The organism is Brevundimonas sp. LM2 (assembly GCF_002002865.1).
GTDB lineage: Bacteria > Pseudomonadota > Alphaproteobacteria > Caulobacterales > Caulobacteraceae > Brevundimonas.
Genome location: NZ_CP019508.1, coordinates 384,023 through 497,067, shown reverse-complemented (window position 1 = coordinate 497,067; position 113,045 = coordinate 384,023). Strand labels below are relative to the sequence as shown.

General features: G+C 67.0%; 106 protein-coding genes, 2 pseudogenes and 1 riboswitch (2 of these 109 running past the window's edge). Of the genes and pseudogenes, 47 read left to right on the top strand and 61 right to left on the bottom strand.

What is annotated here, in order from left to right; translation table 11 throughout:
- The 5 genes from BZG35_RS02510 to BZG35_RS02490 form a co-directional block, all read right to left on the bottom strand.
- Positions 1 to 245, bottom strand: partial view of a response regulator gene (locus tag BZG35_RS02510; RefSeq protein WP_077354206.1) — the start only. Its footprint begins 1,309 nt before the window's first position; only the first 245 of its 1,554 coding nucleotides appear in the window; the start codon lies at positions 243 to 245; its stop codon lies off the left edge, out of view.
- A 57-nt stretch (positions 246 to 302) separates the two neighbouring features.
- A complete protein-coding gene (locus BZG35_RS02505) occupies positions 303 to 1,895 on the bottom strand; it encodes a YifB family Mg chelatase-like AAA ATPase (RefSeq protein WP_077354205.1) in 1,593 nt (530 codons plus the stop codon).
- Positions 1,896 to 2,092: 197 nt separating this feature from the next.
- A complete protein-coding gene (gene gshB / locus BZG35_RS02500; RefSeq protein ID WP_077354204.1) occupies positions 2,093 to 3,037 on the bottom strand; it encodes a glutathione synthase in 945 nt (314 codons plus the stop codon).
- 65 nt (positions 3,038 to 3,102) lie between these two features.
- Positions 3,103 to 3,957 (bottom strand): HAD family hydrolase, encoded by an 855-nt coding sequence (locus BZG35_RS02495; RefSeq protein ID WP_077354203.1) that lies wholly within the window; start codon positions 3,955 to 3,957, stop codon positions 3,103 to 3,105.
- A 107-nt stretch (positions 3,958 to 4,064) separates the two neighbouring features.
- Positions 4,065 to 6,401, bottom strand: a complete 2,337-nt coding sequence (locus BZG35_RS02490) for a PAS domain-containing sensor histidine kinase (protein WP_077354202.1) — start codon at positions 6,399 to 6,401, stop codon at positions 4,065 to 4,067.
- An 84-nt stretch (positions 6,402 to 6,485) separates the two neighbouring features.
- On the opposite strand from BZG35_RS02490, the gene BZG35_RS02485 reads away from it, so the two are divergent.
- On the top strand, positions 6,486 to 6,908 hold the full coding sequence (locus tag BZG35_RS02485; RefSeq protein WP_077354201.1) for a metallopeptidase family protein: 423 nt from the start codon (positions 6,486 to 6,488) through the stop codon (positions 6,906 to 6,908).
- Here BZG35_RS02485 and BZG35_RS02480 read toward each other — a convergent pair.
- Positions 6,905 to 7,132 (bottom strand): DUF3072 domain-containing protein, encoded by a 228-nt coding sequence (locus BZG35_RS02480; RefSeq protein WP_077354200.1) that lies wholly within the window; start codon positions 7,130 to 7,132, stop codon positions 6,905 to 6,907. The genes BZG35_RS02485 and BZG35_RS02480 overlap by 4 nt on opposite strands.
- Positions 7,133 to 7,216: 84 nt before the next feature.
- Complete coding sequence (locus tag BZG35_RS02475) at positions 7,217 to 10,057, bottom strand: pitrilysin family protein (RefSeq protein WP_077354199.1); 2,841 nt, start codon at positions 10,055 to 10,057, stop codon at positions 7,217 to 7,219.
- A 175-nt stretch (positions 10,058 to 10,232) separates the two neighbouring features.
- On the opposite strand from BZG35_RS02475, the gene ligD reads away from it, so the two are divergent.
- A complete protein-coding gene (gene ligD, locus BZG35_RS02470; protein ID WP_077354198.1) occupies positions 10,233 to 12,827 on the top strand; it encodes a DNA ligase D in 2,595 nt (864 codons plus the stop codon).
- Between the two features lie 182 nt (positions 12,828 to 13,009).
- Here ligD and BZG35_RS02465 read toward each other — a convergent pair whose 3' ends face one another.
- Positions 13,010 to 15,172, bottom strand: coding sequence for a primosomal protein N' (locus BZG35_RS02465; RefSeq protein ID WP_077354197.1), 2,163 nt, complete (start codon positions 15,170 to 15,172; stop codon positions 13,010 to 13,012).
- A 30-nt stretch (positions 15,173 to 15,202) separates the two neighbouring features.
- Here BZG35_RS02465 and fsa point away from each other — a divergent pair, with 30 nt between their 5' ends.
- From fsa to BZG35_RS02450, 3 genes are read left to right on the top strand one after another with little or no spacing between them, the layout of a single operon-like run.
- Positions 15,203 to 15,856, top strand: a complete 654-nt coding sequence (gene fsa / locus BZG35_RS02460) for a fructose-6-phosphate aldolase (RefSeq protein WP_077354196.1) — start codon at positions 15,203 to 15,205, stop codon at positions 15,854 to 15,856.
- A gap of 30 nt (positions 15,857 to 15,886) precedes the next feature.
- Positions 15,887 to 16,606: a DUF484 family protein gene (locus BZG35_RS02455; protein WP_253189247.1), complete on the top strand. Its 720-nt coding sequence runs from the start codon at positions 15,887 to 15,889 to the stop codon at positions 16,604 to 16,606.
- Positions 16,588 to 17,517 carry a tyrosine recombinase XerC gene (locus BZG35_RS02450; RefSeq protein WP_077354195.1) on the top strand — a complete coding sequence of 310 codons (930 nt, stop codon included), beginning with the start codon at positions 16,588 to 16,590 and terminating at the stop codon, positions 17,515 to 17,517. Before BZG35_RS02455 ends, BZG35_RS02450 begins: the two co-directional genes overlap by 19 nt.
- 7 nt (positions 17,518 to 17,524) lie before the next feature.
- On the opposite strand, the gene BZG35_RS02445 is transcribed toward BZG35_RS02450, so the two are convergent.
- The 7 genes from BZG35_RS02445 to BZG35_RS02415 form a co-directional block, all read right to left on the bottom strand.
- A complete protein-coding gene (locus BZG35_RS02445) occupies positions 17,525 to 17,878 on the bottom strand; it encodes a hypothetical protein (protein WP_077354194.1) in 354 nt (117 codons plus the stop codon).
- 59 nt (positions 17,879 to 17,937) lie between these two features.
- Entirely contained in the window at positions 17,938 to 18,729 is a 792-nt protein-coding gene (locus tag BZG35_RS02440; RefSeq protein WP_077354193.1) for an SDR family oxidoreductase, read from the bottom strand.
- 2 nt (positions 18,730 to 18,731) lie between these two features.
- The gene (locus tag BZG35_RS02435; RefSeq protein WP_150125904.1) at positions 18,732 to 19,040 is read right to left on the bottom strand and encodes a hypothetical protein; all 309 of its coding nucleotides are present in this window, start codon (positions 19,038 to 19,040) and stop codon (positions 18,732 to 18,734) included.
- Positions 19,041 to 19,139: 99 nt separating this feature from the next.
- Positions 19,140 to 20,576 (bottom strand): dihydrolipoyl dehydrogenase, encoded by a 1,437-nt coding sequence (gene lpdA, locus BZG35_RS02430; protein WP_077354191.1) that lies wholly within the window; start codon positions 20,574 to 20,576, stop codon positions 19,140 to 19,142.
- A gap of 165 nt (positions 20,577 to 20,741) precedes the next feature.
- Positions 20,742 to 21,242: a hypothetical protein gene (locus tag BZG35_RS02425; RefSeq protein WP_077354190.1), complete on the bottom strand. Its 501-nt coding sequence runs from the start codon at positions 21,240 to 21,242 to the stop codon at positions 20,742 to 20,744.
- Between the two features lie 64 nt (positions 21,243 to 21,306).
- Positions 21,307 to 23,166 (bottom strand): PAS domain-containing protein, encoded by a 1,860-nt coding sequence (locus BZG35_RS02420; RefSeq protein WP_077354189.1) that lies wholly within the window; start codon positions 23,164 to 23,166, stop codon positions 21,307 to 21,309.
- A gap of 189 nt (positions 23,167 to 23,355) precedes the next feature.
- On the bottom strand, positions 23,356 to 25,581 hold the full coding sequence (locus BZG35_RS02415; RefSeq protein ID WP_077354188.1) for a TonB-dependent siderophore receptor: 2,226 nt from the start codon (positions 25,579 to 25,581) through the stop codon (positions 23,356 to 23,358).
- A gap of 227 nt (positions 25,582 to 25,808) precedes the next feature.
- Here BZG35_RS02415 and BZG35_RS02410 point away from each other — a divergent pair, with 227 nt between their 5' ends.
- Both BZG35_RS02410 and BZG35_RS02405 read left to right on the top strand, forming a co-directional pair.
- The gene (locus tag BZG35_RS02410; protein WP_077357752.1) at positions 25,809 to 26,906 is read left to right on the top strand and encodes a phytase; all 1,098 of its coding nucleotides are present in this window, start codon (positions 25,809 to 25,811) and stop codon (positions 26,904 to 26,906) included.
- A 32-nt stretch (positions 26,907 to 26,938) separates the two neighbouring features.
- Complete coding sequence (locus tag BZG35_RS02405) at positions 26,939 to 27,346, top strand: hypothetical protein (protein ID WP_077354187.1); 408 nt, start codon at positions 26,939 to 26,941, stop codon at positions 27,344 to 27,346.
- 53 nt (positions 27,347 to 27,399) lie between these two features.
- Here BZG35_RS02405 and BZG35_RS02400 read toward each other — a convergent pair whose 3' ends face one another.
- Complete coding sequence (locus BZG35_RS02400; RefSeq protein ID WP_150125903.1) at positions 27,400 to 27,690, bottom strand: hypothetical protein; 291 nt, start codon at positions 27,688 to 27,690, stop codon at positions 27,400 to 27,402.
- Between the two features lie 666 nt (positions 27,691 to 28,356).
- On the opposite strand from BZG35_RS02400, the gene BZG35_RS02395 reads away from it, so the two are divergent.
- The 3 genes from BZG35_RS02395 to BZG35_RS02385 all read left to right on the top strand — a co-directional run bounded on the left by BZG35_RS02395 (position 28,357) and on the right by BZG35_RS02385 (position 31,517).
- Complete coding sequence (locus BZG35_RS02395; RefSeq protein WP_077354185.1) at positions 28,357 to 29,646, top strand: site-specific integrase; 1,290 nt, start codon at positions 28,357 to 28,359, stop codon at positions 29,644 to 29,646.
- A gap of 127 nt (positions 29,647 to 29,773) precedes the next feature.
- Positions 29,774 to 30,616 (top strand): type IV toxin-antitoxin system AbiEi family antitoxin domain-containing protein, encoded by an 843-nt coding sequence (locus BZG35_RS02390; RefSeq protein ID WP_077354184.1) that lies wholly within the window; start codon positions 29,774 to 29,776, stop codon positions 30,614 to 30,616.
- Entirely contained in the window at positions 30,603 to 31,517 is a 915-nt protein-coding gene (locus tag BZG35_RS02385) for a nucleotidyl transferase AbiEii/AbiGii toxin family protein (RefSeq protein WP_077354183.1), read from the top strand. The genes BZG35_RS02390 and BZG35_RS02385 overlap by 14 nt, the downstream gene beginning before the upstream one ends.
- 463 nt (positions 31,518 to 31,980) lie before the next feature.
- Here the strand turns inward: BZG35_RS02385 and BZG35_RS02375 are convergent, their stop codons facing one another.
- A complete protein-coding gene (locus tag BZG35_RS02375) occupies positions 31,981 to 33,921 on the bottom strand; it encodes an ATP-binding protein (protein WP_171981858.1) in 1,941 nt (646 codons plus the stop codon).
- A 277-nt stretch (positions 33,922 to 34,198) separates the two neighbouring features.
- Here BZG35_RS02375 and BZG35_RS02370 point away from each other — a divergent pair, with 277 nt between their 5' ends.
- The 5 genes from BZG35_RS02370 to BZG35_RS02350 all read left to right on the top strand — a co-directional run bounded on the left by BZG35_RS02370 (position 34,199) and on the right by BZG35_RS02350 (position 38,881).
- Positions 34,199 to 35,122 (top strand): hypothetical protein, encoded by a 924-nt coding sequence (locus BZG35_RS02370; protein ID WP_150125902.1) that lies wholly within the window; start codon positions 34,199 to 34,201, stop codon positions 35,120 to 35,122.
- Positions 35,123 to 35,548: 426 nt separating this feature from the next.
- Positions 35,549 to 36,490 carry an Abi family protein gene (locus BZG35_RS02365; protein WP_077354179.1) on the top strand — a complete coding sequence of 314 codons (942 nt, stop codon included), beginning with the start codon at positions 35,549 to 35,551 and terminating at the stop codon, positions 36,488 to 36,490.
- 31 nt (positions 36,491 to 36,521) lie between these two features.
- On the top strand, positions 36,522 to 38,030 hold the full coding sequence (locus BZG35_RS02360) for a hypothetical protein (RefSeq protein ID WP_077354178.1): 1,509 nt from the start codon (positions 36,522 to 36,524) through the stop codon (positions 38,028 to 38,030).
- A 215-nt stretch (positions 38,031 to 38,245) separates the two neighbouring features.
- Positions 38,246 to 38,551 (top strand): hypothetical protein, encoded by a 306-nt coding sequence (locus tag BZG35_RS17500; RefSeq protein WP_150125901.1) that lies wholly within the window; start codon positions 38,246 to 38,248, stop codon positions 38,549 to 38,551.
- Positions 38,552 to 38,614: 63 nt separating this feature from the next.
- The gene (locus tag BZG35_RS02350; RefSeq protein ID WP_077354176.1) at positions 38,615 to 38,881 is read left to right on the top strand and encodes a hypothetical protein; all 267 of its coding nucleotides are present in this window, start codon (positions 38,615 to 38,617) and stop codon (positions 38,879 to 38,881) included.
- On the opposite strand, the gene BZG35_RS02345 is transcribed toward BZG35_RS02350, so the two are convergent.
- The 17 genes from BZG35_RS02345 to BZG35_RS02260 form a co-directional block, all read right to left on the bottom strand.
- Positions 38,878 to 39,276 (bottom strand): AlpA family transcriptional regulator, encoded by a 399-nt coding sequence (locus BZG35_RS02345; protein WP_077354175.1) that lies wholly within the window; start codon positions 39,274 to 39,276, stop codon positions 38,878 to 38,880. The two genes, BZG35_RS02350 and BZG35_RS02345, sit on opposite strands and share 4 nt — an antisense overlap.
- Positions 39,264 to 39,506: a hypothetical protein gene (locus tag BZG35_RS02340; RefSeq protein ID WP_216351876.1), complete on the bottom strand. Its 243-nt coding sequence runs from the start codon at positions 39,504 to 39,506 to the stop codon at positions 39,264 to 39,266. Before BZG35_RS02340 ends, BZG35_RS02345 begins: the two co-directional genes overlap by 13 nt.
- 234 nt (positions 39,507 to 39,740) lie before the next feature.
- Positions 39,741 to 40,331 carry a lytic transglycosylase domain-containing protein gene (locus BZG35_RS02330; protein ID WP_253189245.1) on the bottom strand — a complete coding sequence of 197 codons (591 nt, stop codon included), beginning with the start codon at positions 40,329 to 40,331 and terminating at the stop codon, positions 39,741 to 39,743.
- Between the two features lie 8 nt (positions 40,332 to 40,339).
- A complete protein-coding gene (locus BZG35_RS02325) occupies positions 40,340 to 40,855 on the bottom strand; it encodes a S26 family signal peptidase (RefSeq protein WP_077354171.1) in 516 nt (171 codons plus the stop codon).
- Positions 40,852 to 42,069 (bottom strand): TrbI/VirB10 family protein, encoded by a 1,218-nt coding sequence (locus BZG35_RS02320; RefSeq protein ID WP_077354170.1) that lies wholly within the window; start codon positions 42,067 to 42,069, stop codon positions 40,852 to 40,854. The genes BZG35_RS02325 and BZG35_RS02320 overlap by 4 nt, the downstream gene beginning before the upstream one ends.
- Positions 42,066 to 43,094, bottom strand: coding sequence for a TrbG/VirB9 family P-type conjugative transfer protein (locus BZG35_RS02315; RefSeq protein ID WP_077354169.1), 1,029 nt, complete (start codon positions 43,092 to 43,094; stop codon positions 42,066 to 42,068). The genes BZG35_RS02320 and BZG35_RS02315 overlap by 4 nt, the downstream gene beginning before the upstream one ends.
- Positions 43,073 to 43,756, bottom strand: coding sequence for a conjugal transfer protein TrbF (gene trbF, locus BZG35_RS02310; protein ID WP_077354168.1), 684 nt, complete (start codon positions 43,754 to 43,756; stop codon positions 43,073 to 43,075). The genes BZG35_RS02315 and trbF overlap by 22 nt, the downstream gene beginning before the upstream one ends.
- A 2-nt stretch (positions 43,757 to 43,758) precedes the next feature.
- Positions 43,759 to 45,174, bottom strand: coding sequence for a P-type conjugative transfer protein TrbL (gene trbL / locus BZG35_RS02305; RefSeq protein WP_077354167.1), 1,416 nt, complete (start codon positions 45,172 to 45,174; stop codon positions 43,759 to 43,761).
- A gap of 12 nt (positions 45,175 to 45,186) precedes the next feature.
- Positions 45,187 to 45,873: a conjugal transfer protein TrbJ gene (locus BZG35_RS02300; protein WP_253189244.1), complete on the bottom strand. Its 687-nt coding sequence runs from the start codon at positions 45,871 to 45,873 to the stop codon at positions 45,187 to 45,189.
- Positions 45,874 to 45,886: 13 nt separating this feature from the next.
- Positions 45,887 to 48,310: a conjugal transfer protein TrbE gene (gene trbE / locus BZG35_RS02295; protein ID WP_077354166.1), complete on the bottom strand. Its 2,424-nt coding sequence runs from the start codon at positions 48,308 to 48,310 to the stop codon at positions 45,887 to 45,889.
- Positions 48,311 to 48,317: 7 nt separating this feature from the next.
- Positions 48,318 to 48,596 (bottom strand): VirB3 family type IV secretion system protein, encoded by a 279-nt coding sequence (locus BZG35_RS02290; protein ID WP_077354165.1) that lies wholly within the window; start codon positions 48,594 to 48,596, stop codon positions 48,318 to 48,320.
- A complete protein-coding gene (locus tag BZG35_RS02285; protein WP_164952685.1) occupies positions 48,596 to 48,916 on the bottom strand; it encodes a TrbC/VirB2 family protein in 321 nt (106 codons plus the stop codon). The genes BZG35_RS02290 and BZG35_RS02285 overlap by 1 nt, the downstream gene beginning before the upstream one ends.
- 643 nt (positions 48,917 to 49,559) lie before the next feature.
- The gene (locus BZG35_RS02280; protein WP_253189243.1) at positions 49,560 to 49,889 is read right to left on the bottom strand and encodes a DUF190 domain-containing protein; all 330 of its coding nucleotides are present in this window, start codon (positions 49,887 to 49,889) and stop codon (positions 49,560 to 49,562) included.
- 35 nt (positions 49,890 to 49,924) lie between these two features.
- Entirely contained in the window at positions 49,925 to 51,346 is a 1,422-nt protein-coding gene (locus BZG35_RS02275; protein ID WP_253189242.1) for a voltage-gated chloride channel family protein, read from the bottom strand.
- A gap of 26 nt (positions 51,347 to 51,372) precedes the next feature.
- Positions 51,373 to 51,451, bottom strand: a riboswitch (Fluoride riboswitch).
- 528 nt (positions 51,452 to 51,979) lie between these two features.
- Positions 51,980 to 52,648, bottom strand: coding sequence for an MBL fold metallo-hydrolase (locus BZG35_RS02270; RefSeq protein WP_077354163.1), 669 nt, complete (start codon positions 52,646 to 52,648; stop codon positions 51,980 to 51,982).
- A gap of 11 nt (positions 52,649 to 52,659) precedes the next feature.
- Positions 52,660 to 54,099, bottom strand: coding sequence for a YncE family protein (locus tag BZG35_RS02265; protein WP_077354162.1), 1,440 nt, complete (start codon positions 54,097 to 54,099; stop codon positions 52,660 to 52,662).
- Between the two features lie 3 nt (positions 54,100 to 54,102).
- On the bottom strand, positions 54,103 to 54,669 hold the full coding sequence (locus BZG35_RS02260; protein ID WP_253189241.1) for a DUF305 domain-containing protein: 567 nt from the start codon (positions 54,667 to 54,669) through the stop codon (positions 54,103 to 54,105).
- On the opposite strand from BZG35_RS02260, the gene BZG35_RS02255 reads away from it, so the two are divergent.
- The 10 genes and pseudogenes from BZG35_RS02255 (at position 54,619) to BZG35_RS02215 (ending at position 61,965) form a co-directional block, all read left to right on the top strand.
- A complete protein-coding gene (locus BZG35_RS02255; protein WP_077354161.1) occupies positions 54,619 to 55,494 on the top strand; it encodes a LysR substrate-binding domain-containing protein in 876 nt (291 codons plus the stop codon). The two genes, BZG35_RS02260 and BZG35_RS02255, sit on opposite strands and share 51 nt — an antisense overlap.
- Positions 55,495 to 55,656: 162 nt before the next feature.
- Positions 55,657 to 56,160, top strand: a complete 504-nt coding sequence (locus tag BZG35_RS02250; protein WP_171981857.1) for a uracil-DNA glycosylase family protein — start codon at positions 55,657 to 55,659, stop codon at positions 56,158 to 56,160.
- Between the two features lie 76 nt (positions 56,161 to 56,236).
- On the top strand, positions 56,237 to 56,422 hold the full coding sequence (locus BZG35_RS18095; protein ID WP_207931420.1) for a hypothetical protein: 186 nt from the start codon (positions 56,237 to 56,239) through the stop codon (positions 56,420 to 56,422).
- Positions 56,419 to 57,404, top strand: a pseudogene (locus BZG35_RS18085) (molybdopterin-dependent oxidoreductase). Before BZG35_RS18095 ends, BZG35_RS18085 begins: the two are co-directional and overlap by 4 nt.
- 64 nt (positions 57,405 to 57,468) lie before the next feature.
- The gene (locus tag BZG35_RS02240) at positions 57,469 to 57,972 is read left to right on the top strand and encodes a hypothetical protein (protein WP_077354159.1); all 504 of its coding nucleotides are present in this window, start codon (positions 57,469 to 57,471) and stop codon (positions 57,970 to 57,972) included.
- A 124-nt stretch (positions 57,973 to 58,096) separates the two neighbouring features.
- Positions 58,097 to 58,630 (top strand): hypothetical protein, encoded by a 534-nt coding sequence (locus BZG35_RS02235; RefSeq protein ID WP_150125900.1) that lies wholly within the window; start codon positions 58,097 to 58,099, stop codon positions 58,628 to 58,630.
- Between the two features lie 31 nt (positions 58,631 to 58,661).
- A complete protein-coding gene (locus tag BZG35_RS02230) occupies positions 58,662 to 59,843 on the top strand; it encodes a TDT family transporter (RefSeq protein ID WP_077354157.1) in 1,182 nt (393 codons plus the stop codon).
- 31 nt (positions 59,844 to 59,874) lie between these two features.
- A complete protein-coding gene (locus BZG35_RS02225) occupies positions 59,875 to 60,498 on the top strand; it encodes a DsbA family protein (RefSeq protein WP_077354156.1) in 624 nt (207 codons plus the stop codon).
- 8 nt (positions 60,499 to 60,506) lie between these two features.
- Complete coding sequence (locus BZG35_RS02220) at positions 60,507 to 61,493, top strand: malate dehydrogenase (protein WP_077354155.1); 987 nt, start codon at positions 60,507 to 60,509, stop codon at positions 61,491 to 61,493.
- A 58-nt stretch (positions 61,494 to 61,551) separates the two neighbouring features.
- Entirely contained in the window at positions 61,552 to 61,965 is a 414-nt protein-coding gene (locus BZG35_RS02215) for an OsmC family protein (RefSeq protein WP_077354154.1), read from the top strand.
- A 90-nt stretch (positions 61,966 to 62,055) separates the two neighbouring features.
- Here BZG35_RS02215 and trbB read toward each other — a convergent pair whose 3' ends face one another.
- Genes trbB through BZG35_RS02195 form a run of 4 tightly spaced genes read right to left on the bottom strand, consistent with a single transcriptional unit; the run spans position 62,056 to position 65,941 of the window.
- A complete protein-coding gene (trbB, locus tag BZG35_RS02210; RefSeq protein ID WP_077354153.1) occupies positions 62,056 to 63,012 on the bottom strand; it encodes a P-type conjugative transfer ATPase TrbB in 957 nt (318 codons plus the stop codon).
- Complete coding sequence (locus BZG35_RS02205; protein WP_253189240.1) at positions 63,012 to 63,407, bottom strand: hypothetical protein; 396 nt, start codon at positions 63,405 to 63,407, stop codon at positions 63,012 to 63,014. Before BZG35_RS02205 ends, trbB begins: the two co-directional genes overlap by 1 nt.
- Before the next feature lie 34 nt (positions 63,408 to 63,441).
- Positions 63,442 to 65,337: a type IV secretory system conjugative DNA transfer family protein gene (locus BZG35_RS02200; RefSeq protein WP_253189239.1), complete on the bottom strand. Its 1,896-nt coding sequence runs from the start codon at positions 65,335 to 65,337 to the stop codon at positions 63,442 to 63,444.
- Entirely contained in the window at positions 65,315 to 65,941 is a 627-nt protein-coding gene (locus BZG35_RS02195) for a GntR family transcriptional regulator (RefSeq protein ID WP_150125899.1), read from the bottom strand. Before BZG35_RS02195 ends, BZG35_RS02200 begins: the two co-directional genes overlap by 23 nt.
- Before the next feature lie 229 nt (positions 65,942 to 66,170).
- Here BZG35_RS02195 and BZG35_RS02190 point away from each other — a divergent pair, with 229 nt between their 5' ends.
- From BZG35_RS02190 to BZG35_RS02180, 3 genes are all read left to right on the top strand, one after another.
- Entirely contained in the window at positions 66,171 to 66,656 is a 486-nt protein-coding gene (locus BZG35_RS02190; RefSeq protein ID WP_077354150.1) for a helix-turn-helix transcriptional regulator, read from the top strand.
- A gap of 328 nt (positions 66,657 to 66,984) precedes the next feature.
- Positions 66,985 to 67,563 (top strand): lasso peptide biosynthesis B2 protein, encoded by a 579-nt coding sequence (locus tag BZG35_RS02185; protein ID WP_171981855.1) that lies wholly within the window; start codon positions 66,985 to 66,987, stop codon positions 67,561 to 67,563.
- The gene (locus BZG35_RS02180) at positions 67,563 to 69,323 is read left to right on the top strand and encodes an asparagine synthase-related protein (RefSeq protein ID WP_077354148.1); all 1,761 of its coding nucleotides are present in this window, start codon (positions 67,563 to 67,565) and stop codon (positions 69,321 to 69,323) included. Before BZG35_RS02185 ends, BZG35_RS02180 begins: the two co-directional genes overlap by 1 nt.
- Here the strand turns inward: BZG35_RS02180 and BZG35_RS02175 are convergent.
- From BZG35_RS02175 to BZG35_RS02155, 5 genes are all read right to left on the bottom strand, one after another.
- Positions 69,283 to 71,748 carry a S9 family peptidase gene (locus BZG35_RS02175; RefSeq protein ID WP_077354147.1) on the bottom strand — a complete coding sequence of 822 codons (2,466 nt, stop codon included), beginning with the start codon at positions 71,746 to 71,748 and terminating at the stop codon, positions 69,283 to 69,285. The genes BZG35_RS02180 and BZG35_RS02175 overlap by 41 nt on opposite strands.
- A 9-nt stretch (positions 71,749 to 71,757) precedes the next feature.
- On the bottom strand, positions 71,758 to 74,727 hold the full coding sequence (locus BZG35_RS02170; RefSeq protein ID WP_150125897.1) for a TonB-dependent receptor: 2,970 nt from the start codon (positions 74,725 to 74,727) through the stop codon (positions 71,758 to 71,760).
- Between the two features lie 56 nt (positions 74,728 to 74,783).
- On the bottom strand, positions 74,784 to 75,761 hold the full coding sequence (locus BZG35_RS02165) for a FecR domain-containing protein (protein ID WP_077357740.1): 978 nt from the start codon (positions 75,759 to 75,761) through the stop codon (positions 74,784 to 74,786).
- A gap of 15 nt (positions 75,762 to 75,776) precedes the next feature.
- Entirely contained in the window at positions 75,777 to 76,289 is a 513-nt protein-coding gene (locus BZG35_RS02160) for an RNA polymerase sigma factor (protein ID WP_171981854.1), read from the bottom strand.
- Positions 76,290 to 76,704: 415 nt separating this feature from the next.
- Positions 76,705 to 77,484, bottom strand: a complete 780-nt coding sequence (locus BZG35_RS02155) for a DUF5677 domain-containing protein (protein WP_077354144.1) — start codon at positions 77,482 to 77,484, stop codon at positions 76,705 to 76,707.
- Between the two features lie 361 nt (positions 77,485 to 77,845).
- Here BZG35_RS02155 and BZG35_RS02150 point away from each other — a divergent pair, with 361 nt between their 5' ends.
- Both BZG35_RS02150 and BZG35_RS02145 read left to right on the top strand, forming a co-directional pair.
- A complete protein-coding gene (locus BZG35_RS02150) occupies positions 77,846 to 78,766 on the top strand; it encodes a HEPN domain-containing protein (RefSeq protein ID WP_077354143.1) in 921 nt (306 codons plus the stop codon).
- 196 nt (positions 78,767 to 78,962) lie between these two features.
- Entirely contained in the window at positions 78,963 to 81,092 is a 2,130-nt protein-coding gene (locus BZG35_RS02145) for a CHAT domain-containing protein (protein WP_077354142.1), read from the top strand.
- A gap of 56 nt (positions 81,093 to 81,148) precedes the next feature.
- Here BZG35_RS02145 and BZG35_RS02140 read toward each other — a convergent pair whose 3' ends face one another.
- From BZG35_RS02140 to BZG35_RS02110, 7 genes are all read right to left on the bottom strand, one after another.
- A complete protein-coding gene (locus tag BZG35_RS02140) occupies positions 81,149 to 82,384 on the bottom strand; it encodes a DUF3363 domain-containing protein (RefSeq protein WP_077354141.1) in 1,236 nt (411 codons plus the stop codon).
- A 331-nt stretch (positions 82,385 to 82,715) separates the two neighbouring features.
- Complete coding sequence (locus BZG35_RS02135; RefSeq protein WP_077354140.1) at positions 82,716 to 83,633, bottom strand: DUF2493 domain-containing protein; 918 nt, start codon at positions 83,631 to 83,633, stop codon at positions 82,716 to 82,718.
- A 355-nt stretch (positions 83,634 to 83,988) separates the two neighbouring features.
- Positions 83,989 to 84,849, bottom strand: coding sequence for a DUF4238 domain-containing protein (locus BZG35_RS02130; RefSeq protein WP_171981853.1), 861 nt, complete (start codon positions 84,847 to 84,849; stop codon positions 83,989 to 83,991).
- 134 nt (positions 84,850 to 84,983) lie between these two features.
- Positions 84,984 to 85,190, bottom strand: coding sequence for a hypothetical protein (locus BZG35_RS02125; RefSeq protein WP_077354138.1), 207 nt, complete (start codon positions 85,188 to 85,190; stop codon positions 84,984 to 84,986).
- A 126-nt stretch (positions 85,191 to 85,316) separates the two neighbouring features.
- Positions 85,317 to 85,781 carry a GcrA family cell cycle regulator gene (locus BZG35_RS02120; RefSeq protein ID WP_077354137.1) on the bottom strand — a complete coding sequence of 155 codons (465 nt, stop codon included), beginning with the start codon at positions 85,779 to 85,781 and terminating at the stop codon, positions 85,317 to 85,319.
- A 122-nt stretch (positions 85,782 to 85,903) separates the two neighbouring features.
- Positions 85,904 to 86,332 carry a single-stranded DNA-binding protein gene (locus BZG35_RS02115; protein WP_077354136.1) on the bottom strand — a complete coding sequence of 143 codons (429 nt, stop codon included), beginning with the start codon at positions 86,330 to 86,332 and terminating at the stop codon, positions 85,904 to 85,906.
- Positions 86,333 to 86,367: 35 nt separating this feature from the next.
- Positions 86,368 to 86,724 carry a hypothetical protein gene (locus BZG35_RS02110; protein ID WP_077354135.1) on the bottom strand — a complete coding sequence of 119 codons (357 nt, stop codon included), beginning with the start codon at positions 86,722 to 86,724 and terminating at the stop codon, positions 86,368 to 86,370.
- 180 nt (positions 86,725 to 86,904) lie between these two features.
- On the opposite strand from BZG35_RS02110, the gene BZG35_RS02105 reads away from it, so the two are divergent.
- Positions 86,905 to 87,513, top strand: a complete 609-nt coding sequence (locus tag BZG35_RS02105) for a DUF433 domain-containing protein (protein ID WP_077354134.1) — start codon at positions 86,905 to 86,907, stop codon at positions 87,511 to 87,513.
- Positions 87,510 to 87,941: a type II toxin-antitoxin system VapC family toxin gene (locus BZG35_RS02100; protein ID WP_077354133.1), complete on the top strand. Its 432-nt coding sequence runs from the start codon at positions 87,510 to 87,512 to the stop codon at positions 87,939 to 87,941. The genes BZG35_RS02105 and BZG35_RS02100 overlap by 4 nt, the downstream gene beginning before the upstream one ends.
- A 5-nt stretch (positions 87,942 to 87,946) precedes the next feature.
- Here BZG35_RS02100 and BZG35_RS02095 read toward each other — a convergent pair.
- The 4 genes and pseudogenes from BZG35_RS02095 to radC all read right to left on the bottom strand — a co-directional run bounded on the left by BZG35_RS02095 (position 87,947) and on the right by radC (position 96,024).
- A pseudogene (locus BZG35_RS02095) lies at positions 87,947 to 92,208 on the bottom strand (strawberry notch-like NTP hydrolase domain-containing protein).
- A gap of 166 nt (positions 92,209 to 92,374) precedes the next feature.
- A complete protein-coding gene (locus BZG35_RS02090) occupies positions 92,375 to 94,453 on the bottom strand; it encodes a ParB N-terminal domain-containing protein (RefSeq protein WP_077354132.1) in 2,079 nt (692 codons plus the stop codon).
- Positions 94,454 to 94,504: 51 nt separating this feature from the next.
- A complete protein-coding gene (locus BZG35_RS02085) occupies positions 94,505 to 95,410 on the bottom strand; it encodes a toprim domain-containing protein (RefSeq protein WP_077357738.1) in 906 nt (301 codons plus the stop codon).
- Positions 95,411 to 95,418: 8 nt separating this feature from the next.
- Complete coding sequence (radC, locus tag BZG35_RS02080) at positions 95,419 to 96,024, bottom strand: DNA repair protein RadC (protein WP_253189237.1); 606 nt, start codon at positions 96,022 to 96,024, stop codon at positions 95,419 to 95,421.
- A 194-nt stretch (positions 96,025 to 96,218) separates the two neighbouring features.
- Between radC and BZG35_RS02075 the strand changes: the two genes are divergently transcribed.
- From BZG35_RS02075 to BZG35_RS02065, 4 genes are all read left to right on the top strand, one after another.
- A complete protein-coding gene (locus BZG35_RS02075; protein WP_253189236.1) occupies positions 96,219 to 96,548 on the top strand; it encodes a nuclease in 330 nt (109 codons plus the stop codon).
- Between the two features lie 472 nt (positions 96,549 to 97,020).
- Positions 97,021 to 97,353 (top strand): hypothetical protein, encoded by a 333-nt coding sequence (locus BZG35_RS02070; RefSeq protein WP_077354130.1) that lies wholly within the window; start codon positions 97,021 to 97,023, stop codon positions 97,351 to 97,353.
- Positions 97,354 to 97,400: 47 nt separating this feature from the next.
- Entirely contained in the window at positions 97,401 to 97,556 is a 156-nt protein-coding gene (locus tag BZG35_RS17495; RefSeq protein ID WP_171981852.1) for a hypothetical protein, read from the top strand.
- Positions 97,557 to 97,678: 122 nt separating this feature from the next.
- Complete coding sequence (locus tag BZG35_RS02065) at positions 97,679 to 98,182, top strand: nuclear transport factor 2 family protein (protein WP_077354129.1); 504 nt, start codon at positions 97,679 to 97,681, stop codon at positions 98,180 to 98,182.
- An 8-nt stretch (positions 98,183 to 98,190) separates the two neighbouring features.
- Here BZG35_RS02065 and BZG35_RS02060 read toward each other — a convergent pair whose 3' ends face one another.
- Entirely contained in the window at positions 98,191 to 98,616 is a 426-nt protein-coding gene (locus BZG35_RS02060) for a DUF305 domain-containing protein (protein ID WP_077354128.1), read from the bottom strand.
- Between the two features lie 58 nt (positions 98,617 to 98,674).
- The gene (locus tag BZG35_RS02055) at positions 98,675 to 98,950 is read right to left on the bottom strand and encodes a metal-sensitive transcriptional regulator (RefSeq protein WP_040349360.1); all 276 of its coding nucleotides are present in this window, start codon (positions 98,948 to 98,950) and stop codon (positions 98,675 to 98,677) included.
- A gap of 102 nt (positions 98,951 to 99,052) precedes the next feature.
- Here BZG35_RS02055 and BZG35_RS02050 point away from each other — a divergent pair, with 102 nt between their 5' ends.
- The 10 genes from BZG35_RS02050 (at position 99,053) to BZG35_RS02005 (ending at position 107,859) form a co-directional block, all read left to right on the top strand.
- Complete coding sequence (locus tag BZG35_RS02050; RefSeq protein ID WP_077354127.1) at positions 99,053 to 101,407, top strand: heavy metal translocating P-type ATPase; 2,355 nt, start codon at positions 99,053 to 99,055, stop codon at positions 101,405 to 101,407.
- A 69-nt stretch (positions 101,408 to 101,476) separates the two neighbouring features.
- Complete coding sequence (gene copC, locus BZG35_RS02045) at positions 101,477 to 101,839, top strand: copper homeostasis periplasmic binding protein CopC (RefSeq protein ID WP_077354126.1); 363 nt, start codon at positions 101,477 to 101,479, stop codon at positions 101,837 to 101,839.
- Position 101,840: 1 nt separating this feature from the next.
- Positions 101,841 to 102,758 (top strand): copper homeostasis membrane protein CopD, encoded by a 918-nt coding sequence (copD, locus tag BZG35_RS02040; protein ID WP_077354125.1) that lies wholly within the window; start codon positions 101,841 to 101,843, stop codon positions 102,756 to 102,758.
- A gap of 72 nt (positions 102,759 to 102,830) precedes the next feature.
- On the top strand, positions 102,831 to 103,109 hold the full coding sequence (locus tag BZG35_RS02035; RefSeq protein ID WP_077354124.1) for a hypothetical protein: 279 nt from the start codon (positions 102,831 to 102,833) through the stop codon (positions 103,107 to 103,109).
- Positions 103,106 to 103,546: a Spy/CpxP family protein refolding chaperone gene (locus tag BZG35_RS02030; RefSeq protein ID WP_077354123.1), complete on the top strand. Its 441-nt coding sequence runs from the start codon at positions 103,106 to 103,108 to the stop codon at positions 103,544 to 103,546. The genes BZG35_RS02035 and BZG35_RS02030 overlap by 4 nt, the downstream gene beginning before the upstream one ends.
- A 7-nt stretch (positions 103,547 to 103,553) precedes the next feature.
- The gene (locus BZG35_RS02025; RefSeq protein ID WP_077354122.1) at positions 103,554 to 104,108 is read left to right on the top strand and encodes an RNA polymerase sigma factor; all 555 of its coding nucleotides are present in this window, start codon (positions 103,554 to 103,556) and stop codon (positions 104,106 to 104,108) included.
- Positions 104,109 to 104,238: 130 nt separating this feature from the next.
- Positions 104,239 to 106,062, top strand: coding sequence for a copper resistance system multicopper oxidase (locus tag BZG35_RS02020; protein WP_077354121.1), 1,824 nt, complete (start codon positions 104,239 to 104,241; stop codon positions 106,060 to 106,062).
- Positions 106,062 to 107,219 carry a copper resistance protein B gene (locus tag BZG35_RS02015; protein WP_077354120.1) on the top strand — a complete coding sequence of 386 codons (1,158 nt, stop codon included), beginning with the start codon at positions 106,062 to 106,064 and terminating at the stop codon, positions 107,217 to 107,219. Before BZG35_RS02020 ends, BZG35_RS02015 begins: the two co-directional genes overlap by 1 nt.
- 18 nt (positions 107,220 to 107,237) lie before the next feature.
- On the top strand, positions 107,238 to 107,624 hold the full coding sequence (locus tag BZG35_RS02010; protein ID WP_077354119.1) for a copper resistance protein CopC: 387 nt from the start codon (positions 107,238 to 107,240) through the stop codon (positions 107,622 to 107,624).
- 10 nt (positions 107,625 to 107,634) lie between these two features.
- Positions 107,635 to 107,859 carry an ammonium transporter family protein gene (locus tag BZG35_RS02005; protein WP_077354118.1) on the top strand — a complete coding sequence of 75 codons (225 nt, stop codon included), beginning with the start codon at positions 107,635 to 107,637 and terminating at the stop codon, positions 107,857 to 107,859.
- 66 nt (positions 107,860 to 107,925) lie between these two features.
- On the opposite strand, the gene BZG35_RS02000 is transcribed toward BZG35_RS02005, so the two are convergent.
- On the bottom strand, positions 107,926 to 108,231 hold the full coding sequence (locus BZG35_RS02000) for a toxin-antitoxin system, antitoxin component (RefSeq protein WP_253189234.1): 306 nt from the start codon (positions 108,229 to 108,231) through the stop codon (positions 107,926 to 107,928).
- A gap of 421 nt (positions 108,232 to 108,652) precedes the next feature.
- On the opposite strand from BZG35_RS02000, the gene BZG35_RS01995 reads away from it, so the two are divergent.
- Complete coding sequence (locus tag BZG35_RS01995; RefSeq protein WP_305764355.1) at positions 108,653 to 109,021, top strand: DUF411 domain-containing protein; 369 nt, start codon at positions 108,653 to 108,655, stop codon at positions 109,019 to 109,021.
- Here the strand turns inward: BZG35_RS01995 and BZG35_RS01990 are convergent.
- The 4 genes from BZG35_RS01990 to BZG35_RS01975 all read right to left on the bottom strand — a co-directional run.
- Entirely contained in the window at positions 108,986 to 110,155 is a 1,170-nt protein-coding gene (locus BZG35_RS01990; RefSeq protein WP_077354116.1) for an acyltransferase, read from the bottom strand. The two genes, BZG35_RS01995 and BZG35_RS01990, sit on opposite strands and share 36 nt — an antisense overlap.
- Before the next feature lie 67 nt (positions 110,156 to 110,222).
- Complete coding sequence (locus BZG35_RS01985) at positions 110,223 to 110,663, bottom strand: hypothetical protein (RefSeq protein WP_216351942.1); 441 nt, start codon at positions 110,661 to 110,663, stop codon at positions 110,223 to 110,225.
- A complete protein-coding gene (locus tag BZG35_RS01980; protein WP_253189322.1) occupies positions 110,647 to 111,021 on the bottom strand; it encodes a DUF305 domain-containing protein in 375 nt (124 codons plus the stop codon). Before BZG35_RS01980 ends, BZG35_RS01985 begins: the two co-directional genes overlap by 17 nt.
- Positions 111,022 to 111,083: 62 nt before the next feature.
- On the bottom strand, positions 111,084 to 113,045 hold the 3' portion of the coding sequence (locus BZG35_RS01975; protein WP_077354113.1) for a heavy metal translocating P-type ATPase. It continues 129 nt past the right edge of the window; only the last 1,962 of its 2,091 coding nucleotides appear in the window; its start codon lies off the right edge, out of view; it ends in the stop codon at positions 111,084 to 111,086.

Genomic DNA, 113,045 nt, shown 5'->3' with positions numbered 1-113,045 from the left:
TCCAGCTTGCCGGCTTCCAGCCGCGAATAGTCGAGCAGGTCGTTGACCAGACCCAGCAGGTGTTCGGCCGAATCCTTGGCCGCCTCGGCATAGGCGCGCTGGGCTCCGTCCAACCGGGTTCGGGTCAGAAGACCCAGCATGCCGATGACGCCGTTGAGCGGCGTGCGCATCTCGTGGCTCATCAGCCGCAGAAAGGGATCGGCCCCTCCGGGTGCCGCCGCTGAAGTCTTCGCCCGCCGCGCCATGGTCGCCTCCGCTGGAGCTCGACTGTGCGGCAACAGGCGTTAACGACGACCTAGCGCCTACCAGGCGGCCAGGGCGGCCCCCGTCGCGTCTCTGTGCCCGCCGCCCTGGCGCTCGAAATCGCCCTGGGCCCCGACGGTCGTGCGCCGATAGATCAGGGCCTCGGCGATGTGACGGCGCAGGACGCCGGTCGCCCCTTCCAGATCGGCGATGGTGCGGGCCAGGCGCAGGGTCCGGGTCCAGCCGCGCGCGGTCAGGCCCCCGGCCTCTCCGGCCCGCATCAGCAGGGCCCGGCCCGCCTCGTCGGGCGTGGCGAACCGCTCCAGCACCTCACCGGACGCACGGGCGTTCAGGGCCTGGAGCGGATCCAGCCCGGCCGCGCGCACCCGGTCCTCCTGCATGGCGCGGGCCACGGCGACGCGGGCGGCGGCCTCGGCCGTGCCCTCGGCGGGGCTGGGCAGGGCCATGTCGGCGGCGGTGACCGGCGGGGTCTCCACCGTCAGGTCGATGCGATCGAACATCGGGCCCGAGATGCGGTTCTGATAGTCCCGCTGGCAGCGGGGGGCCTTGCCGCAGGCCCCCTTGCCCGCCCCGCCCATGCCGCAGCGGCAAGGGTTCATCGCCGCCACCAGCTGGAATCGCGCCGGATAGCGGACATGGGCATTGGCCCGGGCGACCACGATCTCGCCCGTCTCCAGCGGGGCCCTCAGACTGTCGAGGGCCTGGGCGGAGTATTCCGGCAGTTCGTCGAGGAACAGCACGCCGTTGTGCGCCAGCGACGCCTCCCCTGGTTTGGCCCGCAGGCCTCCGCCGGTCAGGGCCGCCATCGAGGCCGAATGGTGCGGGCTGCGGAACGGCCGGTCCCGCGTCAGGGCTCCGCGCTCGATCAGGCCGGCGACCGAGCAGACCATGGAGGTCTCCAGCAGCTCCTGCGGCGTCAGCGGTGGCAGCAGGCCGGGCAGGCGCTGGGCCATCATCGACTTGCCCGAGCCGGGCGGGCCGACGAACAACAGGTTGTGCCCGCCGGCGGCGGCCACCTCCAGCGCCCGCTTCGCGCTTTCCTGCCCCTTGACCTCGCGCAGGTCCGGCACCGCCGCGCCCGACCGCACCGGCCCCGGTTCGGGCGCGCGCAGGATCGTCGTGCCCTTGAAATGATTGATCAGCCCGATCAGCGAGCGGGGGGCCAGGATCGAGACGTCGCCGACCCAGGCCGCCTCCGGCCCGTTGGCCTCGGGACAGATCAGCCCCAGCCCCATGGCCGAGGCGGCCACGGCGGCCGGCAGCGTTCCCCCGACCGGCTGGATCCGCCCGTCCAGCCCCAGCTCGCCGAGCGCCGCCCAGCCGTGCAGGGCATCGGGCTGGATCACCCCCAGGGCCGCCAGCAGGGCTAGGGCGATCGGCAGGTCGAAATGGCTGCCCTCCTTGGGCAGGTCGGCGGGGGCCAGGTTGGCGATGATCCGCTTGGCCGGCAGGGCCAGACCGATCCCGGCGAAGGCCCCCCGCACCCGCTCCCGGCTCTCGGCCACCGCCTTGTCGGGCAGGCCGACGATCGAGAAGATCGTCTCCCCATCCCGTCCGATGAGCTGAACCTCAACCGCGACGCGGCGCGCCTCGACCCCCTCGAACGCCACCGTCGCGATACTGGCCAGCATGGAACCGCCCCCGTGTTCGGGACAGAACGAAACACGAACAACGGTGGTTGGTCAAGGGGGAGGCAGTAGGCAGTAGGCAGTAGGCAGTAGGCAGTAGAGGTATGACGTCACCGACAGGCTACGAGGGTCATCGACCCTAAGCCGATCTACCCGCAGCTGCGGGTAGACCCTACTGCCTACTGCCTACTGCCTACTGCCTATCCCCTCCGCTTCGCCTCGATCACGTCCCACAGGATCGCCGCCGCATCGACGCCGGTGAATTCCTTCAGCTGGACCGCGCCGGTGGGCGAGGTGACGTTGATCTCGGTCAGATAGTCGCCGATCACGTCGATGCCGACGAACATCAGCCCCTTGGCCTTCAGCGTCGGGCCGACGATGGCGCAGATCTCCAGGTCGCGCTCGGTCAGGCCGACCGGCGCGGCCGTGCCCCCGACCCGCAGGTTGGACCGCACCTGCCCCTCGGCCGGCACCCGGTTGATGGCGCCGACCGGCTCGCCGTCGATCAGGATGATCCGCTTGTCGCCCTTGGACACGGCCGGGATGAATTTCTGGATCACCAGGGGATCGCGCGATCCGGCCATGTGGATTTCGATCAGGGCCTCCAGGTTCGGATCGTCGGCCTTCAGCCGCACCACGCCCGACCCCGCCGCCCCGTGCAGGGGCTTCAGCACCACGTCGCCGTGGCGTTCGTGGAAATCGACCAGGGCGACCGGGTCGGCGCTGATCAGGGTCGGCGGCTGGACCCCCTCGAAATGGGTGGCGAACAGCTTCTCCGGGGCCGACCGCACCTCGGCCGGGTCGTTGACCACCAGGGTCTTCGGATGGACCGTCTCCAGAAGATAGGTCGCCGTGACATAGGCCATGTCGAAGGGCGGGTCCTGACGCATCAGGATCACGTCGACGTCGGTGCCCAGGTCCAGCTTGACCGCACCGCCGACGGTCACGTGGTCGCCGTGGACCTGACGCAGCACGACGGGATTGGCCCGGCAGGTCAGGTGGCCGTCCTCCAGCGCCAGGGTGCGGAAATCATAGACCCACAGGGCATGGCCGCGCGCCTGCGCCTCCAGGGCCAGGAAGAAGGTGGTGTCCGAGACGATGTTGACCGCCTCGATGGGGTCCATCTGGATAGCGACCTTGAGCATGGGCGGGCGGTGTCCTGTTGTCGGCGAGGCCGGCGGCATGGAGGGTAGATAGGCCTTTCGGCGGCTCAATCCACCGCCGGCATGGTGCCGGCGTTGATGGCGATGCGGCCGATCAGCCCCTTCACGATCAGGTCCAGCGGCTGGCCCTCGCGATAGTCGGCGGCGGCGACGAAATTGACCCGGTCCTCGGAGATCAGGCTGTAGATCTTCTTCTGGTCCTTCTCGGAGTTCCGGGGATCATAGACCGCGATCGAATAGCCGCCCTTGGTGTGCATCATCTTCATGGTCGGGACGTCAGTGTCCCCGTCGCCGATGAAGATCATCCGCTCGAACGGCACGGCCCGGTCGTCGTCGGGCACGAATTTGTTGATCCGCTCGTGGTCCCAGTGGTTCAGCACTCCCTTGTTGATGCGGAACAGGTACTGGGTCTTGGTCGTGTAATTGACGCCGACGGCGGGCCAGATCGCCACGCCGTGGTCGTCGTAGGCGAATTTCGACGCGAACACGTGGTGGAAGGCGTCGCGGATCGGACAGCCCTCGATCATCTCCTCCAGCCCGGCCGAGAGGATGTAGTGCTCGATGTCGAGACCATAGCGGCGCCCGATGACGTTGATCCGGTCGAACCAGCCGGCCCCGGTCAGGTCCGACCGCAGCCCGTCGAACAGTTTCACGTCCTCGCCGTGCGCGCGCAGCGTCTGTTTGGTGATCGGCGTGCCGTTCTCGCGCGCCCGCTGCAGCATCAGCTGCATGTACATCAGGATGTTGTCGCCGTCGGCCGACTTGGTCAGCCGGTCGGCCTCGCCCCAGAAATCGCCGATCCCCATGCCGACCGAGGGGATGAAGGTCACCTCCTGCATGTTCCCCCGCGCCAGGGTGCCGTCGAAATCATAGATCAGGGCGGTCTTGAGCAGGTCGGCCATTGGTGTCTGTCCGGTCGCGGCCCGGGGGGCGGGTGACTGGTGGCTAGTCACTGGTGGCTGATGTGTCAAAGCCCAGCCACCAGCCACCAGCCACCCGTCACTCGCCACTAAGCGCCCAGGGCCAGCTCCGGCGCCGCCGCCGCGCCTGTCGCCTCCAGCGGCAGGTGCAGGATGAAGGCCGCGCCCTTGCCGGGTTCGGATTCCACCTCGGCCCAGCCGCCGTGCAGCTCGACCAGGGCCTTGACCAGGGCCAGGCCCACGCCCGGCCCACCCCGCTCGCGCCGCACGAAGCGGTCGAACACCAGGGCCTGCAGGTGATAGGGGATGCCCCGCCCGGTGTCCTCGACCCGGATGCGGACCTCGCTGCCGTTCAGATCGGCCTTCAGGGTCACCGCCCCGCCTTCGGCCACCGATCGGCCGGCGTTCTCGAGCAGATGATCGACGGCCTGCATCAGCCGCTTGGCATCGGCGCGCACGGCCGGCAGGTCGGCCCGGGCGGTGGCCTTCAGGGTCGCCCCGCGGCCCTCGATCCGGGGTCGGTGACGCTCGACCGCCTCGGCGAACAGGTCGCGGATGCGCACGTCGCCCAGCGACAGCTCCATCTCCCCGGCATCGATCTGGGCCATGTCCAGCACGTCGTCGATCGACCGCGCCAGCTGGCCGGCCGCGGTGCGGATGGCCCCCGCATGCTGGCGGCTGCGTTCGGGCAGGTCGCCCAGGCTTTCCAGCAGTTCGGAATAGCCGACGATGGTGGTCAGGGGCGTGCGCAGCTCATAGCTGACAGAGCCGACGAACTCGCGCTTCAGCGCCTGGCTTTCCTTCAGCGCCGCCTCGCGCTGGGCCAGGGCCTGTTCCAGCTCGCGTCGGGCCGTGACGTCGGAGAAGGCCACCAGGGTCGCCCCGTCGGGCAGGGGCCGGGTCTGCCAGGCGGCGATGCGGCCGTCGGTCGTGCGCCCCTCGCCCTGGACCGCGACGCGGCTTTCGGGATCCGGGTCCGCCACCCGCGCCTTCAGACCCAGCCATAGGGCCGCATCGGGCAGGGCGACCTTGCACAGCTCGGCCACGGCATCGAAATCGCCGGCCGCCTCCAGCCGCTCGCCGGATACGGCCCAGAAGGTCTCGAACGCCTCGTTGTGCAGCCGTAGCCGCCCGTCCGAGCCGAACACGGCGACGGCGTCGTTCAGCTTGTCCAGGGTCGCGGTCTGGACCTGCAGCTGGGCATTGAACCGGCTGCGCAGCGACAGCTCGCCGGTGATGTCCGAGAAGATCAGCAGGATGCCGCCCAGGGGGTGCGGCTGGCGCACCACCCGCAGCGTCCGCCCGTCCGGCAGCGACCAACTGTCGTCCGGGGCTGCCTCGGTCGCGCCGTAGAACTCCAGCTCCTCGGCCTTCCAGCCGGCATAGTCGATGACCTCGGGCAGCATGCGGCGCTGGCGCAGCCGGTCCAGCAGCTCGCCATGGGTCGGCCGCTCGTTCAGCCAGGCCGGGTCGAGGTTGAACAGGGTCTGGAAGGCCGTGTTGTGGAAGGCCAGCTTGCGCGACGGGCCGAAGATGGCGACCGCGTCGGCCAAGTGGTTCAGGGTCTCGTCATGGGCGGTGACGTGGCGGCGCAGGGTGTCGCGGGTCTCCTCCGCCTCGGTCATGTCGGTGGCGAAGACCAGCACCGGCCCGCCGGCCCCGGCTAGGGGTTCGGCCAGGATCTTCCAAGCCCGCCGCCGGCCCTCGCCCGTGGTCCAGCGGAAGCCCTCCTGCTTGGTGCCCAGGCGCGACGCCTCGGCCGCCAGCTGATCCGCCCCGCGGTCGAAGGCGGCCCCGGTGTCCCGGGCCTGCTCCAGCGAGGCGCTGCGAACTTCTGCCAGCCAGGCCCGGTTGGCCCAGACCAGATGGCCCTGTCCGTCCAGAACCCAGGTCGGAGACGGGGCGGCATCGGCGATCAGCCCCGCGCCGAGGCCGGCGGGGGCCGCATTGCGCGCCGCCTCGGTCTCGGCGGCCACCGCGTCCACGCGCGACAGACGGATCCAGGCCTCGCCCGCATGCGGTCGCCCCTCGATCCGCCAATCACCCTCGCGCAGGTCGAAGGCCTGGCCGTCCTCGAGCAACCGGCGGAGTGGCTCGCCGTGGCGGGCATTCAGGGCCTCGGCCAGGGCGATGGCCGGATCGCCATCGCCGCCTTCGGCAAGGGCCTCGCGGGCCGCCCGGATCTGCTCGACCTCGCCCACCACTACAGGCAGGACGTCGTGCGCCAGGCCCAGGCGAACGTCGCAGAACGCCGCCAGGGCGGACCCGCGGGCCAGGCCGAGGCTCTCCGAACCTCGCGCTGTGCTGATCAGCACGGCCTCGCGGCGTTTCAGCGCCTGTTTCAGCCGCCAGGCCCAGGCGCTGACGGCCAGCGTCAGTCCTGCCGCTCCGGCAGTTGCCGCCAAGGCGATCTCGGCCTGCTCCATTCCCGTTCACCCGCCGAATTGATTCGGCACCATAGCGCGATTTGGCCGATTGCACCGAAGGTCCGCCGGCCCGATATCCCAGGCATGTCACAGACCCCCGATCCAGCCCCCTGGGCCGACCAGACCGCGCCGACCCTAGACGCCTTCGCGGCCCTGGCCCGGGCGGCGTTCGACGCCCTGCCCGAACCGTTTCGCTCGGCGGCGGGCGAGGTGGTGCTGCGCATCGACGATTTCGCCGACGACGAGACACTCGCCGCCGTCGGGCTCGAGGACCCGTTCGAGCTGACAGGTCTCTACCACGGCGTGGACATCGGCAGCCGCGACGGCCTGGGTCCGGCCGCCGAGCCGTCGCGGATCTTCCTGTACCGTCGCCCGATCCTGGACGAATGGTGCGAGCGGGGCGACATCGGTCTGGCCGATCTGATCGCCCACGTCCTGATCCACGAGATCGGCCACCATTTCGGCCTGACCGACGACGACATCGACGCCATCGAGGGCGAGGACTAGCCGCCCGCGCGCAGCCGGCCCTTCAGGTCGTCGATCCGGCGCGAGGCCTCGGCCTTGTCCAGGTCGGCGGCGAAGGCTTCGGGCTCGTTCACCTCTTCGGACAGGGTCTTCAGATAGGAGGCCTGGGCCCCCGTCATCGGATCGTTGCCCGAGACCCAGTCGCTCGGGTCCTTTTCGGTGTTGGTCGGCGGATCGGGGTCCAGCTTGGGATTGGGGTCGGTCATGGCCTGCTCCTGAGATTGAGTTGCCATAATGTTCCCGCCGCCAAGGCGTTCCCGGGCGCGATGACGCGCCCGGGCGGGTTCGGCCTATTCGATCTCGCGCACCTCGACCGGCAGGCCCAGGGCGTCCAGCTGCGGGCGGACCACCGAGGCGTCGCCGACCACGACCCAGACGAACCGGGCAGGGTCCAGCGCCGCGCGCGCGGCGGCGTCCAGCTGTTCCGACGTCAGGGCGCGCGTGCGGCTGGCGACGGTCTCCTGATAGTCGTCGGGGCGACCGAACAGGGCGTTCGTGCGCAGGGCGCTCAGCAGCTGGGCCGAGGTCTCGTAGCTGCCGGCCAGGCCCCGGGTATTGCCGTTGATCGTGCGGGTCAGTTCGGCCGGCGTCACGCCTTCCGCGCCCAGGAACGACTGGTATTGGCGCATCAGGGCGGCGATGGACTCACCCGTACGGTCGGCCTGAACCGGCGCATTCACGATGTAGGGGATCTGGTGCTCCAGCGCCGTCACGCTGCCGCGCACGCCGTAGGACCAGCCCTTGGTCTCGCGCAGATCCTTGTTGATCCGCGACAGGAAATCGGTGCCCAGCACGGCGTTGGCCGTGTTCAGAGTCAGCAGGTCGTCGGTGCCCGTCAGCGGCAGCACCTGGCCGCCATAGATCAGCGACTGGGGCGACTGCGGCCGGTCGATCAGCACGATGCGGCCGGTCGAGGCCGGGACCGCGGCGGCGAAGGACTTGCTGCCCTTGGCCGCCGCTGGCGCGGTCCAGTCGCCGAAGGCCGTGTTCAGCTGGGCCGTGACCTCGGCCAGGGGCAGGTCCGAGACCACGAAGACCCGGGCGTTGTCCGGACGCACCCAGGCGGCGTGCTCGGCCATCAGGCCGTCACGGCTCAGGCCGCCGATCGCGGCCTCGGTGCCGCTGCCGGTGAAGGAGCGGCCGTAGGGGCTGTCCGCGCCATACAGCAGGGGTGGCAGGGCGCGGGCGGCGATCGCGCCGGGCGAGGTCTTCTCGCTGGCCAGGGCGGCCAGCCTCTGGGCCTTCAACCGCTCGACCTCGGGCGCCGCGAAGGTCGGGCGGCGCACGATGTCGGACAGCAGCGACAGGGAGGGCGCCAGATTGGTCGAGACCGCCGTCAGGGTCGCGGCCGACCGATCCATCGAGGCTCCCAGGGCGATCGAAGCCCCCAGACGCTCCTGTTCCTCGGCCAGTTCGGCGGCGGTGCGACCGCCGGCCCCCTCGTCCATCAGATCCAGCATCAGGCTCTGGGCCCCCAGGGCCTCGGGTCGGTCGGCGGCGTAGCCGGCGTCGAACTCGACTGCCACCCGCGTCACGGGAACGGTGGCCGAACGCGCATAGACGACCTCGACGCCGTTCGACAGGCGGGCGCGTTCGACGTCGGGGAAGTCCAGGTCGCTGACCTGACCCACCTCGGGCATCGGATCGCGGGCGACGCGCTGGATCTCGGTCGCGGCCGCTGCGGGCGTCGCCCCGGCCGGGGTGGCCCCGGCCTCGACATAGGCGTCGCGATCGCCGGGCTCGATGGTGATCTCCAGCACCGGCCGAGTCAGCCAGCGCTGCATGGCGGCCTGGACCTGGGCCGGGGTGACGGAGGCATAGGCGGCCAGCTCGGTCTTGTAGTGGTCGGGATCGCCCGCATAGAGCTGGCCTTCGGCGAGGACCGAGGCCTTGCCGTTCACCTGCTCCAGCCCCTGGATGGTCCGCGAAGCGAAACTGGTGGCGACTCGGGCCACCTCTTCTTCGGTCGGGCCGTTCTGGATCAGGTCGTTCAGCACCGCGTCCAGGCGGGCATTGACCGCCGCCACGTCCTCGCCCGGCTTCACGTCGATGGTGATGTCGAAGATGCCGACGCGCTGGAAGGCGCTGTCCGAGGCGCTGACGGCCACGGCCGTCTGGTCCTGACGCACCAGGATGTTGTCCAGCCGCGAACTGGCCAGGCCGCCCAGGACCTCGGCCCCGACGCTCAGCGGCACGGTGTCGTCGTCCAGCAGGCCGGGCACGGCCCAGCTACGGGTCAGGCGGGTGTTGGCGACCCGGTCGCGCATCGTCATTCGGACCGGGGCGTCCAGCGTCGGGACGGCGGCGGCCGCCGGGGTGTTCAGAGGGCCGCTGGGGATCCGGCCGAAATACTTGTCGACGAGGGTCCGCGCCGTGGGCTCGTCGATGTCGCCCGACAGCACCAGGACCGCGTTGTTGGGTCCATAGTTGTCGCGGAACCAGTTGCGCACGACCTCCAGGCTGGCCGCGTCCAGGTCGGCCATGGATCCGATGGTGGAGTGGCGGTAGGGGTGGCCTTCGGGGAACAGGCCTTCCAGCTGGGCATATTCGAACAGGCCGTAGGGCTGGGTATCGCCCTGGCGCTTTTCGTTCTGGACCACGCCGCGCTGCAGATCCAGCACCTCCTGGCCGACCTGGCCGAGCAGATACCCCATCCGGTCGCTTTCCAGATACAGGGTCTGCTCCAGCGCCGGGGTCGGGACGGTCTCGAAATAGTTGGTGCGGTCGAACCAGGTGGTGCCGTTCAGACCGGTGGCCCCGGCCGAGGTCATGGCCTGGATATGGCTGATCGGGCTGTTCTCCGAGCCGCCGAACATCAGGTGTTCGAACAGGTGGGCGAACCCGGTCGAGCCGGCGGGCTCGTCCTTCGATCCGACATTGTACCAGACCGAGACCGCCACCACCGGGGCCTTGCGGTCGGTGTGCACGAGCACCGTCAGGCCGTTGTCCAGGGTGAAGCGCGACCAAGGAATGTCGACCCGCGCGACCAGGTCGGCGACGGGCGCGGCCTGCAGCGGCGCGGCGGCCTGGACTGAGACGGCGGGGACAGGTTCGGGGGAGAGGGCGAGGGCCGGAGCCACGGGCGCGATCACTGCCATGAGGGCGGCCATGGAGACAAGACGCAGACGCATACGCAAAACGGTCCTTTTACTGAGCGATGCGGACCTTACCCACCCGTATCGGGGGCGCAATCAACCGTTGCCATCATGGACAAAAAGTCACGATCCCAACGGCCGGGCCCGACGCCCCCTGATCGAATCACGATGTCGAGCGTTGCCGTGCCGAGGACGGAGCACAGGACGGACGATGAAGGGCGAGCTGGAGACCTATCAGGCCAAGCGCCGCTTCGGCGAGACGCCCGAGCCTGAAGGCAGGAAGACGGTCGGCAAGGCGTCCGCCCCCCTGCGCTATCTGATCCAGCGCCATGCGGCCACGCGGCTGCACTACGACTTCCGCATCGAGGTCGACGGCGTGCTGAAGTCCTGGGCCGTGACCAAGGCCCCGTCGCGCGACACCACGGTCAAAAGGCTGGCGGTGGAGGTCGAGGACCACCCGCTGGACTACGGCGATTTCGAAGGCACCATCCCCGCCGGCAACTATGGCGGCGGCACGGTCCAGCTGTGGGACACCGGCACCTGGTCGCCCCGGCATCCCGATACGCTGGAGGAAGACTGGTCCAAGGGCTCGATCAAGATGGACCTCGAGGGCGAGCGGCTGAAGGGCGGCTGGGCCCTGGTGCGGCTGAAGTCCGATCGCGGCAAGCCGTCCAAACGCAACAATTGGCTGCTGCTGAAGGAGAAGGACGAACACGCCGTGCCCGGCGAGGGCGACGCCCTGGCCGAGATCGACGCCTCCATCACCACCGGCCGAAGTATGGCCGAGATCGCCGCCGGCAAGGCGGCCCCGAACGCGAAGCCAAGCGTGCGCAAGCCGGCGGCAAAGGCCAAGGCGGTCGCCAGGACCGAGCCGGCCCTGACGGCTCCCCCGGCCTTCACCCCCATCCAGTTGTGCAAGGTGGCCGACCATCCGCCCTCCGGATCCGGCTGGGCCCACGAGATCAAGTTCGACGGCTACCGCGTCCAGCTCGCCACCGGCGGGGGCCAGGCGAAACTCTACACCCGGCGCGGCCACGACTGGTCCGACAAGTTTCCGGAGATCGTCGCCGACGCCGCCAAATGGCCGGACGGCGTGGTCGACGGCGAGCTGTGCGCCCTGGACGCCGATCACATGCCCGACTTCTCGGCCCTGCAGTCGGCCATTCCCGACGGCAAGACCGACGACCTGGTCCTGTTCGCCTTCGACCTGCTGTTCGAGGGTGCCGAGGACCTGCGCGGCCTGCCCCTGTCTCACCGCAAGGCCCGGCTGACCGCCCATATCGACCGCATGCCCAAGGCGGCGCGGGGGCGCATCCGCTATGTCGACCATTTCGCCACCACCGGCCAGGCCGTGCTGGAAAGCGCCTGCCGGATGGATCTGGAAGGCGTCATCTCCAAGAAGCTGGACGCGCCCTACTCCGCCGGCCGCTCCACCACCTGGCTGAAGTCCAAATGCCGGGGCGGGGACGAGGTGGTGATCGGCGGCTGGTCCTCCGAGGATGGTACCCGGTTCCGCTCCCTGCTGGTCGGGGTGCAGGACGGCGAAGGCCTGCGCTATCTCGGCCGGGTCGGCACCGGCTACTCCCAGCCCCTGATGAAGACCCTGCTGCCGGCGCTCAAGACCGCCGCCGCCGACGCCAGCCCCTTCGCCGGCAAGGGGGCTCCGCGCGGCGGCCGCGAGATCCACTGGCTGAAGCCCGTCCTGGTCGCCGAGATCGAGCACGGCGGCTATACCGAGGCCGGATCGCTGCGCCACGCCGCCTACAAGGGCCTGCGCGCCGACAAGCCCGCCGCCGAGGTCACCGAACGCCCTCAGGCGCCCAGCCCGACGGGCAGGGCCGCCCCCGCCACCGACCTGCACGTCCCCGGCGAGGCGGCGCCGCTGAAAGGCGGCTCGGCCAAGGGCAAGGTCGTCGTGGCCGGGGTCACCCTGTCCAACCCCGACAAGATCCTGTGGCCGGCGGTCGGCGACCACCCGGCCATCACCAAGGCCGAGCTGGCCCGCTATTACGAGGCCGTGGCCGCGCGCATCCTGCCCCACGTCGCCGACCGTCCGACCTCGATCATCCGCGCGCCCGAAGGCGTCGGCGGCGAGACCTTCTTCCAGCGCCACGCCATGCCCGGCTCCAACCCCCGGCTCAAGCTGATCGATGTGCATGAGCGCAAACCCTATGTCGGGGTCGTCGACGTCGGCGGCCTGGTCGCCATCGGCCAGTCGGGCGGGCTGGAGCTGCACCCCTGGGGCTGCATGCCCGGCGACCCCGAAGTCCCCGACCAGATCACCTTCGACCTCGACCCCGACGAGGGTCTGGACTTCGACGACGTGATCGCCGCCGCCAAGGTGGTGCGGAAAAAGCTGGAGGCCCTGGGTCTGGCCCCCTTCGTCAAGACCACCGGCGGCAAGGGCCTGCACGTCGTGGTGCCGATCAAGACCGACGCCCGCAGCCGCGTCACCTGGGACCAGAACAAGGCCCTCGCCAAGGCCGTGTCCGAGGCCATCCGCGTCGAGGCTCCCGACCGGTTCACCACCACCCTGGCCAAGAAGGCGCGGGGCGGGAAGATCTTCCTCGACTATCTGCGCAATGGCCGCATGGCCACGGCGGTCGCCCCCTGGTCGCCGCGCGCCCGGCCGGGCGCCGGCATCGCCTATCCGCTGAACTGGACCCAGGTGAAGACCGGCCTGGATCCCACCGCCTTCACCCTGCGCACCTATGCCGCCCTGCTGAAGAAGCCCGATCCGTGGAAGGATTTCCGCGCCTCGGCCGTCAGCCTGCGGCCGGCGCTGAAGGCGATGAAGGTCGGCTAGATCAGTCCTTCCCCCGCTTGCGGGGGAAAGCCGTCCGTCTTCGAGCGCAGCGAGAACAGGACGGATGAGGGAACCTGATCCTTCTTTCCAAGGCCAAGCAAGACTTCCCCCATCGGGCCTGGCTGGCTGCGCCAGCGACGGACCGCTTTCCCCCATGAAGAATGGGGGAAGGGCTGCGCGCCTCACAGGAAGCTGTATGGATCCACGTCGACCGTGACCCGCACCGACCCCGGCACCTTCACCCGCGCCAGCCAGGCCCGCAGGAAGCCCTGCAGGTCCACGTCGCGGTCCGCCCGGACCAGCAGCCGCTTGCGCCGCCGCCCCCGGATCAGGCCCAGGGGGGCATCGGCCGGGCCATAGACCTCCAGCCGCTCGGCGTTGGGGATGGCAGCGGCCAGGTCGGTCGCCACCTTCTCGACCGCCAGGGCGTCGACGCCCGACAGGATCAGGGCCGCCAGCCGCCCGTGCGGCGGCAGGGTCGCGGCCTCCCGTTCCTCCATTTCGGCCGCGACGAAGGCGTCGCGATCCCCCGCCGCCAGGGCCATCAGCACCGGATGCTCGGGCGTCCAGGTCTGCAGGATGGCGCGGCCCGGCCGATCCGCCCGCCCGGCCCGGCCCGTGGCTTGGGTCAACAGTTGAAAGGTCCGCTCCGCCGCCCGCAGATCCCCGCCCCTCAACCCCAGATCGGCGTCGACCACCCCCACCAGGGTCAGCAGGGGGAAGTTGTGCCCCTTGGCCGCCGCCTGGGTCGCCACCAGGATGTCGATCTCCCCGTCGGTCATCCGCTGGATCAGGGCCCGCGCCGCCCGGGCGTCCGGCACGGTGTCGGAGCTGAACACCGCGGTCCGCGCCTCGGGGAACAGCTGGCGCACCTCCTCCTCGACCCGTTCGACCCCCGGCCCGACCGAGACCAGCGAATCCTCGGCCCCGCAGGACGGACAGATCCGGGGCCGGGCCATGGTGAAGCCGGTCAGGTGACAGACCAGCCGCCCGGTGTAGCGATGCTCGACCAGCCAGCTGTCGGTGTCGGGCGAGGTCATCCGGTGCCCGCAGGCGCGGCACAGCACCACCGGCGCATAGCCCCGCCGGTTCAGGAACAGCAGGGTCTGCTCCCCCGCCACCAGGGTCTCGGCGATCGCTTCACGCAGGGGCTGGGACAGCCAGGTCTGTGGGTCGGGCGGGCATTGTCGCAGGTCCAGCAGCTGGATGTCCGGCAGCACCGCCGCCCCATGCCGGCTGGACAGGCGCAGCCAGGTGTAACGCCCCCCGTGCGCGTTCCACAGCGTCTCGAGCGACGGGGTGGCCGAGGCCAGGACCACCACGGCCTTCTCGATCCGGGCCCGCGCCACGGCCAGGTCGCGGCCGTGATAGACCAGGCCGTCCTCCTGTTTGAAGGAACCATCATGCTCCTCGTCGACGATGACCAGCTTCAGGTGGGCGAAGGGCAGGAACAGGGCCGAGCGGGCCCCGACGACGATATTGCAGCGCCCCGCCACCACCGCCTCCCACACCCGCCGTCGCTTCGGCGGGGCCACGCCCGAATGCCATTCGGCCGGGGCCGCCCCGAACCGGGCCGTGATCCGCGCGATCAGGTCCTGGGTCAGGGCGATCTCGGGCAGCAGGATCAACACTTGAGCCGCCGGGTCCGCCGCCAGGGTCCGCGCCACCGCCTCCAGATAGGCCTCGGTCTTGCCCGAGCCGGTGACCCCGTCCAGCAGGAAGGCCCTGAACCCGCCCTCCGCCGTCGCCACGGCCATGGCGTCCGCCGCCGCCGCCTGGTCCGGGTTGAGCTTTGCCGGCGCATGGGCGGGATCGGGGGCGGCGAAGGCCGCTTCCGCCTCGATCTCGAAGACCTCCAGCACCCCCTCGTCGACCAGTCCCTTGACCACGGCCGAAGACACCCCCGCCGCCCGCGCCAGGTCAGGCCCCGGCATGGCCGTCTCGCCCAAAGCCTCGAGCACCGCCGTCCGCCCGGCCGTCGGCCGCGCCGGCGTCCGGTCGCCGACCCGCCGCAGCCGCCGCTCCGGCCGGGGCCGGGGGGCGCGCAGCCCCTTCAGCGCCGTCGCCGCCATCTCGCCCGGCGGGCTCAGAGTCCAGCGCGCCGCCCATTCGACGAAGTCGAGCGTGCCGGGCGGCAGGGGCGGATCGTCCAGCCGGGTCTCGACCGTCTTCAGCCGCCGGTTGGAGCCCGTGGTCTCGCGCACCTCGGTGACGATGCCCCGCATCAGCCGTGGGCCCAGCGGCACGGCCACCTGATCGCCCCGCGCGAGCATCATCGCCTGGGGCACCTCATAGTCGAAGGCCTCGTGCACCGGCAGGGGAATCAGGACCGAGGCGACTTTCACCGACGCGCCCCGTCCGCTAGAAACGGCCGCATGAAACTTTTCCTCGACACCGCCGACGTCGCCGTCATCCAGGACATGCTGCCCACCGGCATGGTCGACGGGGTGACCACCAACCCCTCCCTGATCGCCAAGTCCGGTCGCAACATCGCCGAGGTCATCGCCGAGATCTGCGCCCTCGTCGAGGGGCCGATCTCCGCCGAGGCGGTGGCCACCGATTTCGAGACCATGGTCAAGGAAGGCGACAAGCTGGCCGCCATCGCGCCCAACGTCGTGGTCAAGCTGCCCCTGACCTGGGACGGGCTGCGCGCCACGCGGGTCTTCGCCGACAAGGGCATCAAGACCAACGTCACCCTGTGCTTCTCGGCCGCCCAGGCCCTGCTGGCGGCCAAGGCCGGCGCGACCTTCGTCTCGCCCTTCGTGGGGCGGCTGGACGACCACGGGGCGAACGGCATCGAACTGCTGGAGGACATCCGCGTCCTTTACGACGTCCACGGCTTCGAGACCGGAATTCTTGCGGCCTCCCTGCGGCATCCGGGCCATGTCTCGGCTGCCGCCATCGCCGGGGCCGACGCCGCCACCCTGCCGGCCGACACTTTCAAGGCCTTGGTAAAGCACCCATTAACCGACAAGGGGCTTGATGCCTTCCTCGCCGACTGGGGCAAGACCGGCCAGTCGATCCTGTAACGCGTCCGGCGCTCCGGACAGGAGTGCCGCGTGACGTCCAAGGACCAGACCGTCGACCTGTTCGCCGCGCCCCCGGCCGGGGATCTGCACTGGCCCGACGTCCGCGCCTGGCTACAGGCCAACCCCCAGACCCTGGCCGACGACCGCTCCCTGCTGGAGGAGATCGGCCTGAAGCCCCACGGCCGCAACGTCGTGGAGTTCGGCCGCGCCGCCCTGACCAAGCTGGAGGCCGTCGCCGAGCGCGAGGCGGATGCCCGCAAACGCATCGAATCCATCGCCCGCGCCAATTTCGCCGCCCAGACCCAGACCCATGTCGCCGCCCTGGATCTGATGGAGGCGCGCAACCATTCCGACCTCGCCCGCCGCCTGGACGCCACGGCCCAGGGGCGGTTCGGCCTGGCCGGGGCAGCCCTGGCGATCGAAAAGCCCGGCGGGGCCCCGTTCGGCTGGAAACTGCTGGAGGTCGGCGGCGTCGACGGCCTGCTGGGCGATCACGGCCTGACCTGGCTGGGGCCGATGTTCGAGGGTCTGGACCTGTTCGGCCCGGCCTCGGACCAGATCCGCTCGGTCGCCCTGATCCGCATGGCCCCGCATCTGGGCGGCGATCGCGCCGACCAGGCCCGCCATGCCCTGTGCGCCTTCGGCTCGCCCGAGGAACAGGGCTTCACCCCCGGCATGGGCTGCGAACTGGTCGCCTTCATCGCCCGGGTGGTCGAACGCACGGCCGAACGATGGCCGATCCTCAACTGACCGCCACCGAAGCCCTGTCCGCCTGGCTGGAGCATCTGGCCCACGAGCGCCGGCTGTCGCCGCGCACGCTCGAGGCCTATGGCCACATCGGCCGCCACTATCTGACCTTCCTCGAGCGTCACCGGGGCGAGCCCCAGGGCCTGGCCGACCTCGGCACCGTCACGGGGGCCGAGCTGCGCGCCCATCTGGCCGAGCGGCGCTCCGGCGATCATCCTCTGAACGCCCGATCGCTGAGCCAGACCCTCTCGGCCCTGCGCACCTTCCACGTCTTCCTCGACCGGCGCTGCGACACCCCCGCCCCCCTGCTGGCCCTGGTGCGGGGCCCCCGGGTCAAGCCGACCCTGCCTCGCCCGGTCAGCGCCGACCAGGCGCGGGGGCTGCTGGCCGAGCCGGGGCTGGATCCCGACACCGCGCCGTGGGAGGCGTTGCGCGACACCGCCGTCCTGTCCCTGCTCTACGGCTGCGGCCTGCGGATCTCGGAGGCACTCAGCCTGACCCGCGCCGACGCGCCCCTGCCCCAGACCCTGCGCATCACCGGGAAGGGCGGCAAGACCCGGCTGGTCCCGGTCCTGCCTGCCGTCTGCGCCGCCGTCGACGCCGCCCTGGCCGCCCAGCCGTTTCCGCTGGAGCCACAGGACGCCCTGTTCCGCGCCCGCCGCGGAGGCCCGCTCAGCCCGCGCCATGTTCAGGCCACGGTCCAGACCCTGCGCGGCCGCCTGGGCCTGCCGGACTCAGCCACTCCCCATGCGCTCCGCCACAGCTTCGCCACCCACCTGCTGGGGGCCGGGGCCGATCTGCGCTCGATCCAGGAACTGCTGGGCCATGCCAGTCTGTCGACGACGCAGAAATACACCGCCGTCGACGCCGCTCACCTGCTGGGCGCCTATGCGGCCGCCCATCCGAGGGCTTAGCCCACGTTTAACGGCGGGGCACGATGACCGGCGCGGCAGGCGTCTCACGCCCCATCTCTCGACCCAGCGCGCTGGACCCGGGCACGCGGTAGTTGACGACGATCGGGGCGGGGCAGCCGTCCACGCGGCGGTCCAGCAGCTTGTACAGCCCGACGGCCTCGTTCCCCTCGCGCCACATCAGACCGGCCCCGGGGGCCGCGGCATCGCTGGCCCGCCGAAACTCGGACGGGCAGATCGGCGAGGCCTGGCCCAACACCCGCATGCTGGCGCTCGGTGGCGAGGCCGGCGGGATCAGGCGTTGCGGCATGGCCGGGATCGCGGACTGGGGCGCGGCGGTCAGAAGGAGCAGCATGGACAGCATCGGGACCTCCCTGATCGACCCAGTCTAACAGGCTTTCGCCGATCGGGCGACCGGCCCGATCAGATCGCGCGGACGGCCCCGCCGTCGATGCGGATCAGGCTGCCGGTGACATAGGCGGCGCGGGGGCTGGCCAGGAAGGCCGCGACGGCCCCGAACTCGGCCGGGTCACCCAGACGGCCCACGGGGATGGTCTCGAGCGATTTCGCCTGGGCCGCCTCGGGCGTGATGCCGAGCCGATCGGCGACCGACTGGTCCAGTTGCTGGATGCGGGGCGTGGCGATGCGACCCGGCAGCAGGGTGTTGACCGTCACCCCGTCGGCCGCGACCTCGGTGGCCAGGGTCTTGGCCCAGCCCGTGACCGAGGCGCGCATCGCCGTCGACACGCCCAGGTTGGGGATGGGCTCGACCACGCTGGAGGAGGCGACGTTCAGGATCCGGCCCCAGCCCGCCGCCCGCATGGCCGGCAGGACCCGGTCGGTCAGGCGGAACACCGACAGCACCATCCCCTCGAATTGCGCCCGCCACAGGTCGGGATCCAGGCCGGCCACGCCCGAGGGCGGCGGCCCGCCGGTGTTGTTCAGCAGGATCTGGATCGGCCCGCCCAGCAGACCCTCGGCCGTATCGACCGCGGCCAGCAGGGCGTCGTGATCGGACAGGTCGGCGGGCACGATCACCGCCCGGCCGACGGCCGTGGCGGTGATGCCGTCGGCCACGGCCTGAAGCTTGTCGGCATCGCGCGACAGCAAGGCGACGTGCGCCCCCTCCGCCGCCAGGGCCCCGGCCACGGCCCGGCCCAGACCGCTGGACCCGCCGCAGATCAGGGCGCGCTTCCCGGCGAGTTGCAGGTCCATGCCTATTCCTTCCCGTCGATATTCAGAACGTAGCCGTCGTCTGCGACCCGTCTCACGAAACTGCCGTATATCGTCGCTCCGGCCAGGCCGGCCGTGCGTAGCCGAAAGTCGGCGCGGATCGCTCCATAACGCGGCCCAGATTTGAAGATCGCCACATCGAACGATGCGCCCGTCTCCGGGTTGACGAACTCGTCACCGAGCGATGCAGCTTCATCTGTCAGCCATTCGGCGAACGCGCTGCTGGCCCGCTCAAGATCGTGAACCGATTGGCCGAGACGTCTAACGGGTGCGATAGTCAGCGAGCTGATCATCTCCCTCACGACGCCCGCATTGGGCACGTCCGTACCGGTCCATATCTCGTGAGGAAAGGAGACGCCCTTAAAAGGATCGGCCCTGCCTCGACCGAACATTTACGCCTGCATGGTCCAGCCCTCGACGCCCATGGCCGCCTGTTTGACGACTTCGGAGCGGGTCGGGTGGGCGTGGCTGGTGCGGGCCAGGTCTTCCGACGCCCCGCCGAAGGCCATGGCCACGCAGGCCTCGCCGATCATCTCGCCCGCCTGGGGCCCCATGATGTGGACGCCCAGGATACGGTCGGTGGCGGGATCGGCCAGAACCTTGGCATAGCCGTCGGTCTCATGGTTGATCTTGGCGCGGCTGTTGGCGCTGAAGGGGAATTTGCCGACCTTGTAGGCGATGCCGTCGGCCTTCAGCTGGTCCTCGGTCTGGCCGACCCAGGCCACTTCGGGGAAGGTGTAGACCACGCTGGGCACCAGATTGTAGTCGACGTGGCCGGCCTTGCCCGCGATCAGCTCGATGGCGGCGACCGCATCTTCCTCCGCCTTGTGGGCCAGCATCGGGCCGGTGGTGACGTCGCCGATGACCCACACGCCGCCCCCATCAGGATTGGCCGCCACCTTGAAGTGATCGCCGACGATGACGCCGCGCTTGTCGGTCTCGACCCCGACCGTCTCCAGACCCAGGCCGGCCGAATAGGGACGGCGGCCGATCGCCACCAGCACCACGTCCCCGGTCAGGGTCTCAGGCGTGCCGCCGGCGGCGGGCTCGACCGTCAGTTCGACGCCGTCCTTGGTCACCTTCGACCCCGTGACCTTGGAGCCGAGCTTGAAGGTCATGCCCTGTTTGGTCAGGGTCCGCTGGAAGGCGGTGGCCAGGTCGGAGTCCATGCCGGGCGTGATGCGCGGCAGATATTCGACCACAGTCACCTCGGCCCCCAGCCGGCGCCAGACCGAGCCCAGCTCCAGGCCGATGATGCCGGCCCCGACGACGATCAGCTTCTTCGGCACCGCCGCCAGCGCCAGGGCTCCGGTGGAATCGACCACCTTGCCCGGCACGAATTCCACGCCCGGAAGCGGGGTGGGCTCGGAGCCGGTGGCGATGACGATGTCCTTGGCCTTCAGCGTGGTCTTGGTGCCGTCCTTGGCCTCGACCTCGACCGTTCCCGGGCCTGTGATCCGGCCCTTGCCCTTGATCCAGTCGGCCTTGTTCTTCTTGAACAGGAACTCGATGCCCTTGGTCAGGGCGGTGACGCTGTCGTTCTTCTGGGCGTGCATCTGGCCCAGGTTCAGCTTCGGCGTCACCTCGATGCCGATCTTGGCGAACTCGGTATTGGCCGACTCGAACAGCTCCGAGGCGTGCAACAGGGCCTTGGAGGGCATGCAGCCGACGTTCAGACAGGTGCCGCCCAGGGTCTCGCGCATCTCGACGCAGGCGACCTTCATGCCCAGCTGGCCGGCGCGGATCGCGGCGTTGTAGCCGCCCGGCCCGCCGCCGATGATCACGACGTCATAGGTCGCGGGAGCGGAAGCGGGGGCGGCGTCGGTCATGGGAACCTCTGGATCGGGCGCGGTCGGAGAGAACGCCGCTGTCGTAGCGGCTGGCCCGTCAGAATCAACAGGCGCGTGGACCGGTTGGGCGGATATGGGGACGCGCCCGCCGTCCGGCGAGCCCCCTTGCACCGCCTGTGGGCCTTCGGGCGAACCCGCGGCCTTTCAGGCCCAGAGGGGCGGCTCGGTCCAGACCCGCGTCAGGGCCGCGCCCTTCTGCCCGCGCCACACGCCGGTCGCCAGGACAGCCAGCCCCACCGCCAGGAGGATGGCGAGCGTCAGGGGCGTGGTCTCGACGGTCACGCCCAGGGGACGCAGCATCGCCTCGGCCCGGGCCCCGATCTCGAGGGCCTCCGTCCCCGGCTGGACGGCCCCGCCCGCGACCGCGAGCCGCAGGACGATGTCGCCCATGAAACCCAGAAAGAACAGGCCCGGGGCCCAGGACCAGCCGGCGGCAGTGGCCAGCCCGCCCGCGCCATACAGGACGATGGTCGCCAGCAGACCCGCCGCGATCATCAGGGCCTCGGTCGAGCCCGTCGCGGCGAGACCGGACCAGACCTGGCCCACCGTCTGCCCGGCCGCCAGGGCAGCGCCCAGCGGAAGGGCCAGCCAGGTCGCATAGGCCACGATCACAATGGCCAGCAGAACCCTCAGTACCCAGATCATGACCGCCCCCGCCGAAGAACAGGGTTAACGTCCTAGCACGAACACCGGTCGGCGGGCGAGCCGGTCAGGCGGCGGAATCCGAGCGGCGTGGCGCGGCGACCACGGTGGGCAGGGTCAGGACGGCCTCGGCCCCCTCGCCCTCCCGTCCCGTCAGGCTGAGGGTCCCGCCCCACTGCCGGGCGAAGCCGTGGGCCTGGGCCAGGCCCAGACCGTCGGCCCCCGGCCGGGTGGTGAAGAAGGGCTCCAGCGCCCGCTGGGCCGTGGCCGCGTCGAGACCGGGCCCCGTATCGCGCACGATCAGGCGCACGGCCCCCTCGACGTCGGGGTCCAGCCGGACCGCGAGGGCCCCCGCCCCCTGCATGGCCTCGCTGCCGTTGCGCACCAGCGCGATCACCGTCGCCTCGAAGGCCACGGGGTCCAGACGCACGGCCATGTCCCGGCTCGGGGCCTCGATCATCAGGTCGACCCCGGCTCCGGCCACGGCCCTCAGCCGCGCCTCCATCCCGCGCAGCAGCACGCCGGCGTCCAGCACCTGGCCGCGTGCGTCCTCCCCCTGGGAGAAGGCCGCGAGCCGCCGCGTCAACGCCTCGCCCCGCTGTCCCGCGACCAGGGCGGCCTGACCCAGGCGACGGACCCGGCTCGGGTTCTCGGCGGTCTTCAGCATCATGTCCAGGGCGCTGGTCATCACCGCCAGCAGGGCATTGAAGTCCTGGGCCACGCCGCCGGTCAGCCGGCCGACGCTCTCCAGCCGCTGGGCGGCCTGATCCCGTTCCGCGACCTCGGCCCGGGCCCGCGCTTCGGCGGCCGCCGCGTCCGCCCGCGCGGCCAGCAGGTCGGCGCGGACCTGATCCAGGGTCTGCGTCAGTTCGGCCTCGCGCGCCGCGGAGTCGAGATCGACTGCCGGCGCGGACGCGGCCTCGAGGGTGGGGTCGACCCGGGCCTCGGGCTCATCCTCGGCCTCGGGCGTCGGTGGCTCGGCCGCGACCATCTCGACGCTCAGCTCCGCCAGGGGTTCTGCCGCCAGAAGCAGGGCATCGGCGACTTCGCCGGGACGGGCCAGCGGCAGGACGCGCCAGCGCAGGCCGGACGCACCGCCCTGCTGCGAGCGGATGTCGTCGGCCTCGCCCGGCGAGGCGTTCAGAGCGGCGCGGAGCGTCTGCCGCCCCTCGACCCGCTCGTCCTCGCGCAGGAATTGGTCGGCGAAATCGCGACCGACGACGTCGTCGGCCTGTCCGATCAGGGCGAGGGCGGCGGCGTTCGCCTCGCGCACCACCCCATTGGCGGCCACCACCACCAGGGCGCTGGCCGCCGCTTCGAACACGCGTCGGGTCAGGTCGTTGGGGTCCGGCGCCGTCATCTCCGGCTCGACCGGCGTGACCTCGGGCGTGGTCAGCCCCTCGGTCTCGACGATGGCGGCGGTGGAGCCGGTGATCTGCCCCCGCGCGTCCTCGATCGGCATGGCGGTAACCGACACCAGCATCTTTCGCCGGGTCGCCGGATTGGCGAGAATATGCTGGAAGCCCTTGACCGTCTGACCCCGCAGCGCCCGCGCGCTGGGCAGCAGGTCGGGCGGCACCGGCCGGCCGTCGGGATAGGTGATGCCCCAGGTCGCCGAATGGAAGCGCAGCCCGATCAGCTCGGCGTCGCGCCGTCCCATCAGCTGGTGGGCGGCGCGGTTGGCGAACACGAACTTGCCGCCGCGATCGGTCTGGACCAGGGCCACGGGGATGGCGTTCAGCGTCTCATAGAGCCGGGTTTCCGCCGCCTCGCGCGCCTTCGAGACGGCATTCAGTTCATCGGCCGCCGAGACGTGGCGCGATCGGTTCGCGAGGCCGAAAACGACCGCCGCGATCGCCAGCAGGGACGTCACCGTCGCCAGCCCCCCCAGGACCAGAACCCAGTCCACCTCGCCTTCCAGAAACATGCCCCGTCATCCCGTTCTGGCACTGGAAAGCGCCTGTCGCGCGACCTTCGCAAGGCCTGCGCCGCCCTTCAGCGGTAGGCGTACCGGCGGTGCGGGTCCAGCCGCAAACCGCAAATATCCGGCCGGATCGCAGGCACGAAAAAGGGGCCGGCGTCGCCACCGGCCCCCTCGATGGATCATCGGCGATCGTCAGAACGCCAGGCGCATGACCATCTGCACCACGGGCCCCGCCGTTTCCGTTTCCAGCTCGTATTCATCATAGTCGCGCGAGACCTGATCGGCCTGGTCGGCGAACTTGTCGAACACCTCGTCCTTGGACGAATCCAGCAGGTTGATCGCCGTCAGACGCAGGACGGCGTTCTCGAACAGGCGTTTCTCGAGAAACACTTCCAGGTCGGCCCCGTAGCTGGTGGTGACCTCCTCGGCATAGACCCGGCCGAAGGCGTCGCCCTGTTTGCGGTAGGTGGCGCCGAAGGCGGCTTCCCAGGTCGGGATGTCGTGGGTGAAGCCGACGCTGACGACATAGTCGGACTGGTCGTTGAAGCGGCGTTCGCCGAGGACGTCCTCGACCTGGCTGTCCAGCCAGGAGGCGTTCAGGAACACGCCGGTGTTCTCCATCCCGGCGAAGGTCAGGGGCGTCGAGAGGTCGAACTCGACGCCATAGACCTGGCCGTCGCCGACATTGTCGATCGACTCGATGAAGGTGCCGGCCCCGCCCGAGCCCTGTCGTCCCGTGTTGACGTCCTCGATCAGGTCGGTGACGTCGCGATAGAAGACGTTCAGCCCGACGACGCCGTCGCGACCCAGGCGGCGCTCGACCCCGACGTCGGCGCCCCAGGCGGTTTCCGGTTCCAGCAGCGGATTGCCTTCGAAGTCGTTGTCACCGCGTTCCTCTTCCAGCAGCACGGGGGCCAGGTCGTTGAACCGGGGCCGGCGGATGGTCCGGCCGGCCGAGACGATCAGGCGATCGGTCGCGTTCAGCGTGTAGCGCAGGCTGGCCGAGGGCAGCAGCTCGGCATAGTCGTTGTCGATCCCGGCGATGGTTGTGTCGGTGGTCTCATAGCGCAGACCGGCCTCCCACTTCAGGGCGCCGCTTTCACCCGACACCATGACATAGGGATCGATCCGCGTTTCCTCGATCGCATAGGTCGAGGGGGTGAAGACATAGGCCGGCTGGGCCGGGCGGGGCGCCGGGGCGTTGGGCACGTTGAAGCGGATGCGCGTCGCGGTCTGGGTGTCCGCCTCGCGGTCCTTCTGGATCGTCTGGACGCCGAACTCGACCTCCAAGCCGTCGCCGATCGAGCGCGTATGCTCCAGCGCGATCGAGACCTCCTCATCCTTCAGGTCACGGATCTCGAAGTCGGAGGTGAAGCGATCCTCGTCCGGGAAGATGACGGCGTCGCGCAAGTATTCGGCCTCGTTCTCGAACTCCGACTGGCTGTCGTCGAAGCTCGCGTAGCCGAGCTTGAAGCGCGTCTCGCCGCCCAGCATGTCGATCTCATAGCGACCGCGCAGCGACAGGTTGTCGGTTTCGATGTCGACGTCGTTGTCGTTGACGGTCAGCAGGTCGGCGGCCTGTTCGCGCCCGCCGCGATACTCGATCGAGTCCTCGTCCTGCAGGCGCTCGGTGCGGACGAACACGCCCGACAGGCTCAGCTCGCCGCCGCCCAGCGCGACCTGATAGTCGGCGTTGAAGGAATAGTCCGTGCCGCTGCGCACGTCGGTCTGCACCTCGGTGTTGACCAAGGTGCCGCCCGGACGGTCGAACCGCTGGCTGTACTTGTCCTTGGGATTGCGGCGATCCTGCACGCTGGCCCCGACCAGCAGACGGCCGCCAGCGACCTGACCGCCATAGACGGCACCGAAGGTGCCACCGACCTCGTCGTCCGGGAACAGGATGGCCCCGCCGCGGATATAGCCGCCGTCCAGCGTATAGGCGTCGCGCAGCACGATGTTGATGGCGCCGGCGACCGCGTCGCCCGACCGGTTAGCCGAGGAGGAGCGGACCACCTCGACTCGCTCGATCAGCTCGGCGGGGATGCGGTCCACGAAGAAGGAGCGATCATCGCCGCCGCCGGGAACCCGCTCGCCGTTGATCAGGATCTGGGTGTAGCCGGGATCCAGCCCCCGCAGCCGGACGCCGTCGGATTCCAGCACGTCCGACAGGAAGGTCACACTGGGCACCCGACGCAGCGCGTCGCCGACCGTCAGCGGTTCGAAACGTTGAAAATATTCCAGGTCATAGGACAGCGTCGGCACGACGTCGTCGGTGCGGTTACGGAACACCGGCCTGCCGGTGACGATGACCTCTTCCAGCGCCGTCGTCGGCGTCTGGTCGGCGGATTGGGCCGACGCCGGAGCCGCGAAGGCGAACGGCGAAAGGGCTGCTCCAAGGAGCAGGATGGACTTGCGCATGATGGATCCCCCATGGCGTCCACATTCGTGGCCCGCCGATGGACCGCGCATATCGCGTGACGACGAAGTTGACTTGACGCTTTTGCGACAGAAGCCCGACCGAGACATCATGGTTATCTGACGATCGTTCCTGACCCGGACGGTATGGCTCCGCCCGCGCGCGCGGCACCCTTGACGTCTTGCCGCGCGCCGTGTTTGCGGGCCCCATCCCCCTGCTGGAGACCCCCATGTCCAGACTCTCGCTCGCCCCGCTCCTCCTGGCCGTCACCCTGATGAGCGGATGCGCCACGCATGAGGTCGATTTCCAGGGCGAGGGCGCGGGCGTCGTCGGGGCGGGGGCCGGCGTCACGGCCGTGGTCGAGACGCCCTCCGTCGGCCTGCCGGGCCAGGACGCCGCCGACGACCCCGTGGTCTGGGCCGGCGTCGGCCCGGTCACGGTCATGGGCACCCCCACCCCCGGCCTGGTCGTCGGCACCGACAAGAAGGCCGGCCTCTATGTCTATGGGCTGGACGGCGCGGTGCTGCAGTTCCTGCCCGAGGGCCTGCTGAACAATGTCGACGCGGTCGAGGGCCTCAGCCTCGCCGGACGGCCGCAGCTGCTGCTGGGGGCCAGCGACCGGACGCCCGGCCGCACCGGCGTGTCCCTGTATCTGTTCGACCCGGCCGGGACGGGCCAGAACGGCATCCGCCCCTGGGGCGCCATCACCACCGACGTGGTCGAGCCCTATGGCTTCTGCTTCGCCCGTCTGGGGACCGAGGTCCACGCCATCCTGGTCGGGCACGAGGGCGAGGTCCGCCAGTTCGTCCTGACGGTCGGGGCCGACGGCGCGCCCGTCTCGCGTGAGGTCCGCCGCTTCGAGATCGGCACGATCTCCGAGGGTTGCGCCGCCGATCCCGAGACCAGCGCCCTGTATCTGACGGAGGAGAACGTCGGCCTGTGGCGCTACGGCCTCGACCCGGCCTCGGGCGACGCCCGCATCCTGGTCCAGCCGATCGCCCCGGGCATCCTGGTCGCCGACGCCGAGGGCCTGACCACGATCGCCGACGCCACGGGCCGCTATCTGATCGGCTCCAGCCAGGGCGACTCGACCTTCCCCGTCTGGAAGATCGACGGGGCCGCCCCCGCCTATGTCGGCCGCTTCGTGGTCCAGGCCGGCGTCATCGACGGCGTCACCGGCACCGACGGCCTGGCCGCCTGGAGCGGAGCGATCGGCCAATTCCCGGACGGACTGGTGGTGGTCCAGGACGACATCAACGACGTCGGCAACCAGAATTTCAAATACATCGACTGGCGCGACATCCGCACGGCCCTCGGAATCCGTTGATCCCACCGGGCCCCGGCCGCTAGTCTGTGACGATGCAGACCCTTGATGGCCCCGACGATGCGGACGGCGGCGGATTCGACGCCGACGACTGGTCGCGGCTGGTGGCCTTCACCGGCCGCGTCGCCACCCTGGAGGACGTCCAGGCGCGGCGCGCGGTCTTCGCCCTGGGCGACAGCGAGGACCCCGCCGTCCTCGACATGGACCTGCCCCAGCCGGTGATCTGGTGGGACGACGACGGCGAACAGGGCGCGGTCGCGGTCCAGGCCGAGGTCCACGCCGGGGCCCTGGGCGAACCCATGGAGGTCGTCGGCCTGATCCTGCCCGACGGCGACGCCGTGGTGGCCCTGCTGGAGGACGTCGACCTGGTCGACGACACCGATCCCCACTGGCGCCGCCTCGTCGAGGAGGCGATCGATCCGGGTGCCGCCGAGGACGACTGAGACGGCCACTCCAACAATGTCAGTTGTTCAGGCGGGCGGAGGTGTTGACGTCATCAGCACCGAGAAAGCGTCAAGGACAGCGTCTTTTCGGAATCGCCAAACTCTTCAAACTTCACACCATCGTTCGACCACTCTGCAGGAACGATCAGGTCGTCGTTCACCACCAGGAACAACAAGCCTCCACGCTCTACCGCCGGCCCAGGCGCCTTATCAAAGGTCAGGACGACGGCCTCCTGCTCATTGATCTTTTTCCACGCGTACTCGACGTCCTCCAGATCGAGACTGCCGACGATATCTGGATTTTCATGCCGGATCTTGTCGCCGTCGACGATCATGGCGGGCATCGAGGGGCCGCAGTCTGCCAGTCGCGTCAAGACCCACCTGCCGTCCAGCGACGGGCGCGACGATGGGAGACCGTCACAGGCCGCATTGAGGATCAGGGCAGCTGGGACGAGGGCTCGCCACAGTGAGAAGGCGCGTCCTGTGAAAGCCATCGTCGCGAGTCCCTGTCCGGGTGCGGGCCTGATTTTTCGACCTCCGGGCGCGCCCTCATCTCATGCAGGGCCTGAAAAATCAGTCAGGTTTTGACGTTAACGACCTTGCCCGTCCCCGAGCACAGCCTCTGCGAAGACTTGCCGATAGCGGGCGACGTCGTCGCGCCCACACCTGCTGGCGGCTGCAAAGGGCGAGGGGGAGAAATCATCAGGCTCGACCGCAACCTGGACGAACGCGCGCGACCGGGGGCGTAGATGCAAAAAAGACCCGGTCTCGCGACCGGGTCTCTTTGTTCGACTGGAGCGGGCGAAGAGATTCGAACTCTCGACCCCAACCTTGGCAATGTTGGGGATCAGCATTTCCGGGCTTTTCAGGACGTTCCAAAAATCAACTTTGTATGTTGTTTTACATAAGTTTTCTTGTTTATCCGGTTACGGAGCGTTTCGCCCGGTTTCACTTGAGTTGGTAGCGGAGTGGTAGCGGTGGCTCGGAAATGAGCGTATATTTCTATAGCCATGACGAAGCAAAAACTCACCAAGCGCGTGGTTGAGAGCGCGCCCGTTCCGGAGACCGGCGAGGGTCGAATCTGGGACAGCGAGATCGCAGGCTTCTGCCTCCGGATCTATCCCGGGACCGAAACCCGACAGGGCCATGCCGCCAAGCCTGTCCGAAGGATGTTCGCCATCAAATATCGGGTCCGCGGGATTCAGCGCTGGCTGACGCTCGGCGAGCATGGGGATGGGCCGGACAAGCTCACGGCGGATCGGGCTCGCAAGGAGGCGGCGTCGGTGGTGGTCGATGCGCGGCGCGGCATCGATCCCGGCGAAGCCCGCAGGCGCATCGAGGGTCTCACCGTCAAAGGCCTGGTCGAGTTGTATCTGGAGAAGGGGCCGGACGACAAACCGACCAAACGGGATTCGTCATGGGCCATGGACCGGACGAACCTCGAGCGCCACGTCGTGCCCCTGCTTGGGAAGATGGCGCTTGATACGCTCACCCGCGACCACATCACCGCGATGATCCGATCGATCACGGCCGGGAAGACCGCCAAGGATGTGAAGACCAAACTTCGTGGTCGATCCATCGTAAAGGGCGGAGCAGGCATCGCTGACCGCACCTATTCCACCCTGCGGGCGACCTTCAACTGGGCGATCGACAAGGGCCATTTCGCTGGCCCGAACCCCTGCGCCAAGGTCGAACGAAAGCTCCGACCGGCGGTCGAACGCTTCCTGTCAGAGGCCCAGGCCCAGGACCTCATCGCCGCTCTCGACGCTCTGGAGGCGGATGCGACGATCTCCGAACGGCAGGGCGCGGTCTATCGGCTTCTGCTTCTGACGGGCGCGCGGCGCAACGAGATCGCGGGCCTGCGCTGGACGGAGGTCGATTTCGACCGGCGCCGGCTCGTGCTGCCGCCGAGCCGCACCAAGGCTGGCGGTCGCACGGGGGATCGTCGGATCTCGCTCAACGACATGGCCTTCGGAATCCTGCAGCGTCTCTACAAGACCCGTGGTCGAAGCCAATTCGTCTTCCCGGCCACCAAGGGCGACAACGGATATGCGACCTCCGAGTCCAAGATCTGGCGCGACAAGGTGCTCCCCAAAGCCAAGCTGGAAGGCGTGCGCATCCACGACCTGCGCCACAGTTTCGCAAGCTTCGCCCTGGCCGACGGGGCCAGTCTCCCGATGATCGGCAAGGCGCTGGGACACGCCAACAGCCGCGCCACGGAACGGTATGCCCATCTGAGCGATGACCCAGTTCGGGCGCTTGCGGAACGGATTGGCGAGCGTTTCAGTCCCAAGGCCTGAACTCGGGTCCACGCGCTGATATCAGTCCGGTGCCATGGTTTGACTTTGAGTGTAGTAAGACACATTTGGTGTCCTAATATACCGAATGGCAAACCAACATGTTTGACAATCTTCATATTAAGACACTATGAGTGTTCAAATGCTGGGAAAGTTAAACAAGCTCGAACGTATCCTCCCGGAAGGCCTCCTGGTCGATTCCGGCTGGATGAACGAGAACGGCTATCCCAACTCGCTGAGGGCCAAATACGTCGCTTCGGGGCGCCTGGAACGCACGGCGCGCCGCGTTTATCGACGTCCGCGCGGAACCCTCGACTGGCCGGTCGCCGTGCTCTCGCTCCAGGCCCTGCTCGACTATTCCATCGTCGTGGGAGGACGCACCGCGCTCGAACTTCAAGGCTACGCCCACTACCTTCCTGCCACCCGCAAGGAGGTTCATCTCTATGGCGACGAAACCCCGCCGACGTGGCTGACCGACCTGCCTCTGGATGTCGCGTTCAAATATCATCCGTCGCAGAAGCTGTTCCGCAGCGCCCGATACTTCGAGGTCGCCCGGCTCGGCGAGGACTCCAGCGAGACCGGCCTCCTGGCGGACTGGGCCCGCGCCGCAGTGGTGGACACCCCCCTGGGCCACTGGCAATGGCCCTTGCGCCAGTCGACGCCCGAGCGCGCCATCCTCGAACTTCTGGACGAACTCCCCGATCACGAGAGTTTCGACCAGGCGGACCAGTTGATGGGCGCCCTGGCCACCCTCAGCCCACGACGTCTCCAGCGTCTGCTCGAGGATTGCGTGAGCGTGAAGGTCAAACGCCTGTTCTTCTATTTCGCCGATCGGCACGGTCATGCGTGGCTGAAAGCCCTGGACCGCGACGCCATCGATCTGGGCAGCGGCAACCGCGTGCTCGCAAAGGGCGGTCGATTGGACCCAACCTACAAGATCACCGTGCCGAGGTCGCTCGATGCCGGTCAGTGACGTCTACGCCCGGCAGGTCCGCCTCCTCGTCCGAATCCTCCCCCTCGTGTTCGAGGAACCCTGCTTCGCCCTGAAGGGCGGCACGGCGATCAATCTTTTCGTCCGCGATCTGCCGCGGCTGTCGGTGGATATCGACCTGACCTATCTGCCCGTCGAGGATCGGGACACATCGCTCGCCGCAATCGACGCGGCCTTGAGGCGGATCGCCGACGCAATCGAACAGGCCATGCCGGGGTCTGTCGTCGTGCGCGGCAAGGGTGGAGCCCAGCCCGTGATCGACAAGCTGCTCGTCCGTGCGGACGGCGCGGTGATCAAGGTGGAGGTGACGCCGGTCCTGCGCGGTGTGGTGTTCGAGCCCGAGGTCCGTCCGGTTTCAGCGGCAGTGGAAGAGCGCTTCGGCTATGCGGAGGCCCGGATGGTTTCCCACGCGGATCTCTATGCCGGCAAGATCATGGCGGCGCTGGACCGCCAGCATCCCCGCGACCTGTTCGATGTCCGCGACCTTCTGGCCAACGAGGGGATCACGCCGGCACTGCGACAGGCCTTTGTGATCTATCTGGCCAGCCACCACCGGCCCATGGCCGAGGTGCTCCGAGCCAGTCCCAAGGCTCTGACCCAGGAGTTCGAACGCGGCTTCGATGGGATGACCGAAGACCCGGTCGACCTTGAGGATCTCATCGCGGCGCGCGCCGCCCTGATCACTGCCATCGTCGACGACATGCCGGAGGCGCACCGCACCTTCCTGATCGGGTTCAAGGCCGGCGCGCCTGACTGGGACCTCATCGGCCTGCCCGACGCCGCCGACCTCCCCGCCGTGCGTTGGAAGCAGTTGAACCTCGACCGCCTGGAGCCCGACCGACGCGCGGACATGGTCGAACGCCTTCGACGGACCTGGCCGTGACCTTTCAGCTGGCAGTGCCCAGGGACGCCAGCGGGTCGATCCTTGTGGTAGACCGACACACATGATCATGTGCGCGTGCGGAGCGACGGCATGGGTCTGACAAAGCGAATTTTTATCGAAAAAGACCCCGCCTACGAGGACGTGCGCCAGCGCGCGTCAAAAGCGGCGGCGGCTTACTGCGCCCCATTCACCTTTAGGGTGGCCGGCAATCGAAGGAACGCGATGGGAGGCCGGCCCCACTGGGACCCCTTCTGGCCGGGAGCCTTGGCCGAAGCTGCAACGACGATCGGCGCCCAGTCGGTCAACATCAACGGTGGGTCTTCTTCGAGACCGAGGTTGAGCGAGACGTGGTCCTCGTACTTGCCGAAATCCGTTGGCGCGAACGTCTGGCCACTTATGCCGCCCGACTTGCGAAGGGCTAAGGTCAACTGTCAGGCCATCGCGGGCGTTGCCCGGATTGATCCTACTCGCCGAGCAGGACAGTGAAGAAGGCCTGGTTCCGCTTCTTGGCGTTCTCAACCAGGGTGTCGTAGCCGATTGCCTGAATGAAAATCTTCTCGTTGTCGCGATAGCGGAAGAAGATCTTCGGATTTTGGTCGTTGAGGAAGTCGTGCTTCTTCAAAACCTTCACCAGGCTCGGGGTCAAATCCGCGACGATGTAGCCGAACCGTCGAATAACGCCGGAAAAGGACATGTGAGTTCCGTCGGTCCGGGTGACCCCGCCGGCCCTGACGGCCTTCTCCAGGGTCTCGACCACCTGGGTGACAGGATCGGTCTTTTCGGGACCGAACACATAGTCGTCGCGGCTCGGCTTCTTGAATTCCACGATGGTGACGGTTGTGCCGTCGTTGTCGCCAAGGACGAGGCTGTCGTCGAACAAGGCCAGGTCGGCGACCTTGTCGCCCTTGCTCCGCTTTCCTCCGTGGATCGTCCGGTCGCTCGAGACATAGGGAAGGAAGGCCAGAGCGTCGTCGATCAGCCAAAGATTATGCTCAAAATAATCGTGCGTGGCCGAGTCGGAGAAGCGCCGGAAAATCAGGTCGTGGATCACCTCTTCCGGATGATGCTTGGCGTCACTCGTGTATTTTCGGGCCGCCTCGACGAGTTCGATCACATTTTTCCGATGGATCACGTACTCCGCCAGGGCCTCCTTGTTGTTCTGATCGATCTTGGAGACGATGTCCTTGATAGTGGCGGCGTAATTTTCCGGACTCGCTGCGGCCGTGGTTATGGCCTTCGTCAGATCTTTGGACGCCCGATAACGTTCGATCGCGAGATCGGCGACGAACTGTTGAGCCGTCCAGTTGTTGGGCTTGGCCGAGACGTACTCGGCGATTGACTTTCCGCGCAGGCCCAAGCGGAGGATCGGGTTCTCCTGAAGCGCGCCGTTGAGATCCGTTGACTGCGATGTTTTGATCTTCTCGATCTGGGTGTTCTCACCCTTCTGGATCACGTCGCTGACCGCTGACACGATCCTCTCGATCGCCTTGGGCGAGATGTTGATACCCGTACGCGAGTCGTTCAGTCGGGACTCGAAAGCCTCGCCTCGGACCACTGCAATGATGATGTAGTTCTCGTTGTTCTCATTGGTGAAATGCGGCTCACCCAGCACATTGGTAAGATCGCGCGGCTTGCCCACGATCCGATCTGCTGCCGCGAACAGGAGACAGTGATTCTTGAAGGAGCGAGTCTTGGGTATGCGGGTCAGGCTGTAGTCAATCGTCTCGACAGATCCGTCGATGTCAACCTCGACCTGGCCCTTGTCATACTCGACGAAGATGTCCTTGAACCGGGTGGTGACGCTCTCGGGCGCCCCGCCGTTGAACTGCACGGTGATCTCCGGGAGCCACCGATACAGGAAATAGGGGAGAAAATGGCTCGCGATGATGTCGGAGACTGTGCTCTGATCGATTTGGCGGATCAGGTCATGCCACGGCGTCAGCGGCGAATCGTATTCGACGCGGAGCCCAACGTGCGTGAAATCTGGATCGCCGTCGTGGAAGACAAGCTCGTCATCCCTGTAAATGTCGAACCGGAATGTTCGCGTCTGCCGGTCGGTGAGGAACTCGTAGCGCGATGAATAGTGAATGCGTGAAAAGACCTTGAACGCAATGAAACGGCCGAAGCCTCGCCCCTTGCTCTTCAGCTTGTACCCCGAGAAGGGCGTCTTGAAGGATTTGTAGTTCTCGTCGTTGAGCCCGATGCCATTGTCGGTGATCGAGATCAGAATCTTGTTCGGATCGTTCGCGTTCTCGAACACGATGTCGATCTTGCCTTCGCTCGCCGCCCGGTCGCCGAATCGAGCCTCCAGACCATGCATTGCGTTAGACACCGCCTCCAGGGTGGGCAGGAGAAAGCCGTGGATGTCATGAGCGAGGTGCGTCCTGGACAGGACGGCGTCCATGTCAGGCTTGACCAGTGTGTCCGTAGTCGCCATCAGCTAAGCATCTGTTTCCACGAATCTTTAAAAGAAACTGTCATTCTGGTTGGACCGGCTCGGCCGGGTTCGCGAGGACAAGCACAAAACCGGGCATCGCCAAAATCAACGGCTCGGCTCCCCGAAAATCGTCACCCGCTTCGGCAAAGTCATGGCACAGCCCGCCGCGCACTCCTAGCGTGTCCTGTGACGACGACGAGTCGAACCGGCGGCCCGCCCGTCCTGGCCGACGTCAGGCGAGCCGTTGATCTTCAAGAGGGCGGGCATAGACGTGAGCGCTGGAACACCCTGCTTCGCCAATCGCGTGCGCGGACATGACCCGCTTTCCACAGTTCCCCGCGATTCCATTGAGCGTCTTCTGGGCTCGACGGCGGTGCTTCTGAAGCGCGATCTCTTTCAGCCCCTGATGTCAGGGTATGATTTCATGCGCTTCTCGGCAATGAACGAACTGGTTGTCGAAGCCCATGACGCGACCTCTATCGCGCTCGGACGGCAAGGCCTTTTCCGGTATACGCGACATCTTATCGACGACGATGATTGCTATGCGGACGACGCCCTCGCCTACCTGACGAACATCAAGGTGCCGGCAGTCGAACGCCTGAGTTTTGTGGAACTGCTTCTCGCCTCCGCGCGACCCCGGTTCGGTCCTCGCTTGGCGGCGATCGAAGACAAGGTGGCAGGACTTCTTTCGGCCAACGCGTTGCCGATCATCTACCGAGACGGACAGTTCGAACCGTCCGACGGACCGGCCGTTGAACAGGCAGTGCACGACCCGTTCTGGGACCTCGTCAGTCACGCCCGGTGGGACAATGTCCGAACCGATATGAGGCAAGCGCTGTCGCTTCGTGACAATGGGGGACCCAACCCCGCACTTTACGCGGCTCGCGCACTTGAGAGCACACTCAAGATCGTCAGTTCTGGCAAGGGCTGGCTTACAGGACGAGAGCGTGGAGCCGCCAATGTCATCGACACGCTCGTCAGCTCCAAAAATGGGCGGTTTATAGAACCCTGGGAGGCCGAGATGCTGAAAAGGTTCTTCGCAGACGTCCGAAACCCGGACGCCCACGGAGCCGGCGCAGATCCCCAACCAAAGCTCACACCGATCCAGACATCCTGGGCGATCGAGTTCTGCATGATCTCAATTAAAAGCCTGCTTCGACGCGGGTGACGCCGGAGGGCAGGCATGCCTATGGCTGATGTTTGGCTCGGGCACCAAAACCAAACATCCGGCCCGACTTCCATGATGGCTGCCAGTGAAGGTTCAGCCTGGAGCCAGTGCGCCACCTGGTCCAACCTCCAGAACCCGGTTCCAACCGGCGGATCAAGGCGGTCGCGCTGTGGACGATCGTGCGCCACGTCAGATAGAATTGATCATCCGACTCGCTCTGATTTTCGAACTGAAGCTTGCAATGACCCTCCGCAACACCGCGCCAATCTGGGCGCCGGAACGGCTCTCCGCTCCGGCGCCCAGAAGCCGGACTTTCATTTTTTGCGTGACAAATGACGAATCGAGACTAGATTATCTCTCAACACGCCCGGTCTCCTCTGCGTCTCAGGACGTACGGGCCGGGTTTCGTGTTTCTGGGGTGCGCTGATGCCGACGCCCTATACCAAACCCCATATGGCTGTCCCTGACCAGATCGCCCTGCTTCGCGGACGCGGGCTGGAGATTACAGATGTGGACCGGGCTGAAGCCGCCCTGACCAGGATCGGGTATTATCGGCTCTCTGAATACTGGCGTCCGATGCGGGAGACCGAGCTGGTCGAGGCCGGCAAGGCGCCCGTCGTGCGCGAGACCTTCGGCGCCGACGCCCGTTTCGCTGATGTCGTCGATCTCTACGTTTTCGACAAACGCCTCAGGATGTTGATCCTGGACGCCATCGAGCGGGTCGAGATCGCCGCCCGGGTCTGGTGCGCCCACACTCTCGGGGCTCGTGACCCCTATATCCACAGGGACTGGCGCGCCCTCGATCCGGAATTCGTCGGCAAGGATCATGCCGCCTGGCTGGCGCGGATCGATGCGGCGGCGTCCCGGTCCCGCGAAGACTTCGTCGCCAACTTCCTCAAGGAATATGCGCCGCCCCTGCCTCTCTGGGTCAGTATCGAATGCTGGGACTTCGGCATGCTGTCCTATTTCGTGTCGGGCCTCAGCACGCCGGACAAGACGGCGATGGCCGCCCACTATGGCGTGCCCCGTCGCGAACAGCTGGTAAGCTGGATGCGGGCCATCAACCACGTCCGCAACATCTGCGCCCATCACGCCCGGCTCTGGAACCGGGTTCTGGTCGACCGGCCCAAGCCGCCCCGCGAGGCCGAAGAGCCGCTTCTCGATCACCTGGCCCTTTACCAACAGGCCCACAATCGACTGTACGCCGTGGCGGCGCCGCTGCAGTTCCTCCTGCGCACGGTGCATCCCGGATCCAGCTGGTCCGCGCGCCTCAAGGACCATTTTCAGACGTTTCCCGGATCGCCTCATCTCAAACTGGCCGCGACAGGGTTTCCAAGGGACTGGGAGGCTTTGCCGCTATGGAACTGAGCGCGCCAAACCGTCACCTTCCGGCGCCGGCATGACCCCGCGTGCGCCGCTCGGCCGGATCTTCTCGCCGCGCGAGCCCAAAGCTGCGGAACGCATCATCGCCTGGCTGGGCGATATGGCGGGCGCGGTCGTGCAGACGGTGGACGACGACCAGAACGGCTGGGATTGTCTGGTGGAGTTTCCTCCCATCGACGCTGGCGATATGCCGCCGGACCTCGCGCCGCCGGGCCTGTCGTTGTTCATCCAGGTCAAGTCGTCGAAGACGGCGAAGCGAAGCGTCCGGATCAGTCTGTCGAACGCGCTGAAATATGCGCGTCACGCTCTGCCCTATTTCATCGTTCTGGTGACGACCGAACGTGGGCCGGACACGCCGACCATCTATGTCAAACACGTTTGGCCGCCGCTCATCGAGGAGATGCTGAAGGCGGTCCGAAAAGCCCATATCGACGGAAGGCCGCTTCACAAGGCGGGCATAACGATCCGGTTCGAATCGTCCGAACGCCATGATCTGGATGCGATGCGCCACATCGCCACGGTGCTCGACGGTCTGGGCCCCGACTACGCCACCCGCAAGGAGGCGCTGGTCGCCGCCACCGGCTACGACGAGGGTTACGCCCGCGGAACCATCACCTTCGACGAAATGGACACGCCCCGGTTCGTCGACATGATGCTGGGCCTGGAGCCGGCGCTGGACGTCAAACGGATCACGCTTCACGCGATGCGGTTCGGTCTGCTGGACCCGATCCCGGAACTCGATGGCGAAGGCCAGATCACCATCGAGCCGAGGCCATCAAGCGACTGCAAGGTGACGTTCCGGGACCCCGTCAGCGGCAAGGAGGTCACGTTCGACGGCGAGCTCTTCGCCCCCGGCATCCCCAATCTGCCGAGAGAATACTGGAAGCTGAGGGTCAAGACCGATCTGACGGACCTGGCGTTCGTTCCGGGCCAGCTCTCGAGCCTGACGGCGACCCTGGACATGGACGAGGCTCTGCCTCTGGACCGGCTGTATAGGATCGTCGCCTTCCGCAGTTGGTCAACGGGCGGCCGGTTGGAGATGCAAATCTGGGCGCGCGACCGGCTGTTGACCACCACGGACATCGCGATGAATTCCGATGAGGACGGTTCCTACTGGCGTCGGATGGAACGGGTTCTTGAAGCGCTCCTGGCGCTATCACCTGCGGAAAAAAGGCCGCAATCCCTGCGATTCTCGCTACGGCAGCTGTTCGAACAGCTCTCCATGCTCGAAGAATTCCGAGAGGTTCTAGAGGGCGAAACGCTTTCGCTTGACGGCGATCTGACCGCGCCGGCGGAAGTTCCGCCAGGTGAAATGCGCCTCTCCCTACCTTGCTGGCTGGAGTTCGAGGGCTTCCTGTTCTTCGCGATCAACTCACGCCCCGTCCGATCCATGACACCGGAAGGCGCAAAGACCAAAATCATCACCGGCCCGCCCAAACGGTCCATAGGCGCGATTCTCAAGGGATCGCAGGCTGACCACCAATCCTACATCGACGCCGAAACACGGCGGGCTCACGGCGTCTGACTGCAACGATGCGAACCTACTATCATGTCGATCGCGGGCGCTCGCTCAGGGCGGGCCTCGCCTTACCGCTGAAGGACGGATTGTCGGTCTTCGGTCAGGCCTATTGGTTCAAGATCACCGCCAATCCACCCAGGCTGGACGACGATGCGACCCGCCGGGAACATAGCCTGGAAACTCTGCGCAGAGAGCGGTTCGGGAACCTCCCTGGCTCGCGCATGACCGCCCTGTTCGCTGCGGCGACCCTGGAGGAGGCGCTGTTGTTCGCCGAACGGATTGAGCCGAGGCCGATGGTGCCGGTCCCGATCTTCGAGGTGACGTCATCGCGCGCGGAAAGCCGCGACAGTCTCTGGCTCGACTTCGTCGCGCCGCCCGATCGCACGGAGGCCTATCACGAGGCCTATTGGCGCGGCGAGACGACCAATCATCGGCCGGCAGTCGGTCCCCGTCGAGACCCGCATTTCGAAGTCGTTCTCCAACTCCCGGTGCAGGTCGGCGCGCAGGTGGCGAGCTGGCTTCCATGATGGCGGACGGGTCTTGTCGACGAAGACTCACAAGAGCGCCGACGTCCGCTATAAGAAACGAGCATGGCTAAATACGATCCGCTCCGGGACTATCTCCGAAAGCAAAAGTCCGAAGAACTCGAGCTCTCCTTCGTCGAGATGGAGCGAAAGATCGGCTATATGCTGCCCAAGAGTGCGGGCCAGCCGCAGTGGTGGGCGAACACGACCGACCCGGCCACGACCCACGTTCAGCGCAAGGCCTGGGGCGACGCCGGCTTCGACGCCTTCCTGATCGCCGGCGCCGACCGCGTCCGTTTCAAGCGAATCCAATCGACCCGGTCCGCCCCCTAGCCCCCGAAGTCGAACGCAGCCTGGTTCTCCGGAACACCAGATTTCCGTTTCCGACGACTCCTGACGGGCTGGTCCGAGCCGGTCGCAGCCTGAGCCGCCGCCGATCTAGGCGGGTCTTCCAGAATTCTCCTGACTGGCGGTTTAACCGGCTCCGCCGCCACTATGGCCCGGGGCTCCGGCAAACGCTTCGGTGTCCTCGCCCGTCGCCACGCCAGCAGCTCGCTCTGCCACCAGCCTACCCGGTTTTGCGAGACCTGGACGCAGGCCGGGAAATCTCCGGTCTTCTGCATGCGCCAGACCGTCGTCCGGCTCAGACCGCAGATCACCTTCACCTGCGACCACGGCAGGATGCGGTCCTCCAGCTCGTCGAAGGGAGGAACGGTCACCCGATCCATGACACCGCCTCGTCCGCCCGGCGTTCCAGAACCTCGGCCAGCAAGCGGGCGTCTCGCGCCGCATCGACCGGATCACGGATTTCCCAGGTGCGAAGAACGTCCTTCAGGGCGAAGCTGACCGCCGGGTCGATCAGCAGGTCCGCCACGGTGGGCGCCCACTCGGTCCTGAACCCTTCCAGACAGGCCTCACCCATGACGCCGGCCCCTGGCCGCCGGAGGCGCAGAAGCACGCAGAGCACTGACCTGTTCCAAGGCCCAGGCGCGAAGCACGCCACGCGGGTAAAAGGGCCTGTGCCGCACGTGGAGACAGGGAGGGCCATTGCCGCCGGTCGACCATAGCCGCGCGAGGGTCTCGGGCTTCATGCGGATGCCGAACTGGATCAGAAAGGCGGACGCTTCCTTGCGGGTCAGCAAATCCTCATCGGTCGCCCCGGCGGACGGAACGACCGGTTCCGTCGCCGGGATCATCGGCCGGCCTCCGGCGCCCTGCACTCTCGGGAATTGCGGGCGCCCCGCCCCGCTGACAGCGCGAGGTAGCAGTCAACGGCCGCGGCGACGTAGGCCTGCGTCTCTGCGATATTCGGTATGCGGCCGAGCCTGGCGACCCGATCGGGTCCCGAATTATACGCCGCGAACGCAAGTCGAACGTCCCCGAAACGGAGCAGCTGCCGGGCCAGATAGTCCGCTCCGCCGTTGAGGTTCTCGATCGGATCGAACCGGTCTCTGACCGCGAGATCCGCCGCCGTTCCCGGCATCAACTGCGTCAGGCCGCCGGCCCCGACCGGAGACACGGCATCGACCCGATATGCGGATTCCACGATCACCAGGGCATGAAGCATCTTGGGGTCGATCCCGTGGCGCTCGGCGGCGACGGCGATCGCGTCCATGAACGGCTGTGAAAGGGGCGGAAGTCGGGGCGTGAGGTCATAGACGCCGGCCACGTCCGACACAGGCTGCGCGGCGGGACGGCCGAACAGATCGCCGCCGGCGTTGCGCCAGTCGACCGTTTGACCGGATGCGTTGCCCGCTGCAAGCGCCAGGGCCAGGGCGGCCAAAAAGGATCTCACCATGTCAGGGTCTCCCGAAACACCCCCTCCAAGTCTCGGGTCCGGACGGGGCCAAAATAGCGACTGTCGAAACTTCCCGGCGTGTCGCCGAGCAGGAAGAGCTCGTCCGGCGCGAGCCGACGGCAGCCGGTCCAGCCGGGCAGAGCCGCGCCGCGCCGATCACGATCCAGAACGTGAGCCACGCGGCCAGGCATTCGAACCGCAGTTCCCTGCCGGCAGACGGGATCGCCGCCGACGGCCGCGACCCGTTTGATCAAAAGGACCTCGTCCGGCATGCCGAGCGCGCCCAGATAGCGCCGGGCGATCGGGGGTTGGGGCAGAGCGACCATCGCGCCCCTCTCCGGCGCGCCGCGCGGATGTCGCAGATACAGGCCACGCGGGACGCTGGGGCTCTCGTTGACCAAAGCCAGGGCTGGCGTCTGGTCGGCGATCAGGGCGCCCAGGGTGAGGAAGAAGACGGTGACGCCGAGCACGGCCCAGCGGTTTCCAGTATCGAGAGGGGTCCAGGTCATGGCCGGTACGGCTCCAGGATCAGGTCGCGGGTGATCATCACGCGGACCGCAGCGCCGGCGCGCAGACGGATCGACGGCCGGACGTCCAGCTCCCGGTCCACGAGCCGCCCCCCGACTTGGGAGCCCTCGATGGCGGCGGCGTCACCGGCGTCGCCGAGCAGGCCGCCTGAACCCTCGCCATCGCCGTCGCGTGCGACCTGACCGAGGGTGGTGATCGCGCCGGCGAACAGGGTCCCGACCAGCAAGGGGAATAGCCGCCGATCGACCTGGCCCCGAACCCCGACCGCGCCTTGCGCGTCTACGCCGGGCTCGCCGGTGAGGACGAGACTTTTGCCGTTGGGCAGGATCAGCCGGTCCCAGGTCAGAAAGGCGCGTCGGTCGCCGTAGGCGCTCTCGCCCTCATGACGGCCGATGAGCCGGGTCCCCTGGGGCAGGACGAGATGGCGGCCGCTGACGGTGTCATAGACGTTCTGCGAGACCGTCGCGACGACCGGCCCGGCGCGCGCGGTGTCCACCCCGGTCAACAGGACCGCAGGAATGATCGCGCCGGCCTTCAGCTCATAGGGTGACAGCGGCGCCGTGAGGGTGTGGCCATTATAGGTGGCGCCGACGTCCGCAGCGTCCGCACGAGCGCCGGCCGTCGCTGGACCCGTCCCGGCACGCGGGGCAGGACCGGCCCCGGTCGACGCCCCCTCGAAGAACAAGCCCGATCGCGCCGCCTGGTCGCCCGGACTGGGCCCGGCCGCCCGGGTCGTCCGCGATGGCGCATAACCGGCGCTATACCGGCCCGGCGCGGGCGCCGGCGGCGGAACACCAGGCTCAGCCGTCTCGGGCTCGGTCCCAACGCGGGGCTCGGGCAGCCGGTCATAGGTTGCGGGCTGGTCGGTGACCGCTTCGGAGGGCCGAACGGAGCCCCGGGCCTGGTCTTGCCGGCCTTCGACGGCGCGGAGCCGGGCGCTGTCGCGCAGTTCCGGCTGGACGATGAAGGCCCAGGCCAGGGAGCCGGAGACGAGGATCACGCCGCCGATCACGATCGTCTGAACGACAGACTTGCGCAGCCGGGTGACCGGCGGACGCGGAGCCCGCATCGACAGGCCAGGCGGCGGCGCCTTGGCCTTGCTGGTGATGTCGGGTCTGACCTCAGGGCCGACGCCGGACGCTGCCGAGGAAGCGACGTCGTCGGGGTCGTGAGGGATGTCCTGGTCCGGGGTCATCGGGCGGCTCCCTGGAGGCGGCGAATGCGGACGATCTGGGGGCGTCGATCGCCGAGCCTGAGTTCGGCGCGGTCGAAGACGCGATCGACGATGAACAGACCTCCGGCCTGGCGGTAGTTGACCATCTGGGTCTCGCCGTCGTCGGCGATCACGAAGAGGGCCGGGGACTCGTCGATCTGGAGATCGGGGTCGAAGGCGATGAAGGTGCGCTGCCCGTCGTTGAAGACCGAGGCCGGCGTCCACCGTGCACGGCGCCCTTGCGGCTCTATCCGGTAGCGGGCGTCGATCGGCCCCTCCGGCATCGCCACCGGGTCCGACACGCGGATATCCGCCGCCTCGACGATCGGCGCCATGGCCGGGGGATCCATCGCCCCGGTGTCCCAGGCGACCGCCGCGTTGAAGCCTGAGGCGTCACCGCTTTTCAGGTCGATGAAATAGACCCGTCGGTTGGTGGTCAGGACCAGGTTGGTTTCCAACCCGCGTTGCAGCGGCTTGAGCAGGACATGGGTTCGCTGACCTGCCCCGTCGCCGGAGGTGGTCTCGCCGATCTGCCAGCGGACGGTGTCGCCGGCCGCCTTGGAGACGAGGGTTTCGCCAGCGCCCAGGGTCAGGGTGGTGACCCGCAGAGGCGCTGTCCAGACCTCGAACACCCGACCCGGAGACCAGGCGAACACCTGGACCCCGCCGACGAAGGCGTCCGAACGGGACGGGGCCCGGGCGTCCAGATTGGCGGCGACGATGGCGCGGCGGCCGGTCATCCCCGTCGCTGGCGCCACGGCCGTCGGCTGCGCCTCATAGGGCGTGCCGACGGGAACGGCGGGCGCCGGGGTCGCATCGGGAACCAGCGCATCATCGACCTGCACCGTCGATTGCGGCAGGGCTTCGGCTTCGGCGATGACGGCAGCCTCGGCCGTGACGACAGGCAGCGGCGCAACCGTCGGCGGCATGGTCGTTCGGCCGAATACGGCGCAGCCGGACAGGCTGAGGCCCAGGCCGGCCAGGATCAGGAAGCGTCGGGGGTCCATGATACGTCCTCGATTTTCAGTCCAAGGGGGTTCTTCATCAGCTCGGCCTCGGTGCGGGGCGGCTGGGTCGTTGTGGTGATCAGGGCGCGCCAGCGCTCGACGCCGGCCTGCTGGCCGTTGACGAAGCGAGTCTCGCGCCATTGCAGATCGTAGGTCCGCTCGGTGCGCCGCACGACGTTGAGCACCTCCACGTTGACAGCCTCGCGCCCGACCTCGGCGAACGGGTCGTGGGTCTGGGCCCAGGCGTTGAGGAAGCTCGCCGCCTTGGGGGTCATCAGGTCGTAGGCCCGAAGCCAGTTCTGCCGGATGACGATCGGGTCGATGGATTTGGAGCGGACGTCACGCACCCAGCCGGCCAGCGCGTGGCCGATCTGGGCCTCGGTCGGTTCGTAGCGGCCGCCGATCGCCGTGATCCTCTGGGTCTGTCCGAGATCGGAGACCTCGACCACGAAGGGTTTGACGACGGCCCTGTCGGCCTGGACCCACCAACCCGCGCCAAGGAAACCGGCGAGGACGAGATTGGCCACCGCGATACGGCGCCAGTTCCGGGCATGGGCCAGGGACAGCCCCATCCGGTCGTCCCAGATCTGGCCGGCGCGCTGATAGGGGGTCGTCTCGGGCGCGGAGGCCAGGGCGCGTTTGGGACGAAAGAAGGGGTGCATGGTCAGGACTCCTCGGTTCTCAGATTGGGAGACAGGACGCCGCTGGTCTCACCGGCAGGCATGAGGCCGCGCCCGGCGTTGGCGACGAAGAAGGCTTGAAGCGCCTGGGCGCGCGCCGGCGGCTTCAACCCGCCGGACGCGGGCGAACCTGCGGCCGCCCGATGGAAATCGGATTTGGCGGCCTCAGCCTCCGCCGCGAGCTTTTCGGCCGGTCGGCCTGGCCGCGCCCCGGCACCGGCGCCGTCGTTGGCCGCGCCGCCGGATCCCGACGCTTCTCCCGAAGGCGATCCCGACGTTTGGCGAGGCTGCCAGGCGACCGCAGGTTCGGAAACGCCGCTGGAGGGAAATGTCGGCGCGGCGGACATCGCCCCGCCCGACGGTCGGCGCGGACCCGACGGCGAGGGATTGTCATTGGAGGGTTTGGGCGGTGTGGATGGCGGAGGCGACATCGGCGGGGTCGGAGACCGGCCGCCGGCAGCGCCGGCCGCCGCCCGGGCCGGCCCCGCCATCTTCGCCGCGCCGCCTGCGACCGCCGTGCCCGCACCCGCGATCCCGGCTCCGGCCAGGGCGGCGCTGCCGCCGACGGCGATTCCGGCAGTGATCGCGGCGCCGGCTCCCAGGGCGGGTCCGCCCGTCACCAGGGCCGAGGCCAGATTGGGGATGAACATCGCCAGCATGGCCAGAAGGATCGCGGCGACGAGGATGCTCAACGCCTCGTAGATATCGGGATTGGCCGAGGGCTGGAGCTGGTCGAAGACGGTCCGGGCCCCGGAGATGACGATGGCCAGGGCCAGGACCTTGAGACCCGAGGACACGACGTATCCCAGGGGCCGTTCGGCCAGGAAGGCGGACTTGTTCCAGATCCCGAAGGGCAGAAGGATAAAGCCGCCCAGGGTGACGATCTTGAACTCCAGCAGGGCTACTATGATCTGCAGGGCCAACACGGCGAAGGCCAGCATGATGCCGATCATGGCCAGGCCCAGGATCAGGGCGTCGGCCATGTTGCCGACCACGTCGAGCGGATTGTCGACGGGCGCGGGGGTCTCGCCGAGCGCCTTCACGATTTCCCAACCCTGGGCCAGGATGGCTCCGGGATTGAGGAAGTCGGCCCGGCTGAGCGATCCGCCGCCGGCCGTCAGCCCCAGTTCGATGAACCCGGCGTAGATCGTCTCGGACAGCTGTTGCCAGTCGTTGATCAGCCAGGCGAAGGCCCCGATCAGCAGCACCTTTCCAAAGCCGGAGGCCAGGACTTCGCGATTGGACGACATCGCCCACTGGATACCGGTCAGGGCGACGACCAGGACGATCAGGAGCCCGAAGACGCCGTTGACCGCGCCCTGCAGGGCGTCGAATCCGGCCGATATGGTGTTGGAGAACACCATCATCAGCTCATTGGGGGTTTCCACTCCGACCGACATCGCTTGCGCTCCTCAGTCCCGCGCGTGCGACAGGGGATCGAAGGTCGGTGCGGCGGGCGTTCCGGCCGAGCCCGCCCAGCGGCGGCGACGGGCCTCGTCCCCCGAGGCCTGGGTTGCGGCGTCGCGCGCCGTCGCCTCGGCCAGAAGCCGGGACTGGGCCAGCATGATGGTGCGCAAAGCCGCCAGATCCTCGGCGAGGACAGCCAGCATCTGGTTCGACGACTGGATCGCGGCGGTCTGGCCTGAAGCGGCCTCGCTGGCCGAGAGGGCGCCCGTCAGCCGCTGATTGCGGCCCTGACCCAGACGTTCGAGCTCGGCCGCCGTGCGGGCCACATCCTCGGCCGTGCGCCGGGCGTTGGCGGTCCGGGCCTGCCCCTGTTCCAGAAGCCGCAGCATGTCTGAGCCGGACAGGTCATCGGGATAGAGGCTCTCGAACTGCTGCTCCAGGCCGCTGACCGAACTGGCGATCCCGCGCGCCGTGCGGGCCAGTTCGGCCATGTCGCGCAACGACTGGCTGTTGCCGGTCAGGTGGCTGTAAGGCGAGGCCGCAAGGCTCCTGGCCTCGTTGGCCAGGCTCTCCAGCTGACGCGCCGCCTGAAGCGCATTTTCGATGTGGTTGCGGGGGTCGAAGACGACCTGTTGTGCCGGCGCCGGGGTCGCGGTCGCCAGCAGGCTGACGGCCACGAGGCCCGCGGCCACGATCTGGACCGGCCTATTCGGCCGCGAGCGGTCGGGCGAAGGCGTCGAAAACGGCATCAACATTGTGCACTCCCTTGGCTGTGAGAAATTCCCGCGCGAATCCGGCCTCTCCGGAGGCGGCGAGGATGTCGTCGATGAGGGTCTGGTCTTCCGGCGCGCTGGCCCCGCATAGGGCGAGGGCCACGCCGGTCAGGCGCAGATCGAACAGGCGTCGGCCGCGCGGCTGGCGCCAGTAATAGGCCCGCTTGGGCGTGGCGAAGGCGATCAGCTCGAGCTGGCGCCGGTTCAGGCCGAACCCCTGATAGAGGCGGGCCGAAGACGGTTCGAGCGCGCGGGGGTTGGGCAGGAAGACCTGGGTCGGACAGCTCTCGATCAGACTGGTCGCGATCGGCGAGGCCGCCACGTCGTCCAGGCTTTGGGTGGCGAAGACGACCGCCACCCGCTTCTTGCGCAGGGTCTTGAGCCACTCCCTGATCTTGGCGGCAAAGGCGGTCTCGCCGAGGAAGAGCCAGGCCTCGTCGAGCACCAGCAGCATGGGTCGACCGTCAAAGCTGCGTTCGAGATGATGGAAGAGCGCCGAGAGAACCGGAGCTACGGCCGAGGGCGTGGCCATCAGGCTTTCCAGCTCGAAGGTGTCGAACCGGCTGGGAACGAGCGCCTCGCCCTCTCCGTCGAGCAGGGCGCCGTGCGGACCTTTGAGTGTCAGGGGCTCCAGCGCTGCGGCGACGGCCTTATCCTGCACCAGGGCGCAGAAGACCGTCAGCGTGCGCTGCGCCAAGGGGGCGTCGGCCAGGGCCGCGAGCGCTGCCCAGATCTCTTCACGGATCCTTGGTACAGGCTCCAGCCCCGCGAGCCGGACGGTCTCGGCGATCCATTCCGACGCCCAGGCCCGTTCGATCTCCTGGTCGATGCGCGCCAGAGGCTGCAGCGAGAACCGCGCGCCGGGCTCCAGCGCACGCCAGCAACCGCCGGCCGCCAGGGTCGCCGCCCGGGCCGAACGGCCCTTGTCGAAGAAGACGACCCGGGCGTCCGGGTAACGGAACCACTGCAGCGCCAGAAAGGACAGGAGCGCGCTCTTGCCCGAGCCCGTTGGCCCGACGACCATGGCATGGCCGACGTCGCCGACATGGAGCGCGAGACGGAAGGGGGTCGACCCTGTCGTCCGGGCCGTCGCCAATGGTGGGCCGTTTAGGTTCAGGTCCAGGGACGGGCCGGCCCAGACCGCCGACACCGGCAGCAGATCGGCCAAGTTCAGGGTCGAGACGAGCGGTCGGCGGACGTCGGCATAGGGCTCGCCCGGCAGGGAGCCAAGCCAGGCCTCCACGGCATTGAGGTCCTCGATCCGGGCCAGCAGCCCCTGAGCGTTCAACGCGGCCTCGATGGCCCTCGCCTTGGCGGCCGCGCCGGCCTCCGTCGCGTCGAGCACGGTCACCGTCAGGGTCAGATAGCCGAAGGCGCAGGCCTCGGCCCCCAAGGCGGCCAGGGCGCCGTCGCACTCCTCGGTCTTGGAAGCCGCGTCGGTATCGAGGAGCGGCACCTCCTCCTTGGTGATGGCTTCACGCAGGAGAACACCGACACCCTTGCGCTTGGCGAACCAGCGCTTCCTCAGCTTGACGATCTCGCGCTCGGCCTCAGGCTTGTCGAGCCCGATCCAGCGGGCCGTCCAGCGGTAGGGAAACGGCAGGGCGCCGAGCGCATCGAGCAAGCCGGGCCGGGTGACCGATGGCAGGCCGCGCACCGACACAACCTTGAGCCAGCGGTCGCCGAGGCGTGGGGCGATCCCGCCGGAAAGGTCGGCGTCCGCCAGCCAGGCGTCCAGATACATCGGTGAATCCGGCGCGGCGACCGGGAAGGTCCTCGGCGACACGCAGTCGTGCAACCAGGTCAGCAGTTCGGTGTCGTCGAGCGGATCGATCTCGGGCAGGGCGTCCGACAGGAGGTCGAGCGTGGTCGCCGCCTCACGGGTGAAGACCGCCACGGCCTGGCGCCAGTCCGCGCCGCCCTTGGCCAGGCCGTCGAACAGCCAGCGCTCCATTCTCCGCGTCTCGTCGGCCGGCGGCAGCCAAGTCAGGGCCAGGCGAAAATCCGTCTCGAAGGCGGGGTCGCCAGCCTCGAACCGGCTTCGGCGCTCTTCATCGAGAAGCCAGGCGACATCCAGGTCGAACGCGCTCTCCGGATAGGGGGCGGCCTCACGGCGGCGCGCCTCCATATGCAGGCACCAGCCCGTCCCGAGACGCTTCAGCGCATTGTTCAGACGCGCCCGGACGGCCATCAACTCGTCCTCGGTCGAGGATTCCAGGTCCGGTCCCCGGAACCGGAAGCCCGTGGTGAAGGAGCCGTCCTTGTTGAGGATCACGCCCGGCGCGACCAGGGCGGCCCAGGGCAGATGGTCGGCCAGGGCCGCCGGGCGTCTGCGATGTTCTTCGAGAAAGCGCATCGGCCCCTCACGCGTCCATGTGGCCAGGCAGGGCGAGGTGGCGCCGAAGCACATCGAAGAACCGGCGGTCCGCTCTGGCCGCCCACAAGCCGATCGCGTGGGCGACGGCCCACCACAGAAGGCCGAGCCACCAGATCCGCAGAGCCAGGCCGAGCACCACCGCGATCGTCCCCATGGCGATGGCGTAGTCCCGAGGCATCCCGGCCATGAGGATCGGCTCGGTCAGGGCCTGGGCGACCGGAAGATCCCAGCCCTCCGGTCGGCCGTCTTGGAGGGAGCCGGCCATCATCCGATCTCCGCCCCGCCGGCGAAGCCGAAGAAGTCGAGGAAGAAGGTCGAGGCCGCGAAGGCGATGCAGAGGCCGAACATGATGCCGAGACCGCGCCGCATCGAGGATCCGTTCTCGCTCATCGCGATCCCGGCGCCGAAAACGACCACCGCAACGACCGCTGCGGCCTGGACCACGGGCCCGGTGATGGACTGGACCACCTGCTGGAGCGGTCCCTCCCAGGGCATCCCCGACCCTCCGGCCAGGGCCGGCCCGGCCATCATCAGGCCGCACGTCATCATCGCGCCGAACAGGCGGCGCCCAAGTCTTCCACGCATGTCTTGCTTCCTGTGTTCAGCGCGTCTCAGCGCGATGCACTACATTGCAAGCAAATATATCCACAGGTTGTCAACTCTGTGGATCGATTATTTTACGCGACTTGCGGACGACTGACAGACAACTTGTCACAACTCAAAATACGACTTGCGATGACTTGCGGTCCGAAAGTCGCCCCGACTGCGGCGGCGACTTTCCACGACTTGCGTTTCGTGCCCGGCAGCGCTCGTTGCCGAACGACGCCGCCTCAATTCCAAGTGGAAGATTGGCCTCAGGCCAGGACACTGATCGCCTAGCCGTTGTCGCCCAAGGGCTCGACGCCGAGCACAGCCTGGACCTGCCGTCCGGTGACGGTCCGCCGGATGTGGACATCCAATCGATCCGTCGATGATCGTGCGGCGAGGCGTCCAGGAGAAAGTTTTGGCCGACTGCCTCCCCGAACGGCCCTTTCGAGGTGCGATGATGGGAGCGTGAATCAAGAGATTTGGGGCGCGCCTTGGGTCTGAAATGCGCCAGAAGCGGTCATTCACTGTCGGCCTCAAACACGACATTGAGGGTGGGTACGAGAGTCCTATCCGGCCGATTAGCTAAGACAGTTCCCGACCCTAAGCGGACATGCGCTGGCCGGTCGGCTCGACCGCATAGTCAGGACACTCGCCAGTGTTCAAGATGTTTGTAGACGATGACCTTGTTGGCCAGCACGGCGCCGTGGGTGGCGCAAAAGGCTTCCAACTGCTCACGGGCGCCGATCAGTTCGACGCACATGGTGAGCTCGGGGTTGGCGAGTTCATAGCCTTCCGCCTGAACTCGACCGTGATTGCTGTAACCATAATGCGTCTGATGGGCGATGGCATTCACGAGACCGGACGCCTTGGCCTGTTCGACGAGCTGACGATAAAGCGGCTTGGCGTGCCAAAACCGTTTGAGCGTACTCTCGACGGCTTTTTCACGGGGTTTCAGATAGATGCGGATCATGCCGATGTCCTGAACGGACACCGTGTGGGAAAGGGTCATGGCTGCTCGCTCGCCGGAGGTGCGGGGGACGATGGGGACGCGCCGGCCACGCCTCGCCGGAAGGTGGCGGCCACGGTCAGAAGGCGGGCCTGGCGCAAGGGCATGTCCGGCTTGAGCAGACCGGCGTCGCTCTTGGGAACGCCCAGACGCTGGGAAAGGTAGATGCCCGAATGGCCGCTGCAGAGGTAGGCGACGAAACAAGCCACTGCGATATAGGCCGTATGTTCGCCGCCGAAGAGCTCGACGCCGAGGATGGTGCTGGCGAGGGGCGTATTCGAAGCGCCGGCGAACACGGCCACGAAGCCGAGGGCGGCGAACAGTTCCGGCGGCGCGCCGAGTAGCCAAGCCAGGGCGTTGCCCAGCGCCGCGCCGATGAAGAACAGCGGCGTGACCTCGCCCCCCTTAAACCCCGCCCCCAGCGTGACGACGGTGAAGGCGAGCTTCAGCAGCCAGCTCCAATAGTCAGGGTGACTGGGATCGAAGAAGCCGAGAATGGTCGCGTCGCCCGGATTGGGCGACCAGACGCCCAGCCCGAGATACTCCCGGGTGCCCAAAGCGAACACCATCAGAATCAGGATCACCCCGCCCACAGCCGGGCGAAAGGGCGCATACGGGATAAGGCGTTTGAATAACGCACTGATGCGATGCTGCGCCTCGGCGAACAACAGGCTGACAAGGCCGAAGGCGACGCCGGCCACAGCGACCTTGGCCAACATCAAAGGTTCGATCGCGAACGCGCTCGGCGCGACATGATAGGCGATCTGATAGGCGATATGCCCGATGCCCCAGGCGTGGCAGACCCAGTCGCCGACCAACGCCGCCGCAAGGCAGGGAATCAGGGCCGTGTATTGAATGCGCCCAACGGTCAGCACTTCCAACGCGAAGACCGCCCCGGCCACGGGCGTACCGAACACCGCGCCGAAGCCCGCAGCGATTCCGGCCATCAACAAGACGCGTATGTCGGGCGGGTCCAATCGGAAGACCTTTGCGAAGGCGCTGGCCAAGCTGCCGCCCAGCTGCACTGCTGTGCCCTCCCGACCCGCCGAACCACCAAACAGATGGGTGATGACAGTCGCGATCAGGATGAGCGGCGCCATGCGAAGGGGAATGCCGCCCCCCGGCTCGTGAATCTGCTCCACGATCAGATTGTTGCCTCCCTCCGCTTCGCGTCCGAGCCGGTGATAAAGCAAGCCGACCGCGAGGCCGGCCAAAGGAAGCAGAAACAGCAACCAGGGGTGATCGAACCGCGCCCGCGTTGCGAGGTCCAGACTCCACAGAAACAGAGCGCACAGCGAGCCGATCATGGCGGCCGTGGGCGCAATGATCAGCGCCCACCGCAAGGCCGAAATCAGGTGATCGGCACGCCTGCGAATAAAGGCGGCAAATGGTGGATACGACTGATTGGACTCTACAGGCACGATTCCTCCTTTGAGCGGCTAGCCGCACGAAAGTAGGAATCATCAGCTCCTTCCTGAGGAGCGGTTCGGCATGACGCCAGGCGGAAATCCATCGCCAGAACTACGAATAAGGTGTCGATCTTGTCGGTGTCAACGCCCTGCCCTTGTTAACGCCAATGGCGGCACCTAGCACGTCGGCTTAGCGGAATGTACCAGCGCAGGCACGGCCTCCGAGGTGCGCCAAGTGGCGACGACTTCGCTACGGCCCACGCCGGCTGTTCACGGAACCGCAGACGCGCCCGGTCGATGGCATGTAGCGAACATCCTAGGGCCGCTTTGCGGGCGGCGAACCGATCAGTCTCGGCCTTCGGATCATCACCGCGCTCACCCGACAGCTTGGTGGCGCGTGGTCGCTTCGATCCGTTAATCCTGGCGCATGCGCCCGCCTCACCTGGTCAAGCGGCGTGGCCTTAAGCCTGCCGTTATGAGGCGCGAGCACCATTCGCGCCGCCTATTTACGCGTATCGGCAACGCGCCATGAGCTGACACGACGGTCACCTCGCAAGGGCGACATCCACCTGAGTGACCATGGCGAGCCACGACCTTTTGCTCGCGATCGCGCCAAGCCGATGGAGACGCAGGCTGCGTCAATCGTCATTGGTCGGCGACGTCAAACCCGTCTCCGGGCGTCATTGGCCGGTGCAGCTTAATCCCGACTTTGTCTAGATAGGGCTCGTAGACGTCGTAACGCTGCTTGAGGAAATAGTCGCGCGCGTAGCCGTCATGGACCGGCACGACAGATTTCGGCTTCATCCGCTTGGCGAAGGCATGGACGGTGAGCTCGGTCAGAAAGGGCGCCATCACCGGAAGGGCCAGCACCTCCACGCCCACGAATCGATCCAGACGGCTGTCGAAACTGTCGCCCGGGTTGAAGAAGACGTCGTTGACGAGGAAGGCGGTCAGTTGTGGGCTCTCGTCCGACAGGATGGGCTCATGCGCGACCGGCTGGGCCTGTAGCCGGAACGCGCCGAAGGTCCGTTCGCCTTCCTCGAACACCGTGACCGACAGGCCCTTCTCGCTGAGCTTGTTGGCGACCTCGCCGTTGCCGACGAGCGTTGCGCCACTCGCCTGCACGATCCTGCCCAGAGCGTCAGGGTCGATGTGGTCGGGATGGCCGTGCGTCAGGACGATCGCCGAGACGTCCGAAAAGACAGCGGGATCGACCCGTCTGTCCACGAACGAGAACTTGCCCGGATCGAAGAGCAGTCGCTCCTGGCCGATCGTCAGGCGCAGGCAGCTATGGACGAACTTGTCGATACGCATGGCGGCCGGTCCTATTCCGACTGTCTCTGGACGACCGGGCCGATCGCCTCCGGCGTTCCCGAGGCGATGACCAGCCAACGGCGGGGTGCGCCGGCGTCGGTGGCGACGACTTGGCGGATGGGACCCACCGCGTTGACCACGGCGGATCCGGCTGGATTGGTCATGAACTTCGCGAGAGGCTCCAGCGTCCCTGATCCGTCCGCCGCATTGGCGAAGGCGAGGACATAGGGCTTGCCGGGTTCGAGGCCTGCGGCGGCGATCTGCAGCATCTGGACCTGCCCCTGCTCAAACAGGGTTGCCTGGGACCGGGCGTCGCCGTCGCCCGTCAGAACGAGTTGATGCGAGGCGCGCGCGGCGCCCAGGGGCATGAGGTTGGCCTTGCCGTCACCCTCGGTGACCGCACGCGGCACATAGGTGACGCCCTGCGGTCCCTGACCGACCGGCACGGTGGCGATCACGCGGTTGGCCAGGGTGTCGATGACCGCCACGCCGTCGCCATTCTCCAACCCGACATAGATTCGCGAGCCGTCGCCGGAGGGCCACAGACCATGCGGCAGCGACCCCACCGCGATCTCGGTCACGGGGTCGAAGGTGTCGGTGCGGAAAACCTTGACGACGTTCTCGGTCCCCACAGTGACATAGGCGAACTGACCATCCCGATTTCGCACGATGTTGACGTGATTGGTCAGCGGGCCGGTGTCGAGCGTCTGAAGCACGGCAAATGGTGGACGGGCGTCGAACACCATCGTCTTGCCCACGTCCTTCAGCGTCATCCAGACCTGGTTCCCATCGGGCGTGGCGGCGATGTCTGGGCAGAACGGACTGGCCTGGGCCACCCGACCGACGATCTCACGGGTCGCAGTCCCGACCACGACTGTCTCGGGGCTGAAGCTGGAGCAGATGTAGGCGTAACGGCCGTCCGGCGAGAAGATGGTCATGCCCGGCCCGTTGGGCGTCTCGACCCGGGCTGTCTCCTGATAGGTCGCGGCGTCCAGCACCGAAACGTAGGCCTCGCCCCGCACCGTGACCCAGACCTCTTTGCCGTCCGGTGTGAAGAAGGCCTCGTGCGGAGAGCGTCCGACATAGGTCGTGTGTTTGACGACGTTGGTGGCCGTATCGATGAAGCTGACCGAGTTCGACCCGATCGAGACCACGGCGATCGTCTTGCCGTCCGGCGCCGCGCCGATGCCGTGAACCAGCAATTGGCCTTTGTAGAGCGGGCTGAGGTTGGCCGGGGTCGGCTCGCCGAGGGAAATCACCCCCAGCAGGCTGTTGGTCGAGGGATCGACCACCGAGACCGTGTTGGAGAACTGGTCGGCCGAATAGAACCGATCCTGCCCGCTGATCGGGATGGCGGGCGCCGCCGCCGCGCCGGGAACCTGATCGGCCAGGACCGGGGATGCCATCAGGGCAAGCGCCAGGACGAAGGGCGTCTTCGAAACGAAAGTCATGGGTCAGTGTCCGGTATGAGGTGAGGCGGGCGCGTTGGACGTCGGACGGGTGGCCGAGCGGTCGAGGAAGTCTTGCATCAAGGCGATCTCCTGGGTCTGTTCGACGATGATCCCCTGGGCCAGACGGCGCATCGGCTCGTCCTTGCCGTAGGCGAGTTCGATCCGCGCCATGTCGACCGCGCCCTGATGATGGGGGATCATCATGGCGGCGAAGTCGCGGTCGGAATCGCCGGTCGGCGCGATCGTCATGGCGGTGTGCATGCGCAACATGGCCTCGGTCATTTCCGTATCGAAGGGGGAGCGGGGCGCCTGGGCGAAGGCCATAAGCACAGCCCCGGCGAGGGCTGACCCGGCCATGAGCGCAATGAGTTTCAGCGGTAAGGTCATGCGGCGGTTCTCCATGATCGCCTGATCCTGGACGCCGTTCACGCCCGCCGCCAACGCGAAGTTCCGCTCGGAACGTTCGTCGCCATCGAACGATCCCTGTGCTTGGACCGGTGAACGCCTTAGGCTCTCGATATGACGCTCGACCAGCTCCGCATCTTCGTCGCCGTCGCCGAGCGGCAGCACGTCACCCGCGCGGCCGAGGCTTTGAATCTCACCCAGTCGGCCGTCAGTTCGGCGATCACCACGCTGGAGGGGCGGCATGGCGTGGCCCTGTTCGACCGCGTCGGCCGCAGCATCGTCCTGAACGCGGCGGGACAGGTCTTTCTGGAAGAAGCGCGCGCTGTCCTCGCTCGCGCCTCGGCGGCGGAGGATGCGCTGGATGATCTCGGCGCGCTGAAGCGGGGCCGGCTGTCGATCCAGGCGAGCCAGACCATCGCCGGCTGGTGGCTGCCCGCCCGTCTGGCCGCCTTCCACGCTCGCCATCCCGGCATCCGCATCGACGTCGCCATCGGCAATACCCGGGACGTGGCCCAGGCCGTCATCGACGGACGGGCGGAGCTGGGGCTGGTCGAGGGCGAGGTGGACGAAGCGGCCCTGACACGCACGGTTCTGGATCACGATGAACTAGTGCTGGTCGTCGCCGCCGATCATCCCATGGCCCAGGACGGCGCCGGTCCGCCCGACCTCAAGACCCTGTCCTGGGTGTTGCGCGAGCCGGGCTCCGGCACGCGCTCAGCCTTTGAAGCGGCTCTGGCTGTGCGGGGGTTGACGGTTGAGGATCTGGACGTCGCCATGACCCTGCCCGGCAATGAGGCCGTGGCTTCGGCTGTCGCCGCACGAGCCGGGGCGACCGTCGTGTCGCGCACTGTCGTCGCCGCCCGGCTGCGCTCCGGTGTTCTGGCGTGCCTCCCCCTCTCGCTTCCGGCTCGATCCTTCTGGTTGTTGCGGCATAAGCAAAGATACCGGTCCAAGGCGGGCCAGACCTTCCTCGACATGCTGAAGTCCTGATCGCCGATGCGCGGGTTTGCGACGGCACACGCAGGATCGCGGCGTTCGTCGAAGATATGGCCATCGATGACTGGCGACCGGGCTCCGCCTCACCCGCACCTTGACGCGCTCGACCAATGGCGAGACGGACTCGCTCATCCGTTTTCGGATGATGGCTGCCGGATGACCCCAGGCTTCGATCCTCTTGACGGCGGAGATCAGGCGGAACTTCTGGTCTTGCTGGAAACCCCCGCGCCAGGGCCCGCCGAGGACCGGATCGTCTCGATGGACAACCCGACGGGCACGAGCCGCAACCTTCGGCGCGCCATCATGGGCTCCCGACTGGATCGCCGCCGTCTGCTGATCTGGAACACGGTCCCTTGGCTTCGCAGTGGGGTGAGCCGCCCCTTGCGCACGGGGGAGATCGCCGCAGGCGTTGCCGCAACCGCTTCCCTCGTCGCGCGGCTCCCCCGATTGAAGGCGGCGATCGTTTGTGGCCGGGTCGCCGGTCAGGCCGCACCGAGCCTAAAGGCCGCCTTTCCGGAGGTTCGTCTCATCCCCGCGCCTCACCCCAGTCCAATCTATATCAACACCGACCCCTCGCATCGGGGGCGATTGGACGAGGCATTCGAAGCGGCGGCGCGCTTGCTCGACGAACCGATTGCAAGTGCGGAACGTTCGATCTGAACGAACGAACTCAGAGTGAGGTTGGGTTGGACTTCCGGGCCTGACACGGACCAGACTGGACCAATAGGAGAGCCGCATGATCCACCTGCAGTCCCCCGGGGCCAAGATGCTCGGCCGTCGTCGCTTCCTGATCGGTGGCGGTCTTGTCGGGGCGGCGACGCTGTCGGACCCCGCCTGGGCGCAACAGGTCGCCGACCTGGCCATGCCCGGCGGCCCTCGGCCCGGCCGCTCACTTCCAGCTATCCGGGAAAGGGCGAGATGATCCTGCAACGGAGCCGGCCGCCACTGCTGGAAACGCCCATGGAGGTCTTCGATCAGAATGTCTTCACGCCCAACGACCAGTTCTTCGTGCGTTGGCACTGGGCGGACGTTCCGACCTCCATCGACGCCACCACCTTCACCTTGAAAATCCACGGCCATGTCACCCGGCCGGTGACGGTCTCTCTCGCTGATCTCCTCTCCATGCCCCGTGTCCAGATGGCTGCGGTCAACCAGTGTTCCGGTAATTCCCGAGGACTGTTTCAGCCCCGCGTGCCGGGGCGCAGTGGGCGCATGGAGCCATGGGCAACGCCATGTGGATGGGCGTGAGCTTGCGCCATCTGCTTGATCTGGCCGGCGTCCGACCGGGTGCCCAGGTCGTTCGGTTCGGGGCCCTGGATCAGCCTGTTGTCGCCGGGGCGCCGGACTTCTCGAAATCCCTGGCCATCGATCATGCGCGTGACGGAGAGGTCATGGTCGCTTTCGCCATGAACGACGAGCAACTGCCTTTGCTCAACGGATTTCCAATCCGGCTGATCGTGCCGGGCTGGTTCTCAACCTACTGGGCCAAGTTGCTCAATGACATCGAAGTCCTCGACCAGCCAGACGACGGCTACTGGATGGCCAAGGCCTACAAGATTCCGGACACGCCGCTGGCCAATGTATCGCCAACGGACAAGGACTATCCGACGGTTCCGATCAACCGGATGGTTCCACGATCCTGGATCACCAGTATCGCGGGCGACCACCCCGTGGCCTGGCAGCCGAGCCTGTCAATCGGTGGCATCGCCATGGGCGGGGACACCGGGGTCGCCCGCGTCAACTGTCCTCGGACGGCGGACGGACCTGGCGACCAGCCCGTCTGGGGCCTGATCAGGGCAAGTACGGCTTCCGTCGCTTTGACGGAGAAGTTTCGATCGCCGCGCGTGGCCCCGTCCCCTTCATGGCCCGTTGCACCAATACGGCAGGCGTCACCCAGCCAATGACGCCGAACTGAAATCCGGGCGGCTTCATGCGGGCCTGCGTGGAAACGACGATAGTGACTTTCGCATGAGCAAGCCCTCCAGACCCTTCTCCACGGGCGTCTCGATCCTGCTCGCCGGGGCAGTCACCTCGGTAATCCTGATCGGCGCCATCATCGGCCAGAACGCTCCAGCAGTTCGTGAAGCGCCGCCGCCCCCGCCCCCGCCGGCGCCCGCACCGCCTGCGCCATCCTTCGTCTCTGGCGCAGGGTTCACCCTCACATCGGCCAGTATCGAACTACCGGATGAAGCGTCCCAATATCCCGAAGGGCCCGGTGCCGACCTGGTCAATGCAAGCTGCACATCCTGTCATTCGGCGAGCATGGCGCTGACCCAGCCGCGCCTGACGGAGGCGCAGTGGCGATCCACGGTGGTCAAGATGCGGGAAACCTACAAGGCTCCTATCGCTGCGTCTGATAGCGACGCGATCGTCGCCTATCTCACGCGACTGCCGACACAGGGTCCGGGAATCACCCAAAAGAGCTCAGACCCAAGTCCTCCGACGGTCGAAATCCCAGGAGCAACCGGCTAAATCGTTCGAACAAAACGATCGTTCAAATCGAAACAACACGTTGGAAAGAACAAACGCTCGGGACCAATCTCCAGATCAAGGAGCGCGCCGACTGTCGGCCAACACTCCATAGTGGAGATAAGCTATGAGCTCCGTCGTTCGTACCCGCCTTGATCTCCAGCCGATTGGCGCCGCAATACGGTATCGCCCGGCCGCACAGCGACGTCAGGGGCAGACCCTGCTCCCGGCGCCTTCGACGGAACAAGCAGCGCATATTCCGGACGTCGGCGATGGTCAGAGCCTGCATCGCCTTCAGCCCGAGGTGGGCCAGACCGGCGTTCACCCCGCCCTCGTCAAGTCCGTGGCGGGACTCTACGGCAGCATGGTCATGGTGTTCTGGCTGGTGTTCGGCAGTGGCGAAGCCGCCCTGGCCCTAGGCTTCATCACCGTCCTGGGAGTCATGTTTTTTGGCCTTCTCACCGGCCTGACGCTGTTGGCCGATACGCCCGGCCCCGCACGGCGCACGCGCAGCCTTTCGGAGTTTCTAAACGGACGGGTCATCACCTTCACCGGATGGATCACCGGCCGTGAAGCCGCGTTGCAGATGCTGACCCTGCCGGCTCTTCTGGTCGTGACGGCCGTCGTGCTGGGCGTGATCTGTCGCCTCAACGCCCATTAGTTTCATTCCAGCATTGTTCAGGACACTTCAGATGGCGCATGACCTTCACCTTCGCGACGTCGCCTTCGGCCTGCGGCCTCTGGCCAAACTCCAGCGGCCCAGCGAGGTCGTTCGCCAGTTCACCCCGAACTGGTTCGCCGCCACCATGGGCACAGGCATCCTGGCCATCGCCCTGAACCAGATTCCGATCGACATCCCTGGCGTGAAGCTGGTCGCCGAAGGTCTGTGGGTTTTCAACATCGGCCTCTTCGCCCTGTTCACCGTCCTCTACGCCGCGCGGTGGATCTTCTTCTTCGACGGCGCGCGCCGCATCTTCGGCCATTCGGTCGTCTCGATGTTCTTCGGCTGCATACCGATGGGACTGGCGACGATCATCAACGGCCTGATGGCCTTCGGCCTGGCGCGGTGGGGCGACGGCATCGTCCCTCTCGCCGAGACACTGTGGTGGATCGACGTGGCGATGGCGGTCGCCTGCGGCGTCGGCATCCCCTTTATGATGTTCACACGCCAGGAGCATTCCATCGACCAGATGACGGCGGTCTGGCTGTTGCCCGTCGTGGCCGCGGAGGTCGCGGCCGTCACCGGCGGGCTGATCGCGCCCCACCTGACCGACCCGAACGCGGCCTTGTCCGTGCTGGTGGTCAGCTACTCTCTTTGGGCGCTGTCGGTGCCTCTGGCGCTAAGCATCCTCGTCATCCTGGTTCTGCGCATGGCGATCCACAAACTACCGCACGCCGGCATGGCTGCGTCCAGCTGGCTGTCGCTCGGCCCGATCGGCACCGGAGCCCTTGGCATGCTGGTGCTGGGTCAGGCCGCGCCGGCGATCTTCACCGCCTCCGGGCTGGGTCAATACGGTGACGCGGCAAGAGGCATCGGACTGATCGGCGGCCTTTTGCTGTGGGCCTATGGCCTTTGGTGGGCAGCCATGGCTGCATTGATCACCCTGCGTTACCTTCGTCAGGGCCTGCCCTTCAACCTCGGCTGGTGGGGCTACACCTTCCCGATCGGCGTCTTCTCGGTCGCGACCCTGAAGCTGGGGACCTTGCTGCCGATCCCGGCCTTCAACATCTTCGGCGTGGCCCTGATCGCCGGCCTTGCAATCCTCTGGCTCATCGTCGGCGCCCGCACGATCCGCGGCGCTTGGCGCGGAGACCTGTTCGTCGCCCCCTGCCTTACGGACGCGGCCAAGCGCGACATTCCCTGCGCGCGCTGAGTCGCTCGTCAGTTTCCTGCCCGGAGGCCTCATGAACCCCGATATCCTTGTTCCCACTCGTCGCTCGATCATCGCTGTGGGAGCCGGCGCCCTGATCACGGCATGCGCGCCCCAAGCGGCGGAAGCCGATGACATGGTTCTGGGCCGTCAGGACGCCCCGGTAACCCTGATCGAATACGCTTCGAGCACCTGCGGCCCCTGCGCCCGGTTCGCGATCGAGGTGCTGCCCGAACTGCGCCGTCGCTATATGGATACCGGCCAGGTCAAGCTGATCTATCGGGAGTTCATCACCGGCCCTGCGAATCTTTCCGCCGCCGGCGTTCTTCTGGCGCGCTGTGCGGGGTCTCAGCGGTATTTCGAGGTGATTGACGCCCTGATGCACGGCCAGTCTGAATGGACCGGTGGACAGAGCCCGCGGGCTCATCTGGTGCGGGTCGCGGGTCGTTTCGGGATCGACGAGGCCCGGCTGAAAGCCTGCATCGCCGACCCTGACGCCATGGCCGCGTTGGAACGGCGTGTTCGCCGGGCGCAGGATGCGGGCGTCACCGGCACGCCGACTCTATTCGTTCAGGGCCGCCGGGTGGATGGCCCGCTGACTCTCGACAGCGTGGTCATCGCTATCGACACAGCTCTTTCCCAATCTTCCAAGCCCTGAGGTCCACAATGCCCAATACTCCCATCAAGGTCGCTGTGTCCGGTGCGGCCGGCCAGATCGCCTACGCCCTGCTGTTCCGTCTAGCGCAAGGCGACGTCTTCGGCCCCGAGACGCCGATCGACCTTCGCCTGCTCGATCTTCCCCAAGCCCTGCCGGCCCTCAAGGGCGTGACGATGGAGTTGGACGACTGCGCCTTCCCGCTCCTGACTGCGATCCGGACGACGGACGATCCGAGGGTCGCGTTCGACGATATCGACGCCGCCTTCCTGGTTGGCTCGCGTCCCCGATCCAAGGGCATGGAGCGCCGTGACCTGCTGGCCGCCAATGCCGCCATCTTCAAGACCCAGGGCGCCGCGCTCGACGCCGTCGCCAAGCGGAGCGTGAAGGTCCTCGTGGTGGGCAATCCCGCCAACACGAACGCCTGGGTGGCGATCCAGTCCGCGCCGAACCTGCCCGAGGGCGCCATCACCTCCATGATCCGGCTGGATCACAATCGCGCCGCCGCGCAACTGGCGCGAAAGGCAGGCGTGTCGGTCGATGCGATCGATCACCTCGCGGTCTGGGGCAATCACTCGCCCACCATGTTCACCGATTGGAGCCACGCCTCGGTGAGCGGCGAACGACTGGCCGCGCGCATCGGCGATGACGGCTGGTATCGCGACACCCTGATCCCGGAGGTGGCGCGGCGCGGTACGGCGGTCCTGGAGGCCCGCGGCGCATCGTCCGCCGCTTCCGCCGCCAATGCTGCCATCGATCACATGCGTGACTGGGTCCAGGGCTCGGACGGTCGCTGGGTGTCGATGGGCATCCCCGCCACAGGAGAATACGGTATTCCCGCAGGCCTGGTCTGCGGCGTACCGGCGGTCTGCCGCGATGGGCGCTATGCGCCTGTGAACAGTCTGGACCTCGACGTCTTCACCCGCGCCGGTCTGGCGGCGTCGGTTCAGGAACTCATCGGCGAACGCGACGCTGCGCTTTCGATCGTCTCCACCTGAGGCGCGTCGATCGCGCGACAATCACCGAACAACCCCTACTCATTCAGCAAGGCGCCCCATGACGGCTTCTACACCCCGATCTTCCTTCGCCGACGATGCGGGCCACGGCGGCCTGCAACTCGTGGTCCGCGCCGGCCCTGCCAGCTTCGTCGTCGATGAGCCTGTCGAACTGGGTGGGCTGGATCTCGGGCCGACCCCGCATGAACTGGTGCAGGCCGCTCTAGCCTCCTGCACCGCCCAGACCCTGCGCCTCTACGCGAACCGCAAGGGCTGGGCGATAGGCCCCTTGTCCGTCGAGGTTGTTCTGGTCCGACAGCCGGAAGCGACGCCCTCCGACCACTTCGTGCGGACCATCAGCCTGCCGGCAGACCTCCCACAGGAGCAACGCGACCGACTTCTTGAAATCGCCGACCGATGCCCGATCCACCGCATGCTCGTTGGGGCCGTCTCGATTGAAACCGAGGTCGGTTGATCTTAGCGAATTGTGTCGCCCGCCGCCGCCAAGCAGACATTCCAAACCGCCGCTAAGAGTCAGAGTCGGTAGTTTCTGGTTCGAATAAAATCAGGCCAGGACGCTGATCGCGTAGCCGTCGTCGCCCAAAGGCTCGACACCGAGTACGGCCTGGACCTGCCGTCCGGAGGCGGTACGACGGATGTGGACAATCCGATCGACAGCCTGAGCGATCGCTCGACGGGGCGTGCGCGAGGAAACCTCAGCGATCAGGTCCTCGACACGACGCAAGACATCGTCGGCCGAATTGGCGTGGAGGGTCGAAAGTCCTCCTGGATGGCCCGTGTTCCAGCTCTTGAGCGTCTCCAGGGCCGCCGCCCCGTCCCGCATTTCGCCGACAACGATCCGATCGGGTCGCATCCGGAGCGCATCCCTGACCAGATCGACCACGCCGATCGGGATTGGCTGACGGCGGGTCAGCACCGACACGGTGTCCCAGGCTGAACACTGAAGCTCTGGCGTATCCTCGACGAGGAAGACCCGATCCCGGGCGAAGGCCGGCTCTGCAAGAACGGCGTTGGCGAGCGTGGTCTTGCCGGATCCGGTGCCTCCCGAGATGAGGATGTTGAGTCGCTGCTCCGCAGCGCCACGCAACACGGCTGCCTGTTGGTAGGTCATGGTTCCGTCGCGGACATAGTCCTCCAGACTCCAGATCACCGAGGGCCGTTTGCGGATCGAGAACGCAGGCGCGCTGGTGACGGGCGGCAGCATCCCCTGAAACCGCTCACCCGTGCCGGGCAGGACCCCAGCGAGCCGGGGATCGTCGCGCGTGACCGTCTCGCCGACATAGTCCGCGATCAGGCGTATCACCCGCTCCCGCGACTCGGCCGACAGGCTCGCACCCGTATCTCGCCGCCCCTCGCCGCTGCGGTCGAGGATCAGACGGCCGTCGGGATTGGCGAGGATCTCGACGACTGCCGGCTCGACCAGGGCCGCCAGGACGGTCTCGCCGAGCGCATGGCGCAGCGCCTCGAGCTTGCGTTCGGCGATGATCGGATGGATCGCCATCAGTTGCTCTGGCCGAACGACCGCTCCTCATCAGGCACAGGACGTTCCGTCCGGCCGGCGACGATGCGGGCGGCCGTGGCGTCCAACAGGCGTTCGATCCGCCGATCGACGGCCGCCTGAACCGTGGGATCTTCGTCGACGATCGCGTCGGGGAGCCGGACGAAGAAGGCGCGCGCCACCTCGATCAACAGTTCCTGGACGATCTGCATGTCGCGCGCGGTGGATCTCATATGGTCGCGCAGGGACCGTTCGAGTTGCAGCAGTCGATCCTCGGGATCGGCCTGAGGGCTCTTCTGCAGACCGCGGGCAATGGCCCGACCCGCTGCCTGACTGAGCGGCATCTTGCCGCTGCGGGCCTCCCGATTGAGACCGGACACGATCTTGGGATCGGTCAAATAAACCTGCACGCGGGCGCTTGCCGCTTCTTTCCTAGCCATCGCCTAGACCTCGCAAATGATCGAGCGCCGCATCCTGCGCGGCCATCTCCTGCGCCACCCGCCCGTAGATATCGGCCACACGCGCTGCGACCTTCTTGTCGTCCATCGCTGCGGCCACTTCCTTGAACAGCGGCAGCGACGCGTCGGCGTCCTCGCCCAGACTGCGGCGACCCGCCCATGGGTGCAGAGCTCCGGGCGGCGCATCCAGCCGCGCGGCCTGATCGGGCGCGACGTCTTGCGCACGCGTCCGAAACGGTTCGCGGACGTCATAGAGGAGCTTGGTCGTCCGCAGCGGTCGGGCGCCGGCGGCGAACACCAACTGGATGTCGTCCGGAAGGGCGCGGATCTCGCCCGGCTCCAGTAGCGGCCGCTCGACCTGAGACCGGGACACCGAGCTGCGGCCAGCTGCCAGCCCCGCCGATGAACTGCGGCTGGTTCGGGTCTCCAGCACGGACCCCGTCAGCTTCGACACCTTATCCTGGGTCAGAGGATCGAGCGCGCTGAAGGCGGTATAGACATGGAGGTTGTCGAGAATGGTGTTGTTGGCGCCGTATGTCTCGACGATATCGTTGAGCGACTGGGCGACGAACATTACCTTGACCCCGTAGCCGCTGAGCAGGCGCAGGGACTTCTCGAAAAAACTGACCCGCCCGAGCAACGGGAACTCATCCATCAGCATGAGAAGGTTATGGCGCTTGGGCCGCCCATCGGCGGCTTCGGTCTCCCGAACCGTCAGGGACTGGGCTGCGGCGTAGAAGAAAAGACGCACCAAGGGCCTCAGCGCTGCGCTGTCAGCCGGCGCGACCTGAACGTAGAGAGACAGGGGCGCTTCGGCGCACATCAGATCTCCCATGGAGAAATCCGACCGGGACAGCGCACGTTCGATGTCCTCGCCCGCCAGCCATTTGAGGTAGGACCGGGCCGTCCCCTGGACCGAAGTCCGGAAGCGGTCGTGCATCGCCGCATAGCCCTTGACCGCCGTGGCGATGAACGGATGAGTCTCCGGTTCGCCGCTCGGACCCGGACGGTGCAAAGTCTTGGTCATGACGTCGGCGGCGCTGTCGAGGTCGGCCAGCATTTCGCGGACCTTAAGCAGGGTCTTGTCGGTATCCGCGGCGGTGTAGAGGACGTGAAGGATCACGGCCTCAAGGATTTCCGACGCCGCCTTGTCCCAGATCGCCTCGTCGTCGCGGGCGCCGCCGGGATCAGAAAGAATGGAGACCAGTCGCTGAACGTGGGCGAGCTCTCCCGGTCCGGGCAGAATTTCAGCCAATGGATTCCAGCAGGCCGAAGCCGAGTCGCGCGGATCGAAATAAAGGGCGTGACTAAATCGGGAGCGCCAACCGCTGCTGAGCCGCCAGAGCTCCCGCTTGGGATCGTGGACCAGCACGCTGGCGTTCCACGACAATAGCGTCGGCATGACATGGCCGCGTCCCTTGCCTGACCGCGTCCCGCCCGTGACCAGGCTGGGACGGAGGTCGATCGTGGCGAGAACCCTTCGCCCCAGAACGCCGAGGATGCAGCCTCCTACGGCCGTGAGCCCGGCGCCTTTGGCGTCTTTCAGCTCTCCCCAGCCCCGGATACGTCGAGGGGGCCCGTCGCCCGCCAGCGTCCCCAACCCCAGCCCTCCGACGCCGCAGACCACGATCAACGGCGCGCACCGCGACATGACGGCCTGCGCCTCGGCGCCGAAGGCCGATCGCCATTGCAGGATGGCCCAGGGCGGATAGAGGGCAAGGTCGGGGCCGATGCGCCAGGCCGGTCCCAGAGCTTCGGCCCACTGGTACGTCCAGGCGAACATCTCCGTCGCGGCCTGGGCGCCCACGGCGAGGCCGAGCCCCAATCCTGTCAGCTTGGCCCACACCTCAGGAGCCCGGAGGCCGGACATCACGGCCAGCCTCAGCTTCGAGGATCAGCGAAGGAGCGGCGTCCATTCGACGGTGGTGATAAGCGGTCAAGGCGTCGACCAAATCTGTTCCCGACGGCCGTCTAAATAGACCCACCAGCGCCGCCGCCTCATGGTCGAAATCCTCGAACACCCGGCGTTCCGCCTCGGCCAGCTGCAACAGCGGGCTGTTCACCCGGTCATAGGCGTCCACCAAGGCCGCATTGCCTGTGGTTCTAACCGCCCTGAACATGTGATCGGAAAGGGTGCGGCATGTTCTCTGCAGTCCACCGCCGCGCAACACGGGTCTCGACGCGGGATCCCCGCCCTTCAGGCTGGTCGTGAGGCACAGCAGGCGGAAGGTGAACCTGTCGCGGACAAGAGCGGCGTCAAGTCGGGGAGCCAGAAAGCCTCCCAAGGGCGCTCGCTCGATCAGGCCGAACCCACACAGCCAGCCCAGGGCCTCGCGAACCGGCGTAGCGGATAGGTTCAGCCGGCGCGCCTCCTCGATGATCACCACCGGGGCTCCCGGCGTGAAGGCGCCCTGTTCGGCCCGGGCGCGAAGGCTTTCCAAGGCCAGGGTGAAAGGGTCATGCTTGCGGATCAAGGTGAGCTCCGATGGCAAACGCCCACTATGGCGCCTGCCCACGCCTCGCCAATGAGTTGCAGCCACGGGCGATCCGTCTCGGTCGCAAATCGTCCGAACCTCGGTCAGGAGGCGCTGCAAAACATGCCGATATGTGGCCGATTTTCCTGTTTGCTTTCGCAGCCGCACACGTGATCGTTGATCAGAAGCCGGACTGATTCTACTTCAGAGGACGGAAGGGTATGCGCGGATGAGTGGAGAAGACCCGGAACTTCCAGACGATGGCGCGCTGCTCTCGGCGACCCTGAAGTCGTTGCGCCGCTACCGCCGGATGACGAAGGCGGAGACGGCTGCGGCCATGCGGATCGCCATCCGGACCTATGCCCGCTTTGAGGCCGGAGAAACCCGTCTCAACCTCGACTACATCCACCGCTTCGCCGCCGCGACGCGAAGCGACGCCCAAGCGATCCTCATGGCGGTTGCTATCGGATCGCCCGAGCACGCCAGACGGTGCGCAGAAAACCAGATGGGCTCCATCTATACGATCGGACTGGAGCAGTTCGACCACCTTCTCGGCGATGACATCCGCAACCTCGACAGCCGGACCATCATCACCGCCATCGTCCGACTGTTCGAGGAGCTCGCCAAGGCGCTGCGTGACGGGGATCCGGCCCAGGACTGGATCGAGAAAGGCTCGGCGAATCTGCGCGCCAAGCGACCCAAGCCAGGACGCTGAGCTCAAATATACTCCAGATATAGCTTTGCAGCTGACCGATCTGCGCGCTCACTGGTTGCGCCACAGCCGTGGCGATCAACCAAGGAGAGACTGAGATGAAGACGACCAAACTGCGCCTCGTCAGCTTCGGCAGCGCCAAGGCTCTGACGCGGGACAACATCCAGGGCGAAGACACCGAGATGGGCGTGTTCCCCCGCCCGCTGGCCCTCGGCTGAACGAAAACGTGGGCGGCGGCTCACCGCCGCCCACACCGGTCGTACAGAAAATGCCCACACATCTCTGGCCGCGCGACGGCATTCATTTCGCCCGGGTGGGTGACGATCTGATCATGCTCGACGTCGCCGCCGACACGTACAGCTGTCTGCTGGGCGCTGGCTCCGTTGTCAGGCTTGAGGACGCGGGCCGCATCGCGATCGACGACGACGACCTCGCGATAGAACTCAAGACCCACGGTATCGTCCAGACCGACCGCCCTCTGCGCGCGCCTCGAACACCTGTTCTGGCCTCGCATGAAGCGCCGCGGTCTGCCGGCTCAACCGACGCCGCGCCCGTCTCCCTTGCCCTGGCCCATCTCCTCGTTTCGACCGTGGTCTTCCATCGCAAGACCTTGGCGCAACTGACCGCGGCCGTGGAGGTCGGCCCAAGGTCGGACGCCCGGAAGTCCGATCTGACGACGGTGCTCGCGGACTATCGCGCGGCCCTCCCCTGGACGCCGTTCGAGGGCGAATGTCTCCAGCGCGGTTTTCTTCTGAAGCGCCTTCTTCGTTCTCACGGGATCGCATCCGACTGGATCTTCGGGGTCAGAACCTGGCCGTTCGCGGCGCACTGCTGGATCCAGGTCGAGGACCTCCTCGTAGGCGACAGTCTGGAGCGGGTCCGGAGCTATACGCCGATCATGGTCGCCTGATGGGTCGCTACGTTCTCATCAGCGCGTCCTCTCAAACCGCCGCCAAGGCTCTGTCGGCCGATCTTCGCCGCCGCTGCGAAAACGCCGGATGGGCCGTCGTGGAACTGAGCACAGCGGCGTGGCTCGGCCTCGCTGGCCCGCATCGGCCCAACCGGCTGGCGGTGGGATCTTGGACCCTCGTTGGGGATGTTCTTCATCGGCGAAGGCCCGAGTTCCCTCCAACCGAACGGAATGATCCGTGGGACTACGAGCGCAAACTGATGGCGCGGTTCTGGGGACGCTTTGTGGGCGTACAACTCGCGGCCGACGGACAGGCCCGATCCCTCCTTCGTGATCCGTCAGGCGCCCTGGAGTGTGTCGCCTGGGAACAGGATGGACTTCTGGTCGTGGCGTCGAGCGTGCCTGACTGGCTCCCTGCAGGTCTGGCGATCCGGTGGTGTCCAAACCACGACAGGCTCGGTTTGGCCATGCGCGACCCCATGAGTTCTGCGGACTGGCTGTTGATGGACGGCCCCGTCACGGTTGCGCCGGGAACCGTCCAGCCCCTGCCGCTCGCCTCTTCTGCGGCCACGGTCTGGACGCCCTCGGACTTCGCACGGCGGAGCCTGTCGCGCCGCTGGACGCTCGACGAGGCTATCGAGACCTTGACGACGGCCGTTGACGACGCCGTCGCGGGCCTTGCCGGCCTCGACGGATCACTGGCGGCGGAGGTGTCAGGAGGACTGGATTCCAGCACCGTCGCCGCAAGTCTGGTGCGCAGAGCCGAGGTCCCTATCGCGCTTTGGCTGAACGCCTACGGGGCGACACAGGAGGCCGATGAGCGGGTCTACGTGCACGCGCTGGCCCAGACACTGGGGATATCACCGACGTTCGCGCCGCACGCTACAGGCACTCTGACCGAGCCGCTCCTCGAGCAGATTTCGGGGGACTTTCGTCCAGGATTAAATGCGCTCGACGTCCATCATGACCTGGAGTGGGCCCGACGGGTCGCCGGCGCCGGCGGGTCGGCCCTGATGACCGGAAAGGGCGGCGATTCCATCTTTCTACAGAACGCCAGTCCTGATGTGTTCACCGATCTCTGGAAAGGACAGGGGTGGCGCGCTCTTCTTTCGAAGGATGTCGCCCGTCTCGCCGCACGCAACGAGGTCTCGGTCTGGACCATGATCCAGCGCGCCCGGCGGGATACCCGGCAACAGGGGTTCAGTCTGTTGCGTGACGACACCCTGCTCCCAAGCCGGGAAGAAGCTCCAACGTTGTCCCATCCCTGGCTCGCCGGCAGCGAGGCATTCGGTCCTGCCAAGATCCGACAGATCGCCGGCGTGATTGACAGCGTGTCGCGCCACGGTCCGTCTCTCCTGACGGAAACCATCGACGTCCGTCACCCGTTCTGCGCCCAGCCCGTCATCGAGGCCTGTCTGGCGATCCCCACCGCCTTGCTGACGATCGGCGGGCGCGACCGCGGTCTGGTCCGCCGGGCGTTCGCGGACCGACTCCCCGCGCTGATCGCCGAGCGCCGGTCCAAGGGTGACATGACCCGCATCTATGGCCGGATGGTGCTTTCCAGCCTCGACGTCCTCCGTCCCTGGCTTCTCGACGGAAGGCTCGCGGCGTCCGGTCTGATCGATCGCGCCCGAACGGAGGCGGCGCTCACTGAAGAAGCCCTGATGTGGAAGGGCCAGTTCGGCGCGATCATTCGGGCCGCAGCCTTCGAAGGCTGGCTCAGGGTGTGGACTCAGCGGTTCGAGGCTTTGTCACGGTAGTGTCCCCGGCGTCGAGGGTTGTCTCGAGCCAGTCGAAGATCTGCCCGTAGAGGTCACGGATGTTGGCCGGGCTCCAGTTGAAATGCTCCTCGCCCCAGTAGGTGACGAGGCGGGCCCGACCGCCCAGCCGGCTCAAGGCGCTGAACATCCGTTCCGATTGCGACGTCGTCACGAAATCCATATCGGCCGTGATCAACAGGACCGGATTTCTGACCCGATCCGCCGCCAGCCAGGGGCTCGCTTTCGCATAGCGTTCGCTGGCGTCGAACGGCGGCTCGCCGAGTCCGGCCTGGCCGGTTTCGACCCACCCCTGCTGGTTGAGCATCATGAACCCTTCTTCGGGCGCGGCGCGGTTGGCCGGAGTGAACTCTCCCCAGGCCCCGAACATGTCCGTGGTCGCCGCCCAGGCGATGTAGGTTCGGTATCGGCTCGATCGCGTGGCGACCGCGAGCGCCGCGTAGGCTCCGAAACTGTGCCCGAAAATCGCGGCCCGGTCGGCCGGGAGTTCCGGATGGGCCGCGACTGCGGCCTCGAACGCCAGATCGACGCTGCGGGTGAAGTAGTCCGCTGGATCATCGCCGTACTCGCTTCCTGGGATCGAGGCGCTGAGGACGGCATAGCCGTCTCCGACGAGTATGGCCGGTCTAACGCCATAGATCAGACCGAGGGGACCGGACCAGGCGCCGCGACTGGCTGACCCGGGATAGAGGGACACGATGATCCCCCTGATCTTCTGGCCGGACCCCAAAGGCGGCCGGAACAGCCAGCTTCGCGTCGGGCGGCCGGACGCATCTAGATGGTCGATCGGCGTCGGCGTGGGCAGGGCGACTTCCCTAAGGCCGACGTTGACGCGGTCGAGCGTGCGCGCCTCACCCGGCGTGAGAAGCAAGAGCGCCTCCGACACTCCGGTGCGCTTCAGCACGAGCGCGGCGGAGGGCGAACTCGCCATCAGATCGAGAGGTTCGCCGCCTCCGACCCCGAGCGCCTGGATCCTGGCGTCCGTGAGGATATCGACTCCGCCGTTTGGGGTCAGGGCTGTCATCCAGGGCTGGCGCGGTGCGGCGTTGACCCGCAGCCTGAACGGGGCTTCGACGTCATAAGGAATGACGGCCTTCAGCGCCGCATCGGTCGGCGTCTCTCGCCGGGCGCCAGACCGGGTGACACGCCAGGCGGCGCCATCGGCGATGACCCGGAAGGCGTCGTCGGCCACGGCGGCGATCTGATCCGGCGGGGCCGCCATCATCGATGTCAGGGACCGGGCGTCGCTGTCTCGCGGAAGCGCGTACCAGTCCCGGCGGCCGCTCCCCGGCGGGCTGGCGAACAGGACCGGGACGGATCCCAGCCAGTCGGCGCGGACCCCCGTCACGAGGTCGATCGCCCGTCCAGGGGTCGGATCCAGCCCGTGGCGATCCACGGTAGTCACCGCGCCGTTCCGGCTGACTGTTCGGAGATCGCCGTCGCCCCATGACTTTCCGCTCGTCCGGCCCCAGACCAGGACGGCGTTACCCTGCGGCGACCATCGCAGCAGGTGCGGGGCCACTTCGAAGTCTGCATCCGGTGCGATCCTCACGGCCCGGTCAAGGTCGATGAGTACAAGCCGCTGCAACCACGGAACCTCCGATTGGGAGATCGCATCTGCGGGCAGCGACCGCGGAGCGACCCCCTCGATCACGGCGGCCCGGCCGCCGTCGGGGGAGAGGGCGAAATCCACGATGACGCCTTCAAACAAAGGGCGACCCTTGCCCGTCGTGGCGTCGACCAGAACTAGGGTCTGCAGGCTGCCGGCGTCTTCTGCCACGGGAAGGCGGTTTGCCGTGTCGATGACCGTACGTGACGGCTCCTGGCCCGATGCCGTCCGCGCCCAGGCCTGCGCGGTCCGGGTCTGGCCGGCGCTGTAGTACCTCAGGAGCCACGGGAGGTCGCCGTCGCGACGGGCCATGACGACAACCTCTTCGTCGCCACGCCATTCGGCGACCGCCCCCATCTGCGGCATCTCCGGCGTCAGCCCCGTCCATAGTACGGACCGATCGGCCATCGTGACGATGCCGACCTCAAGCCGGGCGCCGGTGAAGCGGTAGATCAGGACGCGAGCGCCCGACGGCGACCAGGACCCACGTAGAAGACCGGGGCCTTCGCCTGGGAGAAGCCGCTCGGACGCGGCGTTCGGGCGCCGCAGATCCACGAGCCAAAGGTCGGTGACCGTCCAGGGCGCACGCTGGCCCAGATCGAACCGCGTCGCGCTGTCGTAGGGACCCCGTTTCTCATAGATGGCCCAGCGCCCGTCCGGCGAGATGGCTGCGCGGCCAAATGCCTCCAGTCCAACGACATCCTCGACCGTGACGCCCCGATCCTGCGGGAACACGGGCGTGACGAGGCAGATGAGCGCCAGCAACGCCCCGGCCAGGGCGGACAGGGTCCGGACCATGGGACCGGACTACCAGCGCTTGATCAGTTGAAGCGCGACGACCCTGCCCAGAAGACTGCCCTGACCCGGATCGAAGCCGAAACCGCTCGCGGCGTTGTAGAACGGCGGGTCTTCATCGAGAAGGTTCTGGACCGTCAGGCTGATCCTCAAGCCCGCCAGAGCCCCCGTCTCCGGGTTCCAGCTCACTTGGGCATCGGCGGTGTCCCAGGCGTCGATGCGAACGCTGGCGCGGTCCTCATAGGCGTCGACATGGTTCCAGTGGAGGCTGGCGGCGAACCCGCCGTCGGTCCAGGTCGCGCCGAGCCTCGAGCGGAACTTGACGGGAAAGCCGATCAATCCCGACACCTCCCGGACCGGGGCGGTGGGGGTGCTCCGGGTCTCGTATTCGAGGATGTAGGAGGCCGAGCCGTCGATCGAGAGATTCGCCAGGCCCAACACGGTCGGAACCCGCCCTGAGAGGTCGACCCCCCTGACGCGGACCGCCCCGGTGTTCACCCAACGCGCATCGACGATCGCCGCATAGTTGGTGGCGGGATACAAGCCGCCGGCCGTGAACTCGGGCCGGTTCAGGTAGCTTTGGACAAGGGCCAGATCCGCCGCGTTGTCGCCCGGGCGGACGAGGGTGACGAAATTCACCAGGTTCGGATCGGTAAGCACACCGGACAGGTTCTCCGCCACCGGCCGGGCGATCCGGTCGGTGAAGCGGGTATCGAAGTAGTTGGCGCTCAGCGTCAGTCGGTTGCGGCGGCGAAAGTCCGCACCGACCGTGAAGGTCTCGGCCGTCTCGGGTTTCAGGTCCGGATTGCCGCCACCGAGCTGCAGGGCCAGGGCCCGGCTTCCGTCGGCGCGCGCGAAAAAGGTGGCCGAGATGGCCGGGTTGTCTTGGATCTGCGGCAGCGAGGCCGCGCGAAAGGACGTCCCCCAGGAACTGCGCATTGCCAGACCGTCGACGGGAGACCAGGTGATTCCAATCTTCGGATTGGTGGTCGTGCCAAAGTCGCTGTAGTCCTCGAACCGTCCCGCCAGCGACAGTTCGAGGCTGCGCACGCCAGGCCTCGCATTGGCTGGGCCGACGATCGGAATACGGGCCTCGGCGAAGACGGCATCGATATTGCGCGCCCGCTCTGGCGTGGAGGTGGAGACCGGCGCCGGCGTGGAAGAGAAGGTCGTGCTGCTGCCCTGAAAGGTCTCGCGCCGCGCTTGGGCGCCGATCGCCAGTTGGACGTCGCCGCCCGGCAAGGCGAATATCGGCCCCTGCACCAGAAGATTGGCGGACGAGGCCCTGCTGCGGTCGTGGGTTTCCGAAAACCCGCTCGAGATGAAGTCGAGCACGGTCGCGGAGTTCGCCGTGCCTGTGCCGTAGGGATTGAAATAGCCATCCCGCGCCGCGCGATAGGCTGTTGTGGGATCGTCCGGTGTGACCCCGAGCGCCTCGTTCAGGAACCGGGTGTTGACCCGTTCCGGAACCCGGACGGACCCCTCTTCGCCGGCCAGCGAGACATAGCTCTCGACCGACCAGCGGGCGCCGAGATCATAGCTTGCCCCGGCCGTGACACCGAAGCTTTCCGACCCCAGAGACTGACGCGGATTCCCCAGGTCCCGGACGAAGGAGTATCCGACCATCTGGGACGCTGCGCCCGTCGGAGAGATGAAAAACGGGTTGGCGGCCGTGACCGTCATCAGGCCGATGCTCGCAGGCCCGGCGTATTCGATGTCGCGCTTGTTGTACCGCGCATCAGCCGTCAGCTCGAGCCGGTCGCCGATCTGTTGGCGCGCCGCGCCATAGGCCGCTTGGCGTTCGACCCCCGGCAGAAGATCAGCGCCCAACGACGGCGCTTGCAGGTTTGCGGCTCCGGCGACGAAGTCCGCCGCGCTCTGCGCCGATCCTGACGCATTCGGTCGGATGGCGAACTGGGAGACATAGGAGGCGGTGGCGGAGTTGAAGACGACAAGATTGCCTGGGGCCGAGAAGGTAAGGCGGCGATCCGTCCCCCCGAAGGGCCGCAGATTTCCATCGGCGGTGTAGGGCCGGTCCTGCGAGTTCAACGCATTGATCGTCTGATACTCATAGGCAAGGTAGGCCGACCCGGAAGACCAGGACCGACCGCCGACGGCGGAGGCGACGAGATCCTCCGCCCCGCCTTCGGCCGCGGACGCCCGCACGCGGGTCTCCAATCCGTCGAACGACCGGCGCATGATGACGTTCACGACGCCGGCGACCGCGTCCGCGCCGTAGAGGGCGGAGGCGCCGTCGAGCAGGACATCGACACGCTCCACAGCCGCGGAGGGCATGGCCGAGATGTCTGAGAAGTCGCCCCGAAAGCCGGTGCCCGCCATCCGCCTGCCGTTCACCAGGACGAGCGTGGACGCCGGTCCCAGACCGCGCAGATTCACTCCGGTGGCGGCGACCCTGTTAGAGCCCTGAGGGTCGGAATTGGCGAGCTGCACGCCGGGCGTCGCCGAGCCCGCGTAGTTTTGAGGTAGGGCTGTCACCGCCTCCGCCACTGTTGCGAACCCCCGAGCGTCCAAGGCGTCGCGGTCGAGCGTCACCACCGGCGAAGACATGGGCCCGGACGACTTGAGCAAGGAGCCGGTGACGATGATGTCCTCGACCTGGGTGGTGACCTCCGCGCGCGGGCCGGCCGTGCCGGCGCGCCTCAGGAAGATGACGCCGGGGCGGACCTCGGACGGGCTCAGACCAGTCCCGGACAGAAGCCTTGCGAGCGCGTCCTGCGCCGTAAATCGCCCGCTCAGTCCCTCCGTCCGAAGGCCCACGACCAAATCGCCGGAGAAGAAGATTTGCCTATCGGACTGGCTCGCGAACAAGTTCAGCGCGTCGCGCAGCGAACCCGCCGGAATGCTGAACTCACGCGCGTCCTGGGCGCAGGCCGTCGCGCTGATGGATGCGGCGCAGGCGACGATCGCGCTGCAGGACAATAGACTCAAGCGACTCATATTCAGGGCTCCCCTCGACGTCACGCGACGTCGAAGAGGAGGTGATCGAGGCCCCGGGCGACCCCGGAGCCTCGACGGGTTTATTTTCCGCGTTCCGACAATCGGATCGAGCCGTCCGGCCCGGCCGACGGCTCCAGGCCGAAAACGCCCGAGGCCGCTGCGACAAAGGCGTCACGATCCCCCGTCTTGAACACACCGTTGACCGGCACTGTCGCGAGATCCTTCGCCTCCAGAACAACCTTTGCAGTGAGGTACCGGTTCACCTCGGCAACCGCTTCGTTCATCGGCGTGTCTCGGAACACGATCCGCCCCTCGGTCCAACTGGTGGCCGTGGGCACATCAACCGAGCGACTGGCTGTGCCGGCCGGGGTCACTCGCGCCTCTTGGCCCGCCGCAAGTCGTAACGGCCTTTCCGGCCCGGACAAACGGGTCACATCCACCGCGCCGCTCACCAGAGTGACGCTGACGCCGGCACCTTGCCGCTGGACGTCGAACACCGTCCCTATGGCCGTCACGCGCGCGTCGCCCGCCGCGACGACAAATGGTCGCTGAGCGTCATGGGCCACGGAAAACATCGCCTGTCCGCGTTCAAGATCGACGAGACGCTGGCCGTCGCTGAACCTGACCCTCATCCGGGAATCTGTGTCGAGGCGAACCGACGACCCGTCCGCCAACTGTACGACCCATTGCTCGCCCACGCCGGTCGTGAAGGTGGATCGCCCCTGCCACCACGTCCATCCGCCGATCACGAGTGCCGCAGCTGCGCCGAGGGCGGCCAAGCCCAGCAGTCTTCTGGTCGATCGATCCTCTGACGTCTTGCGGAGTCGACGCGACATGGCGTCGTTAAGCGCCTCGTTAATCTCCGGCCGGCCGGCGAGCTTCCGGCTTTCCGTCCAGATCAGCTCGACCCGACGATACGCGTCCGCGTTGGCCGGAGATTTCCGCCAGTCGAAAAACTCCCGGATCGTCTCTGTCGTGACGCTGCGCGCGCCGAGGCGTTCGTGCCACTCGGCCGCTTCCCGGTCCGCGGTTTCAACCCGTGCTTTCGGGTTGCCCATGATACGCCCCATTCCCTAGCGCCGAAGCTCTGCCGCGCATTGAGCCAAGGCCTTGGTCATGCGCCATTCGACGGTCTTCGGACTGATGTCCAGTTGCTCGGCGATCTGGTTGTTCGTCAAACCGCCAAATCTAGATAACACAAAGACATCCCGGAGAGGTTGTGGCAAGGCGAGCACGATTTCCTGAATCTGCACCGCCGCGTTCTGGGTGGGCTCCAGGGCCATTGTTCCCAACGGAGCGGCGCTGTCGAGTATCTGCCGCCGCCGCCGATGCTGACGATCCCCGCTGAGACCGATGTTAAAGGCGACCTTCAACAGGAATGCCCGGGGGTGACGGATGTCCAGATCCGCCTCGATCGCTGACACTCGTAGCCAGATTTCCTGGACCAGATCTTCAGTGTCCGCGCCGAACCGGCGACGAAGTCGCGCGACAAGCCAAGGTGAGTAGCGGCGATAGAAGGCTTCCAGTCGGGCGTGCCGGCGGGACCGGCCGCTGTTATCGTCTCCCACGGTCTTGGCTTCCGACACGCAACCGCCTCCATCCAGATGAAGGGGCGCTGAGAGTCGCACATGGAAATACCTGCGCCCGTGAGGGGTCGTCGGACGACGTTATCGACGCGTCCGGACAGGACGGCGGACAGCTCGAAACCGTCGTCGTCATGATCAGCTAGAATGTCGCAGGGGATTCCACGCCCCTATCGGCCAAGGCCGACCCCGGAATCGTGGCTGATTTGATTTGGGTCCGCAAGACCCGGAAAGGTGGAAAGGGGCGGGCGTTGGAACCTCGCGACATAAGGCCCGGAAATTTGAGAGAGAGTCCGGCCGCTACTGGCTCGCGCCAGCCCCTGCGGCCATTGGACATGCGCCTAATAGACCGGCGCCCGCCTCCAAACCTATCGCAACGACACGAGATTTGAAACCGGACGTCCGGCAGGTTTCCGGATCACCCGAAAACTTCACACCCTGCATCCGCCTCCCGCATGCCGGCCGTGACAGCCGACAGCGTAGGGTGACCGCTGTAATCGAGATCGCCCAGATGAAGGAGCGACAGACGCCTCAGTGCAGCGGCGGCGGTCGCGATACCGACGGAGGCGATCTGCTTTTGCGCGTCATTGGGATAGAAGTAGTCCACCCGATGATCGTCCATGCGGAAGAAGCTCATCGGGGCCGCGTGGAGGTGGGCTGAGAAGTACCCGTAGAGCGCAGTGAAAACATCAGGATTCCAGCCCGCAAGGGTTGCAGACTTGCGCATGCCGCCGATGAAGATCGTTTCGCCGGACACGAGGCGCTTCTGTTGTTCACCATCGAAGCCCGCGAAAGCCGGATGTGACCGAATTTCCATAATCAGGTCTTCACGACCCGCCTTCAGGTCGGCGGTGCCTGCGCATGCGGGCCAGGCGCGAAGCAGCTTGATCCTGGAGACCGTGTCGTGAAGTCGCAGCACGGCGTACCGGAAGGCCCAGTCCTCCTCGGTCACCTGTTCGACCAGGTAGGCGTACGTCGAGAGGCATTCGATGATCATGCGCGCCAATCCCAGAATGGCGGAATGATCGAACATGTTGGAGCGGCAGACGAACCCGATCGACCGACCGTGGGCGCAGGCTTTGGCATGCACCATAGACGCCAATTCGCGGGCGCGGTCCGTCGCCGACCCAGTCAAGGCCATGGAGACATCGTTCGAAAACCCGCTGACGTGGATGAGCTCTTCCAGCGCCTCATCCACGGGCGTCGCGGGCGCGGATACCCCATCGCGGGCTCCGAGGGCCCGTCGCCGCCGGCGCAGTTTCCTGTTGGGGTTCACCGGCGGGCGCCCGGCTTTGCTCGCAACCTCGTCGCAGCTCCCGCAAGCGGGGAATGGGGCGCGGGCATTGGAATCCTCCGACAAAGAGGCGCGCTGATTGAAGGGCGGCCGCATCCTAACGCCTGCCGAAGCACGCGTTCCCCGGACCGAAGACCGACCTCTATTCACGTCTACCCGCTGAGCTTCACTCTGGCAGATTCCCCGTCCCGCGAAAACGTCCAAGACAACACGCAAGCCGTGCTTTTCCTTGCCGACTGCCCGCCAATCAGAGAGACTCTGACTGATGAAGAAACCTCTGAGGTCATTGACGCCTGCGAAACGCCGGGAGCTGGACCACGCCGTGGCCATCCTGCGGGAAGAGTTCGCTGTCGCGACGTCGACGCGCAAGGCGCCGCGCCTGCGCGACGGACGCATCCTCAAGATCATCCTGTTCGGCAGCTACGCGCGCGGCGACTGGGTTCATGACCCCGTCGGCAGATACTTCTCGGATTTCGATTTGCTGGTCGTCGTCGATCACGAGGACCTGACGGACTTCGAATTCTGGGAGAAGGCCGAAAAGCGGCTGCTGGCCGACGTCACCTCGGGGCAAATGCTGCGAACGCCAGTCAGCGTCATCGTCCACAGTCTGGATGATGTGAACTACAAGCTGGAACACGGCCGGTCGTTCTTCATCGACATCGTACGGGACGGCGTGACCCTGCTGAACACGCCGTCTGTCAGCTTCATCGAGCCTACCCCGCTCTCGCCTGAAACGGCTCTGCAGGAGGCGGAAGACACCTACGCGGAAGCGACCGAAAGCGCCGACGAGTTCATTGAGACAGCAGCTTTCACTCGCGGCCGGGGATTCACCCGTAAGACTGCCTTTCTCCTGCACCAGGCGACCGAGACTCTTTACGCCGGACTACTACTTGTCCTGACTGGCTACTCCCCGAAATCCCACAAACTGACGAACCTGCGTCGGCTAACGGAGCCGCTTGTGGCTGGCTTGGCGGACGCCTGGCCCCACGAAACTAAGCTTCAGCGGCGCAGCTTCGAACTCCTTCGCGCCGCCTATGTGAAGGGGCGATATTCGAAGCATTTCAAGATCACCGACGAAGAGCTGGCATATCTTGTTGAACGGATCGGGATTCTGCGAGGCCTGATCGATGCGGCGTGCCAGAAACGGCTAGCCGACCTGCGTGATCAGGCCGGTCAATCCGTCTGACCAAACAGCCCAACGGGTGCGGGCATTCACCGCAATCCGGTCAACCATAAATGCCTCGCCTCCGATGCGGCGCATGCAACGCGCTGATCAAAAAGACACGGGGCTGCCTATGTTCTGGTCCGTCGCAACCGGTGAGAGTGAACCCATCACGCCGTCAGCGAGCGGGTGGTGACGCCCAACGAACCGAGGGAAACCAATGACCTTGCGCGATAGCTTTCCGACGACCTCAGCGGCTTATCCGGGTCTCGCCAACTGGGATGCCGAGTTCGAGTGGAAAGGCGTGGCACCGATGGCGGTAGCTGGCTTTTTCCGGGACGCTATCGAACAAGCTCAGGGAGCCGATCGACAACCGTTCTTCGACCTGGCCGAAACCATCCGCGGCGATCTGACCGCCGAGACCCGACGCATCGGCGACGACGAGGGCGCTGTCTGGTTGGACGCCATGCGGTTCATAATTTCGATCCCCGCCATCATGACGACGGTCGCGATGGGAGCGCATGGCGATTGCTACAACTGGCTCCACTGGTCCGCCAGCCGAACCCACAACGTCAACCTGCGGGCCAACCAAGGCGACTATCGCCTGCCGCCGTATGACGGCGTCGCCACGCCAATGAATGCCGCCTGTCTTCGTAACCTGACCGACTGGATCACTGCCGCCCTCATGATCGCCAGAAAATTCGGCGGCATGGACGACTGGTGCGACCAGATCGCCGATTACTGCATCGCTCACGTTTTGGACGAGATCGTGGCCGGAGATGTCGTGCGAGGCGTTCCTGCGATCGTCACTATCGCCAACTGGGCGACCAATCGCGGGCACAAATGCGCAGAGCCCTTGGTCAGCAGCATGGCGGAAATCTATGGCCGTCCCGGCATAGACGACCGCTCCAAGGCCACGATGGCCGTGTTGTTCACGACGGCTGCCGCTCAATGGACGCGTCAAACGCATCAGGAGTGGGCCAAGGAAGCACTCCGCGACCTGCGCCATGTCCTCGTCGAACACGAGGTCGTCCAACTTTTGGCGGTCACCATCGATGACTACGAGGATTGGACCGCCGCTCGGGTCCAGATACTCGGTGAAGTTCGGAAACTTGCGGACGAGTATAGAGCGCTCGAGACCGGCCCTGCCGCAATACTTGCCCTGGAAGCTCGCGTCGCCATTATCCACCCGTTGATTTTCAGCCTTACCGAGATCGGGACGGTCGCGGACATCATGGATTTGTTGTGGGCCTGGTACGGGGTCGACGGGATGGAGCAGGCCAGTGCCGATGTCCTTTACATCGGCTCAGCACACAAGAACGGCGTTGCTTATCTCTGGCCTGGCGGCCGGCATCTGATTGAAGGGGATGAAGGCGGCGAGAGCCTGGAAGGCCTCCTAGCGGGCCTATCGACTGCCCTGAATGAATATTTCCGCGGCCCGGCGGGTGACCGCGCGCTGCTTCTGGACGAGCGTATGCTCGGCGCGCCGGCTCATGACAAAGCGCCGGAGCTCACGGCAGCGATCGCGCGCCACTATCGCTTCGACGAGCTGGCGCCTCATCTGCCTGAACGATGGCGCCCGCGATCGGTGGTCGTCATGCCCGCTCATCGTGACCCGGTACAGGCGACGCTTTCGAACATTCTCGGCTGGCTGGCACCCATGGAAGCGAGCCTTGCCGCTCCGCTTCAGGACAGGACCACCCGATGCGTCAGTATCTGGCCGGGCGAAACCCAGACAACGGAGGCCGAGGTTAGTTTCATCCGGGCTGTGGGTCTGCACGCCGGCTGGGAGGTCAAGGTTGTCGAAGCGCCTTTGGACCAGCGTGCGTTCCAAGCATTCTATGAAGATGCAGATGCCGACCTCGTGTGGGTCATCGGACACGGCGAACAGTCACCCTTCCGGCAAAGTGAAAGCGGACTGGTGCTGGCTGACGGAACTGTGCTGACATCAGCCGAGATCGCGGCTTACGCGCGTCCTGAAACCGGCCGGCGTCTTCTGGTGCTGAATATCTGCAGCGCAACGGCGACCCAGAACCGGGGCGGACTAGCTCGCATCGGCTTTGGACACGAGCTTACCACCGCGGATCAGAGCGTCATCGGGCATCTCTGGCCGATCGACTACTATGCCGCGCTTGCCTTCGGCTGTTCACTGTCTCTCGATCTCGCGGGATCCTCCGTCGCCGAAGCCTTGGCCTCAACGATGGCGCGGATGCAGCAGCCCGAGCGATTGATCCGGGACTTCGAAACGGTTGATGCGACGCAGGAAGCGATCAGTCGCCTTCGGAGCGAACGTGCTGCCGAGCAGATCAGCAATCTTTTGTCTTGGGGTAGCCCTGTCCTTTTGACCTAAACGGTCAGTGAAGGGGTGGGGCCTCCCGACGCTCTGAACTCCCGAGGCGCCAGGCCTCAGCGGCTAAGATCTTCGCCTCGCCCCTTTGCGATCTGCGCCAGTCCGTTGCCGACGGGCTCGAGTGATACTGTTTTTCCGACCTCAGTGGGCTTGCCTGGCCGGAGCCGTGCGTAATGCTCGATGCCCGACCCGTCGCGCACTACCGCCCAGGGCGAAGCCCCTGCTTCATCATGAAATCCCGTCTTCACGACCACGCCCCGCACAGGCTCCCGGCCCAGAACCCGTACATCCCTCGCGCCCTCTAGCCGACGCTGATTGAGGGTGCGGATGATGTCGCGCCGCACCTGCAGTGTGCGCAGCTTCTTCTCCATCTCGCCGTCGAGCCGATACCGCCGCCCGGACCGCGTCGCGAGCCCAAGCTGTTCCAGATGTCTCAGCCGCCCCCGTGTCAGCGCCGCCCAGGCGTCGGTCGATCCGACCCCGTCATCGACCATCCCGTGCTTGTCCGTCTCGGCGATCAGCCGCCGGTCGAAACCGGTGAAGCGGTCCGCCTCCGTCTCCTTCCAGATGCGTCGTTCTGCATCGACCCGTGACAGATCGCCAAGGCGCACCTGCGCCACTTCCTGAGCCCGCGCGCGGAATCCATAGCCAATGTAATCGCGCGGAATGACGAGATCCCGGCCATCTTCGCGGCGGCCCCGAACGAGCACATGGGCATGGGGTTGATCGGTGTCGAAATGGCAGGTCGCCACCCACTTCAGATTGGGCTCTCCGAGGTCTGCGGAGACGCGTCCCATGACCTCGCGGACATAGGATTTCATGTCGAGCCGCTCGCCGTGTTCGGGTGAGATGATGAAGCGAAAATGATGCCTGTCCTGGCTCCAGCCTTCGGTCTCGATGCCGGGCTGAACGCCATCGACGCTGCGATCGAAAAACTTCGGTCGCTCACCCTCCAGGCCGGCGCCGGGCCGTCCGAGATAAGACACATGTTTGGCCAGTGCGGCGGCCCGGTCGGCGCCCTTGCCCATGTGTCGAGAGACCAGCGCCTTGACGATCACCTTCTGGCGAACGTCCAGTCTGAAAGCGCGGCCTGACCGGTTCTGCGCCGCCTTGAGCACCCCTGAACGATTGCCCAAAGCGAAAGCCTTGGAACTCGCCAGACGCTTGAGCATGCCGTTCTTGACGTTCATCCGCTCGGTCTTGAGGGACAGCGGAAGGCCGAGACGCACGGCGTCGGCGGCCCGGCCGGAGCCGGTAGAAACCCTGCCGTCTATCTCATCCCGGATCAGCATTTGCAGTCCTCCAAAGCATGCAACGAAGGCTCGAACGATGACAACTCAAGACAAGTCGTCAATCGCACTCCAGCACGCCGCTAACTGTCGGACAGAATAGAAGAAACCGGCGAAGCCAAAAACACCCTTTTATCTTGCCCTCCGACCCTTTTTGCAGATTGTCATCCATCGAAAACACATGCCGACATACCCCATCAACAGTCATCATAGTTGATAACCGGAAGTGCGATACACACGCTGCACAGGCCGTCGATCGCATCGAGCCGCCGGATGACAAACAAAAACCCGCCCGGCTGAAGCCGAGCGGGTCGTTGATCTCAGTCGTAATCTGTCAAGCTGCCCGGGCCTTGATGGAGAGGTGCCGGAGCCCGCTCTCCATCGCCTTCTGCCCGAGGTTGAGCGCCGGTCCGAACGGCCGTTGCTCCTCCCTCATCCCGGACACCGAATGAACCAGGGTCAGGCAAACCTCCGGCTCGAGCGCGATGAGTTCGTCGTTCGCCCGGAAGGGAGCCGCCTTGCCGTGGGTGTCGAAATCCGCGCGGGCGAGGATCAGCTTCACCCCCTTCTGCTGGGCCCATTTGATCGCGAGCTTCTCGGAGCCCTTCGCCCCGGTCGTCGCCAGAGCCATGTCGGGCCATTCCTGCTTCGCCCAGTTGAGCGCGTCGAAGATCCGCCCCGCATCCTCCGCGCTGTCGGCCGTCGGCGCGCCCCGGAAGGCGATCACCGGACCGCCAGGGTCGGCCTCTCCGGACTTCCGCTGCCGGATCGCCTTGATCGCCTGTTTGGCTTCGAGCTGCGCCGCCGTCAGGTGTGTACCACGCCGCGATCCTCGCCAGGCCGTCCAGACCTCGCCGGTCGCGACCGTCCAGGTTTCGGACGCCGCATCCCGGATCAGTTCGCAGGCCTGCGTCGCCGCATCGCCTGCTCGAGCCTTCGCCGTGGCTTCCTGGAGTTCGACATCCGCAGCCTCCGATCCGTCGAAGTCCCGGTCGAGCGATCGCATCACATCGCGCGCCCGGTCCGCATCGCGTTCGATCCGCCCTGCCGCCGAATGGAAGGCGCCGATCAGGGCCTCTCCCAGGATGGTCTGGAAATCCTCCAGCGCCGTGTCGGAGATGACGTCGATCAGCTCGGTCATGAGTGCGCGCCCGAGCTGTACCAGGGCGTCTTCCGTCGGAAGCGAACCGCTCTCATCCAGAGAGGCGGACAGGTTGGCCAAGGCGGAGGAGGCAGTGTTGAAGTGGGTCATTTGATCATTCCTTGAGATGAAGAAATGTCGAGCGCCCCATGCGCAACGACCCCGGTTTTGGCCACAGCGGGGTCCCCGGCAGTCACCGGAGCGGAGGGCCGCTTGCCCTCCGTGGAGGGAATAAGGCGAAGCCGTTGACTTCCGGGGTGCTGTGACAAAATCGGAGGGCGTTGTGTGGGGGCAAGTCGTCGTCGCCCTTCGCGACGACGACACCATTCGGCGCCGCCGCGCCGATGCGGACGAACGGGCATCGATCTTCGGTCGAAATGTCGGCGGCGAGCCGCCGACGGGGTGGCCAAGCTGGAAGACGTTCCCGGAATCCACCGAAGGTCAGATTTCGATCAGCAAGCCTTGTTCAGAGAAATTCTCCGAGACCGGGAAACGGATCGGAAGGCGTCTCTGGCCAGTGATTGGTGACGAACCTTAACGGTCCGGCGCTGGTGGCGTAGACGAAGCGCGCGGCTTGGGCGATGAATTTGCGGTTGAGAGCGGGCACCGCAGCGCATCCCCTGAACGCCTCCTCAAGCAGGTCCATGTAGTCGGCCGAGTTGGTCCAGGCGAGCAGGCGGCTCGGCCCGACAGGCAACACGACATAGGCGTCCGATCGGCCAAAGCCGTTGTAGGTTACCAAGGGCCGGTCGCAGGTCAAAAGCTGATGACGGGGCGAAACCAAGGTGATGAGGCGACGGTTCATGCCGTTCAAATGCGCCCCGAGTTTGGGGAGGTCGCTGAGCTTAGGTATGAGATGCCCGCCCAGTATCTGCGCAGACGGCCCGTCAAAGGCGGCCCGATACTCATCGAATGACGGATCGTCCGCTCCACGCCGTTCCTCGTAAAGGTCCCGGCTCTGGGAGATCACCTCGGTGTAGGTCCGCTGCGCCAATGCCTGAAGCTCGGCGACGCGAATGGGGTCCCGTTGCAGCAGCGACATGACGAACCTCGACAGACCGTCATTGTGGCGCTTGTTCAGAACAACCGGACCGGGGAGCTCCATAAGATCGAAGACGTCCGAGGCATCCTGATCGACTCGTCGAAAGAAGACCGTCTCGATGTAGTCGCGACGATCATCAGGCAGTGCGGGCACGGAGTAGAGGTTCTCGACGTAGCCAGTCTGGACAGGAAATTTCGGGCGAGCGATCACTTGCCTATGCGGACGCTGGAACTCCCACAGTTTCCGGTCGCTCCCCGCCCAGCGCTTCAGATAGAACTGCGGCACATAATGGTGACGCCAAGTTTCTGATTGTGAAGGCGCCGCAGGCATTCCTCGTCTTAACCCGGCAACCCGATGACGCAATGTCCTGCTGGGTGAGCAACGCGAACGGGTTCGGCGCTGCCCTGACCTTTGATCTGTCAGCCCGTCGGTCGCCACCCGCCAAGGAAGGCCTCCATCGCCACCTGAACAGGACCGCTGATGTCACGCTTGCCGGCTTCCATGTCGATGACACGCGCCGCCATTTTCTCGGGCGTTCCAGCGAGACGCGAGGCGCGCGCGATCGTCAGCGGATCCCACCCAAGGATCTGACGGGCGACTTTCAACTCAGCGGCCGGAGCTGCCATCGGGATCTCGTGCGGCCAGAGGCCGAACAGCGAGCGCTCGATTTGGCGGCCCGGACAAAAGACAAACGGCGGCCTCGTCGAGGCCGCCGTTCAGATCGTCAGAGTGCAGCAAGGGCGTGACGGATCTCAGTTGAGAAGCGCCAGCCGGTCGAGGGCGCGGGGAGTGTCCGCCGCCGGCCGATAGGCGACGGCGGCATGTGAGGCACAGAAGGCGCCGCGCGTCACCGGCTGACCGCACAGACTGAAGTCAGCGGCTCCAGGCTCACCGAAAGGCCAACGGCACTGGCAGCGCCGCACCGAGAGGACTGTAGCCAGGCCATGCTCAGTCGCGACGACGGGGCGAGCGTCGATCGGCCGGTCCGCCAGGGACCTGGTCGGCGCGAGGCGGGATGGCTTCGGACCGGCCTCGGGGCGTTTGGGCGGGCGGCCGGAACGGCCCGCCGACAGACCCATACGATGAACTTTGCCGAGCACGGCGCTGCGCGTGATGCCATTGGCGAGATCGCGGGCGATCTGCTCGGCGGTCTGACCCTCGAGCCAGAGTGTCGTCAAACGACCGATGCGGTCATCGGTCCAGGCAGAGGCGGTCATGGGAAGCTCCGAGGCTCACGAGCCCGATCGGCTCACCCCGCGCCGCCCTGCCTTTCCCTCCCGCCACAAAACGAAAAGCGGCCCGACGCTCGCGCGCCGGGCCGCTCTCATTCGCCCGCTGTCTAGAACGGGATGTCGTCGTTCAGGTCGTAGCCACTGGCCGGCTCCTGGACCTGGCGGCCGGAGCCGCCCTCGTCCTCGGCGGCGCCCTCGGAAGCTTCGCGCCTGTTCTTCAGGCGGATATCTGCGACGATCACCCGCATGTCGTAGTGTTCGACACCGTCCTTGCCGGTCCAGGTGTCGTTCTCGACATGACCCTGGATCACGACGCGGCTGCCTTTGCGGGCGAACGGGCCGATGTATTTCTCGGCCGTCGCCTCGTTGAAGCAGATGCAGTTGAAGCCGGTGGTCCGTTCACCGGGCGTGCCGTCGGCCTTGCGGAAGCGGGTGGTCTCGAGCACGCGGAAGCTCGCGCGCTTCTTGCCAGTGCCTTGGGCGGCGAGGACGGACGGGTTGGCCGTCAGATAGCCTTCGATGATCACGGTTTGCATGGTCAGTCTCCTGACAATTGAATGTTGATGAGGGATCAGGCGGCGGCGCGGTCGGCGCTGCTGTCCTGGATGTCGCGGTCCTCGGCCCAGTCGAGGACGGTGAGCCGGTTGATGACCAGTTCCTTGGCCGTCCGCTCGGTCCCGTTCTTGGCGGCGTAGGCAGTATCGATGAAGGCGCCGATGACGACGGCCTCACACCCCTGCCCGAGGCCCCGAGCGATGACCTTCTCGTTGAGGCCCTTCGACCAGCTCACGCAGTTGACGCCGACCAGCCGATCCTTGCCGGCATTATCGACGCCGCGGCTCTCGAGCAGGCGAAACACGGCCTTGCCGAAGTCGTCGGTGATCTGGGGGTCGGCCGCCAATCGGCCGGTGAACATCACGTTTTGCATGTCAGTCTCCTGTATATCCGAAGCCGTCGGGGAGCCGATCTCCCCAATCCCGCTTCGCCCGGACACTCCCTTCCTCCGCTCCTTTGGACGGCGGCGGTCACGCACGCGATCCTGGACCTCATCGACATTGCCGAACCCACAATGCGATCCTATATTGGATCATATTAGGAGGCCTTTTCGATGCCCGATCCCCAGTGGACTTTGCCCGAAGCGGCGTTCGTCCTTGGTCAACCGCTCGACGCGATCAAACGCGACGTCAATCGGCGACCGCTCAAGCCAGAGGCCTCAGGTCCGGCCAGACGCGCCGTGCGATGCGTCGGCCTGACCGACCTCGTCTATCTCGACATGGTGGCCACCTATCGCCACACCCTGACGCCTTCCGCGCTCGACGACCTCTACGTCGCCGTGGCCAAGGAGCCTGCGCAGTCCGCCAGCGTTTCTGTCGGGCCACTCATCGTCCAGTTAAAACGGCATCGGACCAATGTCGCGCAACGCCTGAAGGCGCTAGAGGCTGTGGATCGTGCCATCGAGATCAAACACGGCGCTCCCGTCGTGAGAGGCACCGACATCGAGGTCCATCGCCTGGCGGCGCTCTCGGCAGGCGGAGCCACCGATGAGGAGATCCTCGAGGACTACCCGTCGCTGTCGCTCGCCAAGATCAAGGCGGCGACCGCTTATGCGCGCGCCCATCCCAAATCCGGTCGCCCTTACCCCGCGACGTCGGCGAAGCGCGCGATGCAGGGCGCCGACCTTGGCGGGCTCGAGCCGTTCATGCGGCCGAGGGGATGATCTATCTGCTCGACACCAACGTCGTCAGCCAGAGCAGCAAGCCCAAACCGTCCGCCAACATCCTAGCATGGCTCCGGTCGGTCGATGACCACGAGCTCTGCATCAGCGCCATGACCGTCCGCGAGTTGCGATACGGAGCGGAGCGGGCGACAGCCGCCAACCATCCTGCCGCCACGGCGATCACACAGGGCGTGGACGCGGTCATCGCCGCCTATGCGGGCCGCATCCTGCCCATCGACGAAGCCGTCGCCGCCGTCTGGGGCCGGATGCTGGCCGAGCGCGACGGCGACGAGGAGGATACCGCCCTGGCCGCGACCGCGCTGGTCCACGGTCTGACGCTCGTCACCGCCAATATCAAGGATGTGACGGGTCGCGGCGTCCCGCTTCTGAACCCGTCCCGGTCGCCGCCGAAGGCGACGCCGGCCTGACCCGCTCAGGCTGCCTGCCCGTCGAGGACTGTCTGAACCGGATGGCGGCGCAGCACCGCCTCCAACACGGTCGGCTGATCCACCGGCGCGAAGACGCGCGGCGTAAAGGCGATGATCTCGACAAAACATCCCAGGGCCACGAGCGCGTCCCGATCGGTGCGCCCCCCGACGATCTCTATGCGCCAGCGGTCCATGACGCGGGACCGCTTCAGCCACAGCCCACCCTCAAGCGATAGCTGGATGTTGCGGTCCAGAATCGTGGCGGCGGTTCTCGTGCCGTCCGCCCAGACCTCGCCGACATCGGTCAGGCCCAGACTCGACTTCAGCGCCCTGGCCTGGACGCCGTCCAGAACTCGTCCGAGCCAGCGCCGCCCGTCCGGCGCCCGGACCCGGCGAACCGAGCAACCCCGCGCCGGCAAGCGGCCCCAGATCGGCAAGAGCAATCCTGTGGCAAGCGTCAGTTCGCGCGTCCGCCAGGGGTCGGTCCCGGCGACTTCTTGGTCCCAGACCCGCCGCCAGGTCGAGACCTCCGCGGGCTTCCACGCCGACTCCTCGAACGTCTTCTCGGCCATCGTCTGGCGGTCGTCGGGCCGAACGAGCCTCACTGCGGTGATCAGGCGGTTCTCATCCGTCGAGGTGGTCAGACCCAATTCGGCGATCGCCGCGCGGCCGGATTTCTCGTTGATAACCAGTTGATGGGCGACGTCTTCGGCCCAGATCAGGGCGTCGTCGGAACCGAGGATCTCGCGCCGGACCTTCAACGAGAAGGTCACCAGAGCCGTCTCGGCGCCGGTCGAGACATCGGTCCGGATCACTTCCTGATCCGTGACCTCCAGTTCCTCGGCCTCGATGTCCTCCAGCCCGCGGTCCAGTTCACCGGAGGCGGCGGCTCGATCGAGGATGCCGGACAGGATGCGGTCGAAGTCCGCGAACAAGGCGTTCTGGTCGGCGATGCGCAGCGCCAGAAGCCGGTTCAGGAAGGTATGGATCGGCGGCAGGTCGTCGGAGGGTTTGAGCCCGCCGTCGTCGTCGAGCAGCTTCAAGCTCGTCTTGGCCACAAAGGTCTCGAGCGTCATCGAGTCCAGTTCCCCGAAGGCCAGCGCGCCATAGAAGACCAGAAGGGCCCGGCGCGCCCAAGGGCTCTCCAGATTGTCCTCGGCGCGGAACAGGCCGGCTCCGGCGGTGCGCCGTTCGCCGCGCGTAAGCGCGCCCAGGGAGTCCAGCCGGCGCGCGATCGTCGAGGTGAACCGCTTCTCGCCCTGGATGTCGGTGGTGACGGGCCGGAACAGAGGCGCGGATGCCTGATGCGTCCGGTGGGAGCGGCCGAGCCCCTGGATGGCAGCGTCGGCCCGCCAGCCGGGCTCGACGAGATAGTGGACCCGCCGTTGCCGGTTCCCCGCCGACAGATCGGCATGGTAGCTGCGGCCCGTGCCACCGGCGTCTGAGAAGATCAGCACCCGATTCCGGCCGGACATGAAGGCGTCGGTCTCAGCACGCGCCGCCGAGGCTCCGCGCCGTTCGACGACCCGGCGACCGTCGCGCACCACCACCCGACGCGACCGGCCCGTGATCTCGGCGACCGCGTCCGTGCCGAAGGCCTCAAGCAGGGCGTCGAGCACGCCCGGTACGGCGGGCAGACAGGCCATCTTCTCGATCAGAGCCGCCCGCAGGACGAGCGCCTCCTGGCTGACGGCGGGCCGCCCCTCATCCATGACCGGGACCATGGTGACGTTTCCGTCGGCGTCCTCGATGGCCTCCATCAGATGGACGGGGAAGGCCTCGCGCAGATAGTCGAGGACGTACTCGCGCGGGGTCAGGTCGATTGAGAGATTGTTCCACTCCTCGGGCGGGATAGACGACAGCCGACGCTCCATCACCGCCTCATTGGTCGAGACGATCTGGACCACGGCCGATCGCTCCGAAGCGAGGTCATCCCGGATGGACGCAATCAGGCTGGGCGCCTTTAGCCCGGCCAGGAGATGTCCGAAGAACCGCAGCTTGGCGCCCTCGAACGCCGAATGGACGGCCGACGCGGCCTGACCGCTCTTCGCCTTGCCCTCATCGTCACTGAGGCCGATGGCCTTGAGCGCCTCGGCCAGGTTGGCGTGGATCAGCTGGAAGGCGTCCGCCCAGGCGTCCCAGATGTCGATGTCGTCCGGCGTCAGGGGGTGCACCAAGGGCTCATACTCGACGCCCTCGAACGACAGCGACCGCGCCACATACAGCCCCAGCGCCTTGAGCTCGCGCGCCACCAGCTCCATGGCCGCGACCCCGCCCCGGTCCATGGCGTCGAGGAAGTCGGCGCGGCTCATAAAGGGCGCTTCCGGCCCGCCCCAGAGACCCAGCCGGGCGGCGTAGGCCAGGTTCTCCGCCGTGGTCGCGCCCGTGGCCGAGACATAGAGGATCCTGGCCTTCGGCAGCCGGTTCTGCAGCGCCAGCCCCGCCATGCCCTGCAGCGAGGCCTTCTTCGTTCCCCGCGCGCCCTTGCCGCCCCCGGCGGCGTTGGCCATGGCATGAGCCTCGTCGAAGGCGATGACGCCGTCGAAATCCTCGCCGAGCCACGCGACGATCTGGTCGAGCCGCGATTGTCTGGCGCCGCGCGCCGGCTGGCGCAGGGTCGCATAGGTGGTGAACAGGACGCCGCGATCCAGACGGATCGCTTCGCCCTGCTTCCAGCTCGAGAGCGGCACGATGCCGTGCGCGCCGCCGCCGATGGCGCTCCAGTCGCGCCGGGCGTCCTCCAGCAGAGCGTCGTTGCGGGAGAGCCAAAGCGCCCTGACCCGGCCCTGGCTCATGTTGTCGGCGACGACGGCCGCGATCTGGCGGCCCTTGCCACAGCCGGTGCCGTCGCCAAGGAAGAATCCCCGCCGGAACGAAACACCGTCTTCGGCGTCGTCGCGCACGAGCGCGACTTCATGGGCGGCCTCGCCCAGCCGGAACCGGCCGGGCAGGAAGGCCGCATGGGCCTCGCCGGCGTAGATCACCGTCTCCGTCTGGGCGTCGGAGATCCGGCCTTGGTTGAGCACCGCCGGCGGCAACACCGGCCGGTAGCTCGGCGCGGGCGGCGCGACGGAGGCCATAGGGCCGGACTCGACCAGAGGCGATGGATGCGGGCGGGGATCAGGCAGACGATCCGCGCCAGGGCATGCGCCTGATAGAGGCCGACGTCCCGGCCCTCGCCAGCCCAGGGCTGCGTCTCATAGGCCAGGTGTGTTGCTCCGGCCAGGAAGGCCAGTCGGCCTGCGGGAAGGGCGAGCCCGCGGTCGCGCGCCGCGAGGAAGGCGGCGGCGTTTAAAGTCAACCGCACGCGCGGACGGGCGGTGCCGCGATCCGGAAGGTTCGCGAGGATCCGGGCGGTCGCCTCCAGATCCTGGGGCTGGTGAAGGAGGCCGTCCCAGACGGCTGTCCCGCCGCGATCCACAACCAGCAGGCCGGTCTCAACCGAGGTGCCGTGTTTGGCGAAAGCGCTCGCGGGAAACGCCACGGCGGCCACCATGACGCCTTGGCCTTCGAGCACCCGCCTCAGATCGGTGTCGGCAAGGGCGGTGAGGGGCACGATCGCCGCCATTCGGCCACCGTCCGCCAGAACCTTGAGCGACGCGATCAGATGGGCCTGAAGATCCGAGAATGGCGGGTTGCAGACCACGACGTCGAACGCCCCGGCGTCCTCGATCAGGTCGGGTAGATGGCGGCCGTCATGCCGTCGGCGCGTTGCCCCGGCGAAAAGCCCGTCGAGGAGCGCGGCACGCGTGGGCGCAAGCTCGTTCAACGTCAGGCTCGCCCCGCACGCTTCGGCCACCACGGCCATCAATCCGGTCCCCGCCGACGGCTCCAGCACACGGTCCTTCCGTCGGACCTGCGCGGCCAGCACCGCGAGGGCGGCGAGTTGGGGCGGGGTGGAGAACTGGTCGAGCGCGACCTGTTCCTCGCTGCGCCGGCTGTGGGTGAGGCCAAGCGCTGAGACCGCGGCGAGCAGCGCAGCGATCTCGGCCGGGGCGTCCTCGAGCCGGGCGATCTGCGGCGCTAGGCGGCGTATCTGAAGCACCGTCGCGGCCTCGATAGCGTCATAGGCGTCACGCCAGGTCCAGCCGCCCTCGGCGTCGGATGCCCCGAACGCGGTGGTCATGACGTCGGCCACGAGGCGTCGATCCAGCGGGCGCGAGCGGGCCAGATGGATGGCCAATGCGCGGGCGGCGGCCAGGATGTTGGCGGGGAGATTCCCGACGGCGAGGTCGGCGAACAGCGACAGGTTGCGGGCGGTGGACATTGCGAAGGCTCCGGTCGCCTGGAGCGGCGGGCTCCTCCCTCTCGGTCCTCCAGGCTCGCTTCACCCCGCCCTTCCTTCGTCTCCCCGACAGTCGGGTCGGCGCTCACGACGACAGAGAAACACCGCCCCGGCAGGTCGCCGGCGCGATGTTTCCGTGGACGGAAGATCAGGCGGCGGCAGAGTTCAGGGCCGCCTCGCCCTCCGCGGTGACGACGAAGGCGCCAGCCCCCTCGTCGTCCCCATCGACGCCATCGCCGGCGGCTTGGTCCTTGATGTGCGGGGCGCCCTGATCGGCGTCGATCGGGGCGGCCCAGGACAGGGCGGCCGGAGCCCAGGTCCGTTGCGCGGCCTGTTCGGCCACCCAGTCGACCAGCTCGGTCTTGCGGAGCGTCTTCGCCCGCTCGTCCTCGGCGCCCATGGTCTCGAGCATGCCGGTCAGCAGGCCCTTGGAGTGGGGCTGCAGGAAGGGGGCGTCGGGCGTCCAGTGAAGAGTGATGTCCGCCTGGCAGAGAGCGGCCAGCTCCGCCGCCTCGGCCCGGGCGCTGCGGCGGATGGAGAAGGTCTTCTCCTCCCGAACGTCGAGGCTGATGGCGGTCAACTCCGCCAGCAATCCCATCTTCTCGCCGTGGGGAAGGCCTTGGACCCAGGCGATGACGGTCTCGCCGGACGCTTCCCATGCCGTGCGACGATCCTCGAGCCGTCGACGAACATCCCCATCCAGAGCCTCGATGACCCGGCTGTTGGCGGGATTGAACCCGCTCGCCGTGATGGCCAGGGCCGAGTCCGTTCGCGTCACGTGAGCGCGTCGCACAAGGACGGTGAACAGCCGCGCAATCAACGCTGTAAGCGCCGCCCCGGGATCGTCGGCCAGGGCACGGATAAGCCCTCGCGTCGCCACGTCGGTCCGCACGGCATGAAGGGCATGGTTGACACCCTCGGTGTCCGGCTCCGGAGCGTCGACTTCCGGCGGGACATAGGCCGGTGGCGCCGAGGTCCGACGTGCATCCTCCCGCGCGGCATCCTCAGCCCCGTCGTCGATCTCGGGTTCCTCCGGCGTGTAGCAGCGGACTTCGACGCCTGCCTCCGCGGCCGGCCACAGGACCATCGTGGTCACGAGCCGGCCCCCGCATCCAGTCTGGTCTGAGGCGATCCTGGCGTGGATCATGTCGACGATCGCCAGATCGGCGACGTCGGGGTGCTCGACGTCCGCCAGGGCGATGCGGGCCTTCTCGGTCCGGTCGTTGAACACCTCCCGCTGCGCCCGGTAGCGCGCCATCTCTTCGGCGGGGAGTGAACCGCCATACACATAACCGAGCGCCTCAAGATCATCGGGAAGCTCTGGCTCCGGGCCGGCAGTCACGTGAACCGAGATCCCTTCGGCCTCGATCACGGCCGCGATCCCGCGTGCGCGACGGGTCCAGACGTCGGTCAGAATATCCGGGTCGAGCAGAACAGGAGGCAGTTCGCCGAACAGGTCGGTCTCGGTGCGGCCTCCGGCGACGGCATAGGCCCGAGGATCGACCAGGGCGCAGCGGCGATCGCGCGTGGTGACACGGCTGTCGTCGAGACGTTCGCTGACCCGCCATTCCTGAAACCCATGGCCGTCCAAGGTCATCTGGGCGAGATCCTCCTGCTCCTGGCGATCCGGCAGCCGTGCCAGCAACCGGGTCTGGCGAAGGGTGATGCGGCCCGCCTTCAGCGCCACCAAAGCGGCGGGCGCGACGCCGGACAGGGCCGCCAATCGCTTGATCTCGATCTCGTCGTAACCGAGCGCCCGCGCCATGGCCGTAATCGTCAGTTTCGACTTCAGCATCCGGCCGATGGCCGCGATGACGTCGGCCACATGGACCGGGACGGCGGTGTTGGTCAAAAGGATCGCCGCCGCCTGGCGCGCCGGATCGGTCTCGACATAGGTGCGGACCGGATAGTCCTCGTCGATGTCGCCAGCCTCGAGCAGGATGGCCAGAGCCAGACGACGCCGGCGCCCATCGAGAGCCATGAAGGCCTGCTCCTTCTTGCCGCGCCCGGGACGGACGGTGACGGGTTGAAGCTGTCCGGCCGCCTTCAGGGTGGCGGCCAGGGTCGGAATGTCGTCATCCGGCGGTTCGCCATGGCGCAGGTTCTCGCGCGCGATGCCGAGGTCGCCCAGGCGCACGATACGTTCCACAGGCGTGAAGATGACGGCCGAGGGCGTGGTTTCAGGAACAGGGGTTGTGGGGGTGATGACGGGAACGAGGTCGGTCATGAGGTCTCTCCTGCCGGGCGACGGGGCCCATCCCCGCCGCTTCGGCGCCCCTCAGCCCCCTCGCTCCGTCCTTTGCGATGCCGCCGCGACCGCGATTTCGTTCCAGTCGCCGAACGGCGGTTCGGGCCATGACACCTCAACCTCAAGACCGTCATGGACCAAGCGGCGGCACAGCCGGGCAGCCGCCGCCTCACCGGCCTGGCCCCGGTCGGCGGCGATCAGGACCCTGCGCACGCAGGCGGGCGGGCTCCAGACGGCCAGGTTGTTGGCGGCCATGAGGGCCCAGCCGGGAAGACCGAACCGCTCCATGGCGGACAGGGTCGTGACCACCCCTTCGCCCACCCGCATGTGTTCGGCGGCAGCCGAGAGGCGAACGGCCGCGCCGGGCGGGACCTGACCCACGGTCTTGCGCGCCAACCGCAGACCGATGGCGGGCAGACCATCGGTCTCGATATAGGTCAGCTCGACAGCCGTCAGACGATCCTCGGCGTCGCTGATCCGGGCGATCAGAGCCGGACGCACGCGCGAACCACTCTGATAGACCGACAGTGGCGCGGAGGGGTGCAGGCGAAGATTGGAAGCGGCGGCGCCGGCCAGCACCGCGCGGCGCCGCAGATAAAGACCCGCCGGTCCGTGGGGTGGTCGCTCCGTCGTCGCGGTCCACAGACGCGACGCGGTCTCGACGCGAAGGCGAAGGTCCGGCCGGGGCGAAGACGCTCGCGCCCGCCCGTCGCCGGTGAGCCGGCCGGCGTCGTCGAGGAAGCCTCGAGCGCGGAGATAATCCCGGGCGGTCCGCCAATCGGCGCCGCCAAACCCATAGATGATGACCCGGTCGTTGGTCAGCATCAGCGAGACCGATCGGTCGTCGGCGCTATGACCGGGCGCGGGGATGCTCGCCCGCGAGCCCCCGGCGTAGAGGTCTCCACCCAAGGCGGCGACGATGGCATGCAAGGTCATGATCAGCCTCAAATCAGGCCGAGCTGTTTGAAGCTCGCTGTGCCCAGGCGGCCGATGACGAGATGATCATGGACCTGCAGGCCGAAAACGCGGGCGGCGTCCACGATCTGCCGGGTCATCTCGATATCCGCCCGGGATGGCGCCGGATCGCCCGACGGATGATTGTGGACGAGGATGAGCGCTGAGGCCGAAAGTTCGAGCGCCCGCCGGATGACTTCCCGGGGATAGACGGGCGCGTGATCCACCGTGCCTTCGGCCAGGAATTCGTCTCGGAGAAGGATGTTCTTCTTGTCGAGATACAGGGTGCGGAACTGCTCTCTGGGTTCGTGAGCCAGGGCCGAGCGGACATAGGCCACAAGGGCGGACCACGACGACAGGACAGGGCGGCGGCAGGCCTCGGATCGGGCGAGCCTCACGCTCAGTCGGCGCAACATCTTGAGATCCGTGATCGTGGTCGCGCCGAGCCCGGCGGCTTGCGCGAGCTCGGGCGGATCCGCCGCGACAACGGCGGCGACCGAGCCGAACACATCCAGCAAGGTTGAGACAGCCTGCGCGATGTCGCGCTCCAGCATCGTGCGCGTCATCAACAGAGATAGAAGGGTGGCGTCGTCCATCTCCTGTTCCAGGCCGGGCGGCAGCCCGAACAGGTCTGCCGACCGTCGATCCAAAGGGCTGGGTGTCGATGAGGGCAAGGGTCGCATCGCGGGGCTCCTGGGGTGCTCGCCCCGGATCGGGGCGGCCGCCTCCGCCCTTCCTTTTTTCTCCGTCGCCCGTTGGCGAAGCGCTGCGAGGGCCTCAATCTGCGAGCATGAAATGGCTCCTGATCCTTGCAGGCCTGTGGCTGGCCCCCGCGGTCGCCCACGCCGATCCGTGCGAAGGTCGGTTGCCCGACCGCGCGGGCGCGACCTTCTCCGGTTTGGTCCGCCACATCAGGGATGGCGACAGCCTGTGTGTCGGTTCCAGCACCAACCCTTCGACCTGGATCGAGGTCGGCCTCTCGGACTTCGACGCCCCCGAGCTCCAAAGTCCGACCGGACGCACTGACAGTAAACGACTGTCGGGCCTGCTTTGCGAACGTGTCCTGACCTGCATGGGGGTTCACGGTCGTAACGGCCGCGTATCGTCTATGATCGGGTGATCGCTTCACGCCGTATGAATGGTCGAAGGGTCGGTGACCTGCTGCGTGCTGCCGGTGGACGCGAAGGGGGAACTTAGGATGCGATCGGGCGGCGCTCCGGGAGGCCCACGAAAGCGATCTCGGCCCGGCAGGTTGTCCGACCGTGGACCATGTCCGGCCGCCTGGACCTTCCGCTTCCATACGTGCCGCGGGCCGATCGGTGCCGGACGAGATGACCCACATCGGTGAGTGTCATTGACGGCTACGACAAGCATGCGGATCTGGGCCGGGCTGGGCGCGTCTCGTCAGACGACGCAGCAGATCGCGTTCGATGGTTTTCCTCTGATGCGGAGTGAAGTTACGCCAGCCGGGGATTCCGACCGCGTGCGTCCGCAGCCTGCGCAAAACGGAACGGGCGTCATAGGGTGCAGAATCGCCCGCCATCTCGACATTTCCTGTAACGCGCCGGGCATCCTTGTCGTAAGACTGGGGTATGAACGGCCTTCGTCAAAGCGCCAGAGCCTGCGCAAGCGCCTTCGTGGCGCTGCTGGCGACGCTCATGGTTTCGACCGTGGCTCTCGCCGCCGAAGCTGCGCCTGCTTCGATGTCTGCGATGATGACGATGAGCGAAACGGGTCAACCGATGCCTTGCGAGGACACCGGTAAGGCTGTGTGCGCGCCGCATTGCGCGGTCCTCTGCCAGGCCCTGATCGTGGAGCCGATGACGCTCGCCCCTCCTGTCGTCCGGTCGCCGCAGGCGTATCGCTACAGCGAGACGCCACTCACGCCGATCCAGCCGGAAGCCGAAGACCCGCCACCCCGGTGAAGCATCCACTTGAAAACCAGACTTCTCATTTTCAATGGATACACATCATGAAACGCACTCTGACCATCGCAGCCTTCGCGCTGCTCGTTTCCGGCACGGCCGCCTTCGCCGCCGCGCCCGAGGCCGTCTCCAAGGCGGTCGCCTCCTGCTGCCAGGCGCTCGCCGCCTGCTGCGACGGCGGCTCCTGCTGCGACGAGATGTAGGATGAAGGGGACGCCCGCTCGCAAGAGCGGGCGTCCTTTCGCTGATCCCGCCGTCTTATTGCCGGCATTGGCAGCGGGATCGCAGAGTGTGAGAACAGTCTATCGCCTTCGGAGCCATAAGCATGTCGATCGCCAAAACTTTCGTCGCCCTCGCCCTCACCGTGTCCGTGTCGGTGCTTTCGTTTGAGCCTGCGTTCGCTCATGACCCGGCCCAGACTGTTCCGGCGTCGGTCGATGAAGTCCAGACCGAAGCGATCGATGCGGCGAGCGCCGTCGACGCCTTTCACGTGGCGCTTGAACACGGAGACACGGAGGCAGTGCTGGCCCTTCTGGCCGACGACGTCCTGATCTTCGAGAGCGGAGAGGCCGAACGGTCCAAGACCGAATACGCCCAGCACCACCTGGCCGCCGACGCCGCCTTTTCGGCCGCCGTACCCAGCATCCGGTCCCGCCGGACGGCTCGAGCCGGCGCCGACAGCGCCTGGGTCGCGAGCGAAAGCCGCACAATGGGCGAGTTCAACGGCCGCCCGATCAACAGTCTTTCGGTCGAGACCATGGTTTTGCGCCATGAGGCGGACGGATGGCGGATCACGCACATACACTGGTCCTCGCACGCGGCGCGCTGATCTCGCGATCAGGCGGCGGGAGCCGCGGACGCTCCCTTCTGGGCGAGCCAGGCGTCGATCAGGGTGATTTCGCGCTCCTGCGCCGTGATCACCTCCTGGGCCAGGTTCCGCGCCTCGGCGTCCTTGCCTTCCGCGAGTTCCACACGGGCCATCGAAACGGCGGCGACATGGTGTCCCCGCATCTGCTTCATGAAGTCGATGTCCGCGTCGCCGGTAAAGGTCGGCATCGCCTCCATCATGGTGTTCATTGAAGCCTTGTAGCCCTGGGTGGCGACGGAGTCGCTGGGCGCAGCCGCTGCCATGCCGCCGTCCATCGTGCCATGGGAGCCCGCCATGGCGGCGGCCTCCGGCGCGTCCACGGCGGGCTCTTCGGCTTGCGGGGAACAGGCCGCGGACAGGGCGCAGGCGGCGAGGACGAGGCTGATGCGTTTCATGACGGCTCCTTGAGATCCCGACGTTAGCGACCAGGAGGCCTCGTTCGTTCCCTCGGCTCTACCGTCCGGCCCGCGCCAGGAGTTCGATCAACTCGCCGGCCTTGGCCTTGCGATCCTCGGGATCGTCGCCGGTCATGGCCCCCATGACGCAGTGGTCGAGGTGATCCCGCAAAACTTCGGTCTCCACGCGATGGAGCGCGGCCCGGACGGCCTGAAGTTGGGTCAGCAAGTCGACGCAATACCGGTCATCTTCAACCATACGGGAGATTCCCCGCACCTGGCCTTCGATCCGGCTGAGCCTGTTGAGGACTTTGGGTTTCGTGTCGGTTTGCATGCGGCCTGTTCTCCTGAGCACCCCCATATACCCCAGACGGGTATCTTGCGATATACCCCCCATGGGTATATGTTAGCTCTTCGGTCAGCCGGAGAGAGCGACATGTCCACGCATCCTCACAATCATGCCTCGGGTCACGCCTGCTGCGGGGCGAAGGCCTCGGATGGCGCGGCAACGGTCAAGGATCCCGTCTGCGGCATGTCGGTCGATCCGACGGCCACCGCTCACCGAGCCAGTCATGACGGTCAGGACTATTTCTTCTGCTCGGCGGGGTGCCGGACCAAATTCATCGGCGATCCGATGCGTTACCTGAACCCTCCCGTGGAGGCCGAGCCGGCCGTTCCCGGCGCCATCTACACCTGCCCGATGCACCCCGAGATCCGGCAGGAAGGCCCAGGCTCCTGCCCGATCTGCGGCATGGCGCTTGAGCCGGAGACGGTCACGGCGGAGGCCCCGCCCAACCACGAGCTGATCGACTTCACCAGACGCTTCTGGGTCGGTCTGGTCCTGACCCTGCCGGTCTTCGCCCTGGAAATGGGCGGACACCTGGCCAATCTCCACATGTTCATCCCGGGCCAGATGTCGAACTGGATCCAGTTCGCTTTGGCGACCCCCGTGGTTCTCTGGTGCGGCTGGCCCTTCTTCGAGCGCGGCTGGACATCGCTGCGCACCCGGCGGCTGAATATGTTCACCCTGATCGCCATGGGGGTCGGCGTGGCATGGCTTTACAGCGTCGTGGCCGTCGTCGCGCCAACCCTGTTCCCGCCCGCCTTCCTGAAGGCCGACGGCAGTGCGCCGGTGTATTTCGAGGCGGCGGCGGTCATCACCGTGCTGGTCCTCGTCGGGCAGATTCTGGAACTGCGCGCCCGCGAACAGACGTCGGGCGCGATCCGCGCCCTGCTGGACCTCACGCCCAAGACCGCGCGCCGAATCCGGGCGGACGGCATCGATGAAGATGTCTCGCTTGACCAGATCGCCGTCAGCGACCGCCTGCGGGTAAGGCCCGGAGAGAAGATCCCGGTCGATGGCGAACTCCTGGAGGGTCGGGTCGCTGTCGACGAATCCATGGTGACCGGCGAGTCCATGCCGGTGACCAAGGATGTCGGCGACCGCGTCGTGGCCGGCGCGCTCAACAAGACCGGATCCTTCATCATGCGCGCCGACAAGGTGGGCGCCGACACCCTGCTGGCGCAGATCGTCCAGATGGTGGCCCAGGCCCAGCGCAGTCGCGCCCCGATCCAGCGGCTGGCCGATACGGTCTCCGGATGGTTCGTTCCCACGGTGATCGCGATCGCACTGCTCGCCGCCGTCGTCTGGGGCCTGGTCGGTCCCGAGCCCCGTTTGTCCTACGCCCTGGTCGCCGCCGTTTCGGTGCTCATCATCGCCTGTCCCTGTGCGTTGGGTCTGGCGACGCCGATCTCGATCATGGTCGGGGTGGGACGTGGCGCCCACGCCGGCGTCCTGATCAAGAACGCCGAGGCGCTCGAACGCTTTGAGAAGGTCGACACCCTCGTTCTGGACAAGACCGGCACCCTGACCGAGGGCCGTCCGTCGGTGACGGCAATCCTGCCCGCCCAAGGCTTTGTCGAAGCCGACATCCTGCGCCTCTCGGCCAGCCTCGAGCGCGGCAGCGAACATCCCCTGGCCGACGCGATCGTCCGCGCCGCCAAAGATCGGGCCATCACGCTCTCCGAGGCTGCCGATTTCGACAGCCCGGTCGGCCGAGGCGTGCGCGGGACGATCGAGGGACGCCAGGTCGCCCTGGGCAACACCCGCTATCTCGGCGAGCTTTCGATCGACGTCTCCGCGCTGGAGCCCAAGGCGGACGCGCTCCGCCACGACGGCGCCACCGCCATCTTCGTGGCGATTGATGGAAAGGCGGCCGGGGTCATCGGCATCGCCGATCCCATTAAGGCCACCACGCCGGACGCGATCCTCGCCCTGAAGGCGGCCGGTCTGCGGCTGGTGATGATGACCGGGGACAACCGGACGACGGCTGAAGCCGTGGCGCGACGGCTCGGCATCGACGAAGTCCAGGCGGAAGTCCTGCCGCAGGACAAGGCGTCGGTGGTTCAACAGCTTCGTTCGCAGGGTCGGATCGTCGCCATGGCGGGGGACGGCGTCAATGACGCGCCTGCCCTCGCCGCCGCCGATGTCGGCGTCGCCATGGGGGCGGGTTCGGACGTCGCCATCGAAAGCGCCGGCGTCACCCTGCTCGGCGGCGATTTGCAAGGCATCGTGCGCGCACGGCGTCTGTCCCGCGCGGTGATGGGCAACATCCGCCAGAACCTCGTCTTCGCCTTCGGCTACAACGCACTCGGCATCCCGGTGGCGGCCGGCCTGCTCTATCCCGTGTTCGGCTGGCTTCTTTCGCCGGCGCTGGCGGCGCTCGCGATGGCGCTCTCCTCGGTCAGCGTCATCGGCAATGCGCTGAGGCTGCGCGCGGTGAAACTCTAGGCCGACGAGGGAAAGAGGCGACCGCCGCGTATTTCTGAGACATCGTCTGGATGTCAGTGGAGTCACGACATGCGTTTCAATCGTTTCGTTCCCGCCTTCGCCGTGGCCGCGGCCGTGGTCATGACTGCCGGCGCGGTCAGCGCTCATGCGCGTCTGGTCAGTTCGACGCCCGCGGCCAACGCGACCGTGGCCCCGCCCCGTTCCATCGCTCTCACCTTCAGTGAACGGATGGTCCCGGCCTTCTCGACGCTTGAAGTGGTCAACGCGGCCGGCGCGAAGGCCGCCGTGAGCACGACCGTCAGCGAGGACGGCCGGTCGATCACGGGCGCGCTCGCCCGACCGCTCGCCGCCGGAGGCTATACCGTCAACTGGCAGATCGCCTCGAACGACGGTCACCGCATGACCGGTTCCTACGCCTTCACCGTTCGCTGACGTGATCGAGGCCTGGGTCATTGGCCTGAGGGCGGTCCAGTACATCGCCGCCGCCCTGCTGTTCGGTCTGCCCGCCTTCCTGATCTACAGCGCGCGGGCCACCCGGCCCCTTCACTTGGAGTGGCCGCGGCCTGCCCTGTTCTGGGCGGCCGTGGTGCTGGCCGTGGCGGCGCCCGCCGCCTTGGTCGCCCACACCGCGATGATGGCCGGATCCCTGAGCGATGCCATCAAGCCCGGAACGCTCGGCATGATGGTCACCGGCATGGGTCTGGGCATGGCGCTGGCGGTGCGGTCCGCGATTGCGCTTCTGGCGGTGGCGGCGATCGCGATGATCGGACCCGGCCCTCGGCTGTGGTGGGTCTGCGCCGCGCTCGGTCTTGTCGTCTCCGCGAGCTTCGCCTGGACCGGTCATGGCGCGGCCACCGAGGGGGCCGGACACGGGCTCCACCTGGCGTCCGATATTTTGCACGCCCTTTCGGCGTCGCTTTGGGTCGGCGCTCTGGCCGCCTTTGCCGCCCTGGTCATGTGGCGGCCCAAGGAATCATCCGCGCGGGATCTGGCTCTGGCGCGCGCCTTGGCCGGCTTCGCCGGTGTGGGCACGTTCGCCATCGCTGTTCTTCTGCTGACCGGTCTGGTGAACAGCGCCTTCCTGGTCGGATGGAGCGGACTCTGGACGTTGACCGAGACGGCCTATGGCCGTTGGTTTATCCTCAAGATCGTCCTGTTCGGTCTCATGTTGAGCTTGGCCGCCGTCAATCGTTTTCGTCTGACCCCCACCTTCGCGGCCGCCGGTGTGTGGTCGAGTTCGGTGCTCGGTCATCTGCGGCAAAGCCTTTTGGTGGAATTCGCGCTCTCCCTCGCCGTTCTGACCATCGTCGCCGCCATGGGCACGCTCGCGCCGCCGGCCTCGCTGCTATGACGACGCCATGCCACGACTGAGGGATTTGGCTGTACCCGGCGTATGGGACTACGGGGGCCGCAGAGGTGGAACATGACTGAGGACATCGATCGCCTGATCGCTACCGCCCGACCAGCGAGCCACGTCTCGCTGTCAGGGCTGGAGTCCGATGTGTGGCGCCGCATCGAGGATCGGGTCGGCGAGCGGCGGATGGGTCAGGTCCGCGTCGCCGCTCTGGCGATGGCGCTCGTGGTGGGTGTCGCCAACGGGGGCGTGTTCGCACTGTCCGCAAGGGCCGAGCCATCGGAGATGCAGGTGTTCAGCGTGTCGGGGGGCCTTTCCCCGATCGCGATCCTGGGAGCGGGCGAATGAAAGCGGGCTGGCGATCCATCGCGATCACGGCGGCGCTGGCCGCGCTCGCCAGCGGCGCCGGGACCTGGGCCAGCACGGCCTGGCTGATGAAGCGGCAAGAAGCGCCCAGCCTGCACAGCATCGTTCATCATCAACTGGACCTGACGACGGAGCAGGAAACCCATCTGGAGGCGATCGAGGCCCGCTTCGCCTCGCGCCGGGGCGCGCTTGAAGCCGAAGTCCGCACGGCCAATCGCGAGCTGGCGGACGCGATCGCGGTCAGCGAAGGCGACAGTCCTCAGGTTCAGGCGGCGGTCGATCATTTCCACGTCGCCATGGGCGATCTCCAGAAGGCGACCATCGCCCATGTGTTCGAGATGCGGTCGGTCCTGACGCCCCAGCAGGCTCAGGAGTTTGACCGTCAGGTCGTCGGAGCTCTCCTGCAAGACGCAGGGTAGAGCCAGCGTGGATTCAGGGGTTCCACTCGAAGCACGGGCGGCGAAGGGCGACCGGGCCGCCTTCAGCGCGTTGATGACCGCGACCAAGGGCGACCTGCATCGCTTCGTTCGTCGATATATCGGCGACGACGAAGAGGCCTACGATGTCGTCCAGGAGACCTATGCTTCCGCCTGGCTCGCCATTCGCCGGTATGACCCGGGCCGCAGCTTCCCCACCTGGCTCCGCTCGATCGCCGTCAACAAATGCCGCGACTGGGGCCGCAAGCGCACGGTCCGCCGGGTGGTTCGCGGCGTGATGGGCCTGGACGCGCCCGAAGCCCTGGCGGTAGCGGATGGAGCGACGACACCCGAAGACCATGTGGATGACGGACGGCGTCGGGCGGCGCTGGACCGCGCCATCGCTGATTTGCCAGACGCCCTGAAGGCGCCGCTGCTTCTGACCGCCCTGGAGGGTCGGTCCCACGCCGAGGTCGCGCTTATCGTGGGCGCCACGCCCAAGGCGGTCGAGACCCGTGTCGCCAGGGCGCGCGCCAAGCTCGCCGAGGCGCTCCGGCTGCTCTGACGTCGTCGTCGACGCCTGAGGCGGTTCGACGCAAGGGGACCGTCGCGTTCGCGCGTATTAGCAGTAGGACCGTCCGTTCTCCCATCCGGGTTGACGACGTCAAGACAACCTGAGCGAGGACCGAGCCTAGATGTCGATCATGCGACTGGACCGACGCACCCTTCTACGCGGCGCCGCGGCGGGGGGCGGCCTGCTCGGCCTGCAGGGTCTCCTGCCGGCGTGGGCCCAGACCGGTTCAGCGGGACTTCGGTCGGAGTTGCCGTCCCTCGTCGGCCCGAACATCGACCTCACGGTCGGACATTCGCCGTTCTCGGTCGGTGGGCGAACCGGACACGCCGTGACGGTCAACGGCCTGCTGCCGGCGCCGCTGCTGCGCCTTCGCGAAGGTCAGAACGCCCGCCTTTCGGTGACCAACACCCTGGACGAGGACACCTCGATCCACTGGCACGGCGTGCTGCTGCCGTTCCAGATGGACGGCGTTCCGGGCATCAGCTTCCCGGGTATCCGACCGCGCGAGACCTTCGTCTATGAGTTTCCGGTCAAGCAGTCGGGCACCTATTGGTATCACAGCCACTCCGGGCTCCAGGAGGCGATGGGCCACTACGGACCGATCGTCATCGACCCGGCCGGCGCCGATCCCGTCGCCTATGACCGCGAGCATGTCCTGGTCCTGTCGGACTGGAGCTTCATGCATCCCCACGAGATCCTGGCGAAGCTGAAGAAGAGCCCCGGCTACTTCAACCGCCAGCGGACGACCCTGTCCGGCCTGCTCTCAGGCGCGGACGGCATGAGCCTCGAGGAGCGGCGCATGTGGGGGCAGATGCGGATGGATCCGCGTGACATCTCGGATGTGAACGGAACCACCTACACCTTCCTGGTCAACGGCCATGGCCCGGAAGAGAACTGGACCGGCCTGTTTCGTCCCGGCGAACGCGTGCGCCTGCGCGTCATCAACGCCTCGGCGATGTCGATCTTCAACGTGCGAATTCCCGGCCTGCCGATGACCGTGGTCCAGGCCGACGGCGATCATATCCGACCCGTCGAGGTCGACGAGTTCCAGATCTCAGTCGCCGAAACCTATGACGTCATCGTCCAGCCCAATGAGGACCGCGCCTATACCATCGTGTCGGAAGCGATCGACCGCTCGGGCATGGGCCGCGCCACGCTCGCCCCGCGCCTCGGCATGACTGCGGAGGTTCCGCCGCTCCGCGAGGTTCCGACCCTGACCATGCGTGACATGGGCATGGGCGGGATGGATCACAGCGGGATGGCGGGCATGGACCATGGCGGCATGGCCGGAATGGACGATGGCGCGATGTCCGGCATGGATCACGCGGCCATGGGGCAGACCCCGGCCGCCGCTCCCGCATCCGATATGGCGGGCATGGGCGCGATGAACATGCGAGACCCCGAAAACGCGCCGGCCGACATGGCGGTGGGCGTGGGCGTCGACATGATCGCCATGGCGCCCGCCAACCGGCTGGGCGATCGCCCTATCGGCCTCGAAACGGTCGATCACCGCGTGCTGGTCTATACCGATCTGGTTTCGCTCCAGCCGAACAAGGATCGCCGTCCGCCGTCCCGAACGATGGAAATCCATCTCACCGGCAATATGGAACGGTTCATGTGGGGTTTCGACGGCCGCAAATTCAGCGAACTGGTCGAACCGATCCGCTTCGAGCGGAATGAACGGGTCCGCGTCACGCTGGTGAACGACACCATGATGGGGCACCCGATCCATCTGCACGGGCATTTCTTCGAACTGGTGACGGGCGGGCCCGAAGGCCACCAACCGCTGAAGCACACGGTCAACGTCGCGCCTGGCGGCAAAGTGACCTTCGATCTGACCGCCGACGCACCCGGAGACTGGGCCTTCCACTGCCACATGCTGATGCACATGCACGCCGGCATGTTCAACGTGGTGACTGTGCGGCCCATGGACGGAGCCGCCTGATGAACCGCCTCGCCATCGCACTCGCCCCCTTGATCCTCGCCGCCGGCGCCTTCAGCGCCCAGGCCCAAGACCCGCACGCGGGCCATGTTATGCCGGCGACCCCGGCGCCGACGCCGACGCGGCCCGCGCCCGAACAGGTCTCCGAGCCTCAGACCCCCGCCCGGCCGGCGGCGCAGGATCCGCACGCGGGTCATGTCATGCCGCCCGCGCAGACGCCGCCCGCAGCCGATCCTCATGCGGGTCACGACATGTCGACCATGGCGCCGGCTCAGCCTGATCCGCACGCCGGGCACGACATGTCCACCATGCAACCCGCCCAGGCGGACCCTCATGCCGGACACGATATGTCGGCGATGAGCATGGGGCCGCCGGATGTCCCGACCAGCGCGGACGATTCCGGCCGACCTCCAGAAGCGCCGGTTCCGGCCGCCGCCCTGAGCGGCCCGACGCACGCCGCCGACCTGGTCTTCGGCACGGAGGCGATGGACGCATCACGCCAGACGCTGATCGCCGAGAACGGCGACGTGCGCACCACGGCCGTCATCATCGATCGCCTTGAAGCCGGCTTCGGCGATGGCGGCGACACCTACCTTTGGGATGTCCAGGGATGGAGCGGCGGCGACATCAACCGGTTCTGGTGGAAGTCCGAGGGCGAAGGCGACTTCGACGGCGCTCTGGAGGAGGCCGAAGTCCAAGCTCTCTACAGCCGCGCCATCACGCCGTTCTGGGACGTGCAGGCCGGCGTGCGCCAGGACTTCCGTCCTGACGGCGACGACACCACCCATCTGGTCCTGGGACTCCAGGGACTGGCCCCCTATTGGTTCGAAATCGACGCGGCCGCCTTCTTGTCCACGAAGGGCGACCTGACCGCTCGCGTCGAAGCCGAATACGATCAGCGCCTCACCCAGCGCCTGATCCTTCAGCCGCGCCTCGAAATCGACGCCTCGGCCAGCGATATTCCGGAACTGGAGATCGGCTCGGGCCTCTCTTCGATCGAGGCGGGCCTGAGACTGCGCTACGAATTCCGCAAGGAGTTCGCCCCCTACGTCGGCGTCGAGTGGAGCCGTTCGTTCGGCGACACAGCCGATTACATCAAAGCCCGCGGCGGCGAGGCAGACGACACGCGTTTCGTCGTCGGCCTCAAGGCCTGGTTCTAATCCAAAGGAGACCACCCCATGATCCGCAGTCTCGTTCTCACCGCCGCCCTGGCGTTCGCTGGCGCCGCCGCCGCCCAAGACCCTCATGCCGGACACCATCCCGCGCCGCAGGCCCAGGCGCCGGCTGCCTCGGACGTCGTCACCACGCCCGCCGACGGCGCGATGACTTCTGGCTCGCCGGAACGCTTTAGCGCCACCTTCCCGCACCCGATGATCCTGAAGACCGTGACCCTCACCGCCAATGGACGGGAGCAGGTCGTGGTGACAGCGCCCGCCGCTCCGGCCGCCGCGACCGTCAGCGTCGCCTTGCCGACCCTCGCGCCTGGAACCTACAGCGCCGCTTGGACCGCCGAAGGTCCGGATGGTCACAAGATGTCCGGCGCTTCCAGCTTTATGGTTCACTAGGAGAACGATGATGAAAGTTTCCAACCTGCTGGCCGCCGCCGGCGCGATTCTGACGCTGAGCGCCGGCGCGGCGTTGGCCGCCGAAGGCTGCGACTGCTGCAAGGACATGGCCGCGGACGCCCCTATGAGCTGCTGCGACGAGATGAAGACCGAGCCCGCCCCAACCGCACCCGCGCCGCCCGCCTCCGCTCCGTCGGAGACGCCGGCGCCCCAAGGGCACGCCGACCACAACTGATCGGCCCGATCTGACTCGCTTCCGGCCAGCCCTCACGGAAAGGGCGCCGCCGGAAGCGACCAGACATCAGGCCTGCGGGTCTCGCTCGTGCGCAAGCGCCAAAGCCGGATTTCGGCCATCGGGCGTCACTCGAACAAAGCGGACGATTTCGGCCCGGGTCTGCGGCTCGGCGACGAACCCGGCGTCCGCGAAGGCGACGTGTTGAGGCTTTTGAAGTCCGGAGGGATCTGCTCGCCACCACCCGTCCGTGGTCGCCGCCTTCGGCAGAATACCGCCGACAATCCGTTCGATGTCCCGGAAGGTCAGCTCGATCTCGTCGCGCTTCTGGCGTCGCAGGAAGGATGCGAGGGGCGTATATTTGGCCACGGCCATGTCTTCCTCTCTCTTCGCTTAGGATTAGGCTCGGACCCTAGACCATCCCGCCAGTCTGGATCACGCGGTCCCGGTCGCTTGGAGACTGAGACGCGCGAGCCGTTGCAGACCTAAGCATAAGAGACTCAAGTCATCGATGCATCTGCTCCGTCTTGCCGCAGTCCGGCGTGCGGACGAGCGATAGACCGGGCTGGTCCTATTAAAGTCACCACAGAACGGTGAACAGCAAACACTCGAGACCGCACCGAGACCGCGACACCCTGCCCGTCGCCAAACCTCGCGGGATCCTTCAGGGTGGCGACCTTCAGTGATCGAGAGTCATGCCATGGCTGCACCTGCACCTTCGCGCCGCACCTTGCTCGTGGCATTGCCCGGATTGGTCCTGGCCGCCGCCCCCGCCCTGGCGGCGCCGCCCAGGCGAATGACCGCCTACAAGACGCCCTGGTGCGGCTGCTGTGGCGGCTGGATCGCGCACATGCGTCAGGCGGGCTGGACCGTCGAGGTCGTCGAGCGCGAGGACCTGGCGCCGATCCGGGCGCAGCATGGGATTCCCGATCCGCTCGCTTCTTGCCACACGGCCGTCGTCGGCGCTTATGCGATCGAGGGTCATGTCCCGGCCGGCGACGTCGACCGGCTGCTGCGCGAACGCCCGGCCGCAAGGGCGTTGAGCGCGCCCGGCATGCCCGCGGGCTCGCCCGGCATGGAGGCTGCGGGGCGAGAACCCTATACGACCGTGCTGATCCTCAATGACGGTTCAACCCGTGTGTTCGGCCGACACAACGGCGCCTGACGCTATGGGCGCGGCCGGCGTCGGCGACTGATTCCCGACGCCACGGTTGGTGCAAGGGGAGTTGAGCCAGGTCTGGACGGGACGGTCCAAGCCGTAGCGGAACACAGCGGCGGCGGCGAAGGCGCCGACGAAACCGACGGACCATAGCGCCCAGCGGACCCCGGCTGAGAGAGCGTCCTGACCGATAGCCTCAAGCAGTCCAAACCAGACGATGCGGCTGACCTCATTGGTCAGGAACATCGAGAACGACATCAGCGCGAGATGCTCGATCAGGCGCGAAGGCCTGAGCACAGGTACGGCGCCGGCGGCCCAGATGATCACCGTCATCACCCCCAAAGAGAGCAGGCTGAAGGCGCCGAAGGCCTGCAGGATGACCAGCGCGACGGCCGCGCCGACACCGATCGTTCCGGCGAGGCGCGGCGCGACATAGACCCGCGAACCGTAGAAGGCCGCAGCGACGCCCAGCAGGAAGAGCGGCAGGGCGCGAACGATTCCGAACCGCATCGGAAGGCGATAGAGGGGATCGCCCAGCCACTGGGAGGCAGCGAGGTTTGTGACGAGGACGAAGATCACCGCGCCCATCACCACGACGGCCGGCGGCCAGCGCCACAGGGCGCTGCAGATCCACGGCAAAAGGAGATAGCAGCCGATCAGGGCCGAGAGCGTCCAGGTCGGGGCGTTCCATCCCTGGCCGCCCGGCACGCCATAGGCCTGGACCAGCAGCACCTGGGACGGCAGTTGCGACCAGTCGAACCAGCGTGGATTGCTGGGCGCGACGCCCGCCAGCGCGGCGCCGCCGACGATCGCCACGAGGATGAAGCTGACGACGAGGTGAGCCGGGATGACGCGCATTAGACGCTGGCGCGCATAGGCGCGCAGCGAGGCCTGACCGGCGGCCAGCCGGTCGCCATAGATGCGGGCGAGGACGTAGCCGGAGTCGATGATGAAGAAGTCGGTGAGTAGATAGCCGCGGTCGAACACCGGATGCAGTTGCGGCAGCGGGACCGGAGAGGCCTCGCGGAAATGATAGAGGATGATCAGCGCCCCGACGATGAAGCGGAGCGCGTCGAGCCAGCCGCCGCGGGCGATGCGCGGCGGGATCGGGTTCATCGGCTCTTCGGCGACGCGGAGCATGCCGGACCCTACGCGCGGAGCGGCCAAGGAAAGGTTAGCGCCGGGCCCGACGTGGGCCGACGGGTGATCAGTCCTTCGCCGTACCCGCAATGACGGGCTGTGCGACCGTCGTATGCCGATGAACCGGTATGACGATGTCGGCCCGGGCGGCGAACAAGACAGCCGACCCGATCAGCCACAACACGCCGATGCCGCCGGCGATCATCCGCCCCCCGCGGTCCCGGGGTCCCATCGCATAAGAGGCGACGCCGACGCCGCCCAGGATCACGGTGTAGCCCAGATACAGGGGGACGCCGTGAGACCCAGACAGGATGAAGGCGAAGCAGAAGACGACGCCGGCCGCCAGCAGGCTTGCGACGGCCGCGACGCCCAGGTCCAGGGTCAGGTTCGGCTTGGGCGGGGCCTTCGGCCGCGACCGCCTGGTCTTTGCGCGGCCCTCCTTCCAGCGAAGGTCGCGACCCCGGACGGTGAAGCGCTTCCCGGCCACGGCGTCAGGGCCTGACGCCACTGGGCGGGTCGTCTTCGTGCCGCGCCAGCAGTATCCTCATCCGGAGGATCTCAGCCTCCTGGGCGGGGATGATCTCGCGGGCAAGGCTTTGGACGTCCGCGGCCTCACCGTGCTCGACCGCGATCCTGGCCATGGCGATAGCGCCCTCGTGATGCGCGATCATGCCCCGCAGGAAGTCGATGTCGGCGTCGCCGGTATAGGCGATGGCCATGCCTTGATGCATCCGGTCGTTCGCTTCCCGGAAGGCTTGGGTCGAGGGAGCCTCCCCCGGCCTCGCGCCCTGAGTGTCGTGAGCACCGACATCCCGGGCCGATGACGGGGGAGCCTGGGCGTCAGGCCGCGACCGTCCCGACAGCATGCCGTAGGCGAAGGCGGACAGCGCAAGAAAGACGGCGACGACTGAAACCCATCCGATGCGCTTCATGCGACTGTTCCCTGCAGGTCTGGAGCGGCCCCGGTGGCTACGCCCTTCGAAGGCCCAGCGGGACGGGTCGGGTCGCGGTAGCCGAGGAGCCGAAGGGCGTTGAACACGACCAACAGGGTCGAGCCCTCGTGCATCGCCACCGCCGGCCCGATGCCCAATCCGAAGATGGTGGCGGGCACAAGGAAGGCGACGACCCCCAGGCTGACGACCAGGTTCTGCAGGATGATGCCGCGGGTTCGACGGCTCAGCCCGACCGCAAACGGCAGTTGCGAGAGATCGTCGGACATCAGGGCGACGTCAGCGGTCTCCAACGCGACGTCGGACCCTGCGGCGCCCATGGCGATGCCCACGGTCGCCGTAGCCATGGCGGGGGCGTCGTTCACGCCGTCGCCCACCATGGCGATCTTGCCCTCGGCGCGCAGCCGCTTGATGGCGTCGACCTTGTCCTCGGGCATGAGATCGCCCCAGGCTTCAGTCAGGCCAACCTGGCTTGCGATCGCTTGGGCCGCCTTCTGATGGTCTCCCGAGATCATGATCATACGAGAGACACCCAGCCCTCGGAGAGCATCGAGCGTCGTGCGGGCTGCGGACCGTGGCGTATCCAGCAGGCCGATCACGCCAAGATCACGCTCGCCCCGCCGGACGACCATCAGGGTTCGGCCATCCAGCCGCAGGCGGGTGACAGCCGCCTCGGCCTCGTTGCTGAGCGGCCCGATCCCGTCCACGCCGAACATCTCCGGCTTGCCGATCCAAACCTGTCCCCCATCGTACTCGGCGGTGACGCCCTTTCCGGTCAGGCTCTTCAGGCCCGAGGCCGCTGCGACGGTTGCGCCCTTGAGGCGCTCCAGGCCGTCACGCGCTATCGCCTCCGCCAGAGGATGATCGCTCAGCCGCTCGACCGCGACGGCGGTTGTCAGAAGGTCGAGTTCCTTCGTGCCGCCTACCGGCACGATGTCGGTGATCCGGGGCCGTCCCTCCGTCAGGGTGCCGGTCTTGTCGAACGCGATGGCGTTGAGCGATCCCAAGTTCTCAAGGGGGGCTCCCCCCTTGATCAGGACGCCAGCTCGGGCCGCACGCGCGACACCCGAGAGAACGGCGCTGGGCGTGGCGATGGCGAGGGCACATGGGCTGGCCGCCACCAGGACCGCCATGGCCCGATAGAAGCTGTCGCGGAACGGCTCATCGACCACGACCCAGGCGAAGAGCAGGATGAAGGCGAGGCCGAGGACCACCGGGACGAAGATCCGTTCGAAGCGGTCCGTAAATCGCTGGGTGGGGGACTTCTGGGTTTCGGCCTCGCTCACCATACGGACGACCTTGGCCAGGGTCGTGTCGGTGGATTTGCGCGTTGTCTCGATCTCGATCGCGCCAGCCCCGTTGATGGTGCCCGCGAAGACGATTGAGGACGACGGGATCTGGGCGGGCCGCGCCCGGGCAGCGGCGGCGTCGCTGACCGGCTGTTTGTCGACGGGCATGCTCTCGCCGGTCACCGGGGCCTGATTGATGCTGGTCGCGCCGACCACGACGAACCCGTCCGCCGGCAGCCGTTCGTTGGGCCGCACCACGACCGTGTCGCCGACCTCGACCTCCTCGACCGGCACTTCCACGACCTCCTCGCCCCGGCGCACATGGGCCGTGCGCGGCGTCAGGTCGGCCAGGGCTTCGATCGCGCGTTTGGCGCGGCCCATGGCGTAGTTCTCAAGGGCGTGGCCGATGCTGAACAGAAACAGGAGCAGCGCGCCCTCCGCCCAGGCCCCGAGAGCCGCCGCCCCGGCGGCGGCCACGAGCATCAGCGTGTCGATCTCGAAACGCTTGTTGCGGAGATTTTCGAAAGCCTCGCGGACCGTGAAGAAGCCGCCGAAGCCGTAGGCGATCAGATACAGACAGAGAGGCAGCCAAGCCGGGACGCCGGCCGCGAGCTTTTCGAGAGCGAAGCCCACGGCCAGGGCCCCGCCACT

Excerpts from the sequence above, each read along its gene's own strand:
- BZG35_RS02505 (WP_077354205.1), bottom strand. The coding sequence starts at position 1,895 with ATGCTGGCCAGTATCGCGACGGTGGCGTTCGAGGGGGTCGAGGCGCGC.
- gshB (WP_077354204.1), bottom strand. The coding sequence starts at position 3,037 with ATGCTCAAGGTCGCTATCCAGATGGACCCCATCGAGGCGGTCAACATC.
- BZG35_RS02495 (WP_077354203.1), bottom strand. The coding sequence starts at position 3,957 with ATGGCCGACCTGCTCAAGACCGCCCTGATCTATGATTTCGACGGCACC.
- BZG35_RS02490 (WP_077354202.1), bottom strand. The coding sequence starts at position 6,401 with ATGGAGCAGGCCGAGATCGCCTTGGCGGCAACTGCCGGAGCGGCAGGA.
- BZG35_RS02485 (WP_077354201.1), top strand. The coding sequence starts at position 6,486 with ATGTCACAGACCCCCGATCCAGCCCCCTGGGCCGACCAGACCGCGCCG.
- BZG35_RS02480 (WP_077354200.1), bottom strand. The coding sequence starts at position 7,132 with ATGACCGACCCCAATCCCAAGCTGGACCCCGATCCGCCGACCAACACC.
- BZG35_RS02475 (WP_077354199.1), bottom strand. The coding sequence starts at position 10,057 with ATGCGTCTGCGTCTTGTCTCCATGGCCGCCCTCATGGCAGTGATCGCG.
- ligD (WP_077354198.1), top strand. The coding sequence starts at position 10,233 with ATGAAGGGCGAGCTGGAGACCTATCAGGCCAAGCGCCGCTTCGGCGAG.
- fsa (WP_077354196.1), top strand. The coding sequence starts at position 15,203 with ATGAAACTTTTCCTCGACACCGCCGACGTCGCCGTCATCCAGGACATG.
- BZG35_RS02450 (WP_077354195.1), top strand. The coding sequence starts at position 16,588 with ATGGCCGATCCTCAACTGACCGCCACCGAAGCCCTGTCCGCCTGGCTG.
- BZG35_RS02445 (WP_077354194.1), bottom strand. The coding sequence starts at position 17,878 with ATGCTGTCCATGCTGCTCCTTCTGACCGCCGCGCCCCAGTCCGCGATC.
- BZG35_RS02440 (WP_077354193.1), bottom strand. The coding sequence starts at position 18,729 with ATGGACCTGCAACTCGCCGGGAAGCGCGCCCTGATCTGCGGCGGGTCC.
- BZG35_RS02435 (WP_150125904.1), bottom strand. The coding sequence starts at position 19,040 with ATGATCAGCTCGCTGACTATCGCACCCGTTAGACGTCTCGGCCAATCG.
- lpdA (WP_077354191.1), bottom strand. The coding sequence starts at position 20,576 with ATGACCGACGCCGCCCCCGCTTCCGCTCCCGCGACCTATGACGTCGTG.
- BZG35_RS02425 (WP_077354190.1), bottom strand. The coding sequence starts at position 21,242 with ATGATCTGGGTACTGAGGGTTCTGCTGGCCATTGTGATCGTGGCCTAT.
- BZG35_RS02420 (WP_077354189.1), bottom strand. The coding sequence starts at position 23,166 with ATGTTTCTGGAAGGCGAGGTGGACTGGGTTCTGGTCCTGGGGGGGCTG.
- BZG35_RS02415 (WP_077354188.1), bottom strand. The coding sequence starts at position 25,581 with ATGCGCAAGTCCATCCTGCTCCTTGGAGCAGCCCTTTCGCCGTTCGCC.
- BZG35_RS02410 (WP_077357752.1), top strand. The coding sequence starts at position 25,809 with ATGTCCAGACTCTCGCTCGCCCCGCTCCTCCTGGCCGTCACCCTGATG.
- BZG35_RS02405 (WP_077354187.1), top strand. The coding sequence starts at position 26,939 with ATGCAGACCCTTGATGGCCCCGACGATGCGGACGGCGGCGGATTCGAC.
- BZG35_RS02400 (WP_150125903.1), bottom strand. The coding sequence starts at position 27,690 with ATGCCCGCCATGATCGTCGACGGCGACAAGATCCGGCATGAAAATCCA.
- BZG35_RS02395 (WP_077354185.1), top strand. The coding sequence starts at position 28,357 with ATGACGAAGCAAAAACTCACCAAGCGCGTGGTTGAGAGCGCGCCCGTT.
- BZG35_RS02390 (WP_077354184.1), top strand. The coding sequence starts at position 29,774 with ATGAGTGTTCAAATGCTGGGAAAGTTAAACAAGCTCGAACGTATCCTC.
- BZG35_RS02385 (WP_077354183.1), top strand. The coding sequence starts at position 30,603 with ATGCCGGTCAGTGACGTCTACGCCCGGCAGGTCCGCCTCCTCGTCCGA.
- BZG35_RS02375 (WP_171981858.1), bottom strand. The coding sequence starts at position 33,921 with ATGGACGCCGTCCTGTCCAGGACGCACCTCGCTCATGACATCCACGGC.
- BZG35_RS02365 (WP_077354179.1), top strand. The coding sequence starts at position 35,549 with ATGCCGACGCCCTATACCAAACCCCATATGGCTGTCCCTGACCAGATC.
- BZG35_RS02360 (WP_077354178.1), top strand. The coding sequence starts at position 36,522 with ATGACCCCGCGTGCGCCGCTCGGCCGGATCTTCTCGCCGCGCGAGCCC.
- BZG35_RS17500 (WP_150125901.1), top strand. The coding sequence starts at position 38,246 with ATGACCGCCCTGTTCGCTGCGGCGACCCTGGAGGAGGCGCTGTTGTTC.
- BZG35_RS02350 (WP_077354176.1), top strand. The coding sequence starts at position 38,615 with ATGGCTAAATACGATCCGCTCCGGGACTATCTCCGAAAGCAAAAGTCC.
- BZG35_RS02345 (WP_077354175.1), bottom strand. The coding sequence starts at position 39,276 with ATGGATCGGGTGACCGTTCCTCCCTTCGACGAGCTGGAGGACCGCATC.
- BZG35_RS02325 (WP_077354171.1), bottom strand. The coding sequence starts at position 40,855 with ATGACCTGGACCCCTCTCGATACTGGAAACCGCTGGGCCGTGCTCGGC.
- BZG35_RS02320 (WP_077354170.1), bottom strand. The coding sequence starts at position 42,069 with ATGACCCCGGACCAGGACATCCCTCACGACCCCGACGACGTCGCTTCC.
- BZG35_RS02315 (WP_077354169.1), bottom strand. The coding sequence starts at position 43,094 with ATGGACCCCCGACGCTTCCTGATCCTGGCCGGCCTGGGCCTCAGCCTG.
- trbF (WP_077354168.1), bottom strand. The coding sequence starts at position 43,756 with ATGCACCCCTTCTTTCGTCCCAAACGCGCCCTGGCCTCCGCGCCCGAG.
- trbL (WP_077354167.1), bottom strand. The coding sequence starts at position 45,174 with ATGTCGGTCGGAGTGGAAACCCCCAATGAGCTGATGATGGTGTTCTCC.
- trbE (WP_077354166.1), bottom strand. The coding sequence starts at position 48,310 with ATGCGCTTTCTCGAAGAACATCGCAGACGCCCGGCGGCCCTGGCCGAC.
- BZG35_RS02290 (WP_077354165.1), bottom strand. The coding sequence starts at position 48,596 with ATGGCCGGCTCCCTCCAAGACGGCCGACCGGAGGGCTGGGATCTTCCG.
- BZG35_RS02285 (WP_164952685.1), bottom strand. The coding sequence starts at position 48,916 with ATGCGTGGAAGACTTGGGCGCCGCCTGTTCGGCGCGATGATGACGTGC.
- BZG35_RS02280 (WP_253189243.1), bottom strand. The coding sequence starts at position 49,889 with ATGATCCGCATCTATCTGAAACCCCGTGAAAAAGCCGTCGAGAGTACG.
- BZG35_RS02270 (WP_077354163.1), bottom strand. The coding sequence starts at position 52,648 with ATGCGTATCGACAAGTTCGTCCATAGCTGCCTGCGCCTGACGATCGGC.
- BZG35_RS02265 (WP_077354162.1), bottom strand. The coding sequence starts at position 54,099 with ATGACTTTCGTTTCGAAGACGCCCTTCGTCCTGGCGCTTGCCCTGATG.
- BZG35_RS02255 (WP_077354161.1), top strand. The coding sequence starts at position 54,619 with ATGACGCTCGACCAGCTCCGCATCTTCGTCGCCGTCGCCGAGCGGCAG.
- BZG35_RS02250 (WP_171981857.1), top strand. The coding sequence starts at position 55,657 with ATGACCCCAGGCTTCGATCCTCTTGACGGCGGAGATCAGGCGGAACTT.
- BZG35_RS18095 (WP_207931420.1), top strand. The coding sequence starts at position 56,237 with ATGATCCACCTGCAGTCCCCCGGGGCCAAGATGCTCGGCCGTCGTCGC.
- BZG35_RS02240 (WP_077354159.1), top strand. The coding sequence starts at position 57,469 with ATGAGCAAGCCCTCCAGACCCTTCTCCACGGGCGTCTCGATCCTGCTC.
- BZG35_RS02235 (WP_150125900.1), top strand. The coding sequence starts at position 58,097 with ATGAGCTCCGTCGTTCGTACCCGCCTTGATCTCCAGCCGATTGGCGCC.
- BZG35_RS02230 (WP_077354157.1), top strand. The coding sequence starts at position 58,662 with ATGGCGCATGACCTTCACCTTCGCGACGTCGCCTTCGGCCTGCGGCCT.
- BZG35_RS02225 (WP_077354156.1), top strand. The coding sequence starts at position 59,875 with ATGAACCCCGATATCCTTGTTCCCACTCGTCGCTCGATCATCGCTGTG.
- BZG35_RS02220 (WP_077354155.1), top strand. The coding sequence starts at position 60,507 with ATGCCCAATACTCCCATCAAGGTCGCTGTGTCCGGTGCGGCCGGCCAG.
- BZG35_RS02215 (WP_077354154.1), top strand. The coding sequence starts at position 61,552 with ATGACGGCTTCTACACCCCGATCTTCCTTCGCCGACGATGCGGGCCAC.
- trbB (WP_077354153.1), bottom strand. The coding sequence starts at position 63,012 with ATGGCGATCCATCCGATCATCGCCGAACGCAAGCTCGAGGCGCTGCGC.
- BZG35_RS02200 (WP_253189239.1), bottom strand. The coding sequence starts at position 65,337 with ATGTCCGGCCTCCGGGCTCCTGAGGTGTGGGCCAAGCTGACAGGATTG.
- BZG35_RS02190 (WP_077354150.1), top strand. The coding sequence starts at position 66,171 with ATGAGTGGAGAAGACCCGGAACTTCCAGACGATGGCGCGCTGCTCTCG.
- BZG35_RS02185 (WP_171981855.1), top strand. The coding sequence starts at position 66,985 with ATGCTCGACGTCGCCGCCGACACGTACAGCTGTCTGCTGGGCGCTGGC.
- BZG35_RS02180 (WP_077354148.1), top strand. The coding sequence starts at position 67,563 with ATGGGTCGCTACGTTCTCATCAGCGCGTCCTCTCAAACCGCCGCCAAG.
- BZG35_RS02175 (WP_077354147.1), bottom strand. The coding sequence starts at position 71,748 with ATGGTCCGGACCCTGTCCGCCCTGGCCGGGGCGTTGCTGGCGCTCATC.
- BZG35_RS02165 (WP_077357740.1), bottom strand. The coding sequence starts at position 75,761 with ATGGGCAACCCGAAAGCACGGGTTGAAACCGCGGACCGGGAAGCGGCC.
- BZG35_RS02150 (WP_077354143.1), top strand. The coding sequence starts at position 77,846 with ATGAAGAAACCTCTGAGGTCATTGACGCCTGCGAAACGCCGGGAGCTG.
- BZG35_RS02145 (WP_077354142.1), top strand. The coding sequence starts at position 78,963 with ATGACCTTGCGCGATAGCTTTCCGACGACCTCAGCGGCTTATCCGGGT.
- BZG35_RS02140 (WP_077354141.1), bottom strand. The coding sequence starts at position 82,384 with ATGCTGATCCGGGATGAGATAGACGGCAGGGTTTCTACCGGCTCCGGC.
- BZG35_RS02135 (WP_077354140.1), bottom strand. The coding sequence starts at position 83,633 with ATGACCCACTTCAACACTGCCTCCTCCGCCTTGGCCAACCTGTCCGCC.
- BZG35_RS02125 (WP_077354138.1), bottom strand. The coding sequence starts at position 85,190 with ATGGCAGCTCCGGCCGCTGAGTTGAAAGTCGCCCGTCAGATCCTTGGG.
- BZG35_RS02120 (WP_077354137.1), bottom strand. The coding sequence starts at position 85,781 with ATGACCGCCTCTGCCTGGACCGATGACCGCATCGGTCGTTTGACGACA.
- BZG35_RS02115 (WP_077354136.1), bottom strand. The coding sequence starts at position 86,332 with ATGCAAACCGTGATCATCGAAGGCTATCTGACGGCCAACCCGTCCGTC.
- BZG35_RS02110 (WP_077354135.1), bottom strand. The coding sequence starts at position 86,724 with ATGCAAAACGTGATGTTCACCGGCCGATTGGCGGCCGACCCCCAGATC.
- BZG35_RS02105 (WP_077354134.1), top strand. The coding sequence starts at position 86,905 with ATGCCCGATCCCCAGTGGACTTTGCCCGAAGCGGCGTTCGTCCTTGGT.
- BZG35_RS02100 (WP_077354133.1), top strand. The coding sequence starts at position 87,510 with ATGATCTATCTGCTCGACACCAACGTCGTCAGCCAGAGCAGCAAGCCC.
- BZG35_RS02090 (WP_077354132.1), bottom strand. The coding sequence starts at position 94,453 with ATGACCGACCTCGTTCCCGTCATCACCCCCACAACCCCTGTTCCTGAA.
- BZG35_RS02085 (WP_077357738.1), bottom strand. The coding sequence starts at position 95,410 with ATGACCTTGCATGCCATCGTCGCCGCCTTGGGTGGAGACCTCTACGCC.
- radC (WP_253189237.1), bottom strand. The coding sequence starts at position 96,024 with ATGGACGACGCCACCCTTCTATCTCTGTTGATGACGCGCACGATGCTG.
- BZG35_RS02075 (WP_253189236.1), top strand. The coding sequence starts at position 96,219 with ATGAAATGGCTCCTGATCCTTGCAGGCCTGTGGCTGGCCCCCGCGGTC.
- BZG35_RS02070 (WP_077354130.1), top strand. The coding sequence starts at position 97,021 with ATGAACGGCCTTCGTCAAAGCGCCAGAGCCTGCGCAAGCGCCTTCGTG.
- BZG35_RS17495 (WP_171981852.1), top strand. The coding sequence starts at position 97,401 with ATGAAACGCACTCTGACCATCGCAGCCTTCGCGCTGCTCGTTTCCGGC.
- BZG35_RS02065 (WP_077354129.1), top strand. The coding sequence starts at position 97,679 with ATGTCGATCGCCAAAACTTTCGTCGCCCTCGCCCTCACCGTGTCCGTG.
- BZG35_RS02060 (WP_077354128.1), bottom strand. The coding sequence starts at position 98,616 with ATGAAACGCATCAGCCTCGTCCTCGCCGCCTGCGCCCTGTCCGCGGCC.
- BZG35_RS02055 (WP_040349360.1), bottom strand. The coding sequence starts at position 98,950 with ATGCAAACCGACACGAAACCCAAAGTCCTCAACAGGCTCAGCCGGATC.
- BZG35_RS02050 (WP_077354127.1), top strand. The coding sequence starts at position 99,053 with ATGTCCACGCATCCTCACAATCATGCCTCGGGTCACGCCTGCTGCGGG.
- copC (WP_077354126.1), top strand. The coding sequence starts at position 101,477 with ATGCGTTTCAATCGTTTCGTTCCCGCCTTCGCCGTGGCCGCGGCCGTG.
- BZG35_RS02035 (WP_077354124.1), top strand. The coding sequence starts at position 102,831 with ATGACTGAGGACATCGATCGCCTGATCGCTACCGCCCGACCAGCGAGC.
- BZG35_RS02030 (WP_077354123.1), top strand. The coding sequence starts at position 103,106 with ATGAAAGCGGGCTGGCGATCCATCGCGATCACGGCGGCGCTGGCCGCG.
- BZG35_RS02020 (WP_077354121.1), top strand. The coding sequence starts at position 104,239 with ATGTCGATCATGCGACTGGACCGACGCACCCTTCTACGCGGCGCCGCG.
- BZG35_RS02015 (WP_077354120.1), top strand. The coding sequence starts at position 106,062 with ATGAACCGCCTCGCCATCGCACTCGCCCCCTTGATCCTCGCCGCCGGC.
- BZG35_RS02010 (WP_077354119.1), top strand. The coding sequence starts at position 107,238 with ATGATCCGCAGTCTCGTTCTCACCGCCGCCCTGGCGTTCGCTGGCGCC.
- BZG35_RS02005 (WP_077354118.1), top strand. The coding sequence starts at position 107,635 with ATGAAAGTTTCCAACCTGCTGGCCGCCGCCGGCGCGATTCTGACGCTG.
- BZG35_RS02000 (WP_253189234.1), bottom strand. The coding sequence starts at position 108,231 with ATGGCCGTGGCCAAATATACGCCCCTCGCATCCTTCCTGCGACGCCAG.
- BZG35_RS01995 (WP_305764355.1), top strand. The coding sequence starts at position 108,653 with ATGACCGCCTACAAGACGCCCTGGTGCGGCTGCTGTGGCGGCTGGATC.
- BZG35_RS01990 (WP_077354116.1), bottom strand. The coding sequence starts at position 110,155 with ATGCTCCGCGTCGCCGAAGAGCCGATGAACCCGATCCCGCCGCGCATC.
- BZG35_RS01980 (WP_253189322.1), bottom strand. The coding sequence starts at position 111,021 with ATGCTGTCGGGACGGTCGCGGCCTGACGCCCAGGCTCCCCCGTCATCG.